Genomic DNA, 113,643 nt, shown 5'->3' on the forward strand with positions numbered 1-113,643 from the left:
AACAGCGCGACGGTCACGCTCGCGGACGGCTCGACCCACGCATTCGACCTGCTGATCGGCGCGGACGGCATCCATTCGGGTGTGCGCAAGTTCCTGTTCGGCGACGAACGCCCGCAGTTCACCGGCATCGTGTCGTACCGCGCGGTCGTGCCGGCAGAGCGGCTCTCGGGTGGCGATCTTGGCGCGTTCGTCAAATGGTGGGGGCCGACCGACGATCTGCAGATCGTCACATTCCCGCTGAACCGTGGCCGCGACGTGTTCATCTTCGCGACCACGTCGCAGGCCGACTGGACTCACGAATCGTGGACCACGCCCGGCGACCCGGACGCGTTGCGCGAGGCGTATGCGGCCTTTCATCCGGAAGCCCGCGCGTTGCTCGCCGCGTGTGACACCGTGCTCGCGTCGGCGTTGTATATTCGCGATCCGCTGCCGAAGTGGACCGGTCAACGTATGGCGCTGCTCGGCGACGCCTGCCATCCGATGATGCCGTTCATGGCGCAAGGCGCAGGCATGGCTATCGAAGATGCCGTAGTGCTCTCGCGCGCACTGAAGGACATCGGCCCGGACGGCCTCGGCGCGGCGCTGGCGCGCTATGCCGAGGCGCGTCAGTCGCGCACGGCGCAAATCCAGATCGGGTCGCGCGGCAATAATTGGCTCAAGGCCGGCGGCAACGCCGACTGGGTGTACGGCTACGATGCGTGGACCGTACCGCTGCCGGAACAGGCTCGCGAACTGGCGTAGCCGCTCACCACTGAACATGCCTCGATGACAGAGACACCCGACACCCCAAAGCCCGCCGACAATTCCGCTTCGCCGGTGGAACGCGCGTTCCGTTTGCTGCGGTTCATCGCCGAAGGTGGCTCGACCGCTAATCTGAGCGACGTGGCGCGACAGATCAACGTGAACCGCGTGACGGTGATGCGCCTGCTCGAGTCGCTCAAGGCCGCAGAGCTGATCGAGGCGAACCCGCAGGGTGGATCACATCGTCTCGGCATGCCGTTTCTGACGCTCGCGGCGAGCGCGCTCGGCGGCTCTGACCTGACGGCGCGAGCGCGCCAGATACTGCCCGGACTGGTGGAGAAAACCGGCCTGTCAGCGTATCTCGCGGTGCTCGAAGGACCCCGGATCGTCTATCTGCTGTGCGAGACGCCGGACATGCCACTCGTGAGCCGGATTCGCGTGGGCAGCCGGATTCCCGCACATCGCGCGACGCCTGGGCTCGCGATGCTCGCTGGCCTCGCGCCGGCGGCGCTCGACGCGCTCTACGCGAGCTATCCCGAAGACGAGGACCGGCCCGACTGGGACACACTGGCCGACGCGCTCGACACCGTGCGCGCGAACGGCTGCGCCTGGAGTTTCTCCGGCCTCGAAGCGGGCATCGATTCGTGCGCGGCGGCGGTCAGGGACAGCCGGGGCATCGTGGTCGCGGCATTGAGCGTCGCGGGCCCAAACAGCGCTTTTTCCGCGGATGAGACGCTGCGCGCCACCGCCGAAGCCAGCGTGAAAGCCGCCGCAGACGCGCTCTCCCGTTCGAGTCTGTAGCCCTTGTTCCGTATGCGGATCAGGCTCCGCCATGGAGCCGTTGCTTAATTTCAAAACGAGACGATCGGATACTTTTTCGGGAGCCACGGTCCTTGGCGTGCTTTTTTGCGTCGCCAAGAATCCCCCATCTGCTCGCCGGTTCGTGTCGAACCGCCGGCGGCCGATGCGCGATGTGCGGCCATAAGAACACACAGCTGTTCGAGACGCGCATTTTCGGGGAGGCCGGTTGTCGTGACCGACTCCAAACCCACAATGATAAGCATTGCTGCATAAAAGGCTTGGTGAAAAATGAAGGTGACACGATCGGTTCTCTCCGCGACATGGCTCGCAGCAGTGACAGCATTCGCCAGCGGCGGCGCACAGGCGCAAAGCAGCGTGACGCTGTACGGCATTGTCGACACAGGCGTCCAGTACTACAACAAAGCAGCGAGCGGCGGTTCTGTCATCGGCATGCCTTCGCTGACGGGTGAAGTGCCGTCGCGCTTCGGACTGCGCGGCACCGAGGATCTCGGCGGGGGCTACAAGACGTTCTTCGTGCTCGAAAATGGCTTTGCGCTCAATAGCGGCGCGCTCAACTACGGCGGACGCCTGTTCGGGCGTCAGGCGAACGTCGGCGTCAGTTCTCCGTACGGCGCGTTGACGCTCGGCCGGCAGATGAACATGTCGATGTACGTGCTGTTGAACGCGGACGTGATCGGCCCGTCGATCCATTCCATGGCGAGCTTCGACAGCTATTTGCCGAACGCGCGCAGCGACAATGCAGCGGGTTACCTGGGCAAGTTCAACGGCTTTACCGTGGGTGGAACTTATAGCACCGGGCGTGACGCGGCGGGCCCCGCCGGTCCGTCCGCGACCAACTGCGCCGGCAATGTGGCGGGCGACCCGGTCGCATGCCGGCAATACACCATGATGCTCGCGTACGACGCGCCGCAATTCGGCGCTGCCGCTTCATATGACGTGATGCGCGGCGGCACGGGCGCGTCCGCGCCACTATCGAGCGCGGCGTACACCGATACGCGCACGATTGTGGATGCGTACGCGAAGTTCGGTTCCGCAAAAGTGGGCGGCGGCTGGATTCGCCGCAATACGTCGGCGGATGCGCACAGCCAGTCCGATATTTATTTTCTCGGCGCTTCGTACTATGCGACACCGGCGTTATCATTTGATGCCCAGGCGCTGCGTTATTTGCTGCGCGAGACATCGGACTCCACGTTATTCGTTGGGCGCGTGAATTACCTGCTGTCGAAGCGCACCACGGTGTACACGTCGGTCGGCTACGTGACGAATAGCTCGCGCGGCGCGGCTGCCGTCGCCGCGGGCGGGTCGGTCGGCGCGGGGCAAAACCAGCTCGGCGTGATGGCCGGCATCCAGCAGCGTTTCTGAGCGCGCGGCGCTTCGCGAGGACCTGACCGCTGGATCCACCGCGCAGTCGGCATCACGGTGCGATCCACGGAGTATCACTATGGCAACAGATCTGCTGAGCGACATTCTTGCTGACCTGCGTGCGGACGCGGTCGTCACCGGGCGGTTCACGTTGAGTGCGCCGTGGGCGATCCGCAAACCCGCCGTGTCTGGCGCCGCATTTCGCATGTGCACCGGCAGTCCGTTTTATCTGATGGTCGAAGGCGAGCCACCGGTATACGTGAAACCGGGGGATTTCGTGTTGCTGCCGCATGGCAACGAACACATCATGGCATCGGCGCCCGACGAACCTCCGGTCCCGTTCGATTCGCTGATGGCCGACAAGGGCATTTATCCACGCTTCGATACGCCGCTCGAATTCACCGCGGGCGGCGGCGGCGCGACCAGCGAGCTCTATACGGGCATCGTGGTCTATCGCGACATCATTCGCAGTCCGCTTTTCTCAGTGTTGCAGACGTTGATCCACGTGCGCGCGGACGATCCGGCCGTGGCGCCCTGGCTCGCCAGCACACTGCAAAGCTTCATTCAGGAATCGATGGCCTGCCAACCCGGCTGGGCGATCGCGGCCTCGAGGCTTTCGGACGTGCTGTTCGTTCAGTTGCTGCGCGCGCATCTGCAGTCGACCGCGAATCATTCCGGCTGGCTGCGCGGTCTAGCCGATCCTCAGATCGGACGCGCGGTGGCGCTGATTCATCGGGAGCCGTGTCGGGAATGGAGTGTCGCGGGGCTCGCGGCGGCGGCGGGCATGTCGCGCTCGCGCTTCAGCGCGCGTTTTATGGACGTGGTCGGCGACACGCCAATCGGCCATCTGACCGCCTATCGGATGTATCTCGCGAGCGGCGAATTGAAGCGAGGCAAACGCACGCTGATCGAGATCGCGGAAACGGTTGGCTATACCTCCGAGAAAGCGTTTGCGCGAGCATTTCATCGGTGGTCAGGGATGGCTCCGAGGCGTTACGCCCGCAGTGCGCACGCACTGAACGACATGGCCAGGCAAAGTTGAGTCTCTTGCGCGTGACATGCGCTGGGAAGCGACGAACTTGAAGCAATCGAGTCATCGATTACGAGCGTTTCGTCCATTTAGTGTGGCAAATACCCAGATACAATATGTTTCGCGTCGAGTTTGTATTTTTTGATTTTTTTGCCCAAGGGTGCAAATTTATTGCAAGAAAGGGCCGCCACGATGGATATCTCCAACAATGACCGCACATCTCGACGACTACGACCGGAAGCTGCTCACTGAGGTACAGAAGGATGCGCGGATTCCGCAGAATGAATTAGGTGCGCGCGTCAACCTGTCGACTGCGGCCGTCAACCGGCGTCTGAAGCGCTTGTGCGATGACAACGTGATAGAACGCTACGCCGCAGTCGTTGAACCGGCGGCCGTGGGCTATCCGTTGACGATTGTTGTGACGGTGGAGATCGAACGCGAGCAGATCGACCTGCTTGATTCAATGAAGCGAACGTTCGAGGCTTGTCCGCAAATCCAGCAGTGCTATTACATTGCCGGCGAATGGGATTTTGTGTTGGTACTTGTCGTGCGCAATATGGACCAGTACAACGATCTGACTCGACAACTGTTCTTCGGCAACAATAACGTAAAGCGCTTCAAGACGCTGGTGGTCATGGACCGCGTAAAGACCGGGCAGAATGTTCCGGTTCATGTCGAACCCTGAGATTCGCCTCCGGGCGAAGAGCAAAACTGTCTGCGGTTTTGCTGTCCATGTTGCCGGCACCGCCGCGCCCATAGATGGCGCGACGGCGCGAAAGTGAATCAGCCTCCACGTTTAAGCCAGGCGGCTTGCCTTGATAGAACCGACTCCGCCGTCTCGCCAACACACTCTTTGTAAACGGATGGCGCTGTGGCACCTTCGGTGCTGATGAGCAGCACGCGCGATTCGGCATTCAATCCGGCTTCGGCCTTCCAGGCGGGTTGTCGAAGCAGCGCAATAAGACCAGCGAGACCAGCGGCGCCTGACTCGCCGACGAGAAGCGGTGCGTCGCAAGCGTTGCCGGTTGCGGCCACGCGCATCGCCTCTGTAGCGGCGGTGTCGCTCACAGTCATAAAATAATCCGCGCCTGCTTGCAGGATCTTCCATGCGATTGGCGATGCTTCTCCACAGGCGAGGCCCGCCATTAAGGAGTCGACCGATCCTGTGGCCTTTGTCACTCGACCGGCCGCCGCGCTTTGATACAAGCAGTCCGCCTGGTTCGGTTCGACCACAATAAAACGCGGGCGGTTGAGTTGGTGGAACTCCCAAAGATAACCGACGATGCCTGCCGCGAGACCGCCCACTCCCCCTTGCACGAACACATGGGTAAATGCGCATTCGTCGACGGTGGAGTCTGATTGCTCGATCACTTCTGCTGCGATGGCACTATAGCCTTGCATCACGTCGCGCGGAATGTCCTCATATCCCTCATAAGACGTATCCGACACCACGTTCCACCCGTTCTTCGTTGCCAGCCGGGCGGCCTCCTCGACTGACTCGTCGTAATTGCCGGAGGTACGAACGATCCGCGCGCCGAAACGGGCGATAGCCCGTTCGCGCTCCTCGTTCACGTTCGCGTGGATCACGATCACGCATTCACACCCAACGGCTTGTGCTGCTGCGGCCAGCGCCTTGCCGTGGTTGCCGTCAGTGGCGCTGATCACGGTGAAGTGTCCAAGCAGATCGCGGTGACGCCCTTCGAACAGATCCTTTGCGGTCAACCGGTGTTCGGGCCAACGACGCATGATCAACCGCACCAGCGCAATGGGAGCGCCAAGCGCCTTGAAGCTACCGAGAGGCGAGCGGGTGGATTCATCCTTGAGGCTGATCTGTGCGACGCCAAGCTGTTGGGCGAGCCCTGGCAGATTCCATAATCGCGTCCCGGCCATGTTGATGCTCTGCCAGTGCGAAAGCCACTCACGACTTTGCGCCGCCGACGCTATGTTCAATATGGCCTTCAGACCATCGGGATATGGCAAGTGCAGAACATTCTCGTTTGATATGAACATTTAATGGCGATCCAGACAATAGTTGAGGCGGAGCAACTGATAAACCATTTATTTGCATTCAGGCGATAGGCGTCTGAACGTGGTGCGTAAATGGTAGTACGGGCAACCTTATCTTTTTGCGCGAAATGCCTGAACCTTTTGCAACGCCGTTGCAGATCATGAGCAGAATACGGGAATTCTTGCCGTTGACGCGAAGAGCCTCTTATGGCGCCAGGGGCGAATCCGATCCGGATGCACGGTGAGCCAAGTGAGCATCTGACGCTGCGCAGTCGTGCTCGCGGTGGGTGCTCGAGGTCGAGGTTGTCAGCGTGACCTTGATTGCGGAATTGGCGAGGCTGCGAGCCGAATGAAAATTGTTGCGGAACGAGGCGCTATTTCGATAAAAATGCGCGAAACAAAGGTCGTTGCGCGTTTTGGATATCAATGCGCGTCGATATACTTTTTCTACGCCTTGCAACTCGACGAAGCCTTGGGGCGAATCAGTTCGATGCCGCGATTGAGCAATGAATCAGACACGCGATCTTCTACCCATTTCAGGGTGAGGCATCTGCTCATAATGCAAACTAAAACATAAGGAATGCAAATAGAGAGAGTGGATTGCGGCGGTATAAACACGAACATGTCGCTGGTCTTCTGGCGCGAAGGTATAAGCAGGCGCGCTGCCCGGTGACGTTACTAAATGAAGAAGTTCGATGAACCAGTACGGGAGATTGATATGGACGCAGTGCTTCGCAAGTTGAGCCCCATGAGTGCCGCAACCCTTCTGTTTGCCACGATGGCGTCGACGGCGTCGGCCGATCAGGTTGTCAAGATAGGTCACTTCGCGCCGTTGACCGGCATGAGCGCTCACGTGGGAAAGGACGACGAGAACGGCGCTCGCCTTGCGATCGAAGAGATCAACGCAAAACATCTGGTCATTGACGGTCAGAAAGTCACGTTGGAGTTGGATGGGCAGGACGACGCGGCCGACCCAAAGACGGGGACAGTGGTTGCGCAGAAAATGGTTGATGACGGCGTGGTCGCTGTGGTCGGCAGCGATATGTCGAGTACGTCCATTCCCGCCGCCAAGATCTTCAGCGACGCAGGCATCGTGCAGATTTCGCCGGGCGCGACCAATCCGGACTACACGCTGCTCGGCTACAAGACCGCATTCCGTGTGGTCGGAACCGATGCACAGCAAGGACCGGCGCTAGCGAACTATGCCGTCAAGGTGCTGAAAGCGCGGACCGTAGCAATCGTGGATGATTCGACTTCCTATGGTCAGGGTCTCGCCAGTCAGTTCGAGAAGGGTGCGAAAGCACAAGGCGCGACGGTGCTTTCGCACGAGGCAACGAGTGACAAAGCAGTCGATTTTCGTTCCATCCTTACCCGAATCAAAGGCGAGCATCCTGATGTGATCATGTACGGTGGCGAGGATGCAACCGGTGGCCCGTTTGCGAAACAAGCCGCGCAACTCGGCATTCGCGCGCGGATTCTAGCCGGGGATGGCGTCTGCACGGAGTCGCTGGCGCAATTGGCCGGCACGGCAACCGATAACGTTGTCTGCTCCGAAGCAGGAATGGCACTCTCGAAGATGCCGGGTGGCGCAGCGTTTGTCGAAAAGTATAAGACGCGTTTCGCGCAGCCCATTCAGATCTACGCGCCCTACGCTTACGACTCCGTGTACATCATCGTGGACGCAATGAAGCGGGCAAACTCGACCAGCCCTGCGAAGATTTTGGCGGCAATGCCGTCGACCCACTACAAGGGCGTCATTGGCGAAACGGCTTTCGATTCAAAGGGTGACTTGCAACATGGCGTGATCTCGTTGTTCTACTACAAGAAGGGCGAGAAGACACTGATCGACGTTATGCAAATGTAGATCCAGAAGCGTTGGCAGGAGACCACGAAGGTTTCATTTTTCACTCATGCGAGAGCGGGCACCCGGGTATCTCCGAGAATTGCCCGCACTTGCTTTGTGTGAGGTCGGGTTCACACCCAGAGGCGGCAGTTCTCGAAATGTCGAGTTTGGTATTGCATCTGTCGACTGCTCAACCGGGAAGGGGACTTGCAGCTGCGTGCAGCGCGTCCCATGAAGCTCATTCCGCTTTCCCCACAACGATAAAAACGAACAACACCAAGTTACTCAGTAACGAGCGGGCCAGCGTGATACTGCTCATCAGTCACCGGCTCCATCCACTCGACGTTTTTGCCATCGAGCATTTCGGTGACCGCAAGATGCGACATTGCCGTTGTCGCAGCAGCGCCATGCCAGTGCCGCTTGCCGCACGAACACGAGACGACGTCTCCAGCGCGAATTTCAGTTCGCGAGCCGCCTTCGCATTGCGTCCAACCTACGCCTGAAAGCACGACCAGCGTCTGCCCGAGCGGGTGCGTATGCCAGAAGGTGCGTGCGCCCGGCTCGAATGTGACGATGGCGCCGCCAAGGCGCGCCGGGGCCTCGGCCTGGAAGAGGCTGTCGATACGAACGGCGCCGGTAAACCAGCTTTCAGGGCCTTTGATGGACGGCTTGGTGCCGTTACGGACGATGGTCTGAGCTTCTTGCGTCATGGTTCTGATCCTTTGACGTTTTGGGGGCGTGACCGCGATGCACGCGCGGCCAGGGAGCGCGATGACAGATAATTTAGTTCTTCAGCCGGCTCCCGACTAGGTGGCAAAATGGGCATACACTCATGCACAGGTGCATAAATGCCTACTCCGGACCTGAATGATCTGGTCGCGCTTCTAACCGTGGCACGCGAGCGGAGTTTTACTCGCGCTGCCGCGCAACTAGGTGTATCGCAGTCATCTCTGAGCAGAACGGTGACTTCGCTTGAAACGAAGCTTGGAATGCTCCTGCTCAATCGCACGACTCGCAGTGTTTCCACGACAGAAGCCGGTCAACGCCTTCTCGACTCCGTTGCTCCGAAACTTGAAGAGATCGAAGCGGAGTTGCAGGCGGTTGCTGAACTTCGAGAACGACCGGTAGGGACGGTGCGGATCTCCGCGACAGACTACGCCGCGAACCAGTACATCTGGCCCAAGCTGCAAGGGTTGTTGCGCGAACATCGAGAGCTGCACATTGAACTGATCAACGACTACGGCCTGTCGGACATTGTCGCGGAGCGTTTTGACATAGGGGTGCGTTTGGGGGATCAGGTGGAGAAGGACATGATCGCTGTACGGATTGCGCCGGATGAAACGCTAGCGATCGTCGCGGCACCGGAATACCTTCGCGAAACGCCACCGCCGAGCGCACCGCACGAACTCACGACCCACAATTGCATCAATTTGAGGTTGCCCACGCAGGGCACGCTCATGCCGTGGGAGCTCAGAAAAGGCAGACGCCGGCTGGAGGTGAAAGTGAGCGGCCAGCTCGTTTTCAATAACTCGTACCAGATGCTGGACGCGGCTTTGAAAGGATTCGGGGTCGCTTACCTTCCAAAGGCGCTCGCGGAACCGAGTGTCCAGGCGGGACGACTTTGCTGGATTCTTGAAGACTGGTTTCCTACGTTGACTGGGCATCACGCGTACTATGCGACGCGGCGCCAGTCATCGCTTGCGGTTCGCCTGGTTATCGCGGCTTTGCGCGGCGGTTAGCAGATCGAAGCCTAACTGTATGAGGTGTCGTCATGTCCTGCCTTTGATGGTTTCCTCGTGAGACCGGAAGCAGGTCAGCCACCGACCAGCGACACGCGTACTGTCCGGATCGCTCTTTCCCGATCCTGTTCCACGCCGGTCGGCGTGCAATTCCGAGTAACGGTCGTCGCGAGCCTGCCAGTGCGAATGGAACTCGTCAATCAGGCGTGCTGTAGGCACTGCATCGCCTAGCCACGGTTTAGATCGGCGCCCTGCGTGGAAAAATCGATAACGAATTGATCGCTCCGGTTGGAGTCGGCTGCCAAAGAGGTGTCTGTTGCGATATGCGCGGAACCGCACAGAGCCATTTGGATCAGGGCCATATTCTGTTCGGTGCAGCGGACACGCCTCCACCTGAGCTCCAGGAGCAGTATTTCTACAGGTCCTTCAAAAGCCCCCGCGCTACGAAAAGTTGGGGAATGGACGCTCACAACGCCGGGTCGACATTGGGGGCCGTGCTGCCCCGCGGAAAGCAGCTTTACGCAAATCAGGTGCCGCCGATGCGTCTTCGAGCCATCAAATATGCCTTGATTCTTGCCTGCGGGTGCGTGGCGGTCGCCGATGCGCTGGCCGCCGACGCTGCCGGCGTCGTCAAGACGGTTAAGGGCACGGTGAAGATCGAGCGGGCGGAAGGAAGTTCGGGTGCGGCCATCGGCAGCGAGGTTTACGGCAACGATCGCATCGTGACAGGCCCGGAATCCTCGGTCGGTATCACGCTGCGGGACACCACCCAACTCTCGGCCGGCGCCAATACTATCCTCGAACTCAACAAATTCGCGTTCAATACCACGACCCACGAAGGCGCGCTCGACGCCTCAATCAAACGCGGCTCCCTGGCTGTGATTTCCGGGAAGTTGGCGAAGGCGAATCCGGATGCGGTCCGCTTCAGCACGCCGACTACCACGCTGGGCGTGCGCGGCACCGAATTCATCATCGAAGTCGGCGATAAATAAAAGGGAGGGGCACGTTGAAGGCTGCAATTCGACCGCACGGGCTGGCCTTTGCCGCGGCATGCGTCATGCTGCTTTTTCTCGCTGCGTGCAGCACGCCGGACAAAATTATTCTATTGCCGGATCCTGATGGCAAAGTCGGAGCGGTCATCGTTCACAGCGCCTCGGGAGAGCAGAAAATAGACAAGGCCTACGCCGGCGTCGACGTCACCAAGGGCGGAGCCATAGAAAAAACGATGGATAGCCAATCCATCGTGGAGACACGATATGGCGAGCTGCTTGCGGCCCGGCCGCCTCGCCCCATGACATTTACGATCTTCTTTCTGTTTGATTCCGCCACCGAATTGGCCCCTGAGTCGGCGGCCACAGTCAAACAGCTAAAAGCTGTCCTGGCGACCTGGCCCGCGCCGCAGCTGGTGGTGGTCGGTCATACCGACCTGGCGGGCTCTCAGGAATTCAATGACCAACTCTCCATGCAGCGGGCGAAGACGGTTGCAGCATTCCTGATCAAGCAAGGCGTTCCCACCCAAAAAATAGAGACCGCTGCCCGCGGCAAGCGAGAGCCGCTGGTGCCCACCGCAGATGGCGTTCCCAATCGCATGAACCGGCGCGCAGTCATTACACTCCAATGATCCGCGCCATTCATCGGCGCTGAATGGCGTTCCCGTCGATGAAACGCTTTTTCGACCTATGGCATGCCCGTATCAGACATCTGCTGAAGGCGGCTCAGGGTCGTCCGGTGGCACTGGCGGTGCTGTTTGGCCTCAGCCTGCTCAACCTGTGCAGCGAATGGCCGAGCGACATAGCGCGTCCCGCCTTCGTGGATACGCTCGACGAGGCGCTTCCCGACTCTTTTAAAACAGCCCGGCAAATTCTATTCGATCAGTATCAGCGCCACTTCCCACGCATTCCGACTGCTCAGCCTGTGACCATTGTCGAGATCGACGAGGAGACGCTCGCAACCGTCGGTCAATGGCCCTGGCCGCGAAATCGACTTGCGAGTCTTATCGATGCCATTGCGGCACTGAAACCGCTGGCTATCGGTCTCGACATTTACATGCCGGAGCCGGATCAAACCTCACCCGACAAGGTCGCCGGCAATCTGCCGAAAACGGCGGAAACGCTCGCCGCCGGCTTACGGGCTCTACCCAGTCACGAAGCCATTCTCGCCAGATCGTTGCGCGCGGCGCCGACTATCCTGGGTGCCGCAGCGCTCGATCATTCCGCCTTCGCCACCAGCACTGATATGCGAAGCGCTCCGATCCTCGTGCACGGCACCGACCCACTGGACTACGTGAGACGGTTCGACTATGTGCTCGCCAGCCTGCCGGAGCTGCAGGCGGCGGCGCACGGGCAGGCGATGCTGAGCGTGGCGGTCGAACAAGGCGTCGTCCGGCACATTCCTCTCATCATGGGATTGAGGGAGAAGCTGGTCCCCGGTCTGCCAATTGAAATGCTCCGCCTCGCCACGGGTTCAGCTGCGATCGACGTTTTTGCCGACACATCGGGCGTGCAAGCGGTGGGTGTTGCTGATGCGCTGGTGCCCACACAGCCCGGCGGGGACATCTGGTTGCATTTCGCGTCCATTCGATCGACGCTGAGCCGCTACGTATCGGCACGCGACCTCCTGCAGGGAACAGTCGATCCGGAACGGATCCGGGACAAATTGGTGCTGGTCGGACTGACCGGTGCCGGCGTGACTGACATGCGCACGACCGCGTTGGGCGAGTTGGTGCCGGGTATCGAGATTCAGGCGCAGGTCATCGAGACGATTTTCGAGGGACGTTTTCTGCGCCGCCCCACGTGGTTGAAATGGGCTGAATGCGCGTTGATCATGACGTTCGGTATGCTGATCATCTGGTATGTGCCTCGCCCCCATTCTCGGTTCGCGTTATTCATCAGAACCCTCCCCAAGGGTGTCACCGCTCTGGGTATATGCCTGCATCTGCTGAATCTTCTGTGCTGCTTCTTTATTTTCGTGCGCTTCGGACTGTTGGTCGATGCGGCCGCGATTTTTATTATTCTGTCCGCGGTCATGGGCTGCTTCCTTTCACCGGCGTTACTCGGCCTCGACGAACCAATCAGAACGGAAGCCGTGGACGCGCCGGCGCGGGAGCAAGACAACGGCCGCGCCGGCAAGACGCCATAAACCTGAGGTGGCGGTTGTGCGTATCGAATCGACAACGGTCGATGCACATCACACCAGGTTATCTGCCGCCATGGTCAGGATGATCTTTCCAACATTGGCGGCTGATTCCATGCGCCGATGTGCATCAGCGGCCCGAGCGAGCGCAAATGTGCTGTCCACGACCGGCTCCAGGCGGGCACCGCCGTCGAAGCGCTCGAGCCAATGCTCGCGAAAACGCCGCACCATCGCGTGTTTCTCCTCTTGCGGGCGGGACTTCATCACCGTTCCCTTGATCTGCAGATGACGGTAAAGGATCTGCTCCAGTTCGACGGCCACCTGAGCGCCACCGCCAAGAATGCCGACCTGGATCAGCCGTCCGCCGTTGGCGAGCGTTGCCAGGTTGCGCGCGAAATACGGGGCGCCCACGAAGTCGATCACGACGTCAACACCTCGGCCGTTCGTCGTATTCTTGATGACTTCAGCGAAATCTTCAGTGCGATAGTCGATGACCACGTCGGCCCCAAGCTGCACCACGCGCTCAAGCTTGCTACCTTCGGCTGTAGCGAAGACTCGTGCACCGGTCGCATACGCCAGTTGGACCGCGGCCGAGCCCACACCCCCTGCCGCCGCGTGAATCAGAACGGAGTCGCCGCGCTGTAAGCCCCCAAGATGCAACATCGCTTCGTGAGCGGTGACGAACACTTCAGGAATCGCCGCGGCGTGCACGTAGTCGAGCACGGCGGGAATCGGCATTGCCATGCGCCAGTCGATGCGTGCAACCTCTGCGTACGCGCCCCCGCCTACTACGCCCATCACGCGATCGCCCACTTTGTAACCCTGCACCTCGTTGCCGACCTCGATCACTTCCCCCGCTATTTCAAGGCCCATGATGGTCGAGTCGCCGAAGTTGGGACGGCCATAGCCGCCCCGGCGATGTGTCAGATCGGCTCGGTTCACGCCGGCGGCATGCACGCGCACCAGCAGATCGTCGGGACGTACCTCCGGTACCGGCACGTCGGCAAGTTTCAGCACGTCGGCATCGCCGAATTCTTCGAATGTGATGGCTTTCATGATTGCGCTTCCTTGGTTGTTTGGCTCGGGTTCAAAGCACGCTCGTGTGGCGTGGCAAGCGTGGCAAGCGTGACCTGCGCAACGGCAGAGGCCGAGATCGCGGCCGGAAAACCTGCGTAAAACGCGAGGTGGGTGATCGCGGCGGACAGTTCTTCGGATGTCACGCCGTTATTCACGGCGCGGCGCAAATGCGCGGGGAGTTCGTCGAGATGGCCGCCCGCGATCAGCGCGGCGACCGTCACGAGACTACGGTCGCGCGGCGAAAGCGCGGGATCGTTCCAGATTTGCGGATAGAGCGTGGCGTCGACGAACTCTGCGAGTTTCGGCGTGAAGGCGCGCGCTGCTTCGCGTGGGCTGCTGAAATCTGCGTGTGACATGACGATTCTCCTTTCAAGCCTGGCTGATGAACTTGTGCGTGAGGTAGTACTCGATACCCTCGACACCGCCTTCCGAACCGTGACCGCTTTCCTTCATGCCGCCAAACGGCAGTTCGGTCGCGACAATGCGGTATTGGTTAATGCCGATCATGCCGGCCTCAAGGCCATCGCCTACGTCGATCGCGGTGCGTGCGTTCTGCGTGAATGCATAGGCGGAAAGGCCGTACGGCAGACGGTTCGCTTCGGCAAGACCGTCGGCGAGTGATTCGAAGCGCATCAGCACGGCGATCGGGCCGAACGGCTCTTCGTGCATGACGCGTGCGTCCATCGGCACGTCGGCGAGCACGGTCGGCTCGAAAAAGTAGCCGTCGCCTTCAATCCGTTTGCCGCCTGCGAGCACTTTTGCGCCGCGCGCCACCGCGTCCGCCACCAGTTCTTCCATCTTGGCAAGCTGGCGCGGATTGGCGAGCGGTCCGACCTGGGTGTCGGGGTCCATGCCGTCGCCCACGTTGAGTGCCTTTGTTGCCCGCACAAAATGTTCGACGAACTCCTCGTAGACGCCGCGCTGGATCAGGAATCTCGTCGACGAGATGCAGACCTGGCCGGTGCCGCGAAAGCGGTTGGCCGCACCGTCGACGGCGGCCTTCTCCACGTCGGCGTCGTCGAATACCAGTACCGGGCCGTGGCCGCCGAGCTCGAGTGTGATGGGCTTGACACCTTCCGCCGCGCGCGCCGAGAGCAGACGGCCGATGGGCACCGAACCCGTGAAGGTGACTTTGCGGATCACCGGTGATGCGATCAACTGCTTCGAGACCTCATCGGGCACGCCGAACACCACTTGCAGAACGCCTTTGGGCAGGCCTGCATCGTCGAGCGCGCGGGCCAGCGCGAGGGCTGTAGCGGGGCTTTCCTCGCCAGGCTTGATGATCACGCTGCAGCCTGCTGCCAGCGCCGCCGAGAGCTTGCGAGCGGGCGTGATGGCCGGGAAATTCCAAGGTGTGAAAGCGGCCACCGGACCGATTGCCTGCTTTTTCACAAGTTGCTGCACGCCAGGGCGGTTCGACGGCACGACGCGGCCGTCGATGCGGCGCGCCTCTTCCGCGAACCATTCGAAGTACTCCGCGGCACGCAGTACTTCATCGCGGCTCTCGGCAAGCGGCTTACCTTCTTCGAGTGTCATCAGTTCTGCGATTCGCGGCGCGCGTTCGCGCATCAGCTCGGCGGCGCGCCTGAGAATGCGCGCGCGTTCGGCGGGTACCGTCTTGCGCCAGACCTCGAATGCGCGGCGTGTGACAGCGAGCGCGTGGTCGAGATCGGCGCTAGTGGCGAGCGGCACGCGACCCAGTTCGCGTTTCGTGGCAGGGTTGACGACCGGTGCGGTTTCGCGTTCTTGTGCAGCAATCCATTTGCCGTCGATAAACAGGTATAGCGGTTCGTAGCTTGCGTTCATGATGTTACCTCCGTCAATAATTAAAAATTAGGCATCCGTATCAAGAGAGCGGTATGTTCGCGCAATCGGAGCACGTCTGATCAGGTTGCTCGGATAGGCACCGCGAGCGTGGCGGCGAGCATGAGCATGGAAAGCGTGCGTTTCATCTTTCGGTTCCTGGAAGGAAAGCGGTGCTCGATTCGGTGTGAAGTGCAGCGAGTGCCTGACTACGGAACGAAGTCTAGGCCTGAAGACGATCGGCTTTTAGGGGAGCAGGAAAGAATCAGTCTTGTTGCTGGAGGGAAAATCGCGCCGTTTTTTTTGGAACGCCCGTGCTATTTTTGAGCGTGCTACCTGGGGGAATAGAACTGCCTGACCCCGTCTCTGCTCTCGGCGAAACCCACGCGTATCATGCTGGGTGTGCTTATGGCGTGGCTTTGAACCTGTCGCACGCGATTGAGGAAAGAATAATGAAATCTCAACGAGAAGAATCGGAATGGATAAGGTCTACAACATGTCGGTATTCGTGAAGGTCGTGGAGATGAGCAGTTTCACTGCCGTCGCCAACCATCTCGATACCACGGTCGGTAATGTTTCGCGAGCCGTTTCAGTGCTCGAGGAAGGGCTCAACACGCGACTGTTGCAAAGGTCAACGCGACGCCTCGTCGTCACCGACGCGGGCCGCCGCTTTTACGAGCGCTGCGTGTCGATCCTGGCCGACATCGAGCATGCCGAAGCCGAGGCGAGCAGCGCGTTGCTCGAGCCGCGTGGGACGTTGCGCGTCCACGCCGTGCCGGGGCTGGGGCGTGAGCTTGTAACGCGTGCGGTGCTTTCTTACCGCGAAGCGTATCCGGAGGTTTCGGTCGACTTGCTGCTCTCGCAACGCATGCCCAACCTCCTCGAGGAACAACTCGATCTGGCTGTCGTGATCGCCCGCGCGTTGCCCGATTCTGCCTATGTCAGCCAGAAGATCGGGAGCAGCCATTGTGTGCTGGCTGCTTCCCCTGCGTACCTGGCGCGGCATCCCGCGCCCGGGAAGCCGGAAGATCTGGCCGATCATGCGCACGTCCTGCTGAGCACCGTGGACTACACACCCGACGAATGGCATCTTCAGAGTTCCTCCGACACGGCCGTTTTCCGGCCCTCCGGCCCGCACTTCAGCGTAAACGACATGGAGGCCATGGCCGTTGCGTTGCGCGACGGCGCTGGAATAGGGTTGCTTGCGGCATTCTCCGCGATCGACGACCTGCGTAAGGGAACGCTCGTACGTGTGCTGCCGCAATTTCACACCTACGAGCGGAATGTGTACGCGGTCTATCCGTCACGGCAGTTCGTAGACGCGAAAATCAAGCGCTTTGTTGATGCGCTAAAAGCTCAGGTCGGCGAGCAGCTGCAAACTTACGCAAATGAGCTTGCGATCGAATGTGCGCCATCTTAGACGGAACGGTGTGTTCCGATGTCAGCTTGTCGCGGCGAAAAGAGGAGGGCCGTTGTGCCTCTGGTCGAACTGGACGCGGCCGTCGTCGCCGCGCAGCCATCCGACAATCAGGTCAGGAATCTGCACACGCTGATCAACGATTCCGTGCGGTAGATTCGCAAGCACGTCAATGCGTCACCCCGCGTCAAGCCGCTTCTCCAGCCAGCGCGTGAATTGCGAAATCCGACGAAGCCGGTTCGAGCGCCGGTTGAATGGTCCGGTAATCGCGCCATTCCGGGTCGCGCTGTTGTAACGGATAAAGCGGCGGTGCAGCGTCATGTACAGCCGCGACACAACTCCCGCCGCGCAATGCGGGCAGCGATTGCGACGCGCCGGGAAACGCGCGTGGAAGCGCGCCGTACCTCTCCACGACCGGCCGGATATAGCTGCTGCCCTGAGGGATGCACACCGGCTTGCCGCGCAGATCTTCCCATTTCGTGATGCCGCTCGATTTCGGGATGATCGCCGTACCGCCCACACGATAGTACGGTGTCGGCACGTGATCGAGAATCTCCCCACACTGCCGGTTGTATTCCATATTGGCGATCAGGATGTCGACCTTGCATTGCTGCAGGAACTGTACACGAGTAGAGGGCTGTACCGAAACGAATTAGACCTTGGCACCGGGCCGCTTTGCGATGTCGTTCGCAAGGTCCACGTTGATGCCGCGCGGCTGCGAGTCTTTCTCTCACATAGCAGATCGATAGATAAGGTTTCGCGCATTCATTGGTTAGCGAATGTCTTTTGCGTTCCTAAAATAATTTGCGGCTGATTCGGCGGCCGGTTGATCGGCCGTCCACTCGAATACCGGCAGGACCGCCCCGCACTCACGACAGGACACTCAACGAATGACGAAACTGGCTCTCTCCGAGCGCGCGGCGCGCATCGGTATCGCGCCCGACGCAGCGGCCAGGGCGCGCGCGCAGGCGCCGGCCGTGCGCGCCGATAGCGATACCCTGCAAGTCGCGCGACAGCGCGGTAACGGGGCATTGCTGTCACTGCGCAACGTGCCGCGAACCAGCGAGATTCACGTCGACGGCATCGACGTGCGCGCGAAGAGAACCGACGCCCATGTGCTGCTCGCCAAAGTGTGTCTCGCGGACAAAGCCCGATGTATCCGGGCGCATTGTCGGGCGGTCAGCAGCAACGCGTAGCAATAGCACGCTCGCTGGCGATGCAGCCCGACCGGATCCTGTTCGACGAAGTGATGTCGGCGCTCGATCCGGTCCTCGCCGCGAGCGCAATTCGTCCCATTCCTCACGATCATGACCACGACCACCACCGCCACGACTGATGAAACCCGCAACGACGTCTCCACGCAACGACACGAAGCCGTGCAGGCACTACTCGCCGACGCCCGCCGCATCATCGGCGAAAAGGGCGTGACGCGCGGAGCGATCAAAGCGCTGAGTGAGCGGCTGCTCGAACTCGCGACCCATCGCACGCTGTTCGATGCCGCTGACTTTCCACCGCCGCAACCCGGCAGCGGCGACACGTCGACTCGCTACCGGCTCAACCCGGGTGAAGACGGTTTCGCGCTTTATCTGAACTCGCTATTGCCGGGCAAGACGACAATCCCGCATAACCACGACACATGGGCCGTGATCGCTGCAATCGACGGCGCGGAACTCAACCGCCTCTACCGGCGTATCGACGATGGCCGCGACCCGGATCGCGCGCAACTCGAACTGGCGCAGGAAGTGGTGGTGCGCCCAGGCGTGCCGATCGCATTTCTGCCGGACGATATTCACAGCATTCATGTGGGCGGCGCGGAACCTACGCTGCACTTTCACCTGTACGGCCGGCCGCTCGAAACGTTGACAGGGAGACTTGGCTTCGAAACTGACACAGGTCTCGTGGTGCGTTACAACGCGACGCACATGGAACGCGCGACCCAGGCGGTCGGCTGATGTCGGCGCGCGGCGATGGATTGCTGACGCGCGTTCTGCACGCATCGATCGCGCCGACGACAGGATCGCCCAGGACCGGCACTGCACGGGCTTGCTGACCGACGAGGGCAACAAGTGACACAGGCCGCCTTCGCAACGGTTGCGCCAACTGAATCGGCAATATGCCGCCAACAAGGAAAATTGATCGATGACACACACGACTCACCCCGACGACGAAGCGCGCCGCACCCTCGAACTGCTCGGTCCGGCGCCCGAGAACTGGGTCCCGGACCAGCCGGGTATCGATCACAACGTGTTCATCGTCGGTGGTGGGCAGACTGGCTGTGCGTTCGCGTTTGCGCTGCGGCGGGCCGGCATCGGCCGAGTGAGCGTGATCGATGCAGCCAATGACGCGTCGAAGGCCGGCGTGTGGCTGACCCGCGCGCGCATGAACAAGCTGCGTACGCCGAAGTCGCTGGTCGGGCCTGAAGTCGGTCTACCGGGGCTCAGCTTTCAGGCGTGGCACGAAGCGCGTTTCGGCGCGGCGTCGTATCGTGAGATCGATCGCATTCCGCGTGAGCAGTGGGCGCAGTATCTGGCGTGGTACCGCGAATTTCTCGACATCCCGATTCGTTACGGCACACGGCTCGTGAGAATCGAACCGCTGGGCACACATTTCCGCCTGCATCTCGAAGAAAGTGGCAACGCGCGCGTCGAGACGGCGCGCAAGGTGCTCCTGTGCAACGGTGTAGCGGGCAATGGCGGCGCGTTCGTGCCGCGCGTATTGGCACAATTGCCGGCGTTGTTAGTGGCGCATACGTCGCACGACATCGACTTTGCCGCGTTGCGCGGCAAGTCAGTCGCGGTGCTCGGCGGCGCGGCCTCCGCATTCGATGCGGCGGCGAGCGCACTCGAAGCGGGCGCGGCCAACGTGCATCTGTTCGTGCGACGTGCGGCGCTGGCGGCCGTGCCGGTCTCACGTGCGCGCGCCTACCCCGGCGCCTACGACAACTATTTCGATTTGCCCGACGCGCTGCGTTGGGCGCAGGCGCTTCGCTTCAAGCGCTCGGGATCGACCGCACCGCTGGACTCGCTTCAGCGCGTTACACGTTTTCCGAACTTTCACCTGCATACCGGCGCGCAATGGGAATCCGCGCGTGAAGTGGAAGGGCGCATCGCGGCGCAGGTGTCGGGCGAAACGTTCGAGTTCGACTTTGCGATTGCGGGTACGGGCTATTTCATCGATCCATCGGCGCGGGCAGAGCTGGTGGATTTCGCGTCGCACATCCGGCTGTGGAGCGATCAGTACGCACCACCCGCCAGCGATGCCGACGAAGGGCTCGGCGCGCATCCGTATCTCGGCGCGGCGCTGGAGTATCTGGAGAAATCGCCGGGACAGGCGCCGTATCTGAAAGACATCCACGTCTACAACCCGGCGGGTTTCGTCAGCGCCGGTGTGCCGGTAGGCGACGTGCCGAGTATGAAGCGCGATATTCCCGCGGTGGTCCGCCGTATCAGCCGCGACCTCTTTCTTGCAGATCTCGATTCGCATGCCGCGCGACTTGCGGCGGATGTCCCGGCGGACTTCGACGAAACGGCGTATGCGTCGAGCGTCTGGCAGCGTGAGGCGTCCAACGCTTGAGGAGGAGAGATGCAGGTGCGCCTGGCGTCTGCATCTCCGTTGTCACGACTGTCGTTTGTGCGCCGGAGCAGAGTCCACGTAGTTGATGCCGAGGTCGATTCGGTCAGCAAAGCAAGGTGAGCCGGGTATTACCCGCAAGGTCTCATTTAGCTGTGGTCGCTACGCCGGAGATCGCGACAGACCGCGGCACGAGCAGCGTGGCGCAAAGCAGGCTGCCGATCCCCATCGCCGCGATCACGGCGCCCATTGGCCAGGGCGTGCCATCGGCGAAGAAGCCCACGAGTGCCGAGCCCAGAACGCCCGTACCGTACTGGCTTGCGCCGATGAGCGCCGACATGGTGCCGGCGCGCGCGGGGAATACGCCGAGCGCACCCGCAATCGCATTGGCAACGATAAAGCCGGTCGTGGAAACGAAAAGGAACAGGGGAATCACGAGGCCGACCAGGCCGCCCCAGTCCGTCCATGCGTTGATGGCCAGCAGCATCCCGGCGATTGCCGCGCCCCACGTGCCGGCACGCATCAGACGGTCACTGCCGTAACGCCTTACCAACCTGGCGTTGATCTGGTTCGTGATCATGATCCCTGCGATGCCCGCTGCAAACAGCACGCCATAGCGCTGCGGCGAAACGTGGTGATAGGTGATGTATGCGAACGGCGTGCCGGCAACATACGCGTACACGCCGCCGTAAAGGAATCCGCCTGCGCCCGCGTAGCCGAGCACCCGGCGATGCTGCAATAGCGTGGCATAGGCGGCGAGCGCGCGGCCGAGCGGTTCGTGATTGCGGCGCGCCTCGGGTAGCGTTTCGGGCAATGCGCCCAATGCGGCGAGCGTCGCCAGCCCGACACCGACCAGCACCCAGAAAATCGCGCGCCATGACGCCACGTGAAGAATGAGGCCACCCACGCTCGGTCCGATCAGCGGCGCGATCGCCATGATCGTCATCAGTGTCGACATCATCTGGGCCGCGCGATGGCCGGTGTAGAGATCGCGCACCATCGCGCGGGCGAGCACGACACTCGCGCACGCGCCCCCGGCCTGCACGACTCGCCAGCCGACCAGCGCACCGCTGCTGGCCGACAGCGCACAGCCGGCCGATCCAATGATGAACAGCACGAGTCCGATGGCGATCGGCATACGGCGGCCGTAACGGTCGCCGATAGGACCCCACAGCAGTTGGCCCACACTGAACCCGATCAGATAGCTGGAGATCGTCAGCTCGATCGCACCGGTGTCGGCGTGCAGCGAGAGCGCCATCGCGGGCAGGGCAGGCAGATACAGGTCCGTCGAGATCGACGCGAACGCCATCAGGAGGCTCAATATGGCGAGGATCCGCAGACCTTGCTGGTCGGCTGCGGGTGTCACGCTTTCCGTTGCAGTGCCGGGCAATGATGCCGCTGGAGCGGGTGAGCGATTATTCAACGACATGGTCTGGCATTTCTTTTAAGCCAATAGCGCTCCTGCGTTGCCGCAATCTTGCGACGACGCAGGCGCAAACGGGTGGGGCGAAACGTTGGTCTAGCGGTCGACGCGCTGCTGCAAATGGGCCGGATAACGATCACCCACGACCTTGATCTGCTTCAACGCCGCTTCGATAGCGGCGAGATCGGCCGCCGACAATTCGACCGCGGCCGCGCCAATGTTTTCTTCCAGCCGATGGATCTTGGTCGTGCCCGGAATCGGCACGATCCACGGCTGTTGCGCCAGCAGCCACGCAAGCGCGATCTGCGCGCGCGTCGCACCCTTGCCATCGGCAATCTTGCCGAGTACCTCGACGAGGCCGGCGTTGGCCTTACGGTTCTCTTCGGAGAAACGCGGCACGACATTGCGAAAATCGGTCTTGTCGAACGACGTGGTCGCATCGATCGCGCCGGTCAGGAAGCCCTTGCCGAGCGGGCTGAACGGCACGAAACCGATGCCCAGTTCTTTCAGCGTGGGTAGCACCGTCTCTTCCGGCTCGCGCCACCACAACGAATACTCGCTCTGCAACGCTGCCACCGGCTGTACGGCGTGGGCGCGGCGGATCGACTGCGCGCCGGCTTCGGACATGCCGAAGTGCTTGACCTTGCCTTGTGCGATCAGATCCTTGACGGCGCCGGCCACGTCTTCGAGAGGCACATTCGGATCGACGCGATGCTGGTAGAAGAGGTCGATACGATCGGTTTTCAGCCGCTTGAGCGATGCCTCGGCGACCGCACGGATGCGTTCGGGCCGGCTGTCGACGCCTTTGGTCACGTCGCCTTCCGTGAAGCCGAACTTGGTTGCGATCACCACCTGATCGCGAAACGGCGCAACGGCTTCTCCGACCAGTTCTTCGTTGAAGAACGGACCATAGGCTTCGGCGGTATCGAAAAACGTGACGCCTTTTTCGAAAGCCGACTGAATCAGCTTGATGCCTGCCGTCTTCTCGGTGGCCGGTCCGTAGCCGTAGCTCAAACCCATGCAGCCGAGGCCTAGTGCCGAGACTTCGAGACCGCTGTTTCCAAGTTTGCGCTTTTGCATCTGCATTCTCCTTTCGAAAAGTGACGAGCGTGGAAGGCGGCCTGTGCGGAGGGGCGCCACTCGACGTTCAACAGCTTCAAGCTTAGGCTGTTGTGCGTAGTTCAACAATACGGCTAGAATTGCAAAAGGTTATGAGGAAAATTCACTTATGTTGCGAGCCGGCTTATCCGAACTGACTGCATTCGTCGCGATCGCTCATCAGCGAAGCTTCAGTGCGGCGGCGCGGACCTTGGGGGTCTCGCCGTCCGCGTTGAGTCACGCCATGCGGGGACTCGAAGCAAGACTCGACGTGCGCCTCTTCAACCGGACCACCCGCTCGGTCGCGCTGACCGAGGCGGGTGAGCAATTGTTGCGACGAGTCGGGCCTGCCATTGCCGATCTCGAAGACGCCGTGAACGAGGTCGCTTTCGCACGCGACCGCCCGTCGGGTTCGATCCGTATCAGCGCCTCCGAATCAGCCGCGAAGTCGATCGTCCAGCACGTGCTGCCCGATTTTCTGGCGACTTACCCGGATATCCACGTGGAATTCGTCGTGGACACGCGGCTCGTCGACATCGTGGCCGACGGTTTCGATGCGGGCATCCGCGTTCACGAGGATGTGCCGCGCGACATGATCGCCGTGAAGTTCGGCCCCGACCTGCGCTTTGCCGCGGTGGCGTCGCCTGATTACTTTGCGCGCCATGAGGCGCCGAAGGCACCGCACGATCTGGCGAAACACCGCTGCATCCGGTTCCGCTTCGAGAGCGGCACGCTTTATCGATGGGATCTCGAATATCACGGCAAAAGCGCGAGTATTGATGTCGACGGCCCCATGACGCTGGGCAACACGAACCTGATGGTCGAGGCGGCGCTGGTGGGCATCGGCATTGCCTGGGTGCCCGACTATCTGGTTGCCGAACACCTCGCGGCGGGGCGGCTCATTCAGGTGCTGGCCGAATGGAGCCCTTCGTTTCCGGGCTTGAGCCTCTATTACCCCGCCAACCGCCATCCTCCCACTGCGCTCCGGCTATTCGCACAGGCGGTGCGGGATTGGGCCAACACCGCCGGTGTGCGTTGATTGCCGGCTTCGGGCAGCACGCCGCGCGCTTGCTCGGGTGTTTCGTAGAGCTTGTCGATTTCAATTTGGAGAGTCTTTCCCGCGCGTTGGGTTGAGACTCCCTGCTAGTGTCGCTTGCTTAAAGACGATTTGTGAATTGCGCGCACAAGGGCATGCGCGCTAGCGGTCTTTTTCGTGCGGCGAGCCGCCTTTACCATCAATGATTCATTTGAAGGAAAGCGGAGGTGGCTGAAACATGACGCAGAATATCAAGGACAAGGTAGTCGTTATCACGGGCGCAAGCAGCGGGTTGGGTGAAGCCACGGCGCGCCTGCTTGCGTCGCAGGGCGCGATTGTCGTGCTGGGCGCGCGGCGGCTCGACCGGATCAATGCGCTGGCCGAGACCATCGTCGCGGATGGCGGCGTGGCGCTGGCCGTCGCGATCGATGTCACCGATGCGGCACAGGTCAAACATCTCGTCGACACGGCGGTCGAGCAATACGGGCGGGTCGATGTCATGCTCAACAACGCGGGCCTGATGCCGCACTCGTTGCTCGAGCGCGGCAAGATCGAAGATTGGGACCGCATGATCGACGTCAATCTGAAGGGCGTGCTCTACGGCATCGCCGCGGCGCTGCCGCATATGAAGGCGCAAAAGAGCGGGCACATTATCAATGTGTCGTCGGTGGCCGGCCATAAGGTGCGTCCGGGCAGCGCGGTCTATGCGGCGACCAAGGCCGCAGTGCGCATGCTCACCGAGGGACTTCGCCAGGAAGTGAAGCCCTACAACCTGCGCACCACGATCATCTCGCCGGGCGCTGTCGCCACGGAACTGCCGGACAGCGTGACAGAGCCCGACGTCGCGAAGGGCGTTCACGATTTCTACGAGCAATTCGCGATTCCCGCAGAATCGTTCGCGCGCGTGGTGGCCTTCGCCATGAGCCAGCCCGACGAGGTGGACGTGAACGAAATCCTGTTCAGGCCGACTAGTCAGGAACTGTAGGCCGCGCATTCGTTCCTTGCGAATCGACCGAAACAGCACACCGGGCCGTCACGCTGCACTTTCCTGAAAATGTGCGTCGTCAGCGCGACGGCCACGCCGTGGTTGCATCCGGCGGGAGCCGCCACGCGGAACAGCGAGCCGAAGCCCGTGCCCGATACGGGCAAGCCAGGCCATGGCAAACATCGCATTCAACTGAACGTCAACGGACAGACGCACACGCTCAGCGTGTCCGCCAATGTGATTCTGCTCGACGTCGTGCGCGACAGTTTGCAACTGACGGACGCCATGAAGGGTTGCGATCACGGGCAGTGCGGTGCGTGTACGTTGCACGTCAACCGCAAGGCGGTCAATCATGGCTCTCATTGGCGATCCACCATGAAGGCGATCACATCACCGCGATCGAAGGACTGGAGGGAAAGGGGGCTATCGTGTTCAGCAAGCGCTCTGGGAGTACGACGCATATCAATGCGGCTACTGTACGACCGGACAGATGATAAGCGCCGTCGCGATCCTGCGCGACCCCAACATGGCTGCCGACGACGCCAGCGTGCGCGAAGCGATGAGCATGACGCAATGTCGACCTCGCGCAAAAATAGAATCTTCGTTTGAGACTCGTCGTTCCGACGCCCCGCGTGGTCCATGAATACAAGCGGACGACATTGACACAAATCTTCTAATCTGGAATAGTATTCAACAAATAACGTCATTCGTATCTTCAGACGTTGACTGGGGGCTCGGTCGTCGATGAGCCCGGCCATGGCAGATTCAGCGCCCCACCAGGGCTCATTTCGTAGTAACTGTGGAAATGAACACTTCAACCCAGATGGACTGCGACCTGCTCGTGATCGGCTCCGGCGCCTCGGGGCTGGCCGCGGCGGTCACTGCGGCATGGCATGGTCTCAAGGTCGTCGTAGTGGAAAAAGACGCCGTATTCGGTGGTGCAACGGCATGGTCGGGCGGCTGGATGTGGGTTCCAGGCAATCCGCTGGCGAGGCGCGCGGGCATCAATGAAGACCCGCAACAGCCCCGCACCTACCTCAGGAACGAACTCGGCCACCGCTACGACCCGGAGCGTATCGATGCATTTCTCGACAACTGCGCGCACATGGTGTCCTTCTTCGAAGAGCATACGTCGCTGCAGTTTGTAGACGGCAACGGCATTCCCGATGTACATGGCAACGTCGAAGGTGCAGCAACTCAGGGTCATCAGGTCATTGCCGCACCGTACGATGGGCGGCAGGTCGGCCCGCTGATCAAACGTCTGCGCAAGACAATGCGCGAAACCTCGTTCATGGGCATGCCGATCATGGCCGGCGCGGACCTGATGGCTTTTCTGAGCGTGACTCGCTCTCTCAAGTCCTTCACGCACGTCACAAGGCGTTTCACGCGGCATTTGCTCGATCTGGCGCTGTACGGCCGCGCCATGCAACTGGTGAACGGTGTCGCACTGGTCGCGCGCCTTGCCAGGTCCGCGCAGGACCTCGGTGTGACCTTGATGGAGTCCGCACCTGCAACGAGACTGGTGTTCGAGGGTAAGGCGGTTCGAGGGGCGATAGTCTCGACGGCCCGGGGCGAAATAACGATTCGCGCGGCGAAGGGCGTCGTGTTGGCCGCCGGCGGGTTCCCCAATGATGTAGCACGGCGCAAGGCGCTTTTTCCACGCACACCCACCGGCCGCGAACACCTCGCGTTGCCGCCCGAGAGTTGCTCTGGCGACGGCGTGAGTCTGGGCGAATCGGCGGGTGGCAGCCTTGTCACGGATGTCGCCTCGGCTGCCGCGTGGGCGCCCGTGTCGAAAGTTGAGCACGCTGACGGCAGCATTGGCCACTTCCCGCACATTATCGACCGCGCCAAGCCCGGTGTCGTCGGGGTGCTCTCCAACGGCAAGCGCTTCGTGAACGAGGCGGACGGTTACTACGACTACACCTCCGCCATGGTCGCGGCGGCGCCAGAGGGGCAGGAAGTGGCGTCGTGGCTTGTCTGCGATCACCGGTTTTTGCGCCGGTATGGTCTGGGTTACGCACGGCCTTTCCCTGTGCCGGTCGGATCTTTGATCCGCAGCGGTTATCTGCAACGAGGTTCAACGATCGAAGAGCTGGCTAGGCGTTGCGGTATCGATCCTGATGCGCTGGCGGCCACGGTCAGCTTCTACAACGAGCATGCGCGCCGTGGTGAGGACCCTCTGTTTGGACGCGGCTCCACGCCGTATAACCGAAAGGGGGGCGACCCTTTGCACAAAGGCCCGAATCCTTGCGTCGCGCCGATCGAGCACGGACCTTTCTACGCGGTCAAGGTATTCCCGGGCAGCTTCGGCACGTTCGCAGGCCTGAAGACCAACGGCTCCGCTCAGGTGCTCGACGAGAATGGCCAACCTGTTGCCGGCCTGTATGCGGTGGGAACGGACATGGCCAGTGTGATGGGCGGTTTCTATCCGTCGGGCGGCATCAACCTCGGTCCTGCAATGACGTTCGGTTACGTCGCCGGCCGCCATGCGGCCAATGCCATGGACTACGAACCTCATGACAACGAGGCGCTCGCCACCACCGGCGCATCAAAGGTGTCGAACCGGATGCCGCTTCCCACCCACTGACGGCAGGACTTCTTCTGGCGCGCTGTGCACACGCTGTTTCGCGTGTGCACAGCGCGTTTTACTTATGGCAGCACGTCCAGCAAAAACTCCACCATGCGGTCGCAGACCCGGCCGAACATCTGCGTGCCTGTCACTGTCTTGCATCCCCGTGCGCGCGCTGCTTCGATCAAGGGTGTCAGCGGCGGTTTGGTCACGACGTCGCCCACGAAGGTCCCGGCTCGAAGGCGTGACACGTCGATCGGCAATGGGTCGTCCGCACGCATGCCGAGCGGCGACGCGTTGACCACGATATCGAAGGTGTGCGCTTGCACGTCGGAGGCGACGCTACGCACCCTGCCGCGCTGCAGCGCATTGAGCCGGTCGACCAGAGACGTCGTACGGCCCGCGTCGTTATCACGAATGTCGAGCGATGTCAGTCCCGCACTCACTAGCGCGTGGCCGATCGCCGATCCCGCCCCGCCTGCGCCCACGAGTAGCGCGCGCTTGCCGGTCAGATCACAACCCGCATCCGTTAGCGCTGCCACGAATCCTGTGCCGTCGAACATGGCGCCGTGCCAGTCGCCATCGGGCGTGCGGCGCAGCGTATTGACCGCGCCGAGGAAACTCGCTTCGTCGGAAAGCGTCGCGCAGTACCCGGCCGAGTTGAACTTGTGGGGCACGGTAATGATCACGCCGTCGACATTGCGCATCGGCGTGACGCCCGCGAAGAACGCGGGCAGATCGGCCGGCGCCACGTGGGCGGGTACCACCAGCGCGTCGCGCCCCGCTGCCCGCAGCGCGCCCGTGACGCCGGCAGGCGAGCGGACCTGGGCGATCGGGTCGCCGACAATGAAATAGATACGCGTCGCGCCGCTAAGGCCTTCATCGAGCGACGGGGAAAACGAAGATGGGTTCTGCTGGCTCATGCTGTGTTCAACCTCCTGTGGTGTCTATGTGTCCCATGCGCAACGAGTACCGCGGCCCGCTTCCATCAAGCGCCGCGATCGTCGTCGCTGCTCCATTTAGATGAACTTTAATCCTTAGTGGAATAGTATTCAATAATTAAAGTTAGTTCGATCTGCGACCAATGCCTGTCGGTCCGGGCGCGTCGCAGCGCACAGATCAAGGTGGCGCAGACGAGCAGGAGCCGGACGTGTCGCGACGGGGTAGGATAAGTCCTGTTTGAATAAAATGGTAAAGTGGAATAGTATTCAACATAAATGAGGTATCCCTTTAGAGACGAAACAGGTTGGTCATGAAGCGTGAACCGATGCTCGAATGTGACGTGCTGGTGTTGGGCTCAGGCGCGGGTGGTCTGGCCGTTGCGGTCACCGCCGCTGTGCGCGGACTGCGCGTGATCGTTGCGGAGAAGGAGGCGGTTTTCGGGGGCACGACGGCGTGGTCCGGCGGATGGATGTGGATACCACGCAACCCCCTTGCCGTGCGCGCAGGGATCACCGAGGCGGCGGATGCGCCGCGCACCTATCTGCGCAACGAACTCGGTTCTCATTTCGATGCGGCCAGAATTGGCGCGCTGCTGGAGCACGGTCCGCGAATGGTCGAGTTCTTCGAACAGCATACGTCGATGCGTTTTGTCGACGGCAACCGGATTCCAGACTTCCACACCACGCCGGGCTTCGGGACCGGAGGCCGCTCGGTCTGCGCGATGCCGTTCGACGGCCGCGAGTTGGGACCGTTGATCCACAAGCTACGACCGCCGCTCGGCGTCACGACGCTCAAGGGAATGGCGATCGCCTCGGGTGCTGACCTCGCTCATTTCTTCAACGCGACACGCTCTCTGCGTTCCGCACTGCATGTCACGCGGCGATTAGCGACATTTGCCGTGCATAAGCTTCGCTATGGCCGCTCGATGCATCTGGTCAACGGGCACGCGCTGGTTGCGCGGCTGCTGAAGTCGGCCGCGGACCATGGCGTCGATCTGCGCGTGAACGCGAAAGCCGTAGGGTTGCTTCGCGAGGCGGGGCGCGTGGTGGGCGCTCGCGTCGAGATCGATGGTGTTGCCAACGAGGTGCGAGCTTTGCGCGGCGTCGTCCTGGCCTGCGGCGGCTATCCGCATGACGCTGCGCGGCGCGCGCAAACCTTCGCTTACACGCCGTCGGGACGCGAGCATTGGTCGGCCGCGCCACGCTCGAATACGGGCGACGGCATTCGCATGGGCGAGGCGATTGGCGGGCATTTCGATGGCGCGCTTGAAGCGCCCGCGGCGTGGGCACCTGTGTCGCTCGTGCCGCAGCGAAATGGCCGGCCTGCCGTTGCGTTCCCGCATCTGATCGAACGCGCCAAACCGGGTGTGATTGCGGTGACGCGCGCAGGTAAGCGGTTCGCCAATGAAGCGTCGTCCTATTACGACCTGATGAGCGCGCTCTTCGATGCCACTCCGGCAGGCGAAGAAGTGTGCGCGTGGCTGGTGTGTGACCATCGTTTCCAGCGCCGTTACGGTCTGGGCGTGTCGAAGCCGTTTCCGTTTCCGACTCGCCCGTACCGTCGTACGGGGTATCTCAAGCGGGCGAGCAGTCTCGCCGAGCTGGCAATACAGTGTGGCATCGATCCACAGGGTCTCGCGAGCACCGTGGCGGCCTACAACACGCATGCAAAGGACGGCGCCGATCCGCAGTTTCATCGCGGCACCACACCCTACAACCGCGTGCAGGGCGATGCACGGCACAAGCCGAATCCGTGCGTCGCGCCGCTCGAAAACGGCCCGTTCTACGCGATCAAACTGCTTCCCGGCAGCCTCGGCACATTCGCCGGCCTCGCGACCGATGCTGCCGCTCGCGTTCTGGACAAAGAGAACCGGCCGGTGGCCGGACTCTACGCCGTCGGCAATGACAGCGCGAGTGTGATGGGCGGCTGTTACCCGGCTGGCGGCATTACGCTCGGCCCCGCGATGACCTTCGGTTATCTCGCGGGCCTTTCTCTCTCCGGTCTGAATCAGACGGAGTCGGTTGAAGAATCCTCACATCATGCGCAAGGACAAATGCAATGACTCTCTATGACGTAGTGACGCTCACCGTGAAAATAGGCTCGAATCCGCAGGTTTTCGAAAGCATCAGGTCAAGCGGCAAGCAGCCCGGCTCGACACTGTTCGGCTGCTGGTATTCGGACATCGGCGCGCTGGGGCAAGTGATGGTGTTGCGCGGCTTCGAATCGGAAGCCGCATTGATCACCGAGCGCAAGCGCATGCTGCTCGAAGGCAACCCGTTCGGTTGCGGCGAGTTTGTCACCGACGTGAAGATCGACAGCTACGCGCTGTTCCCCTTCCTGCCGCCGATCGAACCCGCCGTGCACGGCGGCATCTACGAGATGCGCGTCTACGGCACGAAGCTCGCGAGCCTGCAGCACACCATCGACGCGTGGGAAAAAGCGTTGCCTGAACGCACGCAGCGCTCGCCGCTAATCGGTGCGATGTATTCGCTCGATGGCACGGTGCCGCGCTTCCTGAACATCTGGGCATATGCGGGCGTCGACGAACGTTCGCGGATTCGCGCCGAAGCGGTGAAAGACGGCGTCTGGCCGCCCAAGGGCGGTCCTGCGCATCTGACCACGATGGAATCGACGATCTATGTGCCGGCACCGTTTTCACCGCTGCGCTGAACACGCTCTGCAAATGAAATGACTAATCGAACCGAAGGAAATGACATGACACAGCACAACGCTCGCGCGCTTTCTCTCTCGGCGCTGACCGTGCTTGAGCTGACGCCGCCGCAAATGGTGGAATGCGCGGCGCAGGCGGGCTATGACTACGTCGGGCTGCGTCTGTTGCCCGCCACCGATCAGGAAGTGCGGCACGAGATCGTCGGCGATACGCCGTTGAAACGTGAAACGCTGGCGCGCTTGCGAGACACGGGCATCAAGGTGCTCGACGCGGAGATTCTCCGCCTGAAGCCGGAGACCGATGTGACGGACTACGCGCCCATGCTCGAGACCGCGGCGGAACTGGGCGCACGCTACGTGCTTGTGGCGGGTAACGACCCCGACGAAGCACGCACGGCGGAGCGTCTCGCGCAACTCTGTGATCTCGCGAAACCGCTCGGACTGTCCCCCTCGCTCGAACCGATGCCGTGGACGAATGCGAAGGACATCACGCAGGGCGCTCGCATCGTCAAGGCAGCGGGCCGCAGCAATACCGGTCTCATCATCGACCCGCTTCACTTCGATCGTGCCGGTTCGTCGACTGCAGAACTCGCTGCACTGCCGCGCGAGTACTTTGGTTACGTGCAGTTTTGCGATGGGCCCGCAGAGCGTCCGACCGACCTCGAGACACTGCTGTTCCAGGCCCGCTGCGAGCGGATGATTCCGGGCGAAGGCGGGATCGATCTCGTAGGCATCCTGCGCGCGCTTCCCGATCATTTGCCGCTCAGCATCGAAGTGCCGACGGAGCAATGGGCGAAAACCGCGCCTGCGCTCGAACGTGCGCGCAAGCTGCGCGAGGCGACGCTCGACGTGCTCGCCCGGGCTTACGCAGTGGACTGATGCGCGTGACAGGGTAAAACGCAGTCCGTCGAAGCGCGCGCAAGATGCTGCTCGGACTGGCATCCATTATCGACAACAACAAATAACCTTCCGGAGACAACCTATGAATGCTTCACTCCAGGCCAACCGGCCGAACACACGGGCGTCGGCTGTCATCGACGTACAAAAGCTTCTCGACGAACAGCCAGTCGGACGGTTCCAGATTCTCGTCCTGATGATGTGCATGGTCATCGTCACGCTCGATGGCCTCGATACCGTGATGATCGGTTTCATCGCGCCGGCGCTATCGGGCGCGTGGGCCATTCCACGCGATGCGCTGGGTCCCGTCATGAGCGGCGGCCTGCTCGGACTCGCTTTCGGCGCGCTGTGCGCGGGACCTCTCGCCGACCGCTTCGGCCGCAAGACGGTCATGACGATCGCTGTGCTGTTCTTCGGCGTGTGGAGCCTCGGTTCGGCGTTCGCGAGCAACGTGACCGAGTTGACCGTGCTGCGCTTTCTGACCGGCCTCGGGCTCGGTGCCTCCATGCCTAATGCGGCGACATTGATGGCCGAGTACGCGCCGCAGCGCTGCCGCGCACTGATGGTGACGACCGTGTTTTGCGGCTTCACGCTCGGTGCCGCGGGTGGCGGCTTCGTGAGCGCCTGGCTGATTGCGGCCTACGGCTGGCACTCAGTGTTGATACTCGGAGGCGTACTGCCGATTCTCTATGTTCCGCTGATGATCAAGTGGTTGCCCGAATCGGCGCGCTATCTGTCGCTCAAGGAGACGCGCCGTGCGCGGCTCGTGCGCGTGCTGAACCGCATCCAGCCGGACATGGCGGACGAAGCAACGCGTTTCGTCGCACAGGACACCCAGCAGCGCGAGCGCAGCCCGGTGCGCCTGATCCTGTCGCGCGACTACGTATTCGGCACGGTGATGTTGTGGATCTGCTATTTCGCGGGCTTGCTGACTGTTTATCTGTTGGGCAGCTGGCTGCCGACATTGATTCGGGGCGCGGGGTTCACGCTCGGGCAGGCGGCGATCGTCGGCGCGCTGTTTCAGGCGGGCGGCACGATCGGCTCGCTCGCAATCGGCTGGCTGATGGACCGCCTCAATCCCCACCGCGTGTTGGGCGCAACAGTGTTCGTGGGGGGTGTCTTTGCGTGGTACATGGGTTTGCCGGGGCATGGAATCACGGGTATCGGCATGCTTGCGTTCGGCATGGGCTACTGCATGAACGGCTCCAACACCGGCTTTTGCGCCTTGGCCGCCGGTTCTTATCCGACCCGCATGCGCGCCACCGGCACTAGCTGGATGCTCGGCATTGGGCGCTTTGGCGGCATTGCAGGGGCGATGCTCGGCGCCAGCATGCTGCACGCGAATTGGGGCTTCGGTGAAGTGCTCACGGCGCTTGCGGTTCCCGCAACGGTAGGTGCCGCGGCGGTGCTTCTCAAAGGCGCTCGACATCGCGGCTCAGTACTGCGGGTTGAAGGCAGCGCAAGCCACTAGGCAATCGACACGAACCGCAGTGCGATTTGCATCCGCTTGAGTTCCGGTGTGGAATCGTGTTCTCATTCGGTATCTAAGTCGAATTGAGAGTGCAATCCATGGCTGGGAATCTTGAGCGGGCATTGGCCATCATCGAACTGCTCGCGAAACAGGGCGGCAGTTTGCAACTGGCCGCGATCGCCGACACGCTGAATATCCCGCGCAGCGGCACGCATCGCTTGCTGGCCGAGCTCACCGAAGAAGGGTATGTGCGGCAGGACGAGCACGGCGAGTATGTGCTGGCGCTCAAGCTGGTCTCGCTTGCATTGATGTGGCTGTCCACCGGGGGTGTGCTCGATATTTCGCAGCCCGTGCTCGACCGGCTGGCGTCGGCCTCGGGCGAACTCGCGCGGCTCGGGGTGGTCGAGGACGATCACATTACGTTTGTCGGCAAGGCGCAGGGCGCTCGCTCCGGTCTTCGCTATGACCCGGACATGGGCAGTCAGCCGCCCCTTCACTGCACTGCGAGCGGGCAGGCGTGGCTGTCGAGCATGAGCGACGAAGAGGCGCTCGAGCTGGTTTCGCGCCAGGGAGGAATTGGCAAGGCGGGGCAGACCGGGCCGAGAGCGCCGAAGTCGATCCAGCAGCTTCTTCAGGATCTGGCCGGCGCGCGCAAACGCGGCTATGGCGTGGCGAGCGACACGTATGAAGTCGGCATGACCTCGATGGCAGCGGTGATCCGTCATCCAGTGACGGGCCTCGTCGTCGGCGTGGTGAGTCTGGCCGGACCGACGAGCCGGTTGCCGGATGCGCGGCTCAAGGAGCTTGCGCCTGCGTTGCTCGAAGCGGCATCGGATATGGGAGCGGCCACGCTCAGTTCGCCGTATTTCAAGCGCAGCCTGAAAGTGGTGCCCGTTGCCGCGGCGAGCGATGTGCGGCCCGTCGTGGCCAAGCGCAAAGGACGGCCTCGGGCGGCGTGACCGTGCGCGGAGCCGGGCGGGGCGCCCGGCTCGCGGTATGTTCATGTCGGTGAGTCACGAGGGCGCTCAACAAAAGTCTTCCTGTTGCCAGATTCACCAACGGTTTCACACAGTCGCGCGCGGCGGCGCGATGGCATCGGCCTGCTTCAGCGCAACCGAACCCGACGCGGCGCGTGCCGCATGCTTTGCGACTCGCCAGCCAAATACGATGGCTGGTCCGAGCGTGGTCCCAGGGCCGGGGTAGGTGCCGCGAAATATCGAGGCGAGGTCGTTACCGCATGCGTAGAGGCCAGGAATGATATGGCCGTCGTTGTCGAATACCTGGCCGTTGGCGTTGCCGGCCAGACCCGCGCTGCAGGCCAGATCGGCAGGCCAGACCGTCACCGCGTAGTACGGCCCCGGGCCGATCGGGCGAATGCACGGATTCGGCTGTTGGGCGGCATCTCCATTGAAACGGTTCATCGGGCTCGAGCCGCGTTGAAACGCGGGATCCAGGCCCAGCGACGCGTCGCGGTTGCAGATGCTAACGGTGCGCTCGAGTCCCCCCGCGTCGACGCCTAGCTTTCCGGCGAGTTCGGCCAGCGTGCCGCCCTTGATCAGATAGCCCGCCTTTTCAAAACTGGCGATACGGTGGTGGCTTCGCTCGCGCATGAGCAGTCCGAGACCGTAGTCGCGAATGAAGGCGGCATCCACGACCAGGTGGGCAGGCACGCTCTGAGCGTTGCCCGCGCTGCGCAACATACCCATGACGAAGTCGTGATACGAGTCCGACTCGTTGACGAAACGTTCGCCGAGGTTGTTCACCGCGATTAGTCCTGGCTTCGCCCGATCGAGAATGATGTGCGGCCAGATACTGTCCTGTCCGTCGCGTGAACGCAAAATCGAGCAGGGCATCCAGAGGCCGGGACTGTCGTGCCCATCATTGAGCTGCGCGTTGATCTTGAGCGCACTGCCTACGCCGTCGCCGGTATGCGTGTCGGGCGAAAGCGATAAGGGTTGGGCGCCGGCGGGGAACAGTTGCTTGCGCAGAACCGGATGGCGGGTAATGCCGCCGGTAGCAAGCACCACGCCGCGACGCGCGCGAATACGCTTGCGACCAGCGCCTTTCTGTTCGACCACGGCGCCGGTGACTTCGCCTTGCTCGATCACCAGCTCAATCAACGGTGTTTCGAAGCGGACTTCCACTTTCTGTTTGCGCAAGCTGTAGAAGAGCCGTGCGGCCAGCGCATTGCCCATGACAAGCTGAGTGCCGCGTGGATAGCGCAGCCTGTCCATCACGTAGCGACCCACCACCGCCAGCGTGCGCGAGAAGTTCTTCCTGGAGGCGAACGGCGCGAGCAGCGCGTCGAGATCGGTGCGCGCCACCATCATGCCGCCGAGACCCATGAACTCTTTGCGTGGCGGTCTCACACGGACGAATTCGTCGCCGAGCAGGCGTCCGTCGAACGCGACCGGCGCGAGCGCGCGCCCACCGAAGGCCGCGCCGGGTCCCGTCACGTAATCCGGGTGCGCGCTCGCGGCGACGAATTTCACCTCGCTGATGCGCTGGAGTTCGTCGATCGCTATCGGCCCGCTTTCCAGAAACGCCTCACGCGCTTCGTCGCCGCCGCGATCGCCGACCACCGACGCGAGAAAACGCCGCGCGTCGTCGACGCTGTCGGGCACGCCCGCGCTCGCGCTCAATTGCGTGCCTGGCACCCAAGTCGTGCCGCCCGAGGTGGACGTGATTCCGCCGACGGCGTCTGTCTTTTCACACACGAGAACCTTGATGCCTTCGTGATGCGCGACCAGCGCGGCGGTCATGCCGCCTGCGCCGGCACCGAAGACCAGCAGGTCAACTTCATCGTCCCATTGTGTTTGCCTTGCTTCGTTCATGCCTCGTGTGTCTCCGTCTGCTTTGTACAGAAATGTGTAGAACAAGTTTTGTTAATGGAATAGTATTCCAAAAAACTCGAAAATCAAATATTTCCCTGCAGAGGAGGAGCGAGCGATGCGGATATTGGTGACGGGCGGGAGCGGTTTTCTTGCTGCATGGATCATGCGCCGTCTACTGGCGCGCGGTGTTGGCGTGCGGGCGTTCGACCTGCGCCGCGATGCGCGCTTGCTGGGCGAGCTCGCGCCCGATCAGGCAGGTGAAGTCGAATGGATGACGGGCGACATTGCTGTCGCGGGCGACGTGACCCACGCGCTGCAGGGTTGCGATGGTGTCATTCATCTGGCAGGTGTGCTCACGCCCAGTTGCGCGAGCGACCCCGTACGCGGCGCGCAAATCAATCTGATCGGTACGCTGAACGTTTTCAACGCCGCGCGCGCGGTGGGTGTGCGCAGCGTGCTTTATGCCAGCAGCGCAGGCGTTTTCGGCCCCGACGACGGCGCGTTGCCCCATCCCGAAACGCACTACGGCGCGTTCAAGCTGGCCTGCGAAGGCTCGGCGCGAGCGTATTGGAACGACTGCGGCCTCGCCAGCATTGGCTTCCGGCCACTCGTTGTGTATGGTGCGGGACGGGAAACCGGCTCGAGTGCGGGCCCGAGTCTCGCGTGCCGCGCGGCGGCTCGCGGCGAGGCGTACACGATTCCGTTCACGGGATCGACCGGCCTCGTATTTGCCGACGATATCGCCGCAGCGTACGAAGCCGCACTCTTCGCGCCGGCGCAAGGGGCACACGTGTTCACCCTCGCAGGGGAGATCGCCGCCGTCGATACGGTGATCGAGCGGCTGTCCGCGTTGGCGCCCGGCGCCCGCCTCGATAGTGCCGGGCCGCCATTGCCCATCGCCACCGAATTCCCGAGCGATCCGGCGCTCGGCCGTCTGCTTCCGGGTTTGCCCGCTACGTCGCTGGAAGACGGGTTGCGACAGACGTTCGCTTTCTACCGCTCGCGGCGATAGGTTGGGCTCCGCTTGTTCTTGCGCTGATCGGTTGGTTCATTTGGGGCTCGTGTGAATCAGCGCAGTGGCTTTGCGGAGCGGGGCATCGTATATTTTGATTCTTGGGGATCGCAGGCGCATTGAATTGCGCGAAGACGGTCGTGCGACAAAGAACGTCGCATGAGCCCCCTAGTCAAGGATTGATGCATCCTAAACCATGGAGCTTCGAAGGCAATCAGATGGAACGTTTCGATTACGCACGCGAAGACACGGGCAATCTGGTCCTGCTCGAACATGTCAACCTCACGATACCGGACCAGCGCCTCGCGACTGCTTTCTATGTCAGCGGACTTGGACTCACCCGCGATCCCTTCTTGATGACCGGCGTAAGCAATATGTGGATCAACATCGGTCGTTCTCAGATTCACTTGCCGCACGGCGCCGCACAACGCCTGCGAGGGCGCGTCGGTTTAATCGTGGGCACGCGGCAGTCGTTGATCGAACGACTGCGCGCAGTTCAGTCAGTGCTTGAAGGGACTAGCTTTGGATGGAGCGAGCGGGCCGACTGCATAGAGGTCACCTGCCCATGGGGAAACCGGTACGACTGCCTTGATCCGCACGCGTACGCAGCGGGCGCGCCGTGGTCGGGCATCGATCTCGGCATCGCTTATGTGCGACTCGATGTGCCCATCGGTTGCGCGGCGCCGATTGCGGGGTTCTATCGTGAGTTGCTCGATGCGTCCGTCGACGTGCGCGAACACAATGGTTCGCAGCAGGCGGTGATCGCGGTCGGCACGCATCAGCAACTTATCTACGCGGAAACACCTGATGCAAGCCCGGACTATGACGGGCACCACCTCCAGATCTATGTGGCCCAATTCTCCGAACCGTATGCACGGCTCGCAGCGCGCGGGCTGGCCTATGGCGAAGAGCCGCATCAATATCGCTTCGCCGACCTCATCAATCTCGCGAGCGGTGCGCATTGCTTCAGGCTCGAACATGAGGTTCGTAGTTTGCGGCATCCGCTCTATGCGCGACCGCTCGTGAACCGGAATCCGGAGCAGAGTAACCGGGACTATCGTATGGGTGGAGACGTGCGCAGCGGCGCGTTCTAGGCGGACCTCGCAACTGCGCCGATTCGGGGCCTTCATTCGGCCCGCCGGTTCACTATGTAGCGTTGCTTGGCCCGTACAACAGCGCGAGGCATTCTAGCGCCAGGCCTCTGAAGCAGGAGGCTCTGCACCCCACCAGGCGATTGCGCAGCCCTCGAGTGGGCAGAATGACGTTCGCATCTCCGCGACAGGCGGCATGATCCGACGATCGCCGCCTGTTCCGTGCCCGTTCGTCGCGAAGCATGCGGGGTTATCGCTATTTGTCGAGCGGGCTCACGCGTCGATAATCGACAATCATGACCATGCCGTGAATCGAGATGCGCGACCGAATTGACGACGAGATCACCTTTCGCAAGCTGGAAGTCCTGCTCGCATTTATGGAGACGGGAAACCTCTCGAAGGCGGCAGAGGCGCTGAACGTGAGCACGGTGAGCGTGCATCGCGCGCTGCATTCGCTCGAACAGGGCGTGCGATGCGCGCTGTTCAGGCATGAAGGCCGCAATCTCAAGTCGACGGAGGCGGCGCAAATGCTCGCCGATGTGGCGCAAGAGGTGCTCACGCTGATGTCCGATGGTATTCGCGCGACGCGTGAAGCCGCCGGCTATTCATCGGATCGGCTAAAGATCGGCTCGCTTTACTCGCTGACCATCAGGACTGTGCCCGGCATCGTCATCGACATCAAGGTGCGGCGGCCTACGCTTCAGGTCGAACTCGCGCTCGGGTCGAATGCCGAGTTGCTCGACAAGCTGAAGCAAGGCGCGGTCGATGCGGCGTTGATGGCCTTGCCGGATGCCGAGCCCGAAGTCGAATCCATCCCGCTGTTCGAAGACGACATTTTTTTCGCGGCGCCCGCTGGGTCGCCGTACGCGCATCAGGAAGCCGTCGATTTGCGGGACTGCCGCGATGAAACATTCGTTTCGCTCGGCGAGGGGTTCGTGACGTATCACGGATTTCTGGAGGCCTTCCGCGTCGCGGACTTCACTCCGAACGTGACGATGCGAGTCGGCGATATTTTTTCGCTGATGAACCTCGTGAGCGGCGGGGTCGGCTATACGCTATTGCCGGGCCGCGTGCGCGGCGTGTTCGGTGACAAGGTGCAATTCATTCCTCTCAAGCCGCAATACCTGATGCGCCAGACGATCGGTGTCAGCTTTCTGCGCGCCCGTGAGCGCGATCCGAACCTGCTGGCGCTCATGGCCGTCTGCCGTCTTCGTACGAGAAGCGTCGGCTGAGGTTGTCGCCTCATTCGCTCAGCCTTTCCCGTTCGATCAATGCGCTCAGGTCCGGTAGCGCGGTCTCGCTGCAACTCACGGCGATGCCCTCCGTGAAGATCGCGCTGCTCAAGCGGGTCAGCACGTTAGCAGGCGGCATCTCGACGGCCAGACGCGCGCCTCGTTCCCACGCAAGCCTCACCGTGTCATGCCAGCGCACCTGCCGCGCCATGTTGGTTGCCAGATCCGACGCGATGCGTGGCCCGTCGAAGAGCGGGCGCGCCATGCTGCTGCTCAGATAGACGATCCCGGGCGCACGCATGGCGACCTGGCCGAAGGCGTCGGCGAGCGCCGCCGCGGGTGCATCGAGCAATGCGCAATGCGAAGGCACCGCTACGTCCAGACGCTCGCAACGTTGCGCTCCGCATTTGAGCGCCAGCGTGGCGAGACGTTGCATGGCCGCATCGCTGCCCGCCACCACCATCTGCGTCTGTGCGTTGATGTTTGCCAGAAAGACCGGCATGGCGGCACTGTTCACTTCCGTGATCAAGCGTTCGAGCGCGCGCTGCGTCATGCCCACGATGGCAGTCATCCCATATCCGTGCGGGAAGGCTCGTTCCATCAACTGTCCGCGCAACGAGACGAGCCTGACAGCGTCGGCGTAGTCGAGCGCGCCGGCGATGACGGCGGCTGGATACGCGCCGATCGACAGACCGGTGACGATATCGGGCGCCTGACCGTGAGCGCAGACTACCCGTGCCTGTGCGACGCCTGCAATCAGCAGGCACAGTTGAACCGCGATAGTGGAGCGCAACGCGTTCGAATCGTCCAGCGACAGGGCGTCGTAGCCCAGCGAATCGCTGGCCTCTTCGAGCGCACGAGCGGCCTCGGGGTGATCCGGCAGCGTGTGCAGCATACCGGTGCGCTGGGCACCCTGGCCCGGAAACGTGAACAGTACGCTCATGATGCGGGTGACATGGTCTGCTTCTTCACGCGGCGCAGGCGGAGATCGCCGCACTCAAGCGCCGACCAGCGCTTTGGTCGCGAAGTAGAGCAGGGACGGTCCGAGCAGGCAGCCGACACCTGTGTGAAACGTGGCGATCAGCGCGCCGTAGGGAACGAGGCGGCGATCCGTAGCGGCCAGTCCCGCGCTCACGCCGCTGACCGTGCCGGCGAGCCCGCCGAAGATCATTGCCGAGCGCGGTGTCTTCAGTCCCATGAAGCCGGCGGCGAGCGGCGTGCCGATCATCACGATGATCGCCTTGATCAGGCCCGTTGCGATGCTGAGTGCAATCACGTCGGAGCTTGCTCCGATGGCCGCGCCGGTCACCGGCCCTACGATATACGTGACGGCGCCCGCGCCGATGGTCGTCATGCTTACGGCGTCGGTGTAGCCGAATGCATGAGCGATGCTCGCGCCGACGATGAACGGCAGCACAGTGCCGAGCAGTAGCGACACCACGCCGATGAGTCCGGCCTTGCGGGCTTCCGTTGCCTGCACCTCGAACGCGGTCGCGACAATGGCGAAATCACGCAGCATCGCGCCGCCCATCAGGCCGACGCCGGTGAAGAGAGGAAGGTCGGCGAGTCCTTTTTGTCCGCCCGTGAGGATGCCGCCGAAATAAGCCAGTACGAGGCCGATCACGATAGCAATGGCCGAGCCGTGCACGCGTCCAAATGTCAGCTTGCGCGAAATCAGCGACGACACCCACATGATGAGCCCCACCAGCGCGAACGAAGCGACGAGGCCGTTCTGGATCAATACTTTATCGAGCATATGCAACATGGTGGACCCCTGCTTCAGATTTCTTCGAGATGCGGCGCGTTCACGAACGACGTGCTGTCGCGACCGGTGCGGGAAAGAACGGCAATGCAGCAGGCGCAGACGGCGGCGGCGCCCAACGCCGAAAGCAGCGCGACTGGGCCGCCCTTGAGCGCGGCCACGACGTTCTGATTGGCGGCCATTGCCACGACGACGGGGATGTACATGGCGCCCCAGAAGCCCACGCCCGCTTCCGTTTCCTTCGGCAGCAGGCCCTTCTTGTGCAGATAGAGGCGCAGGAAGATCAGCAGCAACATGGCGATGCCAACGCCGCCGACGTTCGTTTTCACGCCGATCGCGACCCCGAGCAGGTCGCCGAGAAAAAGTCCCGCCAGATGGCAGAACGCCAGCAGTGCAGTGCCGTAGATAATCATGTCGTGTCTCCAGTATTTGCTTTATCGGCTTGGGGTCCGCCGGGTTGGTATGTGCCGTGAGCCACGGCGCATCAGGGCTCGCGTCGCGGCAAGTTCAGTGCCATTGTTCGCGCAGCTTCCGCCTCACTTGCACCGACGCCGCGCGGTGCACGCTGCCGAGCCGGCTGCCCAGACCGCGCGACGGGTCGGCGCGAATATCGTCGAACGCGGCATGCAGCGCCTTTTCGACGGTGGATTGATCGGCCCCGGTCGGCGCATCGGGGTTGGTCACCTTCAACAGCTTCCACAGCAAGCCGAGCGACGCATAACTGTCGATGTCGTAGGCCATCGGCGGGACGCGGGCCGTGAACGCTTCGAGATCGGCGACCGAGCGCAACGTGACGCGTGCGGCGGATTCCTTGCCCATCGCATGGACCATGACCTGCGGATCGGCGAGCGCGATGAGGCGATTGGCCTGATAGCCGTGCGCCAGAAAAGCGCCCGACATTGCCCGCCCGACGATCAGCCCGATCACCGGATGGCCGGCAAGGCGCGCGCTTGCGTAAGCGTCGGCGGCACCGGCCAGGGCCTGATGGATGCCGTAGGCTTCCTCGCGCCGTCCATAGGCCTGACTTGCGACGTCGATCACCGCGACGATCGCGCGCTTCTCGCGGCGTTCGGCATCGGCATCGACAACTTCGCGCACCGCTCGCGCGATTTCCCATCCTTCGACGAGACCGACCTCGCCGCTGCGTGCGCGCGCGAACGGATTGTCCGGGTCCGGCACGACAGCAACGAAACGCGCCGGGTGTTCGCCGAGCCGTGCGTCGACGACCCGCACCGAAGGCGGGTAGCCTGGCCGCAATGGTGCACTGTAGGTGAGCGCATCCAGCCAGACGGCGCCGCGCTTCGAAAGCTCTTTTGTGCTCATGACTGGAACCCCTTGCCATAGATGGCGGCCGCCGCTTCCGGGCTGGCCTGCTCGTCCGGATTGATTTCGGAGAGCCGTTGCAGAAAGCCCGTGACCTGTTCGCTGCGACATGCGTGCGGACGTCCTGCGCGAAAGCGTGCAATCACAGCGGCGCGGATCGCATCGGTATCGTCGCCGACGTATACATCCACGAGCCCTGTGCGATATCGCTGTTCACCCCCCGTGAAGCTCCAGATCATCGGCCGGTCGCGCGAATCAAACTCCGCGATGCCCGCTTCCTGCTCGATCACGGCAGGTCCGTTCAGGCCGAGGCGCGCTTCACGCGTCGCGATCAGGCAACTGCAAAGACCCGCGGCGATCGACATGCCTCCGTAGCATCCGATCGGCCCCGCCGTGATCCCGATCACCGGCTGATAGCGCCGCAAATCGACGATCCCCGCATGGATCTCGGCGATGGCCGCGAGCCCGAGGTTGGCCTCCTGCAAGCGCACGCCGCCCGTTTCGAAAAGAATCACGGCACGCGTCGGAATGCCGTTGCGGTTGTCTTCCGCCGCGAGTTCGAGGCTGCCGGCGATTTTCGCCGCGGACACCTCGCCCATGCTGCCGCCCTGAAATCCTGCGTCGATGCCCAGCACGACGGCGGGCTGGCCGTCGATCGTTCCTTTTGCGACGACGGTGCCGTCGTCAGCCTGAGTCACGATGCCCTGACGCGCGAGCCATGGCGACCTGATGCGCTGGAACGGGTCGAGCAATTCAGTGAACGTGCCTTCGTCGAGCAACTTCTTCGCGCGCTCGCGCGCACTCAGTTCAATGAAGCTTTCGCGCTCGAGCATTTCTTCTGTATTCATGGTCTTTACGCTCCGCCTGTCCGGGTCAGCTCTTCGAATACCTGTCCGATCCGCATGCGCACGACGCCTGGCGTCGCACCAAAATCATTGATCTCGAGCCTCGCCGCTGGCAGCGAGCCGTCGCGAAAGATGCGCGCGAGCACGGCTTCCCAGACGCGGCCCATGCCGTCCACCGAAGTAGTGATGTTCACCACGGTGCGAGGGGCGTCGTGCGCTTCGAGCAGCACTTCGAGATCGCCAGACGCGACTACGCCGGCGAGCGCTCGGCCCCGGGCGGCCCGGCCCGCCGGGAATTCAAGGACGATGTTTTCCATTTGGTTTCCTATGCTTTCGTCGTGTGACGCGCTTCGCTCTGAAGCCTGTCTAGAAATAGGGCGGCGGCAAGCAGATCGGCTGCGCCGCCGGGCGAGACATGGCGTTCGACGAGCCGTGCGTCGAGCATCTTCAGATGACGGCGGCCCGCGAGCGTCGCGGCGCCGCCGTGCTCCAGCACTCGCCGCGCGCCGCTTTGCGTCTCGGCGAGCGCGCCGCGGCCGCCGCGCGCGAGCACGCAGGTGTCGTCGAGACATGACATGACCGCGAGCAGGGCGTTCAGCCGGGCGGCTGTTTCGCTCTCGCCGCGCAGGCGTGAGCGCGCAAGTTCGGGCAGCGCCACCTCGACCACGTGCGGAAAGTCCGCATGCGCCTGCCCCCGCGCGCCGCCGACGTTGTAATCGATGCAGGCCTGCTCGCCTTTATGACCGGTCAGCGCGGGCGTGTGGCGGTCGGGCAGGCGCGCGATCGATCCGGCGCGCGCGGCCACACGATCGCACGACAGGTCGGCCGGTTCGCGCGCGGCGGCCGTCACCAGCAGTCCGAGCGCCCAAATCGCGCCGCGATGCGTGTTCACGCCATTCGTCGCCGTCAGCATGCGCGCTTCACCTTCGCGGCCGAGTGCGCCGATCCGCTCGCGAAGCGCCAGCATGGGCCGGGTTTCGGTGCCCGCGCGCGCCATGTCAGTGAAGATCGGCTCCAACGTCCGGGCCGAGACGCACATCAGGTGCCAGTCGAGATCGTGATGCGCGCCGCGGCTGCGCGGATCGACGAGTCCAGGCTTCGGCGCGAGCGTGACTTCGTCGATCAGCGCCGCTGTGACGTGCGCGCCTAGACGTTCGGCGAACCGGTCCGACGCTTTGGCTTGCGGTTCGCGAACCGTCGCGAGAGCCGTTGCAAGGTTCTCGCGCATCACCAGCTCCGAAAGCGTGCAGGCGGCACGTACAGACCGTCCGACCAGTCGACGAGATCGGCCATGCTCTTCGCCGCCAGCAGCGACCGGTTCGCTTCGCTGCGGTGAATGCCGAGATCTTCGGGCAGCGCGACAAAGCCGTCACGCCGCAGCGCCGCGAGCTTGTCGGGGCTGCTCGTCAGGCCGACGGGCGTGACGCCGGAAACCGCGGCGATCATCTCCTTGCGGTGTTCGAGCGAGCGGGCCTTGTAGAGATAGGCGATGCCTTCTTCCGTCAGCACGTGGGTGACGTCGTCGCCATAGATCATGATGGGCGCGAGCGGCATGCCCGACTCGCGGCCCACGTCGACTGCGTCGAGCGATTCGACGATGCTCGGCTGGCCGCCTGCCTGAAAGGTTTCGACTGTCTGCACGACGAGCTTGCGGCCGCGTTCGAGCGGGCTGTCGGTCTGCAGCAGATCGAGCCATGCGGGTGTCGCATGGCGCCGGCCGTGCGGATCGTGCCCCATGTTCGGTGCGCCGCCGAAGCCGGCGAGGCGGCCATGCGTCACCGTCGACGAGTTGCCCGCGCCGTCCATCTGCAACGTCGAACCGATGAACATGTCGACCGCGTACTGTCCCGCGAGTTGGCACATCGCACGGTTGGAGCGCATCGAACCGTCGCGGCCCGTGAAAAAGATGTCCGGCCGTTGCGCGACGTAGGCGTCCATACCCAACTCGCCGCCAAAGCAATGCACGCTTTCGACCCAGCCGGTTTCGATCGCGGGGATCAGGGTGGGATGCGGATTCAGCGTCCAGTGGCGGCAGATCTTGCCCTTGAGGCCGAGCTTTTCACCGTACGTCGGCAGAATGAGTTCGATCGCCGCCGTGTTGAAGCCGATACCGTGGTTGAGTGACTGCACCTGGTGCCGCTCGTAAATGCCGCGAATCGCCATCATCGCCATCAGCACGTGAATCGGCGTGATGAGACGCGGATCGCGAGTGAAGAGCGGTTCGATGAAGAACGGCTTATCCGCCTCGACCACGAAGTCGATCCACGAACCGGGGATATCCACGCGCGGCAGGTCTTTCGGGTCGTCGACGATTTCATTGACCTGCGCGATCACGATGCCGTCGCGAAACGCGGCGGCTTCGACGAGCGCGGGCGTGTCTTCGGTGCTGGAGCCCGTGTATAGATTGCCTTGCCGATCCGCCTTATAGCCGGCCACCAGTACGACGTTCGGTGTCAGATCGACATAGAGCCGCCCATAGAGTTCGATGTAGGTGTGGATCGCGCCGATTTCGAGGATGCCATCCTGCAGGAACTGCGAGATACGCAGGCTTTGCGCGCCGGCAAATGCGAAGTCGAGCTTTTTCGCAATGCCGCGCTCGAAGAGATCGAGATGTTCGGCGCGGCTCACGCTCGGGATGATCAGGTGCAGACCGTTGACGATGCCCGGATCGACCTTGGCAAGCGAGCGTGACAGAAAGTCGGCCTGTTTCTGGTTATTACCCTCGACGACGACGCGATCACCGGGCGCGATAAGCCTCTGCAGGACGTCGACGATACGATCGGTGGGGAGGATGACGCCATCCGCAATCGAGGCGACGCTCGCGAGGCGGCGATGCTTTTCCTCGCGGCGCGTGGCCCAGCGGGATTGATGCGCACTTTGACTGGACATGTGTGATCTCGCTCTAGACATGAAGCGAGTCTAGGGAGCGGGACATGGCGGTTCAATCACCTTGGGGACGCGTCTGTTATCCCGAGGGTAACGATCTTGTAGGGCGAATGCTGAAACCGTGACTGGACGGGCTGTTGAGGGACGCCTCGTTGTTCTGGGGGTTCCCCCTGGGTGGGCTTCCCGGAAACAGATACCTCAACCGGCCGGACCTTGGTGCAGATACCGTCTTGGCAATCAAGCGTTCACGGGGTCGAGATTGCACCGTAAAAGTTGTCAGTGGAAGTAAGCGCCAAATAATGCAGCGCATCTTATGGCCTATGCTAACCCCGATGCGACTGGCTAAACTTTCTTACGAAATAATGAACAGCTTCGATTCATCTGTTGAAACATATCTGTCCAACTTACACTTCGGTCATTTCGCGACCCAATCCATAGAAGTCATCGCCGACCTTTACACCTTTAAAGGCCTCGTTCTCATTCCCGTGCTGTGGTGGATGTGGTTTCAGCAGGACGAGCGCCGCGAATGGCGGCGAGAAATGGTGATCGCGACGCTTCTCAGTAGCGTCATGGCGCTCTTCGTCGGAAGGGTGCTGACTCACTGGTTGCCGTTCAGGGTGCGCCCTATCTATAGCGACGAACTGCATCTGCACTTTGCAGGTAGCGCTCTCAATGACGCACGGCTGACAAGTTGGAGTTCCTTCCCGAGCGATCACGCGATGCTATGGATGGCGGTCGCCACCGGTATCTTCCTCGTGTGGCGAGGTATCGGTGTGCTGGCGCTTTCCTATACCGTGCTGTTCATTTGCGTTCCGCGCGCCTACCTGGGCTTTCACTACCCAACCGATTTGCTGGTGGGCGCCGCCTTGGGAATCGCAATTACCTATGTCGTGACGCGAGATGCGATCCGCGTGCGCTACGCGACTCCTGCGCTGCGATGGATCGAACGCTACCCGGGGCCCTCAGCGATGCTGGCCTTTATTCTGTGCCTCGAACTCGTTACGCAGTTCGACGAACTGCGCAGGCTGGCGAGCGGTGTGCTCAAACATCTATGAACCACGCGTTGCGGTGCGGCGCTGGGAGCATCGGTGGTGGCGCCGCCCCCACGGGGGATTTTATCGAAGCCTGTTTCATCGACGCGGCACGTGCGCCGTTCGCTCAAGCGCGATCTTAGCGGCGGATCGTGCAGTCCAAGGATCATCCTCCGAGACCTCGCAACCAGCATTTGAGTCGCGCGTCTTAATCTGGTCGTTGAAGGTCTTTTCTACGAGCCAGGTTAATTTTCTGTCTCCATAAAGTGTCGCGCTCTCGGAGCGGGCTTGGAAGGAGCGTTGGGTGTCCCGCATGCCTCCAAAGCTGCTACGGCTTTGTTGGCAAGCGCAATCGTTTCTTCGCAAGCAGCCGGGTCGGCGATTGATTGGCATCCGCCGCCATTATTGACACGCGCAATGGCGTTGCGCACCTTCTCGAGTGCCGCACCGGGAGATCCGTTGTCCGAAATGAGCGCCGCTAAATTAAACGCGCTCCCTGCCGGGGTGACGACCCAGTCTGGACAAGCAGGCTTCGCGAGCGCGCCGACGGCAACGAAGGTTAGAAGAAGGCCAGCGCCCGGCCAACGGCGGGGCGATAGCGCAGATGAGTCGAGCATAAGCACCGCCAAGGCCGGCTATTGGTGAGCTGTAGGATTCGGAACGCCATGACATTTACTCTGATTAATTTGCTTTAAATGGAGTATTGTCTTCATTCGAAAAGTATTAATGCAGGCTACATTTATGGTAGCCGATGAAGAGGCCAATGCAAGGAATCGGCCGAGAAATCGAGCCCTGATCCGTCGGCACGAGATTGCGCCACTTACAGTCGGTTACAAGGGTCCAGCGTCCTGCGAGCGCCCCGTTGGCCCATCAGTCGTCTCGTCAGCAATTCCCCTTTTTAGCTTGTCCCGGTGGGCAGAAGCCGTTGCCCGGACCGCCTTGGGGCCCACCCTGCGGCACGACGACCACGCCCGGCGAATCAGGCACATAGAGCGCACAGCCGCCCAACAGGGCGGCACTCGTTATCAGGAGACAGAAGATTTTTTTCATGGGGTTCCTCGAGGAAGGGCATTCGCCCTTCCTTCATCACGTAATGATCGTCAGAAACTGAAGTTGACGTTGGCCTGATCGGCTGTCGATACATTGACTGCGGACGATTGGGTCGCCCCGCTTACGCTATCGGCTTCCGCGGTGTACTGTCCGGCGGCACTCCCAGCGGAAAGCGCAACCGGCAGGTTTCCTGTATAGGTGCCAGTAACTGGCGCGGCGGCGGGCAGGTTCAGTGCGTAGTTGCCGGTATCCAGGTTGGCGTTCGCGGTCGTGATTTCATAATTTAGACCGCTGATCGATTGCAGCGCTCGTACGATGGCCTGCGCACTGACCGGCAGAACTGTCCCGCTTGCGACGTGCATCGCGGAGGGCGGCAGCACGATCGGTGCCGACGACGTGGCAACGACTGTCGATGTATTCACAACGACCGGCACCGAGCGCACGATACCCGTCGCAACGTTATTCTGCACGATGACGACATCATAGTTGCCGTTGGTGGAACTCTGCTCGAGCGGCGTCAGGACGAACTGTCCGTTGCTGTCGGCAACGGTGCCCTTGATGACGTGGCCGTTCTGCTCCGCATAGACAGCGGCTCCGGCTTCGCTTGGCGCGACATAGCCAGAGATCGTGCCGCTCACGACCGTCGGCGTCGCTGTCACGACCGGCTTCAGACTGTACGAGCCGTTACCTTTCTGGACGATCGATTTGCACGCGTTGAAGTCGAGTACGAGATCGACCAGTGTGTTGGGCTGGACCGTGAACGGCCGGATGATCTTGTAGCCGCTTTGCGTGGCGCTTGGCGTGTCAAGCGGCTGCTCGCTGCCACCCGTTGGAACAATCGAATTCGCCAATGCGTTGCCCTGATTCTGCGCGAGCACCAGACGAACCTGTTGATACTGGCCAGAGGGCAACGCGGTTTGTCCGAGGTCGGCCAGCACGCCGTTGGTCAACGACAGCAGATCGATCTTCTGCGGACTCGCCAAAGCCACGTCAGTCCAGCCGCCGTCAGCGTCACCGGCCTGCGCGTTCGTGTTGACGCGAACCTTGCTGACCGTCACATAGACATGATCGAAGCCGCATGACGGGGAGTCTGTCATCTGGACATGGAGCGTGCCAGTGGCCGTGCTGCCGCCATCGCCGCCTCCGCCTCCACATGCGGCAAGCGCGAGTGGAAACGCCAGCATGCACGTCAGCGTTCTGAGTATCGTTTTCATGGGGAATCCTCCTTCATTGTTGTGAGCTGAAGAATACGGAAACGCCCTGTAAGTGAATCGAATAAATTGCAACGATCAGTAACCAGAATGTTTGGCAAACTGCTGGCGTGCCGGGAGAAACCTTGGGCGCCAATTTGCATGTGATGCAGCGTGCATCCGCAGTGCCAGGCCAATGCGCAATTGCGCTCGCTCGACAGCCTGCTGCCGCATCAGGGAGAACGCGAGGCCCGGATCTCGAATAAATTCACCCTCGGGCAGCAGTCAGTACTCGCTAATGGCTCTGATTAGCTGAATAGGAGATGCGGCGATTCCCGATTGCCCGTTTCAGTGCTTCCCCAAGCCGGTAAGCCGCGGATCTGACAGGAGATAAGACATGAAGAGATCTCGCGTACTTCTCGCGTCGCTGATCATCACGGGTATGCTGGCCGCGTGAAATCGGAAGGTTGCCATTCAGATGGGCACATCCCCATCCAATTCCGCACCCGTATTGTCTGAATCCGTATCTTCCGCGACGTGCATTCCGTAAGCGACCATTCGCCGATACAGCGTGCCACGCGAAATGCCGAGGGCCGTCGCTGTTTCTCCCAGCCGGTAATCGTGTCGCAGCAAAGCGGTTTCAATGACACTGCGCTCGGCTTGTTCACGGATACAATCGAGCGTCGCTGTTCTTCCGGCCGTCTGCGATTCGAGGTCGAGATCGAGATCTCGGGCTGTCAGCAGCCTGCCTTCAGCCATGACTAGCCCACGGCGCACGCGATTGATCAGCTCGCGCACGTTCCCCGGCCAGTGGTACTTGTGCATTGCGTCTATGGCCGACGGCGTGAAGCCGTGAATCTTGTGGGTGCTGTCGGCTTTGTACTTCTGCAGGACGTAGTACGCCAGGACTTCGATATCCTTACCTCGCGCGCTCAGCGGTGGTTCGTCAACGCGCAGCACGCACAGGCGATGGAACAGGTCGGCGCGGAAACGCCCTGCGAGTATGGCGGCTTCGAGGTCGACGTGGGTCGCTGAAATGATGCGTATGTCGACGGGAATCGACTCGTTGCCACCGAGCCGTTGGATTTTCCCTTCCTGTAGAAAGCGCAGCAGGCCGGCCTGGGTCTCAAGCGGCGTGTCGCCAATTTCATCGAGAAACAGGGTGCCCCCGTTCGCCGATTCGATGCGGCCGATCCTGCGTTCGTGCGCGCCAGTGAATGCGCCACGTTCATAGCCGAAAAGTTCAGACTGCAAAAGATGATGTGGAATCGCGCCACAATTTATCGCAACGAAAGGCGCTTTTCGGCGCGGTGAGCACCTGTGAATCGCGAGGGCGGTGAGTTCCTTTCCGGTACCTGATTGGCCGGAGATAAACACGCTGGCGTTCGTGTTTGCGACCTTGCGGATGGTGCTGAACAGCTGTTGCATTGCTTCGCAGGTGCCCACCATCGTATTGTCGTCCGTGACCAGGGCGCCGGTGGCCGTATCGACGTAGTCCAGTGCCGCCATCCCTCGCGCGTGGCCAAGCGCATGCGAAATCCACTCGGCCGGCAGCGGCAGCGTAACGTAGTCGAAACAGAAGTTGCGAATCAGTTCGCGAACCGCCTTGCTTGCCGATTTGCCCTCAGCAGTGATTGCCACCCAGCCGATCGTAGTCTGGCTCAGACATGCCTTCAGGGTAGGAAAGTCGCGCGGCGTAAAACCGTCGAAATCTATCAGGCCCGCGGCTACGCCACATTTCTTCGTCGCAGCCTCGGCTCCGGCGGCGGTTTTCGCCAGGACGACTTCCCAGCCTGCTGAACGTATTTCTTCGATCAGCGCTTCGTCGGGTGCGCGAGCGACGCAGATCACCCGGCGCTGGGTGTCCGGCTGGAGTGGGGGGGCGCACTGCGCCGAGTCGGCACTCACGCAGGAACTCGTTCGAAAATGGTCGGGTGAATTTGCCATGACACTCCCCCTGTCCTACTTTCTTTTTTCATTGCCCGCCTGACAATCGACAGCGCAACGACGTTTGGTATGTCGATGCTACTCGCTGTAAACGCCAAAGAAAATAGTCTTGATACTGTTGCTCCAGCGTCGTGGTCAAAGATCATGTACAGGAATAACGTTCCGACTTGCTGATGGGTAAATGCGTACTTATACCTGGGAAGTCAGATTCGATGCACATCGCCGATGTCCGACGCGCGTCATGCCGTCTCGTGTGTCCCTTGCTGTCTAAGCCGTTTGATCACGTGCTAGCCCCCGCTCAACGTGGGGAGCAGAATCCTGTAGATGTGAATAAACGCCGGACCCAGCAGGACAGTAAGAAGGGCAGGAAAGATGCAGAAAATGAGTGGGAAGAGGAGCTTCAGCGCGATCTTCGAAGCCTGCTCTTCGGCGCGCATTCGGCGGCGTGTGCGCAGGGTGTCAGAAAGTACGCGCAACGAAGAGCCGATGCTGGTGCCGAAACGTTCGGCTTGAACCAGCATTGCGCAAAAGGCGTCGACATCCTCCACGCCGGTGCGCAGAGAAAGGTTGCGTAGCGCTTTCTCCTTGGTAAACCCGGAGCGCATTTCCAGTAGCATCAGTTGGAGTTCGCTTGCGACCACTGGGCTTCGCAGTTCGATCTCTCCCGCCACTTTCACTAGCGCCGCGTCGAGGCTGAGGCCCGCTTCGACACAGACTGTGAGGAGGTCGAGCGCGTCGGGAAAATCTTCAAAAATTGCACGCTTTCGCCATGCGATGCGACGTGTCAGCACGAAATTCGGCAGGTAATAGCCGATCGCGCCGAGCAGGGCGAGCAGGGCCATCGACATGTACTTCTGCGCCGCGAGTGGCGTACTGGCGAGCCACGCAAGCGCAATCAGCGGCAGCGCGAGCGCAAGCACGGTTTTCGCGGCGAAATAGAGTGCTGCGGCCCCCTGCGTGCGCCAACCTGCGTTCATCATTTGCACGCGCAGCGCCGAGTTTTCCCAGCCCTCAACGGGGACCGATAGTTTCGAAATCGGCTGTGAGATCTCAGCGAGCTTTTCGAGCCATGCTGACCCAGTTGGCATGTTGCCTTGTTCTGATATGGGCAGGTTGGCTCCTCCTGCCTGTTCGATCCGCCGACGCATATCGCGCGGAGAGAACAGCAGCATTGCCGCGAATACCGCGCCGAACACCAGCGCGAAAAGGCCGGCCAGCAACAACATATGCATCGAGTCGAGCGTTTGCATGAACAACTCCTAAATATTCTGTTCCGTGGCGAGCATGTGAGAAGCTCTATCAGACGCGAATTTTCACGATGCGCCGCATCCACAGCACGCCGAAAAACATGGAAAAGACCACAGCCTCTATGATTTTGATGCCGGCCGGGTCCTGCCACAGTACGTCGAGGAAAGTCGGGTTCAGGACCATCATGAAGCCCGCGGTGGCGAACGGAAGCAGGCCAAGTATCCACGCCGACAACTTGCCTTCGGCCGACAGCACGCGGATCTTGTCGAACAGCTTCAGCCGTTCGCGTATCAGCATTGCAATGCCGTCCAGTATTTCCGCCAGATTGCCACCCGTCTCCCGCTGAATGAGGACCGCGATCACGAAGTAACGCAGATCGCGGATCGGTACGCGTGTAGCGAGGTTCATCAAGGCCTCGTTCAGTGAGACGCCATAGTTGATTTCGTCGAACGTGATGCGGAATTCGGCACCCATCGGCTCTGCGAACTCAGAGCCGACCATGCCGATGGCGCTGGAGAACGCATGTCCGGCGCGTAGCGCGCGGCTAATCATGTCAGCGACATCGGGCAACTGGCGTTCAAGTTGACGCAGCCGCTTGCTGCGCTGACGGCTCACATGGAGAAACGGCAGTACCGACGTGCACAGGGCCGCGAGTACCGCGAACATTGTCGGTACGGGCGTGAATGTGGCCAGAGCGAGTACGGTTGCAGGCAGAGCGAAGGTCGTACCGATCAACCGCGCAATCGACCACTTCAGTCCGCTTTGCTGAATCCACAGGTCGAGCGTCTGGATGCGAGGCATTTGCATCAGCAGCCTGTCGAGCAGTTCCGACTCGCTCAACATGCGCTGCTTCAGGATCGTCAAACGTTCCTTGTGGACCTGACCTCCAGCGGACAATGCGCGAATACGTGATTCGATCCGGCGGGCTGCTGGGCCGTGACGATTGTTCCACCACTGATACCCGCCCTCGAGTGCGAGAACGACTGCGAGGAACAGGAAGACGGCGAATGCGTAGAAGATCGGGTTCATGCAGGTCTCCTTAGACCGCGCGATTCAAAAAGAGCGGATCGGTTCAGCCGGATCACGTGGTTTCAAAGTGCCGCCCCGGGTCGTAGGTCTGGTCGGGCAACGCGACGCCGAATGCCTGCAAGCGTTCGGCGAACTTTGGACGTACGCCGGTTGCGCAAAACCGCCCACGCACGATACCGTTCTCATCGACACCGGTTCGCTTGAACGTGAAGATTTCCTGCATGTTGACGATGTCTCCCTCCATGCCGGTGATCTCCTGGATGCTGACGATCTTGCGTCGGCCGTCGGTCAACCGGGCTGCCTGAACCACAACGGAGATGGCCGATGAAACCTGCTGGCGCATGGTTTTGGTCGGCAGCGACAGGCCCCCGAGGTTGATCATGTTTTCGAGGCGTGTCAGCGCATCGCGCGGGGTGTTCGCGTGAATGGTGGCAAGCGATCCTTCATGACCGGTGTTCATCGCGTTGAGCATGTCGAGCGCCTCGGCTCCGCGCACCTCCCCGAGGATGATGCGATCTGGTCGCATCCGCAGGGCATTGCGCACCAGCGTGCGCTGCGTGATCTCGCCACGCCCTTCGATGTTCGGTGGCCGCGTTTCGAGCCGCAGCACGTGCTGTTGCCGCATTTGCAGTTCCGCCGCGTCTTCGATCGTCACAATGCGCTCATTGTCCGGAATGAAGCCCGACAGGACGTTGAGCAGCGTCGTCTTGCCGCTGCCGGTTCCCCCCGACACCAGAATGTTCACCTTCGCGCGAGCCAGTGCATCGAGCACCTCCGCCATCGGCGGTGTGAGGCTCTGCAAGTCGATGAGGTCGGAGATTTGCAGCGGATTGACCGCAAACCGCCGGATTGAGAGCAGCGGTCCGTCTACCGCGGAGGGCGGAATGATTGCATTTACCCGTGAGCCATCTGGAAGCCGTGCGTCGACCATCGGGCTCGATTCATCGATCCGGCGTCCCACGCGCGACACGATCTTCTCGATCACCTTCATCAGGTGTGCGTCGTCGTAGAACTTCACGTCGGTCAATTCGAGCCGGCCTTTTCGTTCGACGTAGGTGTGTTTGTACGTGTTGACGAGAATGTCGGATATCGTCGGGTCGCGCAGCAGGCTTTCCAGAGGACCGAACCCGAACATCTCGTCGTAGACGTCGATCACCAGCTGCCGCCGTTCGAGATCGTTGGCCGGCGCCTTTTCTTCTTCGAGAATGCGCGTAATGAGCGCACCGATTTCGTGACGGACCTGCTCAGGCGGCATTCGCGCCAGGCGTTCCAGTTCGACTCGCTCGAGCACGCACTGATGTATTTCGCGTTTCAGCGTCTGATAAGCGGTCCGTGCCATGTGGTTTGGCGAGTGCTGCCCGTTTTCGCGTTCGCCGAACGGCTGCACGCGTTGAGCGGAAATCTGTTCACGCAGCGACATGATGGTCTCCTATGGTGTCTGTTACATAGCCTTGAGCTTTGGTGCCGGGCTGCGTCCGAAGAAGCGGCTGAGCAGCGGCTCAGCCTTGACGCGTGCCTCTTCGGATCCCGCTGAAAGGCTGACGATGTTGTTCGCGAGCGCAAGCAGACTGCGTGACACCGCGCTGTTGTGGCTCAGCTTCGCTACCGGCACGCCGTGATTGACTGATTCCGACACGGTGTCGGCGTCTTCCGGGATGATCTGATAGGGACGCATGCCGAGAACCTCCTCGAGCGCGGTCCGTGCGCGTTCCTGATGGCGCGTGTAACGGTTCAGAAGCAGCCGCGTACGGTCAGGCGGATACGCGAGCGACGCCAGAATCTCCTGGAGACGGCGGCCTGCGCGTACATGCGGCATGCTCGCCTGCAAGACGAGATGGATCTGATTGCTGCGGTCAAGCGCCACGATGGAGAGCGGATTGATCGATTGTCCGAGATCGAAGATCACCATGTCGTAGCGCGGAACGGCGACGCCCAGAATCCATTCGAGCCTTTCTTCCTTGATCTCCGATGCCTTGATCGGATCGCCCGCGCCAGCGAGGATATGAAAGGTGTCGCTCACGTGCACGAGGCAGGCATCGAAGAAGGCCGCGTCCATCCGCTCCACCTGCGCGCACACCTGCGGCAACGTCGACGGTGGTCTTTCGTCGGTGACCAGAAAGGCGGCATCTCCGTAAAGCTGGTTGAGGTCGATCAGCAGCACGCGTTTTTGCTGGCTATCGGCGATCGCATGAGCCACATTGCTGGCGATGAAGCTGGTGCCCGCTCCGCCCTTGCAAGACAGGAATGAGACGATTTGCGTTTCATGTGTGCCAGTCAATGCCAGTTGACTCTCGATGCGCGACAGCGCCTCACCGAGCGAAGCCTTGTTGAGCGGCCAACCGAGCACGTCGCGAAAACCGGCTCGCATGGCTTCGATCAGCGTCTGCGGCGACGCATCTGGAATCAGCAGGATGGATGTGACCTGGGAGCGTCGATTGCACAGCTTGCCGACGACCGGAAGTTCGGCGGTTTCGAGTGACACTGCATCGACGATCAGCACGTCGAAGGCGTCCAGACTGTCGCCGCGTTCAACGAGCGAGGATGGTCTCCCGGCCACGCGGGTCGTGCGATAGTTGCCGCATTCACCGATCAGATTCACGATTTTGGCCAATCGCGTGGCGTCTTCCGAAGCAATGAGAATATTGATCATGGTCGTGGCTGCCTGGGTGTGTTGTGTTATTGACAGACGGCGCCGCCCGTCGACGTTGCGAGACTTTCGCGCGGCAGGGTGGTCGTGAGCGGTGGCATCTTTAGCGTGAGGGGCACGAACGGAATCATGGTTTTCACGCTGACGTTGGTGACGCTGACGGTGACCAACGTGCACGCGCTGCGTGCCGTGGTGGCGTCGGAATCGCAACCGGACGGTGTATACGTGACGGCCACATTGGATGCGGCGAGCAGAGGCAGCAGGCTTGTTATCCTGCTTTTGATTACCGCGGCATTGGCGTCGCAAACCGTGGCGGTACGTGCGCCGAGGCGGACTGCTTCACTCGCCGTGTTCCAGTAAAAGAGCACGCGGCCCATTTCGCAAATGCCGATCAGTAAGGTGCACAAGATGCCTGCCACCAGCGCGAATTCCACCACGGCCGCGCCGCGTTGTGCGCGCAGTCGCGGTGACCGGGAAAGAGGGCTCGGATTCATGACACTTGCCTCATCACGGTGACGATGTTGCCGAACGTCAGTTGCGACAGATTGAAGTAGGTCAGGATCGGTGAGTACGGATACCCCTTGATCTTGACCTCGACGAGGTTGATGCTGCCGGCTGCGTTCGAAGGACCGGTTCCGTTGTCGTTGTCGTACGTCGGGACGTTGGTGAACTGCGCGGGGTCCGATGCATCGGCGCAATTGGTCGTGTGAGCACTGTCGCACACGACCACCATCGCGGTCGTCAAGCCTGCTACGAGCTCCGCGCCGCTGCCCGGCGCCGCGCAGGTCGTACTGCCGTAGACGGCGAGGCACTGCGCCTGTGCGAGCGGGTAGGCGCTATCGGACGGCAGGTAAGTCGACAGATAGCGAGCAGCATTGCGGGTGGCCTTTGTGAGCGCTTCGTACTGGTAAATTGCGTGGCCAAATTCGGCCACGCCGGCGACGAGCGTCACGAGCGGTATCAGCACGATGGCGAATTCCACTGCGGCGACACCGCGCATGCGTGCTGGACGGCTGGAGCGTTTGTTCATGACAGTCCCCTATTGAAGCAACACTGGCACTTGCGGCCCGACCGAGCTGCCGGAACCAGGAACACCCTGCGTCGCACACGGGCTCCCCGGCGCCGACGACGAACCGCGGTACTCCAGATGGACCGGGCCCGGGTTGCCACCGGAGTCCATCGGGTCAAGCATCAGCACACAGTCCCAGGAAATGACCGGAGCCTGGTGGCTGCTTGCCAGCACCCCGCAGTCCAGTTCGGGCGCAAGCGCGAGACGCCGGTCGGCACCGAGCGGGTAGTTGCTCGCGCTGTATGTACCTTTGGTGTTGGAGCCGGAGAGCGTGTCGCCCTGGTAAGGCTGAAACGTTTGACGTTTGCTGACGAAGTTGCTGTATGCGTCCTTCAGCGTGGGCCAAGACGTTGCGGTGTACGCATATCCGGTGAAGTCGGGTGCGCCGTCGGCTGGCCCCTTGTACGAGGTGCCGTAGATCCCGAAGCGTGTGTTCCAGGCGCCCGAGTCGGCGACCATGTTGCCTGCCGAGCCGATGTTCGCGCCGGCAGCGGGCAGAGCGCAATAATTCCCGGTTAATTCATTCTTGATGGAATTGGCACTGTTGCTGCCGTCGAGGGCGGCCCATCCAAAGTTGCCCGGGCCGAACGCCGGCGACGCACCGGTTTTTGACGCGATCCACTGCCCGACCGTATACGTTTCGCCTGCTGTCGGTGGCGTGGTTTCGGTTCCTGCCTTACAGATGAACGCCGGAATCGCGCAGGTGGTTTGCGCGGCGCCGACAGTTGCGACGGCCGTGGCGGAAACGGTGGCATTCGCTATGCTCGTGCCGCTGAACGCGCCAAGCACCTGTATGAACCAGTTTGCGATATTGGCTTTGGCTGTCGTGCATTTTGCGTACTTGATGTTTGCCGGCGTGGCGACGGAGCTCTTGGGCAGGAACGGATTGTTCAGCGAATCGCTGAACAGCACGCTGCTGTCTGTTGTCATCTGCACGGCGCCGCTCTGGAACAGCGCGTAGTTGAGATGGCCGGCAGTCATGCCGGCCGCCTCGGAGACAGACAGATTGACTGTTGCACCGGTGAGATCGCGTGCGGCGGCCAGCGCACAGGCATCGGCGCTGTTCTGCAACTCGCTTCGGGTCACATACAGCTTGCCGAGATCGAGTGCAAGGCCGACGAAGCCGATCAGCGCCACGAGCGACAACGCGACGATGATGGACACTGCGCCGCGCTCGCCTCGACGAGCTGCACCGCACCTGCCAGATTGATTGACGCTACGCATGTTGCCCCCCGGTGCATATTGTTCTTATTGACCGCTGGCCCCGCCGCCCCCGCTTCCTACGCCGATGACAAACGCGTTCGGCGATGGTGCGGGTTGTTGAAATGACTTGTCGTAGTTGCCCATTGCCGCTGCGGCGGATTTGCCGTCCAGGCCCTGAGCCGACTGCGCATGTTGAGCCGCGTGCGGATCGATGATCTGCGCCTGAGTGACGGATTTGAGTGCCTCGCCAAAATGCGCGTCCCAGATCGGGGTGCTGGACATGCAACCGCCCAGCGCTGCACAGACCGGCACGATGAGCGTGGCCCAGCGTGCGAAAGCAAAGTGTTCGTGTTTCATGAGATTCCCCTTGGCATCACATCAATGTTCGATCGCGTGATTGGAAGCGTCCGCGTTCGCGACGTCTTGCCGACCCTTGCGGGAGGCGATCCCTGCCGCGGCGCTTTCGATGCGGGTGGCGCGGGCCGTTTTTCCGGTCTCCGCGGATGGCGGTGTGTCCGCTGGGACCGTAGTCCCGGCCGTGGCATCCGGCATGAGGCGCGGCCGGTCGGCGCCGAGCGCTGCCGCTTGCGCGCTGGACTGCGGCGACACCGTTGCGACGGGTCCGGCTGGCGGTTGCGGCGCCGGTGCGGGCGAGGGCAACGGCGCCGGTGGGTTCACCGAAGCCGGGGCTGGCATGGGTGAAGCGGCCGGAGCAGTGCCGGCAGGCGCGGTACGCATTTTCGGGTGACGCCCTTCCATGTTGCCGGTTGCGTAGACGTCAGCCTCGTTCGGCTGCGAGAAGCTGTCAGTCGGCAGTGGCAGGTCGGCAGTCTGCAGCGGCTTGACGAGATGCGGCGTGATGATGAACACGAGTTCCGTGAGGTCCTGCTGGAATGACGTGCTGCGCGCCAGAGCGCCGAGCACGGGCACTTCGCCGATGCCGGGAATGGCTTTCAGCGCACCTGTCACATTGCTCTTCATCAGGCCGCCGATCGCAAACGACTCGCCGTCGCTCATCTGGACCATCGTGGAAGCACGGCGCGTCGTGATGAGCGGCAGAATCGACACACCGCTGACGTTGGTCGCGCTGAGCGTGATGCCGGTCGGCGACAGCTCGGATACTTCAGGTGCGACCTTCAGGCTGATACGGCCGTTGGCGAGCACGGTCGGCGTGAACTTCAGGCCCACACCGAACTCTTCTTCCTGCAAAGTGATGGTCGTCGCCCCCGTGCTGCTGCTTTGCGGCACCGGAATGAAGATTTTCCCGCCTGCGAGGAACGTGGCCTCCTGGCCGCTGATGGCGACGAGGTTCGGTTCGGCAAGGATCTTGACGAGGTCGTCCGTCTTCTGCGCATCGATGGCAAAGCTTAATGGGCGGTTGTTCGCCTTGCTGCCCGAAATGAGGCTCGATACGCCGGCCAGCAGGTTACTCACGAGCACGCCGCTCCATGAGCCGAAGCCGCCCTGAATGTTGAGCGCCGAGCCCAATTGGTTGATGAGCGTTTTCGACACTTCGGCGACCTTGACTTCGAGCATCACCTGTTGCGGCGCGTCCACCGTCATCATGTTGATCACCTCGGCCGGCTTGCTGGTGCTCGAACTCTGCTGGTTCACGTTGGTCCCGTTGCCAAGGGTGCCGGACCCGTTCTGCGATTGCTGGGTCGGCTGTGCGCTCGCAAACGCCTTCGCGATCTCCAGCGCCTGTTGGGCTGACGGCGAACTCGACACGTGCCCCCCGAGAACCAGGTTGCCCGCAGCGGTCGATACACGGATGCCACGCTCGTCGGGCAACAACTGCCCAAGCGATTGCTGCAAGCCGTTGGCGTCGATGTTGACAATCACGTTGATAATCTGACATCCGCCGCTGCGTCCCTGAACGATCATGTTGGTCGTGCCGACAGCCATGCCGACAAGGTAGAGTGTGCGTGGCGACACGAGCGTGGCTTGCACGATCGTGGGGTTGCCGAGCGTACGGTTGCGTGCCGGTTCTGCGAGAGGCAGGAGTGTCGACTTCCCGACCGGCACGACCACGCTGGTGTCTTCGTGAACCTCGCCAGTGCAGTTCGGGCCGCGCAGCGGCACGGATGCGCCGGCTGCCCCGCCAGCCGGCATGGGCGCCATGCTGACCATCATCGGTATTGGCGCACGGCCCGCCGGCAGCGGCGTATTCGGTCGGGCCTTCTCGAGCGCAGGGCCCTCGACCGCCTCCTGCGCCGCGCCACTTTGTGCAACGAGCAATCCGGTGCACAACGCCGAGGTGAGAACGACGCCGCTCAGCGAACGGCTACGCATCGCACCACCGGTTGAGAACCTCAGTTTCGTTTTCATTTTCCTGCCCCCGTTTCTCGACTTCGGTCGATCGAGACTTCAGTTATTTGCCTTGGTTGAGTCAACTGCGGCGGCTCGTCTTCGCAGACGCCACCGCGTCCGCCCTAGAAACATTCCACACTGCCCAACGCACCCGAGAGCACGCCGACGCAATCTCGCTTCGCCGCTGGTCGTGCGGCGTAGTGCACGCGCGCCGGCCGCGCGGGCAAAGCTGCGGGTGCCGAGGCTGGTGCGGCTACCGGCGTGCCTAGCAGCGTGATCTTCGTGGCGCCGCCGGTCGGTAGCGTCGCCTTGTCAACCTGGTTGCGCAGCACCAGCGACAACGTGCCGACGCTGCGCGCCAGGTCGAGTTTTTCTGCCTGGTCAGGCGAGACTTCAAGCGTGACCGCGTTGACGACCTTCGGCGCCGTGTCGTCACGATTGACCTGCTGGGCCACGGCGAGCACGAGGATCTTTTCCAGCACGATCTTCGAGATGCTTTGCTGAGCGTCGCTCTTGCCCGGCTCCTGGGTATTCACGATGACGTCGACGTAGTTGCCCGGCAGGGCGAAGCCCGCTACGCCGACCACATCGTTGACGCGGACCGTGATGGCGCGGTTGCCTTCACCGATGACGGCGGAGAGGCCGCCCTTGGTGCCGATCGGCGCGAGCTTCGACTCAATCACGGGTTCGCCGCGACCGAGACTCGCACGCACCACACGGCCCTCGAGCGCTTTCGGATCCGTGAACGCGCCAGGCGGCACACTTCCCGTCGGCCAGTTGACGGTGCGAATCAGATTGGCATTGAGCGGCTCGCCGAGACTGACGTCGCCCGCCGCGACCGCGATGGGCGTAACCGCGTTCGACGAGGTTTGTATCAGCCATCGAGAAGCAAAGACTACGGCGGCCAGACCGGCCACCATGGCGACGGCCAACATGACTAAAGCGCGACTGTTTTTCATGGTGATACTCCTGCGTAGGTCATTGGATACTTGCCGGTCAACCGACTGCCAACTGCTGGCCCGGCCGGTCGGTCATAGGTGGGTAAGTACTGTCGTGGTCCATCGCGGTGCCGAAATAGCTGTGCCATGCTTCGCGCAGTCCTTCCCCCGTCACTTCGCGCGCCGCGCCGCGGTAGTGCACCGTGGCGGAGACCAGACTGAGCAGATCGCCCGGATAGCAGGCCAGGAACGGTTTGCCGCTCGGCAGATGCAGGTTGTGCAGCAGGTAGTCGAATGAGGTCTGCACTGCAGTGAGCTTGAGGGCAGCGCAACGCGCGTTGAAGACGGCGCGATAGTCATCGACCGATAAGGGGCCGACGTACAGCTTCGAGCCGAGACGACGCAGGAATGCTTCGTCGAATTGTGTCGGAGCGAAATTGGTGGAGAACACCGGCCATACGTCGAAAGGGGCAATGAAGCGCGAGCCGGATTGCAGCGTGTACTGATCGACGCCCCGATCGAGCGGCATCAACCAACGGTTGAGCAGGTCGTGAGGCGCGATGCGCTGGCGCCCAAGATCATCGACGATATACAGCCCCATGTTTGCTTTCATGTGCGGCGGCGCCTGGTAGAAGCCGGCCGTGGCGTCATGGCGCAGGTCGAGCGCTTCGAGCGTCAGTTCGCCGCCTGAGATCACTACCGGGCGGCGGCACATGCGCCAGCGCCGGTCCGCCACCTGCGTCTGACTTTGCTCGGGCGCATCGCGATGCACGAGTGGGTCGTAAAGCTGCACGATTTCGCCGCCGACGTAGAGCGCGTAGGGAATCGGCACATTGCCGCGCAGCAGCAGTCCCAGACGCTCGGCGAGGAAGGTCTTGCCGCTGCCCGCGAGGCCGTGCAGCATCAGGGGGCGCCCAGCATTGAGCGATGTCGCCGCTGCGTCGAGCAGCGCGTAATCGATGACCACGTCGCGAAAGGCCGAACTTACATCGCCTTGCGTGATGCGGACCCGACGAATCGAATGTTCGCGCACGCTTGCTGCATAGCCGTCGAACGCGACGGGAGCAGGGCCGCAATATCTGCAGCGTGTCATTTCGTCTTGTGCGAGGTTGCGGCCACTGTCCGTGAGGCGAAGCTGCACGTCGATGTCATTGGCACCACGGTGGGTGATCTCGACCAGATGTTCGCGCACGAGAAATGCCAGCACGTCGTCCAGTACGCCCACCGACAGCTTGTGCCGCTCGGCGAGATCCGCGAAACTCGACTTGCCGTGCAGCAGGACGGACTTGAGTACGAGCCGCGCCACGAACTCCTGCGGCAGTCCGGTCTCTGTGAGCGTGCGCGGAGCACGCAGCGACACGGTGGATTCCTCCGCATGACGGCTGTACGACGGCGCAGGATCGGGGAGGTGCGTAACCTGTGCGACACTCCCGCCTTCAATGTTCTGCTGGTTCATCGCTCTGTTCTCCTGGACCGGTTTGCGACCGGCATCACAGGCTGTAAAGTTCTGGCTGTCCATGCTGGCGGCAACCCCGGATTTCCTCGGCTATGCAGCCGATGCGAACAACACACCCAATGTGCCAGCGGCAATGGCGACACCGTAGGGCAGTGATCCAACCGATTCGATCTGCTGGTACTGAGGATTCCCGGCCATCTGTCGTCCGGGGCGCCACGCGCTGCTTACAATGCACCAGAGATTCACGAACAGTTGCCTTGTACGACCGCGACGCAGGGTGACGCATAGCGACCAGATCCCACCAACAACGAATGTTGCCAAGGCGATACGGACGGTCATCGCCGGCCCGACCCAGGCGCCGATCGTCAGGAGCAGTTTCACGTCGCCGGCCGCCATGCCCCGTAGCAGATAGAAGGGGAGCAACACCGCGAAACCGGTCAGGGCACCCGCTAACCAGTGCGCACTACCGGCAAGCGGACCGTTCAACCAGACCTGCACGAGAAATGCAGCGGCGAGGCCAATTGCGATGATGCGGTTCGGAATCCGACGGCATGTGAGATCCGTGCTGGCCGTTACGATAGCCAGGGCGATCACGCATGCCGGAATGGGTTGTGGGGGCAGAAACATGGCGAGTCTCGATTCGGTTCGTCTGCGTTTATCCAAGCGCCGTCGCGACTTTGGTCGCAATGCGCTGATAGAGATTGCCCAAGGAGCTGCCAAGCGTGGCGATCGCGCCGAGGATCGTCACTGCAATGAGCGACCCGATCAGTGCGTATTCGATCGAAGTGACGCCGCCGTCATCCCGCAGCAATTGCCTTGCAATGGCTCTCCATGCGTACATGGCTATCTCCCGAATTGGTTCGTCGTCGGATTCGCTCGACGGTTGAACACCCAATGATTTCTGGGAAGACGGGAGAGACGGAAATCCGCTCACCCGTCAAATCCCGTCTCTACAGGTCGTTTCCGATCGTGGTGAACACCGCGTTCAGGTCTGTCCCGACTAGCGTTACGGCACCGATGATGACCACCGCAATTAGCGAGGCGATAAGGCCATACTCGATGGCCGTCACACCTTGTTCGTCCGACACGAAACGTTTGATGCGGGCTGCGTCAATCCGGAAGGACTGCATCAGCGTAACGAATCGTGCCGCTTCTCTCATCGCATTCATTGCCCTCTCCTATGTAGGTTGTAGAGCGCTGTCAGAATGGAAAGCCCGGCGGAGACGGACGAATCAACGCATCGAAATCGTCCGTCGGCGCGCGGCTTATAGGTCATTCCCAATCGTCGTAAAGACCGAATTCAGCTTGTTGCCGACGGTCGTTACGGCGCCGATGATCACGACAGCGATCAAGGCTGCGATCAGCCCGTATTCGATGGCGGTTACACCGTCTTCGTCACGAACGAAACGCTTGGCATGGTCGATGATATGTTGCATGGTCAACTCCTTTGGATAGCTAATTAAAAGCCAACGGCCTGAATTGGCTGATGGAAGGTACTACAGGCACTGCGAAAAAGAAGGGCGCAGAGTCTAGGTCGGCCGCGCCGGCGTGCACGCTGATGCGTGCCAGCCAATCTGGCCGGAAGAGTTGCTGCGAGTGAACAGATTGCGGAGCGCGTGTCTGGCGAATTGCCAGGCACAGGGTCCGTGGATATCGTTGGCGGCGCGATGATGCGCGCGGCGAATGAACGACGTGGGTGCTGCAGGGAACGTGAGACCGGTGTCGCCGTAGCAACGGCAATCCTGTCGTTTTATTTGATTGATCTTCATGTCTTGGTCCTCGACTTCTATTGCTCGTTATTGGCTTCCGGCCTAAGCCGGAGCCCGCTAGTTAGTCGGCGACCACCATCTGTTCTCCTGCCATCCGCGCCGTCTTGATAGTTGCAGCTGCGTATGTGAAGAAACTTCCCCGTGGCTGACTCCAGTTGCGTTTTTCAGGATCTCCCTTGCACCTGCTGCCTGAATCGCAACGGTCGTCACGTCGTCGACTTCCGCGCTCTTTCCTTTGCAAGCACCGGGCCAGCTTCTCAAAACGCGAGGAAATACGGGCGTGAGGCCAGTTTCATCATGGTTCGCTCTCGTCCTTGGCGCACAGGTTGGCTCTAATCTGCAACAATTTCCGGAGGAAATCGGTCCGGTAAAAAATCCCGCAGAGGCCCGCCGTTCCTTGCGCAGCGGTAAATGGGACTTACCCTAGTCCGGTGCGAACGCTTGCGTCGACGAAATCGGCGGCATTTCCATAGTCCTCTGAGTCCAAATCGTTTCAAAGTTGAAACGCGTCACATCCAGGGCAGGAAAAAACGTGTCGAATTTGACCCGTGGCGCGCGTTTTTGACGGGTGCCGCTGCCTGTGAGGAAAACGATGGCTTGAAAGTCAACGTATTTCCCACAACAATGAATCCGACCACAAGCGTGCGATGAACCATTCGTTCGCTTAGGAATAGAAACAAAAAATCAGATAGACCGGATGAAAAGAAATATCCGGCTTTCGTGCGAGGCGGGGATCATGTACTTTTCAGATCGGGGAGCGTTCGGCGGCGAACGTCGCATCCATAGTTGGCTGACACGTGAACGCGTGCTGCTGTACAGCTGCGCGATGCTGGTCATGAACATCATCGTACTGGCGGCATGGGGTTGGTCCAGCAGCGGTTTCATGGCAACCGATGTCACCCGGCCGGGCGTCGACTTTTCGGTGTTCTGGACCGCGTCGCACATGATGTTGAACGGCTCACCGGCGGCGGTCTACGATTACCCTACTTTTGCACGGGCAGAATCAGCGCTTTTTGGTGCGTATGTGAATCATGGCTTTCTGCCGTGGCTTTATCCGCCAACGCTATTGCTGCTCGTCACACCGCTTGCTCTTCTGCCTTACACCTTTTGCTATTTATTGTTCGTGTGCGTCAGCGCCTGGTTGTTCGCTACAGGCACGCTAGCTGTCAGCGGTATTTCCGCGCACTTTCGCCGCCCGTGGATTGCGATGCTCGTCGTGCTGGCATACCCGGGTGTCTATGTCGCAGCCGTCATTGGACAGAATGCGCTATTGACCGCTGCGCTGATGGCCTTCGCTGTTCGCTGGGCCGAGAAAAAGCCCGTACTGGCCGGTATCTGCATCGGCTTGCTGGCGATCAAACCGCAATTGGCGGTGCTGTTTCCAGTGGTGCTGATCGCTGCGCGTGCGTGGAGAACCATGTGGATAGCGGCGATCAGCGCAGCGGCGTTTGGAGCACTCAGTGTGCTGGTGTGTGGCACTCAATCGCTCCACGCGTTCGCAGCCAGCACGAGCTTCGCGCGGGAGATGGTGCTCGAGAGCCGCATGCAGTACTGGTTTGCTTCTCCGACCCCGTTCGCCGCGTTACGCCTCGCTGACGCGTCGGTCACCATGGCTTATGTCGCGCAAGGCGGCGTCGCACTGATTGCGGCGGTGGCCGCATGTTATGTGTGGAAACTCACAGACGATCTGCGTCTGCGAGCCGCCGCGTTGGCCGTGGCGACAATGCTTGCCAACCCCTATCTATGGTTCTACGAATTGACCTGGCTCGGCGTGGCGCTTGCCTGCTTTGCGGTATGTGGTCTGGAAAAGGGCTGGCGGCGTGGCGAGCAGGTCATTCTGGTGCTGGCGTGGCTGCTGCCGCTATACGAGTACGTCAATCGGCTGATGCAGCTGCCGCAAGTCGGGCCGCTAGTCCTGTTGATCGTTTTGCTTACTATCGTTCAGCGTGTGCGGCTCGATAAGCAGGAGGCGGCATGAACATGAACGTGTTGCGCCGCGCGTCGCGCAAATGCCGGCCGTTTCCTCCATTGCACGCAGCGGGGCCGGCGAGGCGTCCGCATTGGCTCAACGCCAACCGTCTGCGGCTATACCCGGTTATCGTAGTTGGATGCTATGCGTTGTTCATCGCAATCTATCTGATCCGGCTGAGCCGGCAGAATGAGGTGAGCGGCATGAGTCCATTCGTCGTTGATTTCCTGCCGTTCTGGAGTGCAGCAGTTCTTGCATTGCACGGGCACGCAGTCGACGCGTACAACATTCAGGCGCTGTCTGTCATCGAGATCCGCACGGTGCCGTACCTGGGCACCGTCAATGGCATCCTGCCGTGGCTGTATCCGCCAAACACGCTGCTGCTGATCGTTCCGCTCGCGCTGCTTCCGTATAAGGCAGCCGCGGTGTTATGGCTCGGTGGCGCATATGTGCTCTTCGTAAAGGTGATCCGGGCCATCGTGCCGGACCGGCACGCCATGCTGCCGGTGCTGTTCTTTCCTGGTGCGCTTTTCGTCATCAGCGTCGGGCAGAACGGTTTGCTGACAGCAGCGCTTGCTGGGTCTGGCCTTGTGTGGTTGCGCACCCGGCCGGTTGCTGCAGGGGTCTGTCTGGGCCTGCTCTGCATGAAGCCACAACTGGTCCTGCTGTTTCCGCTGGCGTTACTGTGCTCGCGTTCGTGGCGCGCGCTCGCCGCTTTCTTGCTGACGGCCGGGACCACACTTGCGTTGGCTTTGCTTGCGTTCGGCGCGGATACCCTAACCGCATTCCTGCATAACACCGGAATTGCCACTTACAGCATCGAGTCAGCGCACGCCACGCTGGCACGCGTGCCGACTGTATTCGCGTTCGCTACATTGGTCCATGCGCCGGCTGTGCTCGCCTACGCAGCGCAAGGCGCGTGCGCGTTGCTCGCCGCAGCTGCCGTCTGTTACGCCTGGAGCCGGGAATGCGCGTATTCACTGCGCGCGGCAACGTTGATCTGTGCGAGCCTGCTCGTGAGCCCCTATCTCTACGACTACGACCTCGCATGGTTCGGTGTCTTGATCGCGTGGTATTGCCGGCATGCGCTGGTCGCGGGTTGGGAGCGAGGTGAGCGGGAATGGCTGGCCGTGCTCTGGGTCGCCCCGCTTGGGGGCATGTTGATCGTTGCCTGCGGGCTCTTCCAGTTCTTGCCGTGGATCTCGCTGACAACGCTCGGACTGTTGGTGCGGCGCATCGTGCTGGAAGGACGCGCGGCCCCGGTCTTCCAGCGTTATGGGGTCGAGTGACGGCCGTTAAAAAAGAGAAGGAAACGGCGGTAGTCAACGTGCGCGATATGCGTTGAAGGCCCGGACCGGCTCATGACATCAAATCGGATTTACGGGGAGGCAATCATGTTTGAACAAAATAATATGCAGCTAATTTCAGTAGTAGTGCCGTTCTACAACGAAGGCGAGGCGGTCGGTCAATTCTTTAGCGAAATCGTTCCGGTGCTCGAGGGGATCGCGTCGACGCGGTTCGAAATAGTCTGCGTCAACGACGGCAGCAGCGACGGCACGCTCGATAAGTTGATCGCTGCCAGCGCGCGCGATACGCGCATCCGTGTGATCGATTTGACGCGAAACTTCGGTAAGGAGGCGGCGCTGACGGCGGGGATCGACGAGGCGTGGGGCGATGCGGTGATCCCGATCGACGCGGATCTGCAGGATCCGCCGAGCTTGATTCCCGTCATGATCGAACATTGGAGGGAGGGGGCGGAAGTTGTCGCTGCCAAACGGACCAATCGGGCGTGCGACACTTTCGCGAAACGTACCGCCGCCGCGATCTACTATCGTGTTCACAATGCCCTATCGGAAGTGAAGCTTCCGGAAAACGTCGGTGATTTTCGCTTGATGGACCGCCAGGTCGTCAACGCATTGCGAAACCTGCCGGAGCGGCGGCGCTTCATGAAGGGACTCTTTGCTTGGGTCGGCTATCGGACCGTGATCGTCGAGTACCAGCGCGAACCACGCAGCGCTGGTCATTCGAAGTTCTCCGGATGGCGCCTGTGGAATTTTGCGCTCGAGGGCATTACGAGTTTCAGCACCGTGCCGCTGCGGAGTTGGAGCTATATTGGGCTTGCGATCGCCACGGTGGCTTTTGTGTATGGCGGCTTCATCATCGGGCGCACGCTTTGGCTCGGCAACCCAGTGCCGGGCTACGCGTCACTGCTTTCCGTGATGCTGTTCCTGGGCGGTATCGAGTTGGTGGGAATCGGCGTGGTCGGCGAATACATCGGCCGAATCTACTACGAGACAAAAGGGCGGCCAGTCTATCTCGTGCGCCGCCGCTATCAGGAAAATAGCAAGGTCAGCACGCTGCCTGTCGGGCGCAACAGTTCGCGCATGACGAACACATTGCGGCTCGAATCCTCGCGTAAGCGCGTGCGCTTCGCTGGACGTTGATTTGTGGAGGTATGAATCATGTCCCCTGATGCTTATCTTCAGATGGCCGAGACCGAGGCCGAACATTGGTGGTTCCGCGGTCGGCGCGATGTGGTGCGTTCGGTGTTGAACCGACTTGCGTTGCCGTCGAGCGCCCGTGTGCTCGAAATCGGTTCGGGCACAGGCGGTAACCTCGAAATGCTGGCCGAGTTCGGCAGCGTGAGCGGATTGGAGATGGACGAGACGGCGCGGATGCTGACGGAAAAAAGCACCGGAGCACGTTTCGATGTTCGCGCGGGGCGTTGCCCGGACGATGTGCCGTTCGACTGCGAAGTTTTCGACCTGATCTGTTTCTTCGATTGCCTCGAGCACATCGCTGACGACGTCGGCGCGCTTGCGCGTATGCGGGAAACCCTGGCCCCGAGCGGAAAAATCGTCGTGACAGTGCCGGCATACCAATGGTTGTGGGGCGCGCACGACGTCTATCTTCACCACCATAGACGCTACAGTCGAACGGCCCTTGCGGCGTGCGCCGACGAAGCAGGCTATCGAATCGAACGCATGACTTACTTCAACGCGCTGTTGCTTCCGCTGGCGATTGCCGTGCGCTTGATCGATCGTCTGCTCAAGCACGACCGGTCGAGCGGCGATGCCACGCCAGCCGCGGCTCTAAACATGCTCCTCTATCGGATTTTCAGTGCAGAGCGTCATTGGGTTTCGCGGGGTACATTGCCGTGCGGCGTGTCGCTGCTCGCCGTGCTGACGGCGAAGTGACATCCCCGTGGAAAACGGCGCTGGGTTGATAAGACCGTTCGGCTTCGGTGTATGCGGATCGTCGGCGTGGCGGTCGTGCTGATATTGCACGTTGGTTTTATTAGTCATCACCTGTCGAATAAAGCGAAATCTGGAAAAAAATAAGGAAAAGCCGAACGGTAATCTGCGGCTAGATATCTGTCTCGGCTTGTCCGCTTAAACCAGAAGGTGGTCGATTTTTTCAGAATTAAACCAGAAGCTGAATTTAATTTCGACTGACGCGATCTGCGCCTTGAACCGCCCAATCTCGACATCGCGCTCGGCAAGCAGACTACGGGCCTCGACCAGCAAGGCCTTCAGCAGTTCGATATCATCAGGGGAGATCGGCGCCGTTCGACATGCGCCGTGGTTGACGAGTCCGCCGCGCGGTTTACAACATCGATAGTGCGCAAGTGCGAAGCGGCTGTCGCCAGTCGATACCCTCAAGCAGAATCGACAGTTGCGCAGAGCTCAGATGGACCTTGCCACTGTCGGCCTTGGGCCATATAAAACGGCCTCGCTCAAGCCGCTTCGCGAGCAGCCAGATTCCGTCCTCCGTGGCCCAGAGAATCTTTACCAGATCACCCCGACGGCCGCGGAAGATGTAGACGTAGCCGCCCAGCGGATTCTCCTCAAGCGCTGTTTGCGCCTTCGCTGCCAACCCCTGAAGCCCGCATCGCATATCAGTGACGCCCACAGAGATCCAGATGCGCGTGCCTGCCGGTAGGGAGATCATGAGCGCAGACTATCCAGCACGATCCGCAGCATATCCGCGTCAACCAGGCCGTCCACTTTAACCACCGCACGACCGATCCGGATCTCGATCGTGCCGACAGGTGAACAGCATGTTCGCGTCGATGCCATGCTGCCGAGCCAGTTTTGCGATTGATACGCCCGGCACGCGAGCGGTCGCTGCCAGTCGCTCACGAAGCTCCCGGGGGTAATTCGGGTGCCCCGTAGCCTTGAATGTCAGATGCCGATGCGAGTGAATGAGTACTCGCGACCCGGAGCTGCCCTTCGACGCATGGCGGCCGAACGGCCGTTTGCTGGAGTACAACAGACGCTAGATATTCCTGGCGCTTGACCCAAAAACGAGTTCACTGACTACCCGGCCGCCATTGAGTATTCCGCACGGATCAAGCAAGGCTTTCAGCTTGACCATCAGGTCGACTTCCTCAGGAGACCGGCTCAGATGGAGGAACTCCTGCTTGACTACACCAATGCCGTGCTCGGCGGAAATACATCCGTCGGCGGCTCGCACCCCCTCATAGAGCAGCCGCTCCACCTCCTGCATTGCTCCAGCTTCAGCGTACGGACCCGACAGTAGATGCAGGTTGCCGTCGCCGAGGTGGCCGAAGAACAGATGAGTCTGATCCGGGAAACGCGACGTCAGCGCTTCCCTCATCGTTGTGACGAAGCGGTCCATCGCAATGAGCGGCAAGCCCACGTCGAACGCCGCATGCGGTGCCAGGCGGCCCAGCAATTCGCCGATGGTTTCCCGATACGCCCATAGCTGTCTGGAGTGGTCGAGGGACTGCGCGACGATCACGTCATCGACGATTTCACTTTCGAGCGCATATTCGAGGACCTCTTCGAGCGCTCGTCGCTCGCTTTCTTCCGAGGCGCCCAACGTTTCGACAATCGCGTAGACCGGTGAGCGCTTCGCGAAGGGCGCCTTGAGTGCGCCGATCTCCATTGCGGCGCTCATGTAATCGTCCCACATCAATTCGAACGACGACAGCGCCGGTAAACGGCGCCGCAGCTCTTTCAGCAACCGTGTCGCGGCATTGAACGAACCAAGCGCACACAAGGCGGTATTCGACACGGTGGGCTTCGGCTCGAGTTTCAACACGAGCCGGGTGATCACGCCGAGAATGCCTTCGGAGCCGATGAACAGTTGCTTCAGATCGATGCCTGTGGTGTTTTTGGTGACCTTGTTCATCATCGAAAGAACGGTGCCGTCCGCGAGCGCGACTTCCATGCCGAGAATCAGATCGCGCATTACGCCGAAGCGCACGACGCGATTGCCGCCTGCGTTGGTCGCCGCATTGCCGCCGATCTGGCAAGAGCCGCGCGCGCCCAGATCAAGCGGAAAAAACCATCCCTGCGCTTCCACGTGCGTTTGCAATTGCTCGAGCGCGATGCCTGCCTGAACCGTGATCGTGCCGCCTATGCAGTCAAACTCTTCGATCGCATTCATTCTGGCGAGCGAGACCGCCACTTCGCCAGCTTGTGGCGTAGCGCCACCCGCGAGACCGGTCAGGCCGCCTTGCACGACGACCTTCTGGCGGAGCTTCGAGAGTACGCCGAGCGCCTTGGCCACTTCGTCCGGCGTACGCGGCATCAGTACCAGTTCCGGGCGTCGCTTTTCGGCTTCGCTCCAGTCGCCGGCGTGCGCATCCAGTACGCCCGCGTCGAGCGACACGCACTGTTCGCCCAGTTGCTCGATGAGTGTCCGTTGCAGGTCCGTCATATCGTTTGTCTGCTGTGTCATGTATCGATCAACGCTTTTCCGAGGCGCGGCCGATCTGTCCGCCGAAGCGTTTCAAGCCCAATCCGGCAGCCAACGCAATCACGGCAATACCAGTCAGAAAAAGCCCCGGGGCAGCCGCTGAACCCGTCTTGTGCAACAACTGGGTCACAACGAGCGGCGTGATGCCCGTGAAGATGACCGTAGCGAGATTGAGTGACAACGCGATGCCGCTAAAGCGCACGTTGGTCGGAAACAGATCCGCGAGCAGATAGGCATACGAACCGTTGACCAGCCCGCCGACAAAACCGATCACGACGAAGGCGAAGACCGGATCGATTTCATGGGCGGCGATCAGCCGGTAGAACGGATAACTTCCGAGCAGCATGAGAATCGAGCCGATGCGATGCCAATGACGCGAGGCCACGCGATCGCCGATCCAGGCAAAGAACAGCAGCGACGCCGACATCGTCGCAATGCCGACATTCTGGCCGGCGCTCGCCAGTCCCGGCGAGATATGAAGCACCGTGGTCATATACGACGGCAACACCACGAACAGCAGACTGTTCGACGCATTCACGATACCCGCCACGCCGACGCCCACCGCCACCTGCTTCGGATACTCCGTCAGCACGACCCGGAACGGACGCTTGACCTTATGGCTGCGCAAGCGCTGAAATTCCGTCGATTCCTCGAGCGAGGTACGCAACCAGTACGAGACGAGCCCGATCACGCCGCCGAAAATAAATGCGATCCGCCAGCCGAACGACAACACGGCCTCAGCGCTCAAGCCCGCATGTAGCGCGAGGCTGATCAGCGTCGCCGTCAGCACACCCGAGTTCAGACAGAAGATGACGAGCCCGCTCACGAGACTCGCGCGTTGCGGGATTTCCTCCACCACATAGGTGATCGAACAGGGCAATTCGCCCGCGAGGAAAAAACCTTGCGCGAGGCGCAGCAGAATCAGGAGCGCGGGCGCCATCACGCCGATCGACGTGTACCCGGGGATCAGTCCGATGCCGATAGTCGACGCCGACATCGCCAGCACGGAAACGAGAAACACCAGCCGCCGCCCGAAGCGGTCACCGAGACTGCTGAGCACGATGCCGCCGAGCGGCCGCGACACATAGCCAATCGCGAACACGCCGAAGGTACTGATCAAGGAGGCGATCGGGTCCGCGGCCGGAAAGAACTGTCGCGCGATTTCACGGGCAAACACGCCGTAGATGATGAAGTCGTAAATCTCCAGCGAGCCGCCGAGGCTCGCGAGAATGACCGTCTTCCATCGGGTTTGGCGCGTCGGCTCATGCGCCGTCGCTGCCAGTTCTGCTGAGGCCATCGCGTTGTCTCCGTCGATCATTTGTCTTGTGTGCTGCACCGGCTATTGAGCCGGATCCTATTCGACCGGTACGGGCGTCGCCGCGGGTGTGCCGGTTCGCAGCGCTGCCTCCCGTCCGCCGAACGCCTCGACCAGACGCGCCTGATCCGCTTTCGCGAGCCGGTCCACGCCTTCAGGATCGAGCAGTTCCCGCAGACGCCGCTCGAACAGGTCTTTGACACCCGCGTAATCCGGCAACGCCGCGAGGTCGCGCAACTCCTGCGGATCGCGGCGCAGATCGAACAACTCGGGCGGCAAGCCGACGTAGTGATGGTATTTGTAGTCGGCATCCGCGAGCATATAGGCCGCCGTCTCCGAGCCGACGGCATGGTACTCGCTAAACGCAAGCCGCCCGGGTTGATCCGGCGCATTGGCCAGTTTTGCCAGCGACTCGCCGGGGCTGGTGTTGCCGGGTGCCGCGCAACCGGTGCGCTCCAGAATCGTATTCTGGATATCGATCAGCGACACCGGTGTTTCACACACCTTGCCTTTGGGAATACCGGGGCCCGCGACAATCATCGGCACGCCGGTCGACTCGCGATACATCAGGCATTTGTTCCACATGCCGCGCTTGCCGAGGTTATCGCCATGATCGCTGCTGTAGATGATCGTGGTCGTTTCGTCGAGACCGTTGGATTTCAGCGCTGCGAGAATCTTGCCGACCTGCGCGTCGAGGAACGTGACCAGCGCGAAATAACAGGCCATCGCAAGACGGCGCCGCCCGTCGCTGCCGATGGCGGCGTCATGGTCCATATGGACCGCCTGCCGTTCGACCCACGGGTGCCGCGCATAACCGCTGGACGGATGCAGCAACGGCAGTTCGATGTTGTCGGGATCGTAGAGATCGAGGAATTCCTGCGGCACCACCAGCGGGAAATGCGGCGCGACGAGGCCCGCGAACAGCACCCAGGGCTTCGAGTTGCCGCGCTGCTCGCCGAGCCATTCGACGGCCGTATCGGCCACGCGCATGTCGAAGCGGTTGTAGTTCGACAGGCCCGGACCGATCTTGTCGTAGAGGGGTGAGCGGCCCATGGTGTGCGGCAGCGGATTGCGCACGGAGCCCCAGACCTGGCCGATCCCATCGAGGATATGCACGGGATGATGCTGACGGCGGAACCCAACGGGCGCTGCGTCGCTCCGGTAATGCAGTTTGCCGATCGAGTCGGTCAACATGCCGCTCGCCGTCAGATATTGCGCCCAGCCCGGCGTGCCGCCGTCGTACGCGATGGCGTTATCCCAGCAGCGGATGTCGTGAACATACCGCCCTGTCGCAAGGCTCGCACGCGCCGGCACACAGATCGGTGACGGCGTATAGGCGTTGCAAAAGCGCGTGCCGCGCGCAGCGAGCGAATCCAGATTGGGTGTGTGAATGAACGGGTGGCCGGCACAGCCCATCAAGTTGTGCTGATGTTCGTCCGACAGAATGAACAGTATGTTCGTGGCATTCATGGTGGGTATGTCAGGGCGCGCTGTGAGTGCGGCTGTCTCCTGAGCTTGATGATGGTACGCGGACGCATGACAAGCAATTGACATTTTATCGAATGCGCATAACCATAAGTTATTCGCAATGAGGAGCGCCGTGGACCCGATCGAGCGTTTTTTTCAGGCCGGATTGAAACTGAGCCATCTAAGGCTGCTGACCTTGTTCGACAGTCTTGGCCAAATCCGGCTGGTTGCCGAAACGCTGAATGTGACGCAGCCCGCCATATCGAAACAGCTTGCCGAACTCGAGGCCGGCCTCGGCGTGTCGGTCATGACGCGGGTCGGCAACCGGCTTCAGTTGACGGCCGTCGGCGAGACGCTCACGAAGCGCGCGCGAGAGGTGTTCCATCAACTCGAGCAGGCACGCTACGAAGTGGACGCGCTCACTAGTGGCCTTTCCGGCAAAATTTCAGTGGGTGCGGTCGCCACTGTGCTGCCGGTGTTCGCGCCGGAGTTGATACTTGAGTTGAAGCGGCGCGCGCCACACGTCAATGTTGCGTTGCACGAAGCGACTAGCGACCGGCTCTTTCCCTTGCTCGCGAACGGCTCACTCGATTTCGTGTTGAGCCGCACCGAGCCGGTCGGATTCGGCAAAGGGGATTTTGCGTCGCGCGCGATCATGGACGACCCGATCGTGGTGGTGTGCGGGCGAGATCATCCGCTGGCGAGCCGCAGAAACGTCGTACCGGAAGACCTGGCCGGTTCGCCCTGGATCCTGCCGCCGAAGGAGGCTCCGACGTACCTCGCTTTGCAAAGCTGGCTGGCCCAGTCGGGACTTGCGTTTCCCGATGGCTGCGTGCAGTCTATTTCCTTGCCGACCAACGAGACCATGTTGGCGAACTACCCGTTTCTGGCGTTAATGCCGCTGGCCGTTGCGCGCAAGCGAGCAGGCCGTGCCGGTCTCGCCATCCTCGCCCTGCCTGGCGCGAGCTTTCTCGAGACCGTGCAATTGTTCTATAGCACTTCGTCTGTGAATTCCGTGTTGCCGGCCGCGCTGGAATGCGTCAACGCAGTTCAGGAGCGTCTATGCCGGTCGACAGCTGATTGACGTGAGCCGGTCCAATGGCCCGGAGCGAAAGACGGCTTACGAGTCGATCGCCAAGCCTGAACGGACGCCCGCTGATCGGCCCAATTAGGTCATTCGGTGATCGACAGACCTATGCGCAGAGCCTACGACGCTCCGAATGAAGCGATCAAAGCCGCGCCGTGTCGGGGGTGACGGTAACTCGATCACACCACCATTCAGTCTCCGGGCAAGCAAACTCTATACGACAGAAAGAACCGCAGGATCTCCAGAGCGCCAGACATTGTCGACCGTGTTCCGCGTGATGACCCAGACGTCGCCCTCTCTTGCCAGTTCGACATCGTAGCGGTTCTTCATCAGATAGTGACGAGTGTGATCGTCCCGTGGGACATGCAGGGCTTCCACAAGTGCATGCAGGCGCGCCGTGTCACCGTTGATGGTGACGCGTGGGTTTGTCACGGAGTGCGTTGTATCCAGTGTCGCGAGAGAGGCAGTCAAGGCAGCAACGATAACTTCTCTGCCCTCGATGACCGGGTAGTCGAACCCGGCTTTAGCAGCGGCCGGGCGAAAGTCCGATACGGCGTTTTCTGCGAGAGAGGACGATAGAAGATTCCTGTCACGAAGGTCGATGCCAGCGGCGAAGCGGAAGAGGGCATCGACAGCCGCAAGCCTGTCCGCTGCGTCGCTAACAGGTGCGATCAGCCTTCGGATCTCGGCGACGTAGGCGCGCCGCGTTTGCGGCGATCGGCCGGTGCGTTCTGCCAGGAAGGCCATGACGGCGGCACCGTCATCCGGGACGGCAAAGCTGTTGGTCGCGCGGTCGCGGTTCGCGAACCTGCCCGTCCTTTTCAGCCGGGGATCGTTCCCGAACGACTCCAGCGTTGATGTGGTGGTGACAAATAAAGCATAAGCAGACACAAAATAAACCAGAAGTTGAACGTCAGATCGGGCGTCCGGCCCGGTGCGGCTGGCACCGAATAAACCAAAAACCTGCAATCATTTGCGGAAATAAAGCAAAAGCCGAGATTGCTTGATTTTAAACGCAATGCTTTGATTTTAAGTGTGATTTTTTATCAAGGAACTGTTGGCTAAAGCATATGTTGAGCGTTTCGCGGCGGTAACGCTCGGACGGCAACAGTCCAACGGACTTTTAAGCAAAATGTGTTGCACCGAGAGGTTTGGCGGCGTGGGTTGGAAGACGCGGAATAGCCGCAGGTAAGTTGAATAGTTCCGCTCGGGTTCCCCCGTTTGGACCGGCGGAGATTGAGGTTTGATCGAAGAACTACCGATTTAGCTCACTAAACGCAGTTTTGGTAGTAGCAGTTATCAAAACTGGAGTGGGCGAGGAATCCTCGGTTCTTGCCGCCCCTTGCCGGGGTTAAGACGGTCGGACGATATGTTCGCTAACTGCTTGGACGCGACCATCTGGCGTAAGCCGCCTTCGGGTGGAATCCCGATCCCGGCGGCGCAACCACGGCGAACATAAGTGAGGGGTCGATAGTCAGAGCTATCTACCCCTTCGTTTGCGGACATTCGCACTTGTTCCGGGAAAATACGTGGCCGGAGTGATGCCGCGGCACCGGACGGTCGATCCGGGCGCGAGGCCGGATGCGAGCGGAGATGCGGAGATGCGGAGATGCGGAGATGCGGGCAGGCGCGACTGAGGCGGCGAGCTACGCGACCCGGGACGCTGGGATGTCTGCGGCGTCTGCGGCGTCTGCGGCGCGGAACCATAACCATTGACCCTTCGTGATATGCCGGACTTTGCACGTGCAAAGTCCCGCACTGGAGCGTGGACCGCGTTCCCCGTACACGGTTACAGTTAGCGAAGCTGGATCGGCCGGCTTATCCCGGCGAGCCGGGTGGCGCAGTTGCGTGCCGATTGCGCAGAGGTGTGCGGATCGGGTAGGGTGGCGTAGAGCGAAGTAAATTTGTCACCGGCCACTGCCCGCCGGGACAGGGCGTGAGCCTCTGCGTTGACGCATTTACTTCGTTGCGCAGCGAAGTAAAGTTGTCACTTCGCATCAGTGCGCATTAAATTTGTCAACTCACGTTCGTTCTAGACCATGAAATCTTCAGGCAGGTGGTACACATGGTCGACGTTTTGCGAAGCTTCGAGTCACTCACGCTGCCGCGTCCTCGCGGCGCGCACCGTTATGACGTCTTCAGTCCGAAACTGGGGCGACGTCTGACCCTATACAGGCGCAGCGCTTTCGAAGCATGGCTGATGCTCGAAGCGGATCCTGCGGCAAAGACATTCTGTGAACGGCCTGGCTTCATGGCAGTCGACGGGCAACGCTGCGTCGTCGATTTCTGGGCAAAGTTTAATGACCATGAATGCCTGGTAGTGCTATTGGAAGTAACGCCAGCGACGGATCGTCTGCGGGGTCGTGTTGACTTCGACCCGGAAGCCTTTGCTGTGCGGCACATTGATGCAACCGAGAGAGCAGCTGCGCGTGTCTGGACCGGTAACTGGCAGCGCATGCTGCCCGTACTTATAGCCGCTCGGGGCCTCGTCAAGCCTTCGATGCTCGGCGAGATCGAGCGGTTTGTCGCGTCGCCCCAATCGCTGATGACCGTAGAGCGGGAATTCTCCACGGGCGATCCATCACTCGTCCGGGCGGCCGTTTTCGAACTGCTGCATCGCGGTCGCATCCAGGCGCTGGAGTTACACACTGAAAGCCTGACGTTTCTGACGCGCTTCGTTGCGATACAGGCCACATCATGAGCCGCCGCAGACCCGAATTTCAGACGCTGGATCTCGCCTCGTGGCCGACAATCGCCTGGACAGAACTCGACGCCGCCGGGCGCAGTCGCGTCCAGAGGCGTATCGACGCCATTGAGCGTTATGCCAAAGATGAGCCTGTCGGCAGTATTGAGGCCGCAACTGGAGTCAACCGCAGACAGCTCTACCGGCTTCTCGACAGGGCGCTCTCGCTGCATGCCGACGGGCGGATATACGGCTTTCGTGCGCTTGTCGTTCATGCCCGCGTGACGGAATATACTCGCCTGCTGCCCGTTACCTTGCATAGCGAAAGGGGCGGTGCTGTCGGCATCGCGCGAAATTTCCACAATCGCATGGCAGGCAGCTTTTGCCTTGGCAGGGATGAACGCAACCGGTAGCTCGCGGCCTCGTGGCAGGGGCGTACGCGTCATAGTTCAGGAGCTTTCCATTAATTTTCGTCCCGAAACTGTCGTGCAAGATTCGCAAAAATGGGTGTTGACGACTTTACTTCGTTTTCGGTGACGAATTTACTTCGCTCTACGACGGCGCAAGAAAGTATCCGCGTCGTTCGCTGGAGATAGGGTGATGCCCGTGCTGCCAGATCAATCGGTGAGGCGCCGGCCTTCGATGGGATAGTTCGGATCGGTATATCCGGGCGTCGATGCATGGCCCGCAGGCACCAGACTGTCCACGAACTTTTCGTCATCGGGTCCAAGTTGCAGCGTCAGCGCGTCCATGTAACTGTCCCAATGCGCTCCCGTGCGTGGACCGGCGATAGCGGAACTCACAAACTTGTTCTTGAGCACCCACGCGATGGCGAACGCGATCGAGGTGGTATCGCGCTCGGCGGCGTGCGCCGCAACCTTTTGTGCAATGGCGAGCGATTCCGGGCGCCACTCGGTCTGCTGGATGCGCTTGTCACCGCGCGCAACGCGAGAGTCCGCCGGCGGCGCATTGTCGGGTGCGTATTTGCCGGTCAGCACGCCGCGCGCGAGGGGGCTGTAGGGCACCACGCCAATGCCGTAATGTCCGGCAGCAGGCATCAGTTCGACTTCGGCCGTCCGGTCGACCAGGTTGTAAACCGGTTCGATTGCAACGGGACGATCAATGCCAAGCTGATCGGCGAGGCGCACGATCTCCGCAATTCGCCAGGCGCGGAAGTTGGAAAGGCCGAAGTAACGCACCTTTCCCTGGCGAATGAGGTCGCCAATGGCCCGCACCCCTTCCTCCAGCGGCGCGTCGACAAGCGACCGGTGGAAGTAGAGAACGTCGATGTAGTCAGTGCCGAGGCGCTTAAGACTGGCGTCGACTGTCTGGCAGATCCACTTGCGCGACTGGCCCTGTTCGTTCGGACGAGCCGCAGCCGAAGCCGGATACCCGAATTTGGTCGCCACGACCCAGTCGTCACGTCGTTCCGCGATCGCCCGGCCGACAATTTCTTCAGATCGACCAGCGTGGTAGACGTCCGCGGTGTCGAGGAAGTTGACACCATGATCAAAGGCCTTGTCGATAATCCGGCGCGAGGTCGCTTCATCCGTTTCGCCGCCAAACATCATCGCACCCAGACACAAAGGCGAAACCTTGAGGGCGCTGCGACCCAGATACCGATAGTCCATTCTCGTCATCTCCATGCAGGCTGCACCTGCGGTTAGCAGAGAGAGCGTGCGCACCGCAAACGGCGCGCACGCCGGCGCTTTGATCGCCATCTGCATGGAGGATGATAGGCCGCGGGTATCTAGTGATAAAGCCCGTAAAACCGCAAACCCTCATGAACTGAAATCATGAGTCCAATTTTCAGCGTCCGGGTTGCTCCGTGCGATAACGGATCGCATCGATCACCACGGTCATCGCTCGCGAGAACTCACGACGGGTCGCGTAGCACGCGTGCAGCCCTGGAAACGTGGGACACCATTCTTCCAATACCTTCACGAGGCGACCCGCTTCGACATGAGACTGCGCGAGGTCAGCCGGGACGTAAGCGAGACCATATCCCGACAACGCCGCAGCCAGCATCGGGTAGGTCCCGTTGAATGCGAGTTGTCCGTCCACGCGAACCTGCACTTCGCGACTGCCTTTCTTTAATTCCCACGGATAAAAGCCGCCCAGCGTCGGCAAACGCAGATTGATGCAGTTGTGCGTAGTCAGGTCCTGGGGCTTCTTTGGCAGCGCGCGTGTCTTCAGATACTCCGGCGCGCCAACAATTGCCATGCGCATTTCGGGCGCGACGCGGACCGCGATCATGTCCTTCGCCACCTGATCGCCATGGCGAACGCCGATGTCGTACCGGTCTGCCACGATGTCCGAGAGGCCGTAGTCGGTGATGATCTCCACCTTGAGGTCAGGATAGTCGCGAAGGACCGGCGACAACCTGGGCCACAGGACCGTCTCGGTCGCGTAATCCGTCGCGGTGATGCGAATCGTGCCCGCGGGTTTGTCGCGAAACTCCGTGACGGCCGCCAGTTCGGAGTCGATCTCCTCAAAGCGGGGTGCGATGGTTCGGATCAGTCGCTCGCCGGCCTCCGTCGGTGCGACGCTGCGCGTGGTTCGGGTCAGGAGTCGCATGCCGAGCCGGGTTTCGAGCGCCCGGATGGTATGGCTCAAGGCCGATTGCGACACGCCGAGCTGCGCGGCCGCACGTGTGAAGCTGCGCTCACGCGCGACGGCAATCAGCGCCAGCAGGTCGTTGTAGCTTTCTCGACGCATTGATGAACTCGTTTCATAGGTGTTTGCCGATTCTAGCGCCTAGTCGCCGGCGAGTGGCTGCGTTAGATTTCAAATGCGGCGCAGGGCAGGTCGGCTCATTTCAATGCGGTCAGAACCTGTCGAGGAAATGCCGATGAGGATATTCGTTGTGGCAATCATGGCGCTTGCGCTCGGCGCCGCAGCCTGTTCGCAGTTCGAAAGGAAAACTGATATGGAAAGTCTGGATCGCTCGTCCCCCGTCAATCTGCTCGCCGGAATGGACGCCGTTTCACCGGCCCTCGAGCGCTACACGAACGATGTGGTGCTGGGCGACCTGTGGAAACGTCCGCAGCTTTCCGCTCGGGATCGCAGCGTGGTTACGCTCTCGGTATTGATTGCGCGCAATCAGAGTGCGGAGTTGCCCTTCTATCTCGATCTCGCACTCGACAGCGGCCTGAGGCCCAGTGAGATTTCGGAAATCATCACGCATCTGGCGTTCTACTCCGGTTGGGCCACCGCGACCGCAGCGGTGAAGGTCACGAAGGCCGTCTTCGAAAGACGTGGGATTACGGCGGCGCAACTTCCGCCGGCGGCAGTTGATTTCCTTCCTCTCGACAAGGCGGCAGAAGCCCAGCGCGAAAGCACCGTGCAGCAAAACTTCGGCGTGGTCTCTCCCGGCGTCGTCCAGTTCACCCGGGACGCGCTGTTCAACGACCTGTGGCTGCGACCAGGTCTGGCGCCACGCGACCGCAGTCTCGTCACGGTCAGCGCGCTGGTTGCCACCGGCCAGGTCGCGCAACTGACCTATCACCTGAACCGGGCAATGGATAACGGACTGACGAAGGCGCAGGCGTCGGAGGTGATGACACAACTGGCGTTCTATGCGGGTTGGCCGAATGTATTTACGGCACTTCCGGTCGTCAAGGACGTACTTGATAAGCGACCTGGCTGAGGTCTTGCACGGGACCTGACGGCTGGAGCAAACGCACCTGTCGATCCAACGCAAGAGAGACCTCATGCAACCAAAACTGGATGGCGCTACTAGGCTGTTTCCGATCATCGGTTACCCGATCGAATTCGTAAAATCGCCGCGACAGTTGACGCGTGGCTTCGCGCACGACGCCACAACGCCGTTTGCCTGCCCATGCAGGTAGCGAAGGGCGACCTGGCAGCGGTCATGCATGCGCTGACACGGACCGGAAACGTCGGTGGCCTGCTTGTCACAATGCCGCATAAATTCTCGGCATTCGCATAATGCGCGACCAGCCGTCGAAACTTGGTCGCTGTTTTGATGAATCCTGGACAGCCGTGGTCGGGACTTCGCTTTCATGTACAGAGGCAGGGCAGCCCGGCGCTCTGCCGTGTCTGACAGAATTCAGACGTAAGCCGCACTTTGATCGCAGTTGGCGGGCGCCTGTTGCCGATGGGCGATGTCCCCGCACTTGACATGCCGATACCGCCTGACGTGCTGTTTATCCATGTCAGCGGAAGCGCTGGAATATGGCCTTAGGACACATAGAACAGGTATTCCTTAGCGATTCGCGCAACCGAACCCGATTGAATGCGCCGCCTTTTCATAGGCGCATGTGTGTTGCGTACCGAGTCCGATGTGCCAGGGCATTGTGGTGCATCTACCATCGGTGATTCACATGGACGATTACTCGCGCACGCGCCCGTAGCCTGCGCGGCGATTCGCCAGCCGACCAGCACGCCGCTGCTGGTCGACAGCGCACAGCCGGCGGACCCAATGACGAACAGCACGAGTCCGATGGCTTTCGGCATGCGGCGGCCGTGACGGTCGCCGATAGGACCCCACAGCAGTTAGCCCAGACTGAGCCCGACCAGATAGCTGGAGATCGTCAGCTCGATCGCACCCGTATCGGCGTGCGGCGAGAGCACCATCGCGGGCACGGCAGGCAGATACAGGTCTGTCGAGATCGACGCGAGCTCCGTCAGGAAGCTCAGACTGGCGAGGATCCGCGGCCCGTGCTGGTCGGTGGAGGGCGTCACGCTCTCCGTCGCAGCGCTGGGCAATGTTCCCGCTGGAGCGGGTGAGCAATTATTCAACGACATGATCTGGTATCTCTTTTAAGCCAATAGCGCTCCCGAGTTGCCGCAGACTTGCGACGGCGTAGGAGCGAACGGGTAGGGCGAACCGTTGAGCCTAGCGGTCGATTCGCTGCTGCAAATGGGCCGGATAACGATCACCTACGACCTTGATTTGCTCCAACGCCGCTTCGATAGCGACGAGATCGGCAGCCGACAATTCGACCGCAGCCGCGCCGATATTTTCTTCCAGCCGATGGATTTTGGTGGTGCCCGGAATCGGCACTATCCATGGCCGTTGCGCCAGCAACCACGCAAGGGCAATCTGCGCGCGTGTCGCACCTTTGCCGTCTGCAATCTTGCCGAGCACGTCGACTAGGCCCGTGTTGGCCTTACGGTTCTCTTGGGAGAAACGCGGCACCACATTGCGGAAATCGGTCTTGTCAAACGACGTGGCCGCATCGATCGCGCCGGTCAGAAAGCCCTTGCCGAGCGGGCTGAACGGCACGAATCCGATGCCCAGTTCCTTTAGCGTGGGCGGCACCGTCGCTTCCGGCTCACGCCACCACAACGAATACTCGCTCTGCAGAGCCGTCACGGGCTGAACGGCATGAGCGCGCCGAATCGTCTGCTCACCGGCCTCCGACAGGCCGAAGTGCTTCACCTTGCCCTCGGCGATGAGTGCCTTGACGGTGCCTGCGACTTCTTCGATAGGCACGTCCGGGTCTACGCGATGCTGATAGAGCACGTCGATGACGTCGGTCTTCAGCCGTTTGAGCATGCCGTCGACCGCCCATCGGATATGATCCGGGCGGCTTGTTAGGATTTGCTGCTTTCCGTCGCCGCCGAAAGTGAAGCCGAACTTTGTCGCGATCACCACCTGATCACGGATGGGCGCCAGCGCCTCGCCGACGACTTCCTCGTTGAGATAAGGCCCGTAAACCTCTGCGGTATCGAAGAATGTCACGCCGCGGTCGAAGGCGGAGCATATTAACTCCACTGCTTTGTGTCGATCGGTGGCCGGCCAGTAGGCGTGGCTTAGCCCCATGCACCCGAGGCCAATCGCCGATACTTCCAGTCCCGATTTGCCGAGTGGTCTCTTGTTCAACTTGCGCTCCTTGCAGTAGACGACGAGGGCAGAGTAGCCAGATGTTTATTGCTCTAGGCATCGCGGTTTCGAGCGAATCGACGACCGTCCTGTCGGCTGGGGTGATCCGCACGGAGATCATTGACCGGTCAGTTGTAGACAGACGACGAGGTACATTCCTGCGTTTGGTCGCTAGACAAATCCACAGCGTTCGCGCATGAGATTGCTGTTGTGTGAGACCAACTCAGTTCTTGTACCACCTCGCTCAACCGCGCCGATCCAGACGAGCTTCAGATTGCCTGCGAGAACTCAAACGTTAAAGCGGTACATTAACCGTAGATCGCGGTCAAATTGTAACGACATTAGTTCACAGTTCGGAACCTCGATCTCGTCAAGTGCATCCAGATTGTGGTTTTCCAGCCATGCAATCAGGACTCTTAATGAATTCCCGTGTGCCACGACAACTGGGTTGGACGGCGTGCTCAGAGCGGGATATATTCTCTCCCGCCAAAACTCTAAGACGCGAGTCTGGGTATCGGCCAATGACTCGGACATTGGCAGCAAAGTGGGGTCGACACCCCATTGCGCCACGCCAGAAATCAGCGACTTTTGCCCATTTTCATCGATGTCAGGTGGGCATGCAGCAAAACCTCGCCGCCACAACAGGGTCCGCTCGGCCCCATAGACTTCGCTAATTTCGGCTTTTAATTGTCCAGTAAGTGCACCATAGTGACGTTCGTTTAGCCGCCAGTCTCGAAGGATCCCTGTATTAGATCTCCCGCTTGCATCTGCAATCAACTTGGCTGTTTCAGTTGCACGATCGAGAACCGACGTGAAGATCAGACTGATCGGAACGCCCGTCGCGCGTAGGCGCCGTCCCACCTTAATAGACTGGCAACCTTATCACATAGATGCGAGCCGGCAAGTCGCCCGCAACCTCGTCTTCTTTGTATGTGACGTAGACAAGCGAGTGACGTTCAGTGCCCAGTACCCGGAGTATATGGAGCGAGTTGAAAGTTGGATCTGTCTCGGCCGTGAATACCTGCGCCTGCCTGGAAACTGTTTCGGCAATGCGGATGTCGCCTGTCTGATGGCAGGAAGCCGTCAGGTCCGTCCCGTGGGTGTTACGTCCACTTCCCAGTGCGCCATCGGAATGCGCCTCTGACACATAGCAGGTCACGCCTTTCACGAAGGGATCGTCATAAGCCGAAATGGCGATGTGAGAACCATATCGCTGGGTATGCGTCTCGATCGTCGCCAGCTCCCTGGCAGCGACTAAGGAAGACGAAAATATCAGCATTGCACCCGGGATGCTCCACCGCCCTGGAATCAGCTTGATCATCATCCACCTCCGGGTATCCGACAGTCAGATCGCCAGCCGCGCAATGCTGCAATCACGGATCGCTGAGTTCAGGCTATTTCACCCGGAAGTCCGCTGCTTGACGCAGGTCAACGCCTGCGTGTTCGCCTGGCGTCATTCTGAAAATGGATACGTTATCCGCGTAGGGCGCCTGTCGGCAGCGGATTGACCGTCCCTTGTCCAGGCGAGAACAAATGACGACTTCGGTCGCCTGTTTCGTCAGTAAGTTCGCATATCGAGGATTGCCATGTTCAGGAACGCCCGTCTTTCGTTGCTTCTACCTTTCCTTGTCTGCGTCTGTGCAAACGGTTCTGCGCTCGCACAATCGTTACCGCAACCTGCTTCGCAAAACGGCGTCTCCTACATAACCGGCGGTGTGGGCGAAGACGAAGTTCGGGCATTTCGCGCCGCAGCTCCAGGCTACAACCTTCGCATGACGTTCGCGTCGAAGACAGGGAACTATCTGTCCGACGTCGACGTAACGATAACGTCCGGAGCCGGGCGACCAGTCCTGTCCGTTCGGACAGAGGGTCCATTCCTGTTTGTCCGCCTTCCTGCAGGGCGCTATCAGATCGGGGCGAAAACGCGTCACATCACGGAAACCAGAAAGGTGCAGGTGCCCGCGCGCGGCGGGGCCGATTTGCGTTTCTACTGGGAAGATCCGGATCGTCACGGAGTCGTGCACATCTGTAAAAGCTGTCCGGATACAGATACAGGCCGTCCCTGAGCGGCCTGTTCCGTGTCGCAATCCGCGTACTGATGGACACCAGAATGCAAACAAATCGCATAGAGCGCGTCCCGGACGTAATCTCTGGCACCATCGAACCGGCACCGGCGGTCGTACACGCCGACAGGAAGCATGGGCTGTCGAGCGCGCAGGTGGCGGAGCAGCGCGCCCGCTTCGGTCGTAACATCGTGGATTCAACGGCGCGCCGCACCTGGTCGCGAACGCTGTGGGAGGTAATCCGTGAGCCCATGTTCCTTCTGTTGCTCGCGGCGAGCGCTATCTATTTCGTGCTCGGGGACATTTCGGAGGCGCTGACGCTCCTCGCGTTCGTGATGGGGATTGTCTTTCTCACGGTCTTTCAAAGTCACCGCACCGCGCAGGTTCTCGACTCTCTTCGCGAATTGTCCGCGCCCCGCGCGCAGGTACTTCGAGACGGGCAACGGCAACTCGTTTCCGCTGCCGAACTGGTGCCCGGCGACGTGGTTTTCGTCGACGAAGGCGCACGCGTGCCCGCTGACGGCGCCGTGACAGAGGCTCACGAGCTGAGCGTAGACGAGTCGTTACTGACAGGCGAGTCCGTTTCTGTGAGCAAGTCCGTGGCACGACCCGATGCAAATCCAGAGGAAGATCCGGGCGGGCAGCTTTTTTTCGGATCGATGGTGGTGCAGGGTCAGGGGCGGATGATTGTGACTGCGACCGGGCCGAACACGACGCTCGGTCGCATTGGAAAATCGTTGACCGGCATTACGGAAGCCCGCTCGCCGTTGCAACTGGAGACGAGAACATTCGTCAATCGCTTTGCGTTGGCTGCGATCGCAGTGTGTCTGCTCCTCGTCGTGGCCTATCGTTGGCGTTCCGGGGAATGGCTTCCGGGCGTGCTCGCCGGGATCACGCTGGCCATGGGGATTCTTCCCGAAGAGATTCCGGTGATACTGACCGTGTTCATGGCACTTGGGGCTCGCCGCATCGCCAGCGAAGGCGTGCTAACGCGCCGTATGAGCGCCATCGAAACTCTTGGCCAGACCTCAGTGCTGTGCGTCGACAAGACGGGCACATTGACGCAAAACCGCATGTCCGTGCGCGTGCTGTTTGCGCAAGGAAAACAGCAGATCATCGATCAGACGACGCGACGGATTGACGAGGCGTATCACGAACTCATCGAATATCTGGTGCTCGCCAGCGAAATTGAACCGGTCGATCCAATGGAGCGGGCATTTCACGAAACAGGCCGGGTTGGGCTCGCCGGCACCGGACGCCTCCACGAGGACTGGTCTCTGATTCATGAGTACGCGCTGACACCGGAGTTGCCGGCTATGTCTCACGCATGGCACGCGCCAGAACTCAATCATCACGCAGTGGCCTGCAAGGGCGCGCCAGAGGCGGTCTGTGCTTTGTGTCACCTGGGCGAGCGGGACACGCAAACTGTCCTTGATCAGGCCGCGCAGATGGCATCGGGCGGGCTGCGGGTGCTTGGGGTGGCCAAGGCACGGCACTCACATACCGACTGGCCGGAACAGCAGCATGACTTCGAGTTCTCGTTCGTGGGGCTGGTTGGACTTCTGGACCCGGTCCGGCCGGAGGCTGCGGGCGCTATCTCGGAATGTCAGGCAGCCGGCATCCGCGTGGTGATGATCACTGGCGACTATCCGTCGACGGCGCGGGCGATTGCGACCGAAGTCGGCATCGACGCCGCACGGATCGTGACCGGCCAGGAAGTTGCAGCGATGGACGACGCACAGCTTCGCGACACCATAAAAACCATCGGCGTGTTCGCTCGCGTCAAACCGGAGCAGAAGCTACGGCTCGTCAACGCGCTCCGGGCAAGTGGCCAGGTGGTCGCGATGACAGGCGACGGTGTGAACGACGCGCCAGCGCTCAAGGCGGCACACATCGGCATTGCGATGGGACTGCGCGGCGCCGAAGTTGCGCGCGAGGTAGCCTCGCTGGTTCTGCTCCGTGACGACTTCGCACCGATCGTGTCGGCGATCCGGCTGGGCAGGCGTATCTACGCCAATCTCGTGCAGGCGATCAGCTATACGGTTGCCGTTCACATTCCGATGATAGCGGCCACCATGATTCCGGTGCTCGTCGGCTGGCCGCCGATGCTTGGGCCGGTTCATATCGTTTTTCTGCAACTGGTTATCGATCCCGTCTGCTCGGTCGTGTTCGAGAACGAGCCTGAACGCGAGAACCTGATGCGTATGCCACCGCGCCGTGCTGGCGCGCGCCTGCTGTCGAACCGCGCGATGGGCCAAGGGGCGGTGGCGGGCGCGCTGGCCGCCATGCTGGTTCTCGGTCTCTATGCCGGCTTGCTGACTCACGGCTACGACCTTGCCTTCGCGCGCACATTGTCATTCGTGACGCTCGTGGCGTGTAATGTGACGTTGATCTTTGTAATCAGACTCTTTCCGCAGTCGGGGGGCCGTACCCGCGTACGTCAGCCGAATCGCTACCTCTGGATTGTTCTTGGTGTCACCAGTGCGGGGCTTCTGCTGCTTATGACCGTTCCCGCCCTGGCTCGGCTGTTTGGACTGGTTGCGTTGCTGAGGGCCTGAAGGTGCAGATACAAAAGACCTGGAGAATGCTTCTGTGATCACGATGGCAATGCTATTTGCAGCAATTTTGCTGCTCAACGTCATTCCGGCCTTCGCCCGTCCCACGTGGATGGCAATGTCGTGGATCGGATTCAACCAGCCAGACCATAGCCCCTTGTTGCTTGCAGTCATTGCTGCCAGTGCCGCCACCATGGGGCGTCTGATTCTCGCGCGATGCTCCGGATGGCTCGTACGCGGGCACCTGATGCGCGAAGCGGACCGGCAGAACATCGATGTCGTAAAGGCGTGGCTGGAAAAAAGAAAGGCGGTGACTGCCGGTGTGCTGCTGCTGTATGCATTCAGTCCATTTCCATCCAATTATCTGTTCATCGCGTATGGGCTAACCAGCTTGCGACTGTGGCTGATCGGCGTGCCCTTCTTCTTCGGACGCCTCGCGAGCTATGCGTTCTGGACACATTTTGCGCAGGTCGCACACTCGTACCTGGACCCTGAACTGGATCTCGAGGGAGGGTATCTGGGCGCTTACTTCGTTCTTACCCAACTGGCTTTGTTAGGGCTTGTTTTCGCCCTGATGCGAATCGACTGGAGCGTTGCACTTAACGAGCACAAGCTCCGGTTCAGACGCCCCAGGACGCGCGAGAACGCAGGTGCCTGACTAACTGGCTAACGCCACCGAACTGTCGCTCGCATCACTCAGGCGAACGCACAGAATTCAGGAATGGATCAGTTTCTGCATGCATCATGACAAGGATGAAGAATTCAGGTGGGGGCGAACCATCAACAGCGGAGTTTGAGTAATGCGGGCTGTTCGGCCTGCGACGCTTCCGAGAAACCAGCGTGAGAAGCCGCGCCGACCGTGCGTGCCGACGACTACGAGGTCCGCGTGCCATCGCTGAGCCTCGCGAACAATCGTGTGGGGTATGTCATCGCTTGCAGGGTCGGTTTTGACCAGCCCCAATTCTACGGGGTTAATCCGATTGGCAAAAACTTCGGCCGCCGCGGCGAGCACCTTATCCCCCTCTTCGATGAACGTATCCTCGAGAAATCGAACAGCGCGATCGACGACGTAGACAGCTCGTATTGAGAAATCGGATCTTGCGAGACGCAGGCCAGACTTCAGGGCATCGAATGAAGCCTCGCTGCCGTCAAGCGCGAACAGGATTCGTCGCGGATAGGCATGTATCGCGGCCACATAGCTGGCGGGCACGATGAGAATTGAACACGGAGTCTGGCTTGTGACGAATTCGGATACCGTTCCTTCGAACCAGCGCAACATGCCGTCATGTTGACGTGCACCGACCACGAGCAGGTCGGCTTGCCACTCACTTGCAGCATCGATCAACGCATTTTCCGCATAGCCACCTGGCCTCGAAAGTTCGACCACTCGGGCCTCGACGTCGATCTTTGCATCAGCGAAAACTTCTTGTGCCTGTTTAACTGCCTCGCTGGCATCCCGCAAAAGCTCCTCGTGAATCGTCTCGAATACAGCATCCGCCAACAATCCAAGCGGCACGAGCACACGCGGGTTCTCGGCGACACTTACTATACACACCTCAGTGCCTGGGCTCACGAGGCCGCATACATACTTCGCCAGACGTGTGGACATAGGTGTCGAGTCAACACCGATTAGAATCCGCTCGAATCCTGATTTAGGGATACTACTGGCACTCGGTGCAGTCATGTCTTGTGCTCCGCGCAACGCGTGATCTCACACGCATTTGTGGTGCTTGGAAATCAGACCAGCGTACGCTATCGGAAAAACACAAAATCAGAATATTCAAGCGGGCGCTGCCTGTCTAAGACTGGTTCCCTAGCGATCTGATTTCTACTGTCGAGGTCTCCGTCTCTTCATTGTTCTCTGCCTGATCGGCTACTGCCCGTACGAGCAGCAGCGGCGTTGCAGTGATACGCGCGACGCGGTTTGACACGCTGCCAAGCACCCATCCTGCAACGCCACGCCGCCCATGCGTGCCCATGACTAGCAGGTCCGCCGGCCAGCGAACAGCCTCGCGAACTATGGTGTGTGCGATATCGTCACCGCTCCGCTTCGTATGCAGAAAACCGGAGTCGGTGGAAATACCGGGGGCAAGCAATGCAAATACTTTAGCCACCGTGGCGAGGGCCCGTTTCCCCTCGTCAACCAGTGCCGCCTCCCGCACGTCCATTGGAACCAGATCGGTGAAGCTGATGGTCCGATCTACGACAAACACCGCCCTTAGATGCGCCCCTTTCGCGGCGAGCGTCATGCCTGTCAGCAAAGCCTGATGAGACGCCGGGCTTCCGTCAATGGCGAAGAGTATCTTAGTCGGTCCATGCTGGAGTTGCGGCTCGTAGCTCTCCGGGACGATGAGCACGGGGCATTGAACCAGCTTGCTCACGGGTCCAGATACGGCGCCCTCAACCCATCGCGACAGGCCATGATGTTGTCTCGCTCCAAGGACAAGCAGATCCGCATTCCACCTCTGCGCTTCCGATGCGAGGGCATGCGACACATCGCCGCCGTACCTCGCGAGGTCTAGCAGTTCCGCCTCCACCCTCAAACCACGGTCTTCAAAAATGCGTCGAACGTTCGATAACGCGACCTCCGCGGATTCTCTCAACTCGTCGGAGAAAGCCGCGATATTCAGCCCGGTTGTCGAGTGCGCGGAGAGTATCGCCCTGGGGTTTTCGAGCACGCTCACGACACGAACCTGGACGCCTGCAACAACCAGTTGACAGGCGTAGGTGGCCGCATGGATGGACGCGATACTCGAATCTACGCAAAGCAGAAGCCGACTGAAACTGGCCGAAGGCGAATTGGAACTGACTTCCTGGTTCATGGAGAGACTCCGTGATTATCGCGGAAAACGCCCGACGGAAGCATCGTCTAGGCATACCCGTCAAAAGACAGTCTATACGCTACGTATAAGACGCTACGTATAAGACCTTCTCCTTTGCTTTCAATTGATTTGCTAACTAGCGGTGACGACTCGCACAGCGAGGCTATCCACTTCGGGCATATAGGTGTTCAGTGGTTCCGCGCAGGCAGATTTTGCACTCCCGAGCGTACCGGCGAGGAGAGAGCTGAACATCGCCGTCCCACACGTGCACAAAATATCGCGCCAAGAAACCCGCAACTCCTCAGAATATTGCGTCATGGCTGTCTCCAGTCGGATCCGAGGCGAACGGTCGCCTGTTCGGCGCCATCGTCTGCGTCGCCCCTACGCTCGTTGACGGCCTTTGCATGACCGTCGCCGAACCCCGATGGAGAAAACAAAAGCAGCCTCCCAACAGGAGTTATCCGACAATGCTACCGAGAAACAGTCCGATGGTTGCTGCACTGCGGCAATAGCCCGGGCTCATTCGTTTGTATGGTTGACCTAGCATGGATATTGCCGATGTTGCAGCGCGCAGTCGAAATTCCGCTTGCCTCGCTAAAGGATTACTGTGTGCACACTGAGCAGGCAAGTGGGCGTTCGCGGCAATGGTCGCTTCGGAAAACTTGAGTGCCGGCGGTGGGGCAACCTGAACTGCTCAACACTGGGTGTGCCCGCGCATCGCATAAGCAGCGGTTCCAGAAAATGTCATGAAGCCGTTAAAGCAACGATGGCGATATGCACCGGACGATCGCTGGGAATGCTCGACGATTTTCTTGCCGATTACTCCCCGGCAAAATAGAAGGGTTTACCCCCGGTTCATTCAGGCGGGCGAGGGCCAGCGAAAGACTTTCGCTGCCAAAAGCGGTAAAGGACTGACGCCATCCCGTTGAGGTCGAGTCGGCGCTCGGTGATCGGATTGCCTGCGGCGTAACGATCGAGGCGTCCCATAACGGCCGCAACGTTCGCGGACCGGTACGGAGCGATAGTGTACGTGGCATTCACGTTGAAGTGAGCATCGCGCAACCGGAACTGGAACCTGAACAGGCATCGTAATGCGGTAGTCCCGATGCCGCGTTTTCCGGCTGCGTGATGCCGAACATCGTCCCGGTATAGGTCGCTTTGGACTAGGTTACAACGACACTCGTCAAGACGCTGACTAGTGCGTTGTGTCCGACGCGCAGCTTCCGTGAAGTATCGTGATCTGCATCAAATCATCCGCGGGAGGTGGGGCGGTTAATTCAGGAAGCGGGATCGCGCGTTATCGTGGTTGCCACTCGCCATGCCTGATGTCGACTCAACGGCGCGCGTCTGCGCCGGATCCGGCAGGCAAGTAATCGGGAGAATGGAGATGCTACGCGATTTGCTGGTGCACGTGGACGGGAGCGAGTCGGGGCGGCGCAGGGTGCAATTCGCCGTCGACCTGGCAGTGAGCACGGGCGCACGCCTTACTGGAATACATGTGACCCCGCCGGCAGAAGTCCCACCCTTGTACAAGCCGACACGTGTCGCAGAAGTGGCTGCGCATCTCTCCTCCATACTCGCTCGGGACACACGGGCAGCAACAACGGCCTTCGGGGAAGAAGCGATGGCACGCCTCGCTGACGCATGCTGGTTCGAGTCGAGCGGTGACGTAGCCGACGGCGTCAGCGACAGGGCACGGTACGCAGACCTTGTCGTCATCGGCCAATATGAATGGCAAGGCCCGCCCGAAACCCATCCCTTGCCGGTCGCTCACCGGGTCGCCGTGCGAAGCGGTCGCCCGGTCCTGGTCGTGCCTGCCGCCGTACAGTCGAATTCACTGGCCAGGGCCGCCATTGCCTGGGACGGTAGCCGCGAATCCGTGCGGGCAATCCACGACGCTCTGCCGCTACTGCGGCTGTCACGGTCGGTCCAGATCATCACGATTCTTTCCCCGTCAGCGGAGAGCCGCGAGGACGACGCGGAAAGCCTCCTCGCGCACCTCGCCAGACATTCGGTGGCGGTCGGACAAGACCTGATCCGGATGAGAACCGCGGAAGAGCATGCTTCACTGCGGGAGCACATCGAGAAAGGACCATACGACTGGCTGGTGATGGGCGCCTACTCTCACCCGATGTGGATGGAATTCATTTTCGGCGGCGTTACGCAATCCATCCTCCTGTCGTCGAAGATACCCGTGCTTGTTTCCCACTAGCGAGGTGAATGAATGGACGTTAATGGGCAGCAGGGACCGCCGCAAACGAACACTCTTCGGATTCTTTTGCGGCGTCTGAAGGAGCACCCGCTATCGCGGATCGGACCAGGGCTCATCACCGGCGTCGCCGACGATGACCCTAGCGGGATCGCCACGTATTCCCAGGCGGGCGCTCAATTCGGCCTGAACATGCTTTGGACGATGCCGCTAGCTTACCCTTTAATGGTTGCCGTTCAATCGATGTGCGCGAACCTCGGCAGGGTTACAGGGAAGGGGCTCGCGGCCAACATAAAAACCGCATTCCCTCCGATCGTTGTAAGGAGCGTCGTGCTGCTACTGCTCATCGCCAATACGCTCAACATCGCGGCCGACGTAGCAGCCATGGGCGAAGTGGCGGAGCTTGTCTCAGGTTTCAATCGTCACCTCATGACAGCGTTCTTCGTGTTCGCGACGCTTCTGCTGCAGATGTTCGTTCCCTACCATCGGTACGTCTTCTTCCTGAAGTGGTTGACCGTCTCCCTGCTTGCTTACGCGGCAGTTCTCTTTACGGTTCATGTTCCCTGGGGACAGGTCGCACTGCGCACGGTCTGGCCCAAGTTCACACCCAATGCCAGCGCCGCCGCCGTGGTGGTCGGCGTTTTCGGCACGACCATCAGCCCCTACCTGTTTTTCTGGCAGGCGTCCGAGGAGGTCGAGGACATGCAGGCGAAACACGGCAGTGCGCCGCTTGTGCGTGACGCCCGTGCTGCACGCACGGAACTTCGGCGCATCCGGTGGGATACCTGGAGCGGCATGCTCTACTCCGATGTTGCCGCCTACTTCATCATTCTTGCGACCGCCGTCACACTCCATGTGGCTGGAATCACCGACATCAACACGGCGGGGGAGGCAGCCAGTGCGCTGCGGCCGCTCGCGGGTAACTTTGCATACATGCTCTTCGCCTTTGGCATTCTCGGTGTGGGCCTGATTGGCGTGCCGGTGCTGGCAGGTTCTGGGGCATACGCCCTTTCGGAGGTGATGGGTTGGAAGGAAGGGCTTGAACGCAGGGTGGGCGATGCGCGAGGGTTCTACGGCATCATCGCCGTCAGCGTGCTCGCCGGACTCGGTATCCAGTATTCGCCAATCAGTCCGATGAAAGCCTTGTTCTGGAGCGCCGTCATTAACGGCGTCGTCGCCGTACCGCTGATGGTTGTCATCATCATCCTGGTCTCGAAGAAATCGGTAATGGGCGCTTTCACGGCGAGTCGACCGCTTGTCATTCTAGGCTGGATCGCGACAGCCATTATGGGCGTGGCGGCAATGGCGATGTTCATCCCTGGATAGCCATTCGGTGCGCGTTCCGTTCACATTGCGACCGTCGGCTTTCGTGGACATTCGGACGTCGGGTCCGCCCAGACATCGGACCTTGGTGGTCGGGGGCATGTCGCCTGCTTGCAGCAAACGGCTGGAAAAACGGGGGGCGCATTGTCGCCAGACGACTAGGCTGGGTCACCGGGTGAAAAAAAGCCCGTCCATCAGGACGGGCAAAAATACTACGCAGAGAAAGTCGCGTCGGTGCAAGTGAATGCGGACGCTCGTTTCCACATTCACTGCGCCGTGACCGCCGTTTCGTCGGGATCCGCGACAAGAGTCCCGACACATCCGGATCCCACCTTTGAATCAGACAGCATCGGTCGCGTCCGGATGAATTTGCCCCGGCGACTGCTTTGCCGGCGCCTACTGCTCTTGTGTGCTGACGCAGGGCTAAACCACTTCTGCGTCAGGCTTCCTTAGAAGCGGGTCAAGATACCGACCGAACCCATGACCTGATTGGCCGTCGACGAAGCGCCGCCGGCGTTGTACATGACTGCGACGTTCTTGTTGCCGGTTGCGTGCTGATACATGGCTTCACCATACAGCTCCGTGCGCTTGGACAGCGAATAACGCGCAATCGCGTTGACCTGATTCCACTTCGGATCGGCGCCATACGACGTTGTACCACTCAGGTGTGCGTCCGTGTACGCATACGAAACACCGAGCATCAGCGCCGGCGTGAGTGCGTACTTACCGTTGAGTTCGTAGTTGTCGAAATGGGCACCACCATTTTTCAGGCCGAACGCGTTCGTATTCTGGTACTGGCTGTGCGTGTAGACAAAGCCGACCGTCGCAGGACCAAAGCCATAGCTCAGGCCCGCACCGGCCGTACGCTGCACATCCGACGTCAGGCCACCCTTGAACTCGGTCGGATCAGCGGCACCCGTGGTATTCGGATTCGAAGCGCCCGAACCGTTGATCTGCAGGTAGGCGGCTGCCACGTTCAACCCGCCGAACTTGTAGCTGGCGCCCGCGCTGTAGGCGCGATCGACTGCAAAGCCGGTCTGCGTGTTGCTGAATGCGTACATACCCCCAGCCTTGAAGCCGGCATAGTCGACGCTGGCGAACTTGACCGAGTTATTGAAGCGAACGCTGTGTTGCAGGTTGTCGTTGTCATACGGGTGCGCAAAACCCGAATCACCAAATGTGCCTGCCGTGGCCGACAGCGGTGCGACGAAATCGACCATGGAGTCATACTGGCGGCCCAGCGTGACGGTGCCAAAGTCATTGCTGCTCAGGCCAACGTACGCCTGACGGCCGAACATCCGGCCACCTTGACCGAGCGTGCCGTTATTGACGTTAAAACCATTTTCGAGCACGAAGATCGCCTTCAGACCACCACCGAGATCTTCCGAACCGCGCAGGCCGAACCGGCTGCCACTGATGTTGCCGCTCGCCAGGGCTACCCGGCCGCTCCCATGACCGTTACCCGTCGCAACGTTATTCGTATACGTGATGCCAGCGTCGACGAGACCGTACAGCGTGACCGAACTTTGTGCATGGGCAGCCGATGCGGCGAGCGCCGATACGGCGAGGGCGATGGTGATTTTTTTCATAATTTAACTCTGGCTTTTGCTCTACAAGGGTTAGAAACCGCGTGAGTATAGGAAACCGCTCCATCAAACCAGCCCTTTCCGTCCGGTATAACGCTATTGCGATAAATGAAACAATTCGTCACAAACTCGAAACAATTGAGGCGCGACAGCGCTTGGCGGGGTCAGTAAAAGCAAAACGATCGGCATTTGCCTGCAATACCAGTGGAATTGGCGCAACACCGACCATGCCCCGTGGCTGCTTATCGAGGGAGAGGGACTGGAATCGCGCCCAGTCGAGCTGAACGAAATGGGGCGAGGTAAAGCTATGCGCAAGGGCGAAGCGTCCCCTTGCGCCTTTTGATGCGATCGATGATTTTCGCTGCGTTTTTACTGATTCCTGGATGGAGCGGTCACAAAAAAGTCACATCCTGCACTTAAGGTGCAGACCTCCGTAGGGCATTCAAAACACGTGAGGAATCTGGATATGAAGCTCAAGCGACTCGCCGCTGCTCTGTGCGCAATTTGCGCCGCCACCGCACATGCCGCCGATATCACGGGCGCTGGCAGCACCTTCGCAGCGCCGATCTACACGAAGTGGGCCGACGCCTATCAGAAGTCCGGCGGCGGCAAGGTCAACTATCAGGGTATCGGTTCGTCGGGCGGCGTGAAGCAGATTATCGCGAAGACGGTTGATTTCGCGGGCACGGACGCTCCGCTGAAGGACGAAGATCTCGCAAAGGAAGGTCTGTTCCAGTTCCCGACGGTCGTCGGTGGGGTGGTCCCCGTCATCAACGTGCCCGGCGTGAAGGCCGGTGAAGTGACACTGTCGGGCGAAGTTCTCGGCGACATCTACCTGGGCAAGATCAGGAAGTGGAACGACGCGGCAATCGTCGCGCTCAACCCGAAGGTCAAGCTGCCGGATACCGACATCGCGGTAGTGCGCCGCGCCGATGGTTCGGGCACCAGCTTCGTCTGGACGAACTATCTGTCCAAGGTCAATGCGGACTGGAAAACGAAGGTTGGTGAGGGTTCCACGGTCAACTGGCCGACGGGCACGGGCGGCAAGGGCAACGACGGCGTAGCAGCCTTCGTGCAGCGTCTGCCAGGCGCGATCGGCTATGTCGAATGGGCGTACGCGAAGCAAAACCACATGACCTATGTCGACATGAAAAATTCGACAGGTACGGTGGTCGAGCCGAAAACGGACACGTTCAAGGCCGCCGCTGCTGGCGCAGTCTGGTCGAAGTCGTTCTACCAGATCCTGACGAACGAGCCGGGCAAGACCGCATGGCCGATCGTCGCCGCGACGTTCGTGCTGGTGCACACGACGCAGGACAAGCCGGAGCAGGGTAAGGAGACGCTGAAGTTCTTTGACTGGGCGTTCAGGAATGGCGCACAGGCAGCGAACGAACTGGATTACATCTCACTGCCGGAATCGGTTGTGTCGGAAATCCGTGCGCAATGGAAGGCGAAGGTGAAGGACGCGTCGGGTAAGTCGGTGGCCGAGTAAGGCAGGGGACCATCAGGCAAGGCTTTTGAGACCGGCCATCCGGGTGACGCGCCCGGATGCGTTCCTGAGCTTGCACGCCAAACCTAAATGTAAATGCGCAGTAGAGGGTGCTTGCTCTTGTTGGACCTCTGTGAAAAGGGGATGCTGAATAGTACCCGCATAGTGCATACCATTTCATTGCACCGGTACTGCTGGTACGGCCCGGCGGCAGCGGACACGAGAGACACGACGGGGCCTCTGCCTTCCGAAGATTGTCTGGAGGGGGTATGAGTCGCATGCGTGCGGCGACAGGTCAGATCCCGTCGTGCCGCCAGAGATCAGGTCCGCCTTCCGGGACCTTTATATCCTCTCAAGCTGCTCTGCGCAGTTCGGCGGCTACGGTCAGGAAATCCCTGAGCCGCAATGGCGCGCGCTGATCGAGCGCACCGGCCGGCACGGCCAGGACTGTTTTTGAGAGTGAGCTTTCCTTCGATCGGGACGTGGAAGCGGCGCTTCGCCGACTTTTACAGATCTGGAAATGCATCATCGATGCTTCATCTTGAGAGGCGAGGGTGCCCGCCCGCGTTCTGGCGGGAGGCTGGCAGGCTGGGCAGCGAGGCCTATGTGTGCCTTGATGTGGGGGGCAGCGGGCAGCACCGGAGCTGCCATGGGAATGTGTGCCGATCACGCGGGTTCAGTTATTGCTGCGTCGCAGCAATCTCCCATCCCCCAGCGAGACCGCCATGCCTGCATCGAAACCCGTCGTGGCACGTGTCAACCTCGCCGACCGCATCATCTGTGCAACCTTCGATCAATCCACTGGCCGGTTGCGCATCATCGAGGGGGCGAAAATCCTCAACGCGCGGCTTCCACCCGACTCCTGGGTCGCCATCGCCTCGGTGAGCCAATCCAGCGGATGGGGTACACGACCCAGCGAAGCCGATCTGGGTGTCTATCTGCGTGTTACATGAGCATTCAACCTTCAGCGCAGGCTTCCTGATACCGTGACCAGCGGCGCGTCAGTCCGCCGTCAGAGATCAGCGGCCAAAAGCGTTACCCGTTCGCCGGTGGCCGGCAACGCTTTATTCGCTATTGTCAGCAAGAGGTGACGCTTGCCCAGCTCGAAAGCAAGCATCAACTGTTTTGGGGTTTTGCTGGCGGCGCCGAGTTTTTCGCAAACCGTTTCAGCTGGAAGCGCAAAGGCACAGTATCCCCAACCGAAGCCATAGGCCGAAAACCATAGTGTTGAATCGCCACAAAGGAAGGGAGCCGTAAGGTTCTTGGGCTGGTCCATGTCACCATCCTGACCGATAGGGGAATCGCGATTTTTGCACAGCGAGCGTACAAAGTCCTTTTCCCGTGGTCCGATGTTTGCCGGCAGGCGAAAAAAGACCGCCGCTGAAATGCGCGGCGGTCACGTTTCCATTGCGAACGCAAAGGAGCCGGCGCTCGCGATCAGAAAGGCCACCAGCCTTTGCCCCCGCTGTCATGCCCCCCATCGTTGCGCTGCTGCCCATTGCCTTGCCCGTGAGCGTCCGGGTCCCGCCCGAAGTCGAAGAGGTCGAACAGATCGCCGATCGCCGGCGCGTTCACTGGCACGTAGGGATTGTCGCTGCGCTGGACCGGATTCGGCAGGTTGTCACGACTGCGCCCGGTGATCGGCGGCAAGCCCCAGTTGCGCTCGATGAATTTCACCAACGACGCGTGATCGGCGTAGCCGTGCGAAATGTGGCCGCCGGTGGAATACTTCGATACGGCGATCATCGGGATACGCGAGCCATCGCCAAAAAAGTCGACGGGCTGGATGTAGCCTGAGTCGTAGTAGCCGCCGCCCTCGTCCGTGGTGATAAGGATCGCCGTGCTGGCCCATAGCCTTGGATCGTTCTTCACCGCATCGACCAGTTTCCTGACGAATGCCTCATACAGGCCAAATTTCGATGAGGTCGGATGCCCGTCGAGCAGTCCGCTCGGCTTCACGAAGGACACCGCAGGCAGGTTGCCGGAACTGATGTCCGCGTACAGGTCCGGCAGATCCGCAAGGTGCGTCTCGCGAACCTTCTGGTTCGTCATGATCGACGTCTCATACAGGAACGGATTGCAGATGTTGCAGTAGACGCTCTTCGACGGATCGCTGATGAAGCTGCGCCAGCCTTCGCCGTAGTACTTCCACGGGATATGGCGATCAAGCAGCGTGTCGCCGATCGTGCGCACCGGCGAGGGCGGGATCGTGAACGGCGATGTCGTCGTGTCGAGCACTGTGCCGTCGCCGTTGTAGCCCGGGTTGTAATTGTTGAGCAGGTAGTAGTGCGCCGGCGCACAGTTCGGTTTCGGGTCGTACGGCAAGGACTCGAGGTACCGGCGGATCGGCCCCACACCCGGCTGACCGGGATCAGAACAATTGCTGTAGCTGCCGCCTGAGTAGCCGTCCTGCGTGTACCAGTTGTTGGTGCCTGCCAGTGGATTGGGATTTTCAATCTGGTTCGATGGCGGCGTCGCCGCGTTACCGTTTCCGTCAGTAATGGAATGGACGCCCCCACCTGACCGACTGGTATGCGAAGTCTGTCAAGATGGCTACGTCATCACCTGACTGAGTGGAGCGACCATGAAGATTGCGACTGTAGGAATTGATCTGGCGAAAAACGTGTTTCAGGTTCACGGTGTAAATGAACACGGCAAATGCGTCCTGAAGAAGCAGCTCAAACGCAGCCAGATGATTGAGTTCTTCGCGAACCCGGAGGTAAGCCTCGTTGGGATGGAGGCTTGCGGGGGCGCTCATTATTGGGCTCGCCGGCTGCAGACGCTTGGCCACACAGTAAGACTGATGGCACCGCAGTTCGTGAAGCCATATGTAAAGACGAACAAGAACGACGCCGCTGATGCGGAGGCTATCTGTGAAGCCGTCGCAAGGCCAAACATGCGATTCGTACCGGTCAAGAACGTTGAGCAACAAGCAATGCTCTCTGTACACCGAGCCCGTCAGGGCTTCGTTATCGCGCGCACCGCGCAGGCGAACCAGATTCGCGGACTACTGACTGAGTTCGGCATAGTATTGCCGCAGGGTCTTGCGAATGTTCGCAGTTGTGCACGTGAGTTGATTGAAGACGGGAGAAACGAATTGCCCGGTAGTTTCCGGCTTCTAATCGAACGACTGCTCGATCACCTCGCTGAGCTCGACAGGCAGGTCGAAGAACTCGAGGCTCAAATCAGGAGTGTCCACAGTACGAATGAAATGAGCCGAAAGCTTGAGAAGATACCTGGCATTGGACCGATTACGGCGAGTGCGCTTGTGGCGACAATCGGCGATGCCCGTGACTTCACCAACGGGCGACAACTTGCCGCCTGGATGGGATTAGTGCCGGGTCAATCGTCGAGCGGAGGAAAGACGACGCTCCTAGGGATCAGCAAAAGAGGTGACGTTTATTTGCGAACCTTGCTCATTCACGGCGCGCGTGCAGCGTTAAGAGCGTTCCAGAACAAGGCTGACCAAAGCGGCGATAACTGGCTCCGCAAGCTCCTCGAACGACGCCACTTCAATGTAGTCGCGGTTGCGCTAGCGAACAGAAACGCGCGTGTCATCTGGGCCCTACTTGCTCGCAACCGGCAGTATCAGGCGAACTACAAGATGAACCCCGCGGTTTAGGTCGAGTAACGCTCAGGTTTCGAACTGGCGTTTCAGCAGGAGAGGAAAACTCGCACACCCCATAGATTGCTCAGGCGTTCACGCAGTGATGGCAAAACAGGTTGGACCGTGATCGGATAAGCCCGCTACTACCAAAGCGCCACGGAGCGCGATTCAGTGTTGGGGAGCCGATCAGCGTATTCCATCAGGGACGGATCGGGCCATGGGCCTGGTGAAAAAGTCCGGATACATGGCTGCAATCTTGTTTCCTTACCCATCATGAAAAGACCGCTTGGCAAACCGGGGGCGTCCATACATGTAGTAGTAGGCATCCGCGGCGCCGATCATGATGCTGTTCGCCCCCGTGCCGCCCATTACCGGCTGATGGTAGTTGTCGCTCATCGTGTATTGCCGGGCGAGTTGCGTAAAGTACGGCATGTCGCCGTTGTTCACGTTGTAGAAGCCAAGCGCATTCGAGCCCTCCCCGGTGGTCTGGTCAGTGAAGGGTGTGGGCTGTGGCTTGCCATTGCTGCCCGCGCCGATGCTGGTCTCGACCCAGGCGAAAAGGTCGCCCAGACAGCCGCTTGGGTTTTCACGGCTCGCGTGCGCCACTGCACAGTCCGATTGCTGCCATGCCTGGTAGAAGCGGTGCACCGGACCGCCCATGTAAGCATCATAGAGGGGCGGCTGCAGCAGATATGGGCCGTTCAGTAGCGCGTTGTAGTTGGCCACCCGGGAATCCTTTACGTCCGTCGGCAATCCTGAAGCGCCGGTAAGCAGCTGGTCGATGTCGGACGCTTCCAGTGCGGAACCTTCAGCCTGCGCGGCCGCATTGTGGGTCGCGAAAGGTGGCGGGCTCGTATCGCTTGCCGCGGTGTGCGTGCCACCCGTGTTTGGGGAGGGCAGCGTCCCATAAGCAGTCTTGTCAGGGGGGGCGAGCGCGAACTCCGTCGGTCCGGTCAGTTGCGCCTGGTATTGCTGCGCCTTTCTGAAATTCGGGCCGGGCGAGCCATCCGCATTGACGATACCCTTCGACAGCAGATTTGATACCGACTGCCCGTGCCCTGGCTGGTAGGTGCCGAACACGTGGTCGAACGTGCGGTTTTCCCCGACAACGACAATCACGTGTCTGATCGGCGTACGCGTCTCGGACCGGTGGTCGTCACCGGCTGCCGCAACGCCCGTGGACAATGTTGAGAACGCGAGTGCAGCCGCTCCCGCGCAGGTGGCAAGCGAAGCTTGCAGGTAAACCTTGTTGCATCGGTGTGACAAGTGGAACACGCCCATCTCCCATCTCCTTACCGTTGGTTACAACGGTGAGACCTTAGGGAGCGTCCGTGAACATTGCGGGTCGGGGGCATTACGGTTGCCTGTCGTTGCGCTGCAGGGCCCGCGTTGAGCGCAATAAAGGCGATTGCTCGCTATCAGGTGTCCGAAAAGGGCGAACTGCCACGCAAAAGAAATTCTGCCGCACTTCAATGCGTCCCTGGTTGTATCCTGACGAAACGGTCAGTGTGGCGGTGACAGGCGACTAAAGCGCTTCCACAGCGTCCGTAACGCTTCATGGTCGGCCGCAACGCGGGACGCAAGATAGCCTCGCGCGTACCCCGGGTGCCCGCCGCCGTCTCCTGGCGTTCGGATGCCAGTATTGTGAGAAGACCGTCCGCTACGACGACATCGCTGCGCCGGCCGAGATCGTCCTGAAGCCTGCTGAGCGCCGCCACGTGATGGCGCACTCCCTGCTTCGGATACAGTGAAGCGAAGAACTCCGTGGCAAACCGCAGTCTCTTCGCCGCAACGCGCGCGGCGGTGCCGCCGCTGCGCATCCAGGTCCGGCAGATTGTGGCCACGCTTGCTCAGCTGCTCGTGCCGCTTGGCTAGCCGGCTGCTGGCGAACCTGCCGATCGTCCGGTCGAGCGCCGGCCGCCGGGTCTACTCCAGTCCTTCACGCCAGGCCGCCTGATCAATCCAGCGCGTAAGCTCGGTGATGAGTCGCGTATAGCGCACCGAGTCGACCGCCGCCGCCGCGCGGGTGCGGTTCTGTTTCGCCATTTCTCTGGCCGCCTGCGTGACTGCGTCGGCGTAGATATCGACGGGCGCGCCGTCTAAGCCAGCGGGCAAGGTCAAGCTGCCAGTACTTCCCAGTCGCGTGCAGCACCGAGTTCGCCCGCGATCCACCGCAGTTCTTCGGGAAAGGAGAGGGGCCGTTATCACACCCTCGAAAAGGTCGAAGGCGGACCGCAGACGTCGCAGGCCAGCGCGCATCTGATGAGCGCTCGAAGGAGCGTCGCCCGACACGACACCGCGTGCATTCCCGTGAACCTGGGTGAGGCAATTTTCCTCGATGCGCCGGAATGACTTCTCGACGGTACGGCTTCCTTCAGCCTGAGCGGCTGTGCTTGGACCGCCATAGCATGTTCCTCAACAACCAGCTCGTAGCCAAGGCTGCCCTTGCTGACGTAGCTGAGGCGCAAGGGCACAGTATCGGGATGGCTAGGCGCTTACGTTCATTCTGTTCGGCGGTCCCTTCATCGAAACGACCCGCAGTAACCTGAAGTTTACTGCGCCGTTGACAGGCATCACTTCCGCTGTGGTTGGCTTCATCGTGAATCTCGCCGTGTTTTTTGGCCTTCAGGTGCTGTGGCCACATGGCATCAAGGGCGGATTCGAATGGCCCTCGGTGCTTATAGGTCTGGCTGCCGGTATCGCACTGTTCCGGTTCAAGGTCGGAGTAATAACGGTCGTGCTCGCATGCGGTGTAATAGGACTCGCGCTGCGACTGTTTGTTCTTTGAGGGGGCCTTATACCAGCACCATCTGCCGACGCTGCTCATGCTGGCGCCCGTCAATAGAAGGCCCAAATAGCCGTTTGTCGTCCTCCACGCGTCAATGGGTATGCCGATGATGGATGTCGGGAAAGTGCGCGTGCGTGTGAGTGATAGGCGCATGTTGATGAGGATGCGTGTGCGGCTCATCACCGTCCCAATCAAAATCATGCGTATGCTGGTGGTGCTCGTCGTGCCGGTGTCGATGGTTATGGTCCAAAACCTCGTGAGTGTGCGGATGTTCATGCCGCTCACGGATATGAAGCCAGATTCCCAAAGCCATGAGCGCCGCGGCAATCCAGAAAGACAGCGATGGCACTTCCGGCCAGAGAAAAAGCGATAACGCGACGCCGAATACCGGGGCGACTGAAAAATACGCGCCGGTTCGGGCGGTACCCAGATTTCGCAGGGCGACGACAAAAAGAACCAAACTCACGCCGTAGCCAGCGAAGCCGGTCAGCATGGCAGCCGCCACCTTCCCGACGCCTGGCAGATGCGCGCCGAGAAGCAGCGCGATGCACAGATTGACTGAGCCCGCGACAAGCCCTTTCAGGCAGGCAATGACCATCGCGTCGTTCGCCGAGACCTTTCGCGTCAGGTTATTGTCGACCGCCCACGCAACGCAGGCTGCGACGACGAGCAGTGCACCGAGCGAGACGGCAGTGTCGCCAGGCTGCCACGAAAGGACGACACCGCCTGCCACTATCGCGATCATCCCAAGAAATATCTGGACGTCGACGTTTTCGCGGAACACAACCCAGGCAATCACTGCCGTGAACACGCCTTCAAGATTCAGTAGTAGGGAACTGGTTGCAGCGGGAGTTGTGCTGAGACCGAGCATCAGCAGGGCAGGTCCGGCCACCCCGCCCGCTGCGATTGCCCCGAGAAGCCAAGGCACTTCGGCGACCTGAATCCGGCTTTCGTTCTGGCGCTCTCCAGTCGTGCGGCGTAGGCGTTGAACAAAAATTCCGAGAGCAAGACCAACGCCACTGCCCAGGTAGAAGAGGCCTGCGACCATGAAGGGCGACAGCGTACCAAGCAGCGTCTTGGCGAGCGGCGTCGTCGCGCCGAATAGCGCGGCTGCTAGCAGAGCTGTAAAAGCGGCGTTGTGACGTGCATTCATGAATGACGGCTGCAAACATTAGCCGGGTTTGGGAGGCATCTGGCGAAATCAGCGAGCACGGATAATTTCACACAAACAAACGATACCCCTACCCCCTATGGTAGACTCGGAGCAATTATATACCCCTACGGGGTATACGGAGGGCGCGATGAGTCACACAGTTCAGGAAAAACAGAAGCTTCTCAACAGGGTCCGCCGTATCAAAGGGCAGGTCGAGGCCATCGAACGTGCGCTTGAGGAAGAGCACGGGTGCTCCGACGTCCTGCAACGGATTACGAGTTGCAGGGGAGCGATGAACGGCTTGTTGGCAGTTGTGTTGGAGGACCACATCCGGAACCACCTTGTCGATGCTGAAAACGGCGAGGAACACGGCGACAGCGCCACGGAACAGCTCATCGAAGTTGTTCACAGCTATTTCAAGTGATTGGGTTGGAAATGAATGATTTCAAAGACGCCGCGTTCGGCGCAGGGCATGACCACATCTTCCTTGGCGCTGGTCACGAAAAGAACGAGCGAAAGACGTGGGCCGTGATTGCGCTGTGCAGTGCCATGATGCTGGTTGAAATCGTTGGCGGCAGTATGTTCGGGTCGCTTGCGCTGGTCGCCGATGGACTGCACATGTCGACGCATGCGGGTGCGATGCTGATTGCAGCACTTGCCTATACATACGCGCGCAAACATGCTTCTGATTCGCGCTTCGTGTTCGGCACGGGCAAGCTCGGCGACCTGGCCGGATTTACCAGCGCCATCGTACTGGCAATGATTGCCTTGCTGATTGGTTACGAGGCGGTCTCCCGATTTCTTGCGCCGATTCCTATCCATTTCGGCGAGGCAATTCCTATCGCAGTGGTCGGCTTGCTGGTCAACCTCGCGAGTGTCTGGCTTCTGAGCGGCGACCATCACGGCCATAGCCATGGTCATAACCACGGACATGGGCATGGTCATGACGACCACGCTCACGACGAGGAAGCGCAGAAGATTGTCGCCCCATCTGGTGTATTCGCGGTATCAATTTTCGAGGACGGCGTGCCGCCCGTCTTCCGGATTACGCCGGAATCACCGGACTCGCGCATGGTCGCATCAACAATGACTATCACGACCGTCAGACCGGGCGGGGCGCGTCAGGTTTTTGTGCTGGGGGACCGTGATGGTTACCTGGAATCGAAAGACGAAATCCCGGAGCCGCACGCATTCAGAGCGATTGTGAGTTTGTCTGACGGCGACCATGAAGTCGAATTTGCCGAGCATGAGCATGGCCACGACACGCATGACGCGGTAAGCAGGGACCATAATATCCGCTCCGCCTATATGCACGTCATGGCTGACGCGGCGGTATCCGTGCTGGCAATTCTTGGTCTTGTACTGGCGCGCACCTTCGGCTGGCTCTGGATGGATCCGCTGGCGGGCATCATCGGGGCGCTGGTGATAGCCAACTGGTCTTATGGACTTATGCGCGACACCGGTGCGATTCTGCTCGATATCAATCCGGACCAGCCCATGGCGGAAAACGTGCGTCACGCCATCGAGGGCCATGGCGACAAGGTTATCGACCTGCATGTCTGGCGCTTGGGGCCTGGCCACATGAGCGCGGTGGTGTCGGTCTCGACCAGTGAGCCACAGCGAGACTCACGCTTCTATCATGCGGTGCTCGAGCGTTTCAAGGGGCTATCGCACGTCACGGTGGAAGTTCAGCCATCGAAGGCGGCGGCCTGACTCGTGGCAGTCAACTAGTTGCTATGAGAGGGTTGTGTCAGTCGCGTCCATTTTGCGTGTTCAGGTGGAGAAACGAGTCTGCGAATCCCGTTTTCCTCCAGCGGGCTTACTTCCACAGGCTTCCATTGCATCTATTCGCTGTCTAGTTCCTGAGCGTATTTCCGCGCTTCCGGGTCATTTCCCAAACGCTCCGCGTACCAAGGAACATCGGTAAATGTTGAGCGACCTGCGTACTATTTGCGCGAGACGGTCGCCTCGACCGATGTACCATAGTCCGATACATACATAGCGGGATACATCAGCGCGAGACGCACGACCGAAGGAATATCGTCGCAACTGCCCGCCTCTAACGTTCCATTGCTGGCCACTTCATCAGCTTTGTCCGCCGAATCGGCGGCAGAACCGGTATGGCCAGGGTGACGCGCGGATGGAGGCCAGGTGACGAGAAAGACATTCAGGGGGCGTCCGTCGACAGGGCCGCTCATTGGCTCATCGGGTGGCTGGCAGGCATTGAAACCTCGGCAGTGCGGCACTGCAATTCGCCTAGTCCCGGCTCATCCTTATGTGGATTCACTCCGCCTCTGATTTCCTCACGAACGCTTTATTCCCTTCAATCGGTCGAATTCGGCAGGCCGGGTATAGGACCGATATAGTTCGCCCACTGTACCGATTGCAAGCGCAGGCTTCAGCGTCGCGCCGGGAAGAGCCTGCATAAGCCAGTCGTAGGCATTCATGTCGCGACGCTCCGCATGCACAGCGGCTGTTAACGCAATAAGCGCCTGGTCGGCCGAGTGGTCCCCCAGGCCCACGAAGCAATTCTCGAACGCGTGCATCGCTGCGATGGTGTTCTGCAACGCGGGTTTTCGTGTGCTCACATGAATCTCCGAAACGGGTTATTCCTCACCTTGTAACCAATCGATGTGACACGACACCACGCATCCCGGAAGCAATTTCTTCACCTTTTGATACGAATTTCGTCTCCGCTCTTTTGTGCTGTCATGGAAGTGCAAGACTGGCACGGCAGAATCCGTGGCGAAATCAAGGATGTATGTAATGGGGTAGGTGCGTGACCAGAAAACACAAGGTGCTGTTTCTCTGCCGGGAGAATTCCGCACGCAGCATCATCGCCGAGGCACTGCTGCGGGAACTGGCAGGCCATCGGTTCGAAGCATTCAGCGCCGGGGCCGAGCCTGCAGCACGCGTTCATCCACTGGCCCTGGCACAACTGCGTCCCGGCATCTCCGACCTCGGCCTGCTTAGTCCTAAAAGCTGGCTTGAATTCACGAGCGAGTGGGCGCCGCAGATGGACCTTGTCATCGCCATGGATGGCTGTGTAGAGGAATATCACGCGCCCGTGTTTCCGGGTGCGCCGCCCTCTTTCAGGTGGAATTTTGCAGACCCGCTCGCGGAAGGTATGACTCAGGCCGAGTGTGCGCGCTCGTTCGAAACGGTTTTCTGGCAGATTTTGCACCGTGTCACGCTCTTCATGGAATTACCGGGATACACGGTCGCGCCGGAGCCTGTAACGGCCGTCAAGCCTGACTCCTGCGGAAACGAGGTTGCGTGCGACGGTTAGCCGGTTACTGCCGGCGCCCTTCAGATTTGCACGGTGCAGTCCATGTCGCGAACCATCGTTTGAACCTTGATGTGCGTGGCCGGCAACGTGTTGCACCAAACGTTTGCAGCGAGCGCAGGGGTGGCGCTGGGGCGGCCATAAGCAGGTCGTTGGGAATTCTTCCGGGTGGTGGCTCCCGCGGCGAGTATTTGGAGCGGACACCAGCGCTATGGCGAGCGAACGCCATTGTCCCCAGCACCGGTGAGTATTCGCGCCTTTCGGGTCTTTCGAACATGATGGGGGTGGGTCGTGCGCGAGTGCGCGGTCGGACTTTCGTAGCACGGTCGACTTGCCGGGAAACGCCCGGGCAATCCAGAGACGCCAAGCGGCAATCTCTTTCCGCGTTACCGCACCCATGCGGCCTGTTGGAAGTGACAGCCCACGTGAGCTGAGAACAGGGCAGCTACCTGCGCCTGGCGCGGAATAATTTTGGAACTTACGTCATTATCCCGGCGGGGCGGCGTAATCGGGACAATGTATGGTGAAGATGAAAGACAATCGGGCGGGTAGCCGTCAGACGGTTGGGCAAAGTCAAGGTGCCAGACCCGAAGGGGACATCCTGAGCGGAAAGGCTGTTCGTAGAGCAGTCACATTCGTCGTGGTCACCATCATCCTTTCGGCGATTGCGTTGAGCACGTTTCTGGCGATGCGCCAGACGCGCGAGCAGGACAACTCGTTGCGAACGCTCCAAGCTTCGGGGCGTCTGAAGCAGGACCTCGACCAGGTCCAGCAGATGATGCTCGATGAACATGGACAGCTCTACACACTGGTCGGGACCCGTGCATTCTACAAGCGGGCCGCTTATATTTTTCCCCTGTCGGCGCTCCTCGACCTGACATCCGACGCGCGCGGAGGATGCCGACGGAGCGATGCGTGCCTCTCCCGGCTCGACGACCTGGACACGATGATTCGGACGCTGGCGAAGCATAGCAATGCGCTGGCGATACAAGCAACATTGCATCCGGGGAGTGTCGGGTTGACCGACCCCGCATTGAGCGAAATTGACGCCTACTTTTACAGCGTTCTCGAGGAGGTCGTTGATGCGAGGATGGAGGCTGACACCGCTATCAGTTCCACTGTCGGCAAGTCATCCTCGGACGCCAAATGGGTCGCCGATGCTGTGCTGGTCTGCGGTGCGACGGCGGCCGTCCTGCTGCTTGCGCTCATGCGCTGGAACTCGCTTATCTCGGACCGGTTAAGAGCGGCCCTGCACTCCGCCGATAGCGCTCGGGCGAAGTACCAGCGGTTCTTTGACCAACATCCGTTGCCTATCTGGATATTTGACAATGCCTCGCTGGGCATCGTTGCTGTCAATGCCGCCGCGCTACGAGCATTTGGCTATTCGGAATCTGAGTTCTTCAACATATCGATGCGGGATATGCGTCCGGCAGATGAACTCGCCCGCCTGCAAGAAGCGCTCGAATCGAAATCTGAAGTGGTCTACGGCGAAACGCGGTCAGTCGGCATATGGGTGTATCAGACGAAAGCGGGTGAACGTCGCTCGATGGACGTCCACCATCTGAATGTTGAATTCGAGGGCTCTCCGTCCACGATGGCTGTCATGGTGGACGTCACCACCGAGGCGATGGCCACGGCAGAGTTGTTCAAGTCGAAGCAGACCCTCGAGTATGTACTGGACCATATTCCGCAGGGCATCGCATGGAAGGACACAGACCATCGCTACGCTGGCGGTAACGAGATTTATGCGCGCGATGCGGGGCTATCGTCCCGAAGCGCCCTGATTGGCCTGACTGACGGGGAGTTGCGCTGGGGCGACGACCCACACGAGGTACGGGACGAAGATGTACGCGTGATGTCTAGCGAAGTGACAAAAAGGCATTTCGAGCGCCCGTTGGTTGCCGTAGATGGTTCAGAAGTCTGGATTTCTGAAACCAAGCTGCCGCTGGAAGACCAGAACGGCAATGTCACCGGCGTACTCGTCGCCTACGAAAACATCACGGCCCGGCGTGATGCCCATCGGGCTCTGCGTCTGCAGGGCAGGGCGATAGACGCGAGCATTAACGGAATTATTATCTCAGAGCGGCGGAATGACCGTCACGTCATCACTTTTGCCAATCCGGCCTTCGAGCGTATCACTGGGTATTCGCCAGCAGACGTAGCGGGCGCTGACTGCGAGACGCTCTTCGGGATGGCAGGTGAGGCGCCGAAGTGGGAGAGCGTTCGTCATGCCATGGACAGCAACACTGAAGCGAATGTGACGTTGTTCTGCACGCGAAAAAACGGCGAACGCTTCTGGACCAACGTTCTGGTCGCCCCGGTGCGCGACGCGAACGGGGAGGTCACTCACCATGTTTGCGTGATGAGCGACGTCACTGCACTGGTCGAATATCAGACCCGCCTGCAGCATCAGGCCAGATACGATGGACTGACTGACCTTCCAAACCGCACCCACCTCAACGAGCACCTGACGGAGATGATTCGGCGCGCTACCGGGACCGATGGCCAGGTATCGGTGCTCTTCCTCGATCTCGACCGGTTCAAGGTAGTCAATGATTCACTCGGGCATCGCGTAGGCGACGCGCTTCTGGCGTGTGTCGCGAAACGCCTGAGGCGACTGGTGCGCTCCAGTGACCTGGTCGCGCGTTACGGCGGAGACGAGTTCATCATCGTTGTCGAGCCTTCGAAGGACGGACAACTCATACCGATGCTCGACGGACTGATTGCCGAAATAGGAGAGCCATTTCATGTGGGCGAGCAGGAGTTGTATGTCGAAGCCAGTATCGGCGTCAGCACCTATCCGCAGGATGGTGACGATGCCGACACGTTGATAAGGAATGCGGACGCGGCAATGTACCTGGCGAAGGCGAACGGACGCAATGGCTACGAGTTTTACCGGCCGGAGTTGAATCGCGCGGCCGCCGAAAAATTGCAGCTTTCGGGTCGTCTAAAGCGCGCAGTGAAGAATCAGGGTCTGCAGGTGGCCTATCAACCTCAAATCGACATGGTGACGGGCCGCGTTCAGGGTGTCGAGGCGCTGCTGCGTTGGGATGACGAGGAGCTGGGCGTCGTATCACCCGCCATATTCGTCCCGGTCGCCGAAGAAACGGGACTGATTCAGGACATGGGCGAATGGGTGCTGCGCACAGCGTGC

General features: G+C 60.8%; 105 protein-coding genes and 4 pseudogenes (2 of these 109 only partly in view). 50 read left to right on the forward strand and 59 right to left on the reverse strand.

All coding sequences use genetic code 11. The features are described from left to right. The 5 genes from AC57B1_RS31515 to AC57B1_RS31535 form a co-directional block, all read left to right on the forward strand. A protein-coding gene (locus tag AC57B1_RS31515; protein ID WP_496419665.1) for an FAD-dependent monooxygenase crosses the window boundary here: on the forward strand, positions 1–741 show its 3' portion. 402 nt of this gene lie to the left of the window's left edge; 741 of the gene's 1,143 nt are visible here — the last part of the coding sequence; the start codon falls outside the window, past its left edge; it ends in the stop codon at positions 739–741. A 24-nt stretch (positions 742–765) separates the two neighbouring features. Continuing rightward, positions 766–1,542: an IclR family transcriptional regulator gene (locus AC57B1_RS31520; protein ID WP_408342065.1), complete on the forward strand. Its 777-nt coding sequence runs from the start codon at positions 766–768 to the stop codon at positions 1,540–1,542. A 288-nt stretch (positions 1,543–1,830) separates the two neighbouring features. Further along, positions 1,831–2,925, forward strand: a complete 1,095-nt coding sequence (locus AC57B1_RS31525) for a porin (RefSeq protein ID WP_496419666.1) — start codon at positions 1,831–1,833, stop codon at positions 2,923–2,925. Between the two features lie 79 nt (positions 2,926–3,004). After that, positions 3,005–3,967 (forward strand): AraC family transcriptional regulator, encoded by a 963-nt coding sequence (locus tag AC57B1_RS31530; RefSeq protein ID WP_408483064.1) that lies wholly within the window; start codon positions 3,005–3,007, stop codon positions 3,965–3,967. A 196-nt stretch (positions 3,968–4,163) separates the two neighbouring features. Further along, on the forward strand, positions 4,164–4,640 hold the full coding sequence (locus AC57B1_RS31535; RefSeq protein ID WP_408342071.1) for an Lrp/AsnC family transcriptional regulator: 477 nt from the start codon (positions 4,164–4,166) through the stop codon (positions 4,638–4,640). Positions 4,641–4,738: 98 nt separating this feature from the next. Here AC57B1_RS31535 and AC57B1_RS31540 read toward each other — a convergent pair whose 3' ends face one another. Continuing rightward, entirely contained in the window at positions 4,739–5,965 is a 1,227-nt protein-coding gene (locus AC57B1_RS31540; RefSeq protein WP_496419667.1) for a diaminopropionate ammonia-lyase, read from the reverse strand. Positions 5,966–6,680: 715 nt separating this feature from the next. Between AC57B1_RS31540 and AC57B1_RS31545 the strand changes: the two genes are divergently transcribed. Further along, positions 6,681–7,826 (forward strand): branched-chain amino acid ABC transporter substrate-binding protein, encoded by a 1,146-nt coding sequence (locus AC57B1_RS31545; RefSeq protein WP_496419668.1) that lies wholly within the window; start codon positions 6,681–6,683, stop codon positions 7,824–7,826. Between the two features lie 260 nt (positions 7,827–8,086). Here AC57B1_RS31545 and AC57B1_RS31550 read toward each other — a convergent pair whose 3' ends face one another. Further along, positions 8,087–8,515, reverse strand: coding sequence for a (R)-mandelonitrile lyase (locus AC57B1_RS31550; RefSeq protein WP_091806555.1), 429 nt, complete (start codon positions 8,513–8,515; stop codon positions 8,087–8,089). Positions 8,516–8,653: 138 nt separating this feature from the next. Here AC57B1_RS31550 and AC57B1_RS31555 point away from each other — a divergent pair, with 138 nt between their 5' ends. The 4 genes from AC57B1_RS31555 to AC57B1_RS31570 all read left to right on the forward strand — a co-directional run bounded on the left by AC57B1_RS31555 (position 8,654) and on the right by AC57B1_RS31570 (position 12,682). Continuing rightward, on the forward strand, positions 8,654–9,544 hold the full coding sequence (locus AC57B1_RS31555; protein WP_496419669.1) for a LysR family transcriptional regulator: 891 nt from the start codon (positions 8,654–8,656) through the stop codon (positions 9,542–9,544). 458 nt (positions 9,545–10,002) lie between these two features. Beyond that, the gene (locus tag AC57B1_RS31560) at positions 10,003–10,536 is read left to right on the forward strand and encodes a FecR family protein (RefSeq protein ID WP_496419670.1); all 534 of its coding nucleotides are present in this window, start codon (positions 10,003–10,005) and stop codon (positions 10,534–10,536) included. 14 nt (positions 10,537–10,550) lie between these two features. Beyond that, entirely contained in the window at positions 10,551–11,165 is a 615-nt protein-coding gene (locus AC57B1_RS31565) for an OmpA family protein (RefSeq protein ID WP_408342089.1), read from the forward strand. 38 nt (positions 11,166–11,203) lie between these two features. Further along, positions 11,204–12,682 (forward strand): CHASE2 domain-containing protein, encoded by a 1,479-nt coding sequence (locus AC57B1_RS31570; RefSeq protein ID WP_496419671.1) that lies wholly within the window; start codon positions 11,204–11,206, stop codon positions 12,680–12,682. A gap of 48 nt (positions 12,683–12,730) precedes the next feature. Here AC57B1_RS31570 and AC57B1_RS31575 read toward each other — a convergent pair whose 3' ends face one another. From AC57B1_RS31575 to AC57B1_RS31585, 3 genes are read right to left on the reverse strand one after another with little or no spacing between them, the layout of a single operon-like run. Further along, positions 12,731–13,732, reverse strand: coding sequence for an NAD(P)H-quinone oxidoreductase (locus AC57B1_RS31575; protein ID WP_496419672.1), 1,002 nt, complete (start codon positions 13,730–13,732; stop codon positions 12,731–12,733). Further along, on the reverse strand, positions 13,729–14,109 hold the full coding sequence (locus AC57B1_RS31580; RefSeq protein ID WP_496419673.1) for a carboxymuconolactone decarboxylase family protein: 381 nt from the start codon (positions 14,107–14,109) through the stop codon (positions 13,729–13,731). Before AC57B1_RS31580 ends, AC57B1_RS31575 begins: the two co-directional genes overlap by 4 nt. A gap of 13 nt (positions 14,110–14,122) precedes the next feature. Beyond that, positions 14,123–15,559: an NAD-dependent succinate-semialdehyde dehydrogenase gene (locus AC57B1_RS31585; RefSeq protein WP_496419674.1), complete on the reverse strand. Its 1,437-nt coding sequence runs from the start codon at positions 15,557–15,559 to the stop codon at positions 14,123–14,125. 475 nt (positions 15,560–16,034) lie between these two features. Here AC57B1_RS31585 and AC57B1_RS31590 point away from each other — a divergent pair, with 475 nt between their 5' ends. Beyond that, a complete protein-coding gene (locus AC57B1_RS31590; RefSeq protein ID WP_496419675.1) occupies positions 16,035–16,976 on the forward strand; it encodes a LysR family transcriptional regulator in 942 nt (313 codons plus the stop codon). A 184-nt stretch (positions 16,977–17,160) separates the two neighbouring features. Here AC57B1_RS31590 and AC57B1_RS31595 read toward each other — a convergent pair whose 3' ends face one another. After that, positions 17,161–17,553, reverse strand: a complete 393-nt coding sequence (locus tag AC57B1_RS31595) for a type 2 periplasmic-binding domain-containing protein (protein ID WP_496419676.1) — start codon at positions 17,551–17,553, stop codon at positions 17,161–17,163. A gap of 310 nt (positions 17,554–17,863) precedes the next feature. Between AC57B1_RS31595 and AC57B1_RS31600 the strand changes: the two are divergent. The 3 genes and pseudogenes from AC57B1_RS31600 to AC57B1_RS31610 form a co-directional block, all read left to right on the forward strand. Then, positions 17,864–18,240, forward strand: a pseudogene (locus AC57B1_RS31600) (ATP-binding cassette domain-containing protein); the annotation flags it as partial. A gap of 40 nt (positions 18,241–18,280) precedes the next feature. Next, complete coding sequence (locus AC57B1_RS31605; RefSeq protein ID WP_496419677.1) at positions 18,281–18,925, forward strand: cysteine dioxygenase family protein; 645 nt, start codon at positions 18,281–18,283, stop codon at positions 18,923–18,925. A 187-nt stretch (positions 18,926–19,112) separates the two neighbouring features. Next, the gene (locus AC57B1_RS31610; RefSeq protein ID WP_496419678.1) at positions 19,113–20,546 is read left to right on the forward strand and encodes an NAD(P)-binding domain-containing protein; all 1,434 of its coding nucleotides are present in this window, start codon (positions 19,113–19,115) and stop codon (positions 20,544–20,546) included. 142 nt (positions 20,547–20,688) lie between these two features. Here AC57B1_RS31610 and AC57B1_RS31615 read toward each other — a convergent pair whose 3' ends face one another. Further along, complete coding sequence (locus AC57B1_RS31615) at positions 20,689–21,972, reverse strand: multidrug effflux MFS transporter (RefSeq protein ID WP_496419679.1); 1,284 nt, start codon at positions 21,970–21,972, stop codon at positions 20,689–20,691. Positions 21,973–22,062: 90 nt separating this feature from the next. After that, on the reverse strand, positions 22,063–23,046 hold the full coding sequence (locus tag AC57B1_RS31620) for an aldo/keto reductase (protein WP_408293899.1): 984 nt from the start codon (positions 23,044–23,046) through the stop codon (positions 22,063–22,065). Positions 23,047–23,194: 148 nt separating this feature from the next. Between AC57B1_RS31620 and AC57B1_RS31625 the strand changes: the two genes are divergently transcribed. The 5 genes and pseudogenes from AC57B1_RS31625 (at position 23,195) to AC57B1_RS31645 (ending at position 27,675) form a co-directional block, all read left to right on the forward strand. Beyond that, complete coding sequence (locus AC57B1_RS31625) at positions 23,195–24,103, forward strand: LysR family transcriptional regulator (protein WP_408342107.1); 909 nt, start codon at positions 23,195–23,197, stop codon at positions 24,101–24,103. A 235-nt stretch (positions 24,104–24,338) separates the two neighbouring features. Next, on the forward strand, positions 24,339–25,085 hold the full coding sequence (locus AC57B1_RS31630; RefSeq protein ID WP_496419680.1) for an SDR family oxidoreductase: 747 nt from the start codon (positions 24,339–24,341) through the stop codon (positions 25,083–25,085). A 69-nt stretch (positions 25,086–25,154) separates the two neighbouring features. Beyond that, positions 25,155–25,463: pseudogene (locus tag AC57B1_RS31635) on the forward strand (2Fe-2S iron-sulfur cluster-binding protein); the annotation flags it as partial. Positions 25,464–25,569: 106 nt separating this feature from the next. After that, positions 25,570–25,728 (forward strand): annotated as a pseudogene (locus AC57B1_RS31640) (hypothetical protein); the annotation flags it as partial. Positions 25,729–25,890: 162 nt separating this feature from the next. Beyond that, complete coding sequence (locus AC57B1_RS31645; protein ID WP_496419681.1) at positions 25,891–27,675, forward strand: FAD-dependent oxidoreductase; 1,785 nt, start codon at positions 25,891–25,893, stop codon at positions 27,673–27,675. 62 nt (positions 27,676–27,737) lie between these two features. On the opposite strand, the gene AC57B1_RS31650 is transcribed toward AC57B1_RS31645, so the two are convergent. After that, positions 27,738–28,580: a shikimate dehydrogenase family protein gene (locus tag AC57B1_RS31650; RefSeq protein WP_496419682.1), complete on the reverse strand. Its 843-nt coding sequence runs from the start codon at positions 28,578–28,580 to the stop codon at positions 27,738–27,740. Between the two features lie 329 nt (positions 28,581–28,909). On the opposite strand from AC57B1_RS31650, the gene AC57B1_RS31655 reads away from it, so the two are divergent. The 5 genes from AC57B1_RS31655 (at position 28,910) to AC57B1_RS31675 (ending at position 34,596) form a co-directional block, all read left to right on the forward strand. After that, entirely contained in the window at positions 28,910–30,661 is a 1,752-nt protein-coding gene (locus AC57B1_RS31655) for an FAD-dependent oxidoreductase (RefSeq protein WP_408342115.1), read from the forward strand. Then, positions 30,658–31,269: an NIPSNAP family protein gene (locus AC57B1_RS31660; RefSeq protein ID WP_091806593.1), complete on the forward strand. Its 612-nt coding sequence runs from the start codon at positions 30,658–30,660 to the stop codon at positions 31,267–31,269. The genes AC57B1_RS31655 and AC57B1_RS31660 overlap by 4 nt, the downstream gene beginning before the upstream one ends. A 45-nt stretch (positions 31,270–31,314) precedes the next feature. After that, positions 31,315–32,148: a sugar phosphate isomerase/epimerase family protein gene (locus AC57B1_RS31665; protein WP_408342119.1), complete on the forward strand. Its 834-nt coding sequence runs from the start codon at positions 31,315–31,317 to the stop codon at positions 32,146–32,148. 103 nt (positions 32,149–32,251) lie between these two features. Beyond that, positions 32,252–33,637 carry an MFS transporter gene (locus AC57B1_RS31670; protein ID WP_496419683.1) on the forward strand — a complete coding sequence of 462 codons (1,386 nt, stop codon included), beginning with the start codon at positions 32,252–32,254 and terminating at the stop codon, positions 33,635–33,637. A 98-nt stretch (positions 33,638–33,735) separates the two neighbouring features. After that, entirely contained in the window at positions 33,736–34,596 is an 861-nt protein-coding gene (locus AC57B1_RS31675; RefSeq protein ID WP_496419684.1) for an IclR family transcriptional regulator, read from the forward strand. Positions 34,597–34,701: 105 nt separating this feature from the next. Here the strand turns inward: AC57B1_RS31675 and AC57B1_RS31680 are convergent, their stop codons facing one another. Further along, positions 34,702–36,471 carry an FAD-dependent oxidoreductase gene (locus tag AC57B1_RS31680; RefSeq protein WP_496419685.1) on the reverse strand — a complete coding sequence of 590 codons (1,770 nt, stop codon included), beginning with the start codon at positions 36,469–36,471 and terminating at the stop codon, positions 34,702–34,704. Positions 36,472–36,586: 115 nt separating this feature from the next. On the opposite strand from AC57B1_RS31680, the gene AC57B1_RS31685 reads away from it, so the two are divergent. The 3 genes from AC57B1_RS31685 (at position 36,587) to AC57B1_RS31695 (ending at position 39,806) form a co-directional block, all read left to right on the forward strand. Then, the gene (locus tag AC57B1_RS31685; RefSeq protein WP_408342125.1) at positions 36,587–37,483 is read left to right on the forward strand and encodes an NAD-dependent epimerase/dehydratase family protein; all 897 of its coding nucleotides are present in this window, start codon (positions 36,587–36,589) and stop codon (positions 37,481–37,483) included. A 218-nt stretch (positions 37,484–37,701) separates the two neighbouring features. Beyond that, positions 37,702–38,577, forward strand: a complete 876-nt coding sequence (locus AC57B1_RS31690) for a VOC family protein (RefSeq protein WP_496419686.1) — start codon at positions 37,702–37,704, stop codon at positions 38,575–38,577. 314 nt (positions 38,578–38,891) lie between these two features. Then, positions 38,892–39,806: a LysR family transcriptional regulator gene (locus tag AC57B1_RS31695; RefSeq protein ID WP_408187282.1), complete on the forward strand. Its 915-nt coding sequence runs from the start codon at positions 38,892–38,894 to the stop codon at positions 39,804–39,806. A gap of 10 nt (positions 39,807–39,816) precedes the next feature. Here AC57B1_RS31695 and mdcH read toward each other — a convergent pair whose 3' ends face one another. From mdcH to mdcA, 8 genes are all read right to left on the reverse strand, one after another. Beyond that, complete coding sequence (mdcH, locus tag AC57B1_RS31700) at positions 39,817–40,749, reverse strand: malonate decarboxylase subunit epsilon (RefSeq protein ID WP_496419687.1); 933 nt, start codon at positions 40,747–40,749, stop codon at positions 39,817–39,819. A gap of 54 nt (positions 40,750–40,803) precedes the next feature. Continuing rightward, positions 40,804–41,571, reverse strand: coding sequence for a malonate transporter subunit MadM (gene madM, locus AC57B1_RS31705; RefSeq protein ID WP_408187280.1), 768 nt, complete (start codon positions 41,569–41,571; stop codon positions 40,804–40,806). Between the two features lie 14 nt (positions 41,572–41,585). After that, positions 41,586–41,981, reverse strand: a complete 396-nt coding sequence (madL, locus tag AC57B1_RS31710) for a malonate transporter subunit MadL (RefSeq protein ID WP_408187279.1) — start codon at positions 41,979–41,981, stop codon at positions 41,586–41,588. Between the two features lie 94 nt (positions 41,982–42,075). After that, a complete protein-coding gene (gene mdcE, locus AC57B1_RS31715; protein ID WP_496419688.1) occupies positions 42,076–42,891 on the reverse strand; it encodes a biotin-independent malonate decarboxylase subunit gamma in 816 nt (271 codons plus the stop codon). Next, positions 42,888–43,739, reverse strand: coding sequence for a biotin-independent malonate decarboxylase subunit beta (locus AC57B1_RS31720; protein WP_408342133.1), 852 nt, complete (start codon positions 43,737–43,739; stop codon positions 42,888–42,890). The genes mdcE and AC57B1_RS31720 overlap by 4 nt, the downstream gene beginning before the upstream one ends. A 5-nt stretch (positions 43,740–43,744) precedes the next feature. Next, positions 43,745–44,053 (reverse strand): malonate decarboxylase subunit delta, encoded by a 309-nt coding sequence (locus AC57B1_RS31725; RefSeq protein ID WP_408293860.1) that lies wholly within the window; start codon positions 44,051–44,053, stop codon positions 43,745–43,747. An 8-nt stretch (positions 44,054–44,061) separates the two neighbouring features. Continuing rightward, positions 44,062–44,964, reverse strand: a complete 903-nt coding sequence (locus AC57B1_RS31730; protein ID WP_496419689.1) for a triphosphoribosyl-dephospho-CoA synthase — start codon at positions 44,962–44,964, stop codon at positions 44,062–44,064. After that, complete coding sequence (gene mdcA / locus AC57B1_RS31735; protein WP_496419690.1) at positions 44,964–46,625, reverse strand: malonate decarboxylase subunit alpha; 1,662 nt, start codon at positions 46,623–46,625, stop codon at positions 44,964–44,966. The genes AC57B1_RS31730 and mdcA overlap by 1 nt, the downstream gene beginning before the upstream one ends. A gap of 359 nt (positions 46,626–46,984) precedes the next feature. On the opposite strand from mdcA, the gene AC57B1_RS31740 reads away from it, so the two are divergent. Continuing rightward, complete coding sequence (locus AC57B1_RS31740; protein WP_496419691.1) at positions 46,985–47,677, forward strand: phosphatase PAP2 family protein; 693 nt, start codon at positions 46,985–46,987, stop codon at positions 47,675–47,677. Positions 47,678–48,753: 1,076 nt separating this feature from the next. Here the strand turns inward: AC57B1_RS31740 and AC57B1_RS31745 are convergent. The 17 genes from AC57B1_RS31745 to AC57B1_RS31825 form a co-directional block, all read right to left on the reverse strand. Further along, positions 48,754–49,917: a DUF4382 domain-containing protein gene (locus AC57B1_RS31745; RefSeq protein WP_408184351.1), complete on the reverse strand. Its 1,164-nt coding sequence runs from the start codon at positions 49,915–49,917 to the stop codon at positions 48,754–48,756. A gap of 450 nt (positions 49,918–50,367) precedes the next feature. Next, entirely contained in the window at positions 50,368–51,840 is a 1,473-nt protein-coding gene (locus tag AC57B1_RS31750; RefSeq protein WP_496419692.1) for a sigma-54 dependent transcriptional regulator, read from the reverse strand. 287 nt (positions 51,841–52,127) lie between these two features. Next, positions 52,128–53,090 (reverse strand): type II secretion system F family protein, encoded by a 963-nt coding sequence (locus AC57B1_RS31755; protein WP_408342141.1) that lies wholly within the window; start codon positions 53,088–53,090, stop codon positions 52,128–52,130. 49 nt (positions 53,091–53,139) lie between these two features. Continuing rightward, positions 53,140–54,117: a type II secretion system F family protein gene (locus AC57B1_RS31760; protein WP_496419693.1), complete on the reverse strand. Its 978-nt coding sequence runs from the start codon at positions 54,115–54,117 to the stop codon at positions 53,140–53,142. Positions 54,118–54,169: 52 nt separating this feature from the next. Then, positions 54,170–55,537: a TadA family conjugal transfer-associated ATPase gene (locus tag AC57B1_RS31765; protein WP_408342143.1), complete on the reverse strand. Its 1,368-nt coding sequence runs from the start codon at positions 55,535–55,537 to the stop codon at positions 54,170–54,172. Positions 55,538–55,558: 21 nt separating this feature from the next. Next, positions 55,559–56,767 (reverse strand): CpaE/TadZ family protein, encoded by a 1,209-nt coding sequence (locus AC57B1_RS31770; protein WP_408342145.1) that lies wholly within the window; start codon positions 56,765–56,767, stop codon positions 55,559–55,561. Positions 56,768–56,793: 26 nt separating this feature from the next. Then, positions 56,794–57,258 carry a TadE/TadG family type IV pilus assembly protein gene (locus AC57B1_RS31775; protein ID WP_408342147.1) on the reverse strand — a complete coding sequence of 155 codons (465 nt, stop codon included), beginning with the start codon at positions 57,256–57,258 and terminating at the stop codon, positions 56,794–56,796. Beyond that, the gene (locus AC57B1_RS31780) at positions 57,255–57,764 is read right to left on the reverse strand and encodes a TadE/TadG family type IV pilus assembly protein (protein ID WP_408184357.1); all 510 of its coding nucleotides are present in this window, start codon (positions 57,762–57,764) and stop codon (positions 57,255–57,257) included. The genes AC57B1_RS31775 and AC57B1_RS31780 overlap by 4 nt, the downstream gene beginning before the upstream one ends. A gap of 39 nt (positions 57,765–57,803) precedes the next feature. Further along, a complete protein-coding gene (locus AC57B1_RS31785; protein ID WP_408184344.1) occupies positions 57,804–59,057 on the reverse strand; it encodes a pilus assembly protein TadG-related protein in 1,254 nt (417 codons plus the stop codon). Between the two features lie 24 nt (positions 59,058–59,081). Continuing rightward, entirely contained in the window at positions 59,082–59,393 is a 312-nt protein-coding gene (locus AC57B1_RS31790) for a hypothetical protein (RefSeq protein ID WP_408184343.1), read from the reverse strand. Positions 59,394–59,414: 21 nt separating this feature from the next. Next, positions 59,415–61,364 carry a type II and III secretion system protein family protein gene (locus tag AC57B1_RS31795; RefSeq protein WP_496419694.1) on the reverse strand — a complete coding sequence of 650 codons (1,950 nt, stop codon included), beginning with the start codon at positions 61,362–61,364 and terminating at the stop codon, positions 59,415–59,417. Between the two features lie 104 nt (positions 61,365–61,468). Beyond that, positions 61,469–62,305 carry a Flp pilus assembly protein CpaB gene (gene cpaB / locus AC57B1_RS31800; protein ID WP_408184341.1) on the reverse strand — a complete coding sequence of 279 codons (837 nt, stop codon included), beginning with the start codon at positions 62,303–62,305 and terminating at the stop codon, positions 61,469–61,471. Positions 62,306–62,342: 37 nt separating this feature from the next. Continuing rightward, complete coding sequence (locus AC57B1_RS31805) at positions 62,343–63,740, reverse strand: DUF8689 domain-containing protein (protein WP_408184340.1); 1,398 nt, start codon at positions 63,738–63,740, stop codon at positions 62,343–62,345. Between the two features lie 90 nt (positions 63,741–63,830). After that, on the reverse strand, positions 63,831–64,367 hold the full coding sequence (locus AC57B1_RS31810) for an A24 family peptidase (RefSeq protein ID WP_408184339.1): 537 nt from the start codon (positions 64,365–64,367) through the stop codon (positions 63,831–63,833). 28 nt (positions 64,368–64,395) lie between these two features. Then, the gene (locus tag AC57B1_RS31815) at positions 64,396–64,581 is read right to left on the reverse strand and encodes a Flp family type IVb pilin (RefSeq protein WP_408184338.1); all 186 of its coding nucleotides are present in this window, start codon (positions 64,579–64,581) and stop codon (positions 64,396–64,398) included. 109 nt (positions 64,582–64,690) lie between these two features. Further along, positions 64,691–64,870 carry a Flp family type IVb pilin gene (locus AC57B1_RS31820; protein ID WP_408184356.1) on the reverse strand — a complete coding sequence of 60 codons (180 nt, stop codon included), beginning with the start codon at positions 64,868–64,870 and terminating at the stop codon, positions 64,691–64,693. Positions 64,871–65,005: 135 nt separating this feature from the next. Continuing rightward, positions 65,006–65,176, reverse strand: coding sequence for a Flp family type IVb pilin (locus AC57B1_RS31825; RefSeq protein ID WP_408184337.1), 171 nt, complete (start codon positions 65,174–65,176; stop codon positions 65,006–65,008). A gap of 1,069 nt (positions 65,177–66,245) precedes the next feature. On the opposite strand from AC57B1_RS31825, the gene AC57B1_RS31830 reads away from it, so the two are divergent. The 4 genes from AC57B1_RS31830 (at position 66,246) to AC57B1_RS31845 (ending at position 70,675) form a co-directional block, all read left to right on the forward strand. Further along, a complete protein-coding gene (locus AC57B1_RS31830) occupies positions 66,246–67,487 on the forward strand; it encodes a glycosyltransferase family 87 protein (RefSeq protein WP_496419695.1) in 1,242 nt (413 codons plus the stop codon). Further along, positions 67,484–68,767 (forward strand): glycosyltransferase family 87 protein, encoded by a 1,284-nt coding sequence (locus AC57B1_RS31835; RefSeq protein ID WP_496419696.1) that lies wholly within the window; start codon positions 67,484–67,486, stop codon positions 68,765–68,767. Before AC57B1_RS31830 ends, AC57B1_RS31835 begins: the two co-directional genes overlap by 4 nt. 105 nt (positions 68,768–68,872) lie before the next feature. Next, positions 68,873–69,922, forward strand: coding sequence for a glycosyltransferase (locus AC57B1_RS31840; RefSeq protein WP_496419697.1), 1,050 nt, complete (start codon positions 68,873–68,875; stop codon positions 69,920–69,922). Positions 69,923–69,940: 18 nt separating this feature from the next. Further along, positions 69,941–70,675 (forward strand): class I SAM-dependent methyltransferase, encoded by a 735-nt coding sequence (locus AC57B1_RS31845; RefSeq protein ID WP_496419698.1) that lies wholly within the window; start codon positions 69,941–69,943, stop codon positions 70,673–70,675. Between the two features lie 195 nt (positions 70,676–70,870). Here AC57B1_RS31845 and AC57B1_RS31850 read toward each other — a convergent pair whose 3' ends face one another. From AC57B1_RS31850 to AC57B1_RS31875, 6 genes are all read right to left on the reverse strand, one after another. Continuing rightward, the gene (locus tag AC57B1_RS31850) at positions 70,871–71,140 is read right to left on the reverse strand and encodes a hypothetical protein (RefSeq protein ID WP_496419794.1); all 270 of its coding nucleotides are present in this window, start codon (positions 71,138–71,140) and stop codon (positions 70,871–70,873) included. Continuing rightward, entirely contained in the window at positions 71,085–71,429 is a 345-nt protein-coding gene (gene tnpB, locus AC57B1_RS31855; protein ID WP_496419699.1) for an IS66 family insertion sequence element accessory protein TnpB, read from the reverse strand. Before tnpB ends, AC57B1_RS31850 begins: the two co-directional genes overlap by 56 nt. Continuing rightward, a complete protein-coding gene (locus AC57B1_RS31860) occupies positions 71,426–71,620 on the reverse strand; it encodes a hypothetical protein (protein WP_496419700.1) in 195 nt (64 codons plus the stop codon). The genes tnpB and AC57B1_RS31860 overlap by 4 nt, the downstream gene beginning before the upstream one ends. Before the next feature lie 136 nt (positions 71,621–71,756). Next, positions 71,757–73,187 carry an FAD-binding oxidoreductase gene (locus tag AC57B1_RS31865; RefSeq protein WP_496419701.1) on the reverse strand — a complete coding sequence of 477 codons (1,431 nt, stop codon included), beginning with the start codon at positions 73,185–73,187 and terminating at the stop codon, positions 71,757–71,759. Between the two features lie 7 nt (positions 73,188–73,194). After that, positions 73,195–74,502 (reverse strand): MFS transporter, encoded by a 1,308-nt coding sequence (locus AC57B1_RS31870; protein WP_496419702.1) that lies wholly within the window; start codon positions 74,500–74,502, stop codon positions 73,195–73,197. Between the two features lie 57 nt (positions 74,503–74,559). Further along, entirely contained in the window at positions 74,560–75,990 is a 1,431-nt protein-coding gene (locus AC57B1_RS31875; protein ID WP_496419703.1) for a sulfatase family protein, read from the reverse strand. A gap of 130 nt (positions 75,991–76,120) precedes the next feature. Between AC57B1_RS31875 and AC57B1_RS31880 the strand changes: the two genes are divergently transcribed. Beyond that, positions 76,121–77,071: a LysR family transcriptional regulator gene (locus AC57B1_RS31880; RefSeq protein WP_408293805.1), complete on the forward strand. Its 951-nt coding sequence runs from the start codon at positions 76,121–76,123 to the stop codon at positions 77,069–77,071. A 216-nt stretch (positions 77,072–77,287) separates the two neighbouring features. Here AC57B1_RS31880 and AC57B1_RS31885 read toward each other — a convergent pair whose 3' ends face one another. Then, positions 77,288–78,043 (reverse strand): nuclear transport factor 2 family protein, encoded by a 756-nt coding sequence (locus tag AC57B1_RS31885; protein WP_496419704.1) that lies wholly within the window; start codon positions 78,041–78,043, stop codon positions 77,288–77,290. Between the two features lie 1,096 nt (positions 78,044–79,139). On the opposite strand from AC57B1_RS31885, the gene AC57B1_RS31890 reads away from it, so the two are divergent. Further along, a complete protein-coding gene (locus AC57B1_RS31890) occupies positions 79,140–79,775 on the forward strand; it encodes a hypothetical protein (RefSeq protein ID WP_496419705.1) in 636 nt (211 codons plus the stop codon). Then, positions 79,772–80,170 (forward strand): hypothetical protein, encoded by a 399-nt coding sequence (locus AC57B1_RS31895; protein WP_496419706.1) that lies wholly within the window; start codon positions 79,772–79,774, stop codon positions 80,168–80,170. Before AC57B1_RS31890 ends, AC57B1_RS31895 begins: the two co-directional genes overlap by 4 nt. 204 nt (positions 80,171–80,374) lie before the next feature. Here the strand turns inward: AC57B1_RS31895 and AC57B1_RS31900 are convergent, their stop codons facing one another. Continuing rightward, complete coding sequence (locus tag AC57B1_RS31900) at positions 80,375–81,388, reverse strand: aldo/keto reductase (protein ID WP_496419786.1); 1,014 nt, start codon at positions 81,386–81,388, stop codon at positions 80,375–80,377. Between the two features lie 178 nt (positions 81,389–81,566). Beyond that, positions 81,567–82,475, reverse strand: a complete 909-nt coding sequence (locus AC57B1_RS31905; protein WP_496419707.1) for a LysR family transcriptional regulator — start codon at positions 82,473–82,475, stop codon at positions 81,567–81,569. A 211-nt stretch (positions 82,476–82,686) separates the two neighbouring features. On the opposite strand from AC57B1_RS31905, the gene AC57B1_RS31910 reads away from it, so the two are divergent. Beyond that, the gene (locus AC57B1_RS31910; protein ID WP_496419787.1) at positions 82,687–83,406 is read left to right on the forward strand and encodes a carboxymuconolactone decarboxylase family protein; all 720 of its coding nucleotides are present in this window, start codon (positions 82,687–82,689) and stop codon (positions 83,404–83,406) included. Positions 83,407–84,275: 869 nt separating this feature from the next. On the opposite strand, the gene AC57B1_RS31915 is transcribed toward AC57B1_RS31910, so the two are convergent. The 4 genes from AC57B1_RS31915 to AC57B1_RS31930 form a co-directional block, all read right to left on the reverse strand. Beyond that, positions 84,276–84,527 (reverse strand): hypothetical protein, encoded by a 252-nt coding sequence (locus AC57B1_RS31915; protein WP_496419708.1) that lies wholly within the window; start codon positions 84,525–84,527, stop codon positions 84,276–84,278. A 91-nt stretch (positions 84,528–84,618) separates the two neighbouring features. Further along, complete coding sequence (locus AC57B1_RS31920) at positions 84,619–85,608, reverse strand: aldo/keto reductase (RefSeq protein ID WP_496419709.1); 990 nt, start codon at positions 85,606–85,608, stop codon at positions 84,619–84,621. A gap of 288 nt (positions 85,609–85,896) precedes the next feature. Beyond that, a complete protein-coding gene (locus AC57B1_RS31925; RefSeq protein ID WP_496419710.1) occupies positions 85,897–86,469 on the reverse strand; it encodes a 2,3-bisphosphoglycerate-dependent phosphoglycerate mutase in 573 nt (190 codons plus the stop codon). Between the two features lies 1 nt (position 86,470). Beyond that, positions 86,471–86,932 carry a CreA family protein gene (locus tag AC57B1_RS31930; protein ID WP_496419711.1) on the reverse strand — a complete coding sequence of 154 codons (462 nt, stop codon included), beginning with the start codon at positions 86,930–86,932 and terminating at the stop codon, positions 86,471–86,473. Here AC57B1_RS31930 and AC57B1_RS31935 point away from each other — a divergent pair. The 4 genes from AC57B1_RS31935 (at position 86,922) to AC57B1_RS31950 (ending at position 90,884) form a co-directional block, all read left to right on the forward strand. Continuing rightward, positions 86,922–87,116 (forward strand): hypothetical protein, encoded by a 195-nt coding sequence (locus tag AC57B1_RS31935; RefSeq protein WP_496419712.1) that lies wholly within the window; start codon positions 86,922–86,924, stop codon positions 87,114–87,116. The two genes, AC57B1_RS31930 and AC57B1_RS31935, sit on opposite strands and share 11 nt — an antisense overlap. A 78-nt stretch (positions 87,117–87,194) precedes the next feature. Further along, positions 87,195–87,674, forward strand: a complete 480-nt coding sequence (locus tag AC57B1_RS31940) for a carboxypeptidase regulatory-like domain-containing protein (RefSeq protein ID WP_496419713.1) — start codon at positions 87,195–87,197, stop codon at positions 87,672–87,674. Between the two features lie 32 nt (positions 87,675–87,706). Next, on the forward strand, positions 87,707–90,229 hold the full coding sequence (locus AC57B1_RS31945) for a cation-translocating P-type ATPase (protein WP_496419714.1): 2,523 nt from the start codon (positions 87,707–87,709) through the stop codon (positions 90,227–90,229). A gap of 34 nt (positions 90,230–90,263) precedes the next feature. Next, entirely contained in the window at positions 90,264–90,884 is a 621-nt protein-coding gene (locus AC57B1_RS31950; RefSeq protein ID WP_496419715.1) for a hypothetical protein, read from the forward strand. An 84-nt stretch (positions 90,885–90,968) separates the two neighbouring features. On the opposite strand, the gene AC57B1_RS31955 is transcribed toward AC57B1_RS31950, so the two are convergent. Both AC57B1_RS31955 and AC57B1_RS31960 read right to left on the reverse strand, forming a co-directional pair. Further along, complete coding sequence (locus AC57B1_RS31955) at positions 90,969–91,910, reverse strand: universal stress protein (RefSeq protein WP_496419716.1); 942 nt, start codon at positions 91,908–91,910, stop codon at positions 90,969–90,971. Between the two features lie 115 nt (positions 91,911–92,025). Then, positions 92,026–93,048 (reverse strand): universal stress protein, encoded by a 1,023-nt coding sequence (locus AC57B1_RS31960; protein ID WP_496419717.1) that lies wholly within the window; start codon positions 93,046–93,048, stop codon positions 92,026–92,028. A 1,387-nt stretch (positions 93,049–94,435) separates the two neighbouring features. Here AC57B1_RS31960 and AC57B1_RS31965 point away from each other — a divergent pair. Both AC57B1_RS31965 and AC57B1_RS31970 read left to right on the forward strand, forming a co-directional pair. Further along, positions 94,436–95,260, forward strand: coding sequence for a universal stress protein (locus tag AC57B1_RS31965; protein WP_496419718.1), 825 nt, complete (start codon positions 94,436–94,438; stop codon positions 95,258–95,260). A gap of 12 nt (positions 95,261–95,272) precedes the next feature. Beyond that, positions 95,273–96,583: an NRAMP family divalent metal transporter gene (locus AC57B1_RS31970; RefSeq protein WP_496419719.1), complete on the forward strand. Its 1,311-nt coding sequence runs from the start codon at positions 95,273–95,275 to the stop codon at positions 96,581–96,583. A 446-nt stretch (positions 96,584–97,029) separates the two neighbouring features. Here AC57B1_RS31970 and AC57B1_RS31975 read toward each other — a convergent pair whose 3' ends face one another. Continuing rightward, complete coding sequence (locus AC57B1_RS31975; RefSeq protein ID WP_091798573.1) at positions 97,030–98,169, reverse strand: porin; 1,140 nt, start codon at positions 98,167–98,169, stop codon at positions 97,030–97,032. A gap of 463 nt (positions 98,170–98,632) precedes the next feature. Between AC57B1_RS31975 and pstS the strand changes: the two genes are divergently transcribed. Continuing rightward, complete coding sequence (pstS, locus tag AC57B1_RS31980; protein ID WP_496419720.1) at positions 98,633–99,658, forward strand: phosphate ABC transporter substrate-binding protein PstS; 1,026 nt, start codon at positions 98,633–98,635, stop codon at positions 99,656–99,658. A 722-nt stretch (positions 99,659–100,380) separates the two neighbouring features. Next, on the forward strand, positions 100,381–100,608 hold the full coding sequence (locus AC57B1_RS31985) for a hypothetical protein (protein WP_496419721.1): 228 nt from the start codon (positions 100,381–100,383) through the stop codon (positions 100,606–100,608). Between the two features lie 59 nt (positions 100,609–100,667). Here AC57B1_RS31985 and AC57B1_RS31990 read toward each other — a convergent pair whose 3' ends face one another. Further along, a complete protein-coding gene (locus AC57B1_RS31990; protein WP_496419722.1) occupies positions 100,668–100,931 on the reverse strand; it encodes a hypothetical protein in 264 nt (87 codons plus the stop codon). 161 nt (positions 100,932–101,092) lie between these two features. Next, on the reverse strand, positions 101,093–101,980 hold the full coding sequence (locus tag AC57B1_RS31995) for an alkaline phosphatase family protein (protein WP_496419723.1): 888 nt from the start codon (positions 101,978–101,980) through the stop codon (positions 101,093–101,095). Positions 101,981–102,239: 259 nt separating this feature from the next. Between AC57B1_RS31995 and AC57B1_RS32000 the strand changes: the two genes are divergently transcribed. After that, positions 102,240–103,277 (forward strand): IS110 family RNA-guided transposase, encoded by a 1,038-nt coding sequence (locus tag AC57B1_RS32000; RefSeq protein WP_496419724.1) that lies wholly within the window; start codon positions 102,240–102,242, stop codon positions 103,275–103,277. 249 nt (positions 103,278–103,526) lie between these two features. On the opposite strand, the gene AC57B1_RS32005 is transcribed toward AC57B1_RS32000, so the two are convergent. The 3 genes from AC57B1_RS32005 to AC57B1_RS32015 form a co-directional block, all read right to left on the reverse strand. Next, positions 103,527–104,543, reverse strand: coding sequence for an alkaline phosphatase family protein (locus AC57B1_RS32005; RefSeq protein WP_496419725.1), 1,017 nt, complete (start codon positions 104,541–104,543; stop codon positions 103,527–103,529). 188 nt (positions 104,544–104,731) lie between these two features. After that, the gene (locus AC57B1_RS32010; RefSeq protein ID WP_496419788.1) at positions 104,732–105,040 is read right to left on the reverse strand and encodes a CHAD domain-containing protein; all 309 of its coding nucleotides are present in this window, start codon (positions 105,038–105,040) and stop codon (positions 104,732–104,734) included. A 148-nt stretch (positions 105,041–105,188) separates the two neighbouring features. Continuing rightward, positions 105,189–105,602 carry a CHAD domain-containing protein gene (locus AC57B1_RS32015; RefSeq protein WP_496419789.1) on the reverse strand — a complete coding sequence of 138 codons (414 nt, stop codon included), beginning with the start codon at positions 105,600–105,602 and terminating at the stop codon, positions 105,189–105,191. 160 nt (positions 105,603–105,762) lie between these two features. Here AC57B1_RS32015 and AC57B1_RS32020 point away from each other — a divergent pair. Beyond that, positions 105,763–106,050 (forward strand): annotated as a pseudogene (locus AC57B1_RS32020) (chromate transporter); the annotation flags it as partial. Positions 106,051–106,141: 91 nt separating this feature from the next. Here the strand turns inward: AC57B1_RS32020 and AC57B1_RS32025 are convergent. Beyond that, on the reverse strand, positions 106,142–107,203 hold the full coding sequence (locus AC57B1_RS32025) for a DMT family transporter (protein ID WP_496419726.1): 1,062 nt from the start codon (positions 107,201–107,203) through the stop codon (positions 106,142–106,144). A gap of 148 nt (positions 107,204–107,351) precedes the next feature. Between AC57B1_RS32025 and AC57B1_RS32030 the strand changes: the two genes are divergently transcribed. Beyond that, positions 107,352–107,627: a metal/formaldehyde-sensitive transcriptional repressor gene (locus AC57B1_RS32030; protein WP_408303216.1), complete on the forward strand. Its 276-nt coding sequence runs from the start codon at positions 107,352–107,354 to the stop codon at positions 107,625–107,627. Positions 107,628–107,638: 11 nt separating this feature from the next. After that, entirely contained in the window at positions 107,639–108,916 is a 1,278-nt protein-coding gene (gene dmeF / locus AC57B1_RS32035; protein WP_496419727.1) for a CDF family Co(II)/Ni(II) efflux transporter DmeF, read from the forward strand. Between the two features lie 233 nt (positions 108,917–109,149). On the opposite strand, the gene AC57B1_RS32040 is transcribed toward dmeF, so the two are convergent. Both AC57B1_RS32040 and AC57B1_RS32045 read right to left on the reverse strand, forming a co-directional pair. Further along, positions 109,150–109,401, reverse strand: a complete 252-nt coding sequence (locus tag AC57B1_RS32040) for a hypothetical protein (RefSeq protein WP_496419728.1) — start codon at positions 109,399–109,401, stop codon at positions 109,150–109,152. A gap of 105 nt (positions 109,402–109,506) precedes the next feature. Further along, positions 109,507–109,791: a hypothetical protein gene (locus AC57B1_RS32045; RefSeq protein WP_496419729.1), complete on the reverse strand. Its 285-nt coding sequence runs from the start codon at positions 109,789–109,791 to the stop codon at positions 109,507–109,509. A gap of 191 nt (positions 109,792–109,982) precedes the next feature. Here AC57B1_RS32045 and AC57B1_RS32050 point away from each other — a divergent pair, with 191 nt between their 5' ends. Continuing rightward, entirely contained in the window at positions 109,983–110,492 is a 510-nt protein-coding gene (locus AC57B1_RS32050) for an arsenate reductase ArsC (protein WP_496419730.1), read from the forward strand. 517 nt (positions 110,493–111,009) lie between these two features. After that, positions 111,010–113,643, forward strand: partial view of a sensor domain-containing protein gene (locus AC57B1_RS32055; RefSeq protein ID WP_496419731.1) — the 5' portion only. 588 nt of this gene lie beyond the right edge of the window; the window shows 2,634 of its 3,222 coding nt (coding positions 1–2,634); the start codon lies at positions 111,010–111,012; its stop codon lies off the right edge, out of view.

This window comes from Paraburkholderia sp. BGA-UO-ETr-F21 (assembly GCF_059567925.1).

Excerpts from the sequence above, each read along its gene's own strand:
- AC57B1_RS31605 (WP_496419677.1), top strand. The coding sequence starts at position 18,281 with ATGACCACGACCACCACCGCCACGACTGATGAAACCCGCAACGACGTC.
- AC57B1_RS31680 (WP_496419685.1), bottom strand. The coding sequence starts at position 36,471 with ATGAACGAAGCAAGGCAAACACAATGGGACGATGAAGTTGACCTGCTG.
- AC57B1_RS31650 (WP_496419682.1), bottom strand. The coding sequence starts at position 28,580 with ATGAGCCAGCAGAACCCATCTTCGTTTTCCCCGTCGCTCGATGAAGGC.
- AC57B1_RS31985 (WP_496419721.1), top strand. The coding sequence starts at position 100,381 with ATGCCTGCATCGAAACCCGTCGTGGCACGTGTCAACCTCGCCGACCGC.
- AC57B1_RS31645 (WP_496419681.1), top strand. The coding sequence starts at position 25,891 with ATGAACACTTCAACCCAGATGGACTGCGACCTGCTCGTGATCGGCTCC.
- mdcH (WP_496419687.1), bottom strand. The coding sequence starts at position 40,749 with ATGAGCGTACTGTTCACGTTTCCGGGCCAGGGTGCCCAGCGCACCGGT.
- AC57B1_RS31545 (WP_496419668.1), top strand. The coding sequence starts at position 6,681 with ATGGACGCAGTGCTTCGCAAGTTGAGCCCCATGAGTGCCGCAACCCTT.
- AC57B1_RS31625 (WP_408342107.1), top strand. The coding sequence starts at position 23,195 with ATGTTGCGAGCCGGCTTATCCGAACTGACTGCATTCGTCGCGATCGCT.
- AC57B1_RS31975 (WP_091798573.1), bottom strand. The coding sequence starts at position 98,169 with ATGAAAAAAATCACCATCGCCCTCGCCGTATCGGCGCTCGCCGCATCG.
- AC57B1_RS31755 (WP_408342141.1), bottom strand. The coding sequence starts at position 53,090 with ATGCAAACGCTCGACTCGATGCATATGTTGTTGCTGGCCGGCCTTTTC.
- AC57B1_RS31840 (WP_496419697.1), top strand. The coding sequence starts at position 68,873 with ATGTTTGAACAAAATAATATGCAGCTAATTTCAGTAGTAGTGCCGTTC.
- madM (WP_408187280.1), bottom strand. The coding sequence starts at position 41,571 with ATGTTGCATATGCTCGATAAAGTATTGATCCAGAACGGCCTCGTCGCT.
- AC57B1_RS31730 (WP_496419689.1), bottom strand. The coding sequence starts at position 44,964 with ATGCGCGAGAACCTTGCAACGGCTCTCGCGACGGTTCGCGAACCGCAA.
- AC57B1_RS31990 (WP_496419722.1), bottom strand. The coding sequence starts at position 100,931 with ATGGACCAGCCCAAGAACCTTACGGCTCCCTTCCTTTGTGGCGATTCA.
- AC57B1_RS31745 (WP_408184351.1), bottom strand. The coding sequence starts at position 49,917 with ATGAAAACGATACTCAGAACGCTGACGTGCATGCTGGCGTTTCCACTC.
- mdcA (WP_496419690.1), bottom strand. The coding sequence starts at position 46,625 with ATGTCCAGTCAAAGTGCGCATCAATCCCGCTGGGCCACGCGCCGCGAG.
- AC57B1_RS31905 (WP_496419707.1), bottom strand. The coding sequence starts at position 82,475 with ATGCGTCGAGAAAGCTACAACGACCTGCTGGCGCTGATTGCCGTCGCG.
- AC57B1_RS31690 (WP_496419686.1), top strand. The coding sequence starts at position 37,702 with ATGGAACGTTTCGATTACGCACGCGAAGACACGGGCAATCTGGTCCTG.
- AC57B1_RS31720 (WP_408342133.1), bottom strand. The coding sequence starts at position 43,739 with ATGAATACAGAAGAAATGCTCGAGCGCGAAAGCTTCATTGAACTGAGT.
- AC57B1_RS31960 (WP_496419717.1), bottom strand. The coding sequence starts at position 93,048 with ATGAACCAGGAAGTCAGTTCCAATTCGCCTTCGGCCAGTTTCAGTCGG.
- AC57B1_RS31685 (WP_408342125.1), top strand. The coding sequence starts at position 36,587 with ATGCGGATATTGGTGACGGGCGGGAGCGGTTTTCTTGCTGCATGGATC.
- AC57B1_RS31770 (WP_408342145.1), bottom strand. The coding sequence starts at position 56,767 with ATGATCAATATTCTCATTGCTTCGGAAGACGCCACGCGATTGGCCAAA.
- AC57B1_RS31900 (WP_496419786.1), bottom strand. The coding sequence starts at position 81,388 with ATGGACTATCGGTATCTGGGTCGCAGCGCCCTCAAGGTTTCGCCTTTG.
- AC57B1_RS31550 (WP_091806555.1), bottom strand. The coding sequence starts at position 8,515 with ATGACGCAAGAAGCTCAGACCATCGTCCGTAACGGCACCAAGCCGTCC.
- madL (WP_408187279.1), bottom strand. The coding sequence starts at position 41,981 with ATGATTATCTACGGCACTGCACTGCTGGCGTTCTGCCATCTGGCGGGA.
- AC57B1_RS31895 (WP_496419706.1), top strand. The coding sequence starts at position 79,772 with ATGAGCCGCCGCAGACCCGAATTTCAGACGCTGGATCTCGCCTCGTGG.
- AC57B1_RS31945 (WP_496419714.1), top strand. The coding sequence starts at position 87,707 with ATGGACACCAGAATGCAAACAAATCGCATAGAGCGCGTCCCGGACGTA.
- tnpB (WP_496419699.1), bottom strand. The coding sequence starts at position 71,429 with ATGATCTCCCTACCGGCAGGCACGCGCATCTGGATCTCTGTGGGCGTC.
- AC57B1_RS31760 (WP_496419693.1), bottom strand. The coding sequence starts at position 54,117 with ATGAACCCGATCTTCTACGCATTCGCCGTCTTCCTGTTCCTCGCAGTC.
- AC57B1_RS31785 (WP_408184344.1), bottom strand. The coding sequence starts at position 59,057 with ATGCGTAGCGTCAATCAATCTGGCAGGTGCGGTGCAGCTCGTCGAGGC.
- AC57B1_RS31830 (WP_496419695.1), top strand. The coding sequence starts at position 66,246 with ATGTACTTTTCAGATCGGGGAGCGTTCGGCGGCGAACGTCGCATCCAT.
- AC57B1_RS31610 (WP_496419678.1), top strand. The coding sequence starts at position 19,113 with ATGACACACACGACTCACCCCGACGACGAAGCGCGCCGCACCCTCGAA.
- AC57B1_RS31820 (WP_408184356.1), bottom strand. The coding sequence starts at position 64,870 with ATGCAGTCCTTCCGGATTGACGCAGCCCGCATCAAACGTTTCGTGTCG.
- AC57B1_RS31865 (WP_496419701.1), bottom strand. The coding sequence starts at position 73,187 with ATGACACAGCAGACAAACGATATGACGGACCTGCAACGGACACTCATC.
- AC57B1_RS31825 (WP_408184337.1), bottom strand. The coding sequence starts at position 65,176 with ATGCAACATATCATCGACCATGCCAAGCGTTTCGTTCGTGACGAAGAC.
- AC57B1_RS31765 (WP_408342143.1), bottom strand. The coding sequence starts at position 55,537 with ATGTCGCTGCGTGAACAGATTTCCGCTCAACGCGTGCAGCCGTTCGGC.
- AC57B1_RS31725 (WP_408293860.1), bottom strand. The coding sequence starts at position 44,053 with ATGGAAAACATCGTCCTTGAATTCCCGGCGGGCCGGGCCGCCCGGGGC.
- AC57B1_RS31790 (WP_408184343.1), bottom strand. The coding sequence starts at position 59,393 with ATGAAACACGAACACTTTGCTTTCGCACGCTGGGCCACGCTCATCGTG.
- AC57B1_RS31585 (WP_496419674.1), bottom strand. The coding sequence starts at position 15,559 with ATGAACGCAAGCTACGAACCGCTATACCTGTTTATCGACGGCAAATGG.
- AC57B1_RS31810 (WP_408184339.1), bottom strand. The coding sequence starts at position 64,367 with ATGTTTCTGCCCCCACAACCCATTCCGGCATGCGTGATCGCCCTGGCT.
- AC57B1_RS32025 (WP_496419726.1), bottom strand. The coding sequence starts at position 107,203 with ATGAATGCACGTCACAACGCCGCTTTTACAGCTCTGCTAGCAGCCGCG.
- AC57B1_RS31795 (WP_496419694.1), bottom strand. The coding sequence starts at position 61,364 with ATGAAAACGAAACTGAGGTTCTCAACCGGTGGTGCGATGCGTAGCCGT.
- pstS (WP_496419720.1), top strand. The coding sequence starts at position 98,633 with ATGAAGCTCAAGCGACTCGCCGCTGCTCTGTGCGCAATTTGCGCCGCC.
- AC57B1_RS31620 (WP_408293899.1), bottom strand. The coding sequence starts at position 23,046 with ATGCAAAAGCGCAAACTTGGAAACAGCGGTCTCGAAGTCTCGGCACTA.
- AC57B1_RS32000 (WP_496419724.1), top strand. The coding sequence starts at position 102,240 with ATGAAGATTGCGACTGTAGGAATTGATCTGGCGAAAAACGTGTTTCAG.
- AC57B1_RS31775 (WP_408342147.1), bottom strand. The coding sequence starts at position 57,258 with ATGAATCCGAGCCCTCTTTCCCGGTCACCGCGACTGCGCGCACAACGC.
- AC57B1_RS31570 (WP_496419671.1), top strand. The coding sequence starts at position 11,204 with ATGAAACGCTTTTTCGACCTATGGCATGCCCGTATCAGACATCTGCTG.
- AC57B1_RS31695 (WP_408187282.1), top strand. The coding sequence starts at position 38,892 with ATGCGCGACCGAATTGACGACGAGATCACCTTTCGCAAGCTGGAAGTC.
- AC57B1_RS31780 (WP_408184357.1), bottom strand. The coding sequence starts at position 57,764 with ATGCGCGGTGTCGCCGCAGTGGAATTCGCCATCGTGCTGATACCGCTC.
- AC57B1_RS31955 (WP_496419716.1), bottom strand. The coding sequence starts at position 91,910 with ATGACTGCACCGAGTGCCAGTAGTATCCCTAAATCAGGATTCGAGCGG.
- AC57B1_RS31675 (WP_496419684.1), top strand. The coding sequence starts at position 33,736 with ATGGCTGGGAATCTTGAGCGGGCATTGGCCATCATCGAACTGCTCGCG.
- AC57B1_RS31520 (WP_408342065.1), top strand. The coding sequence starts at position 766 with ATGACAGAGACACCCGACACCCCAAAGCCCGCCGACAATTCCGCTTCG.
- AC57B1_RS31970 (WP_496419719.1), top strand. The coding sequence starts at position 95,273 with ATGGACGTTAATGGGCAGCAGGGACCGCCGCAAACGAACACTCTTCGG.
- AC57B1_RS31805 (WP_408184340.1), bottom strand. The coding sequence starts at position 63,740 with ATGAACCAGCAGAACATTGAAGGCGGGAGTGTCGCACAGGTTACGCAC.
- AC57B1_RS31750 (WP_496419692.1), bottom strand. The coding sequence starts at position 51,840 with ATGGCAAATTCACCCGACCATTTTCGAACGAGTTCCTGCGTGAGTGCC.
- AC57B1_RS31845 (WP_496419698.1), top strand. The coding sequence starts at position 69,941 with ATGTCCCCTGATGCTTATCTTCAGATGGCCGAGACCGAGGCCGAACAT.
- AC57B1_RS31870 (WP_496419702.1), bottom strand. The coding sequence starts at position 74,502 with ATGGCCTCAGCAGAACTGGCAGCGACGGCGCATGAGCCGACGCGCCAA.
- AC57B1_RS31615 (WP_496419679.1), bottom strand. The coding sequence starts at position 21,972 with ATGTCGTTGAATAATCGCTCACCCGCTCCAGCGGCATCATTGCCCGGC.
- AC57B1_RS31535 (WP_408342071.1), top strand. The coding sequence starts at position 4,164 with ATGACCGCACATCTCGACGACTACGACCGGAAGCTGCTCACTGAGGTA.
- AC57B1_RS31815 (WP_408184338.1), bottom strand. The coding sequence starts at position 64,581 with ATGTACGCATGGAGAGCCATTGCAAGGCAATTGCTGCGGGATGACGGC.
- AC57B1_RS31875 (WP_496419703.1), bottom strand. The coding sequence starts at position 75,990 with ATGAATGCCACGAACATACTGTTCATTCTGTCGGACGAACATCAGCAC.
- AC57B1_RS31890 (WP_496419705.1), top strand. The coding sequence starts at position 79,140 with ATGGTCGACGTTTTGCGAAGCTTCGAGTCACTCACGCTGCCGCGTCCT.
- dmeF (WP_496419727.1), top strand. The coding sequence starts at position 107,639 with ATGAATGATTTCAAAGACGCCGCGTTCGGCGCAGGGCATGACCACATC.
- AC57B1_RS31665 (WP_408342119.1), top strand. The coding sequence starts at position 31,315 with ATGACACAGCACAACGCTCGCGCGCTTTCTCTCTCGGCGCTGACCGTG.
- AC57B1_RS31630 (WP_496419680.1), top strand. The coding sequence starts at position 24,339 with ATGACGCAGAATATCAAGGACAAGGTAGTCGTTATCACGGGCGCAAGC.
- AC57B1_RS31740 (WP_496419691.1), top strand. The coding sequence starts at position 46,985 with ATGAACAGCTTCGATTCATCTGTTGAAACATATCTGTCCAACTTACAC.
- AC57B1_RS31525 (WP_496419666.1), top strand. The coding sequence starts at position 1,831 with ATGAAGGTGACACGATCGGTTCTCTCCGCGACATGGCTCGCAGCAGTG.
- AC57B1_RS31910 (WP_496419787.1), top strand. The coding sequence starts at position 82,687 with ATGGAAAGTCTGGATCGCTCGTCCCCCGTCAATCTGCTCGCCGGAATG.
- AC57B1_RS32005 (WP_496419725.1), bottom strand. The coding sequence starts at position 104,543 with ATGGGCGTGTTCCACTTGTCACACCGATGCAACAAGGTTTACCTGCAA.
- AC57B1_RS31575 (WP_496419672.1), bottom strand. The coding sequence starts at position 13,732 with ATGAAAGCCATCACATTCGAAGAATTCGGCGATGCCGACGTGCTGAAA.
- AC57B1_RS31580 (WP_496419673.1), bottom strand. The coding sequence starts at position 14,109 with ATGTCACACGCAGATTTCAGCAGCCCACGCGAAGCAGCGCGCGCCTTC.
- AC57B1_RS31940 (WP_496419713.1), top strand. The coding sequence starts at position 87,195 with ATGTTCAGGAACGCCCGTCTTTCGTTGCTTCTACCTTTCCTTGTCTGC.
- AC57B1_RS31930 (WP_496419711.1), bottom strand. The coding sequence starts at position 86,932 with ATGATGATCAAGCTGATTCCAGGGCGGTGGAGCATCCCGGGTGCAATG.
- AC57B1_RS31965 (WP_496419718.1), top strand. The coding sequence starts at position 94,436 with ATGCTACGCGATTTGCTGGTGCACGTGGACGGGAGCGAGTCGGGGCGG.
- AC57B1_RS31540 (WP_496419667.1), bottom strand. The coding sequence starts at position 5,965 with ATGTTCATATCAAACGAGAATGTTCTGCACTTGCCATATCCCGATGGT.
- AC57B1_RS31670 (WP_496419683.1), top strand. The coding sequence starts at position 32,252 with ATGAATGCTTCACTCCAGGCCAACCGGCCGAACACACGGGCGTCGGCT.
- cpaB (WP_408184341.1), bottom strand. The coding sequence starts at position 62,305 with ATGAAAAACAGTCGCGCTTTAGTCATGTTGGCCGTCGCCATGGTGGCC.
- mdcE (WP_496419688.1), bottom strand. The coding sequence starts at position 42,891 with ATGAGCACAAAAGAGCTTTCGAAGCGCGGCGCCGTCTGGCTGGATGCG.
- AC57B1_RS31655 (WP_408342115.1), top strand. The coding sequence starts at position 28,910 with ATGAAGCGTGAACCGATGCTCGAATGTGACGTGCTGGTGTTGGGCTCA.
- AC57B1_RS31555 (WP_496419669.1), top strand. The coding sequence starts at position 8,654 with ATGCCTACTCCGGACCTGAATGATCTGGTCGCGCTTCTAACCGTGGCA.
- AC57B1_RS31660 (WP_091806593.1), top strand. The coding sequence starts at position 30,658 with ATGACTCTCTATGACGTAGTGACGCTCACCGTGAAAATAGGCTCGAAT.
- AC57B1_RS31560 (WP_496419670.1), top strand. The coding sequence starts at position 10,003 with ATGGACGCTCACAACGCCGGGTCGACATTGGGGGCCGTGCTGCCCCGC.
- AC57B1_RS32030 (WP_408303216.1), top strand. The coding sequence starts at position 107,352 with ATGAGTCACACAGTTCAGGAAAAACAGAAGCTTCTCAACAGGGTCCGC.
- AC57B1_RS31590 (WP_496419675.1), top strand. The coding sequence starts at position 16,035 with ATGGATAAGGTCTACAACATGTCGGTATTCGTGAAGGTCGTGGAGATG.
- AC57B1_RS31915 (WP_496419708.1), bottom strand. The coding sequence starts at position 84,527 with ATGTCGTTGAATAATTGCTCACCCGCTCCAGCGGGAACATTGCCCAGC.
- AC57B1_RS32040 (WP_496419728.1), bottom strand. The coding sequence starts at position 109,401 with ATGAGCGGCCCTGTCGACGGACGCCCCCTGAATGTCTTTCTCGTCACC.
- AC57B1_RS31595 (WP_496419676.1), bottom strand. The coding sequence starts at position 17,553 with ATGGAATACAACCGGCAGTGTGGGGAGATTCTCGATCACGTGCCGACA.
- AC57B1_RS31530 (WP_408483064.1), top strand. The coding sequence starts at position 3,005 with ATGGCAACAGATCTGCTGAGCGACATTCTTGCTGACCTGCGTGCGGAC.
- AC57B1_RS31835 (WP_496419696.1), top strand. The coding sequence starts at position 67,484 with ATGAACATGAACGTGTTGCGCCGCGCGTCGCGCAAATGCCGGCCGTTT.